The sequence below is a fragment of the Micromonospora sp. NPDC047527 genome (assembly GCF_040643015.1).
GTDB lineage: Bacteria > Actinomycetota > Actinomycetes > Mycobacteriales > Micromonosporaceae > Micromonospora.
Map to the genome: position 1 here is coordinate 789,419 of NZ_JBEYTK010000002.1, position 115,343 is coordinate 904,761.

At 71.4% G+C, this 115,343-nt stretch carries 91 protein-coding genes (2 of these 91 running past the window's edge); 47 read left to right on the forward strand and 44 right to left on the reverse strand.

The annotated features are described in order from the left end of the window. On the forward strand, positions 1-1,730 hold the 3' portion of the coding sequence (locus ABZ808_RS12555; RefSeq protein WP_357004458.1) for a glycoside hydrolase family 27 protein. The gene continues 493 nt to the left of window position 1, outside the view; only the last 1,730 of its 2,223 coding nucleotides appear in the window; the start codon falls outside the window, past its left edge; the stop codon is at positions 1,728-1,730. Between the two features lie 79 nt (positions 1,731-1,809). Here the strand turns inward: ABZ808_RS12555 and ABZ808_RS12560 are convergent, their stop codons facing one another. The 4 genes from ABZ808_RS12560 to ABZ808_RS12575 form a co-directional block, all read right to left on the reverse strand. Then, a complete protein-coding gene (locus ABZ808_RS12560) occupies positions 1,810-4,278 on the reverse strand; it encodes an AAA family ATPase (RefSeq protein ID WP_357004461.1) in 2,469 nt (822 codons plus the stop codon). A gap of 55 nt (positions 4,279-4,333) precedes the next feature. Next, the gene (locus ABZ808_RS12565; protein ID WP_357004464.1) at positions 4,334-7,348 is read right to left on the reverse strand and encodes a S8 family serine peptidase; all 3,015 of its coding nucleotides are present in this window, start codon (positions 7,346-7,348) and stop codon (positions 4,334-4,336) included. 330 nt (positions 7,349-7,678) lie between these two features. Further along, a complete protein-coding gene (locus ABZ808_RS12570; protein ID WP_357004467.1) occupies positions 7,679-8,929 on the reverse strand; it encodes a DUF222 domain-containing protein in 1,251 nt (416 codons plus the stop codon). A gap of 337 nt (positions 8,930-9,266) precedes the next feature. Continuing rightward, a complete protein-coding gene (locus ABZ808_RS12575) occupies positions 9,267-9,746 on the reverse strand; it encodes a helix-turn-helix domain-containing protein (protein WP_357004470.1) in 480 nt (159 codons plus the stop codon). A 105-nt stretch (positions 9,747-9,851) separates the two neighbouring features. Here ABZ808_RS12575 and ABZ808_RS12580 point away from each other — a divergent pair, with 105 nt between their 5' ends. The 6 genes from ABZ808_RS12580 to ABZ808_RS12605 all read left to right on the forward strand — a co-directional run bounded on the left by ABZ808_RS12580 (position 9,852) and on the right by ABZ808_RS12605 (position 16,566). Then, positions 9,852-11,399 (forward strand): MFS transporter, encoded by a 1,548-nt coding sequence (locus tag ABZ808_RS12580; RefSeq protein WP_357004473.1) that lies wholly within the window; start codon positions 9,852-9,854, stop codon positions 11,397-11,399. Positions 11,400-11,625: 226 nt separating this feature from the next. Next, complete coding sequence (locus ABZ808_RS12585) at positions 11,626-11,799, forward strand: hypothetical protein (RefSeq protein ID WP_357004476.1); 174 nt, start codon at positions 11,626-11,628, stop codon at positions 11,797-11,799. Then, positions 11,796-12,803 (forward strand): glycosyltransferase family 4 protein, encoded by a 1,008-nt coding sequence (locus ABZ808_RS12590; RefSeq protein ID WP_357004478.1) that lies wholly within the window; start codon positions 11,796-11,798, stop codon positions 12,801-12,803. Before ABZ808_RS12585 ends, ABZ808_RS12590 begins: the two co-directional genes overlap by 4 nt. 117 nt (positions 12,804-12,920) lie before the next feature. Then, positions 12,921-14,057, forward strand: a complete 1,137-nt coding sequence (locus ABZ808_RS12595; protein ID WP_357004480.1) for a glycosyltransferase — start codon at positions 12,921-12,923, stop codon at positions 14,055-14,057. Beyond that, complete coding sequence (locus tag ABZ808_RS12600; protein WP_357004483.1) at positions 14,054-15,106, forward strand: glycosyltransferase; 1,053 nt, start codon at positions 14,054-14,056, stop codon at positions 15,104-15,106. Before ABZ808_RS12595 ends, ABZ808_RS12600 begins: the two co-directional genes overlap by 4 nt. Further along, the gene (locus tag ABZ808_RS12605) at positions 15,103-16,566 is read left to right on the forward strand and encodes a glycosylase (RefSeq protein ID WP_357004486.1); all 1,464 of its coding nucleotides are present in this window, start codon (positions 15,103-15,105) and stop codon (positions 16,564-16,566) included. The genes ABZ808_RS12600 and ABZ808_RS12605 overlap by 4 nt, the downstream gene beginning before the upstream one ends. A gap of 36 nt (positions 16,567-16,602) precedes the next feature. Here ABZ808_RS12605 and ABZ808_RS12610 read toward each other — a convergent pair whose 3' ends face one another. Continuing rightward, a complete protein-coding gene (locus ABZ808_RS12610) occupies positions 16,603-17,334 on the reverse strand; it encodes a SigB/SigF/SigG family RNA polymerase sigma factor (RefSeq protein WP_357004871.1) in 732 nt (243 codons plus the stop codon). A gap of 355 nt (positions 17,335-17,689) precedes the next feature. Between ABZ808_RS12610 and ABZ808_RS12615 the strand changes: the two genes are divergently transcribed. After that, complete coding sequence (locus tag ABZ808_RS12615; protein ID WP_357004489.1) at positions 17,690-18,757, forward strand: DUF2855 family protein; 1,068 nt, start codon at positions 17,690-17,692, stop codon at positions 18,755-18,757. A gap of 7 nt (positions 18,758-18,764) precedes the next feature. Here the strand turns inward: ABZ808_RS12615 and ABZ808_RS12620 are convergent, their stop codons facing one another. Continuing rightward, on the reverse strand, positions 18,765-19,565 hold the full coding sequence (locus ABZ808_RS12620; RefSeq protein ID WP_357004491.1) for an SDR family oxidoreductase: 801 nt from the start codon (positions 19,563-19,565) through the stop codon (positions 18,765-18,767). 241 nt (positions 19,566-19,806) lie between these two features. Between ABZ808_RS12620 and ABZ808_RS12625 the strand changes: the two genes are divergently transcribed. Both ABZ808_RS12625 and ABZ808_RS12630 read left to right on the forward strand, forming a co-directional pair. Then, positions 19,807-20,025 carry a hypothetical protein gene (locus tag ABZ808_RS12625; protein WP_357004494.1) on the forward strand — a complete coding sequence of 73 codons (219 nt, stop codon included), beginning with the start codon at positions 19,807-19,809 and terminating at the stop codon, positions 20,023-20,025. A 150-nt stretch (positions 20,026-20,175) separates the two neighbouring features. Then, positions 20,176-23,028, forward strand: coding sequence for a hypothetical protein (locus tag ABZ808_RS12630; RefSeq protein ID WP_357004497.1), 2,853 nt, complete (start codon positions 20,176-20,178; stop codon positions 23,026-23,028). Here ABZ808_RS12630 and ABZ808_RS12635 read toward each other — a convergent pair whose 3' ends face one another. Beyond that, entirely contained in the window at positions 23,029-23,508 is a 480-nt protein-coding gene (locus ABZ808_RS12635) for an ATP-binding protein (RefSeq protein WP_357004500.1), read from the reverse strand. 198 nt (positions 23,509-23,706) lie between these two features. Between ABZ808_RS12635 and ABZ808_RS12640 the strand changes: the two genes are divergently transcribed. After that, complete coding sequence (locus ABZ808_RS12640) at positions 23,707-24,069, forward strand: STAS domain-containing protein (RefSeq protein ID WP_357004504.1); 363 nt, start codon at positions 23,707-23,709, stop codon at positions 24,067-24,069. On the opposite strand, the gene ABZ808_RS12645 is transcribed toward ABZ808_RS12640, so the two are convergent. The 8 genes from ABZ808_RS12645 to ABZ808_RS12680 form a co-directional block, all read right to left on the reverse strand. Then, positions 24,070-25,326: a PP2C family protein-serine/threonine phosphatase gene (locus tag ABZ808_RS12645; protein ID WP_357004507.1), complete on the reverse strand. Its 1,257-nt coding sequence runs from the start codon at positions 25,324-25,326 to the stop codon at positions 24,070-24,072. A gap of 161 nt (positions 25,327-25,487) precedes the next feature. Beyond that, positions 25,488-26,387, reverse strand: coding sequence for an ROK family protein (locus ABZ808_RS12650; protein WP_357004510.1), 900 nt, complete (start codon positions 26,385-26,387; stop codon positions 25,488-25,490). 98 nt (positions 26,388-26,485) lie between these two features. Then, a complete protein-coding gene (locus ABZ808_RS12655) occupies positions 26,486-27,943 on the reverse strand; it encodes a lyase family protein (RefSeq protein WP_357004513.1) in 1,458 nt (485 codons plus the stop codon). A 46-nt stretch (positions 27,944-27,989) separates the two neighbouring features. Then, the gene (locus tag ABZ808_RS12660) at positions 27,990-28,865 is read right to left on the reverse strand and encodes a creatininase family protein (protein WP_357004518.1); all 876 of its coding nucleotides are present in this window, start codon (positions 28,863-28,865) and stop codon (positions 27,990-27,992) included. Next, positions 28,853-30,601, reverse strand: coding sequence for an iron ABC transporter permease (locus tag ABZ808_RS12665; RefSeq protein ID WP_357004521.1), 1,749 nt, complete (start codon positions 30,599-30,601; stop codon positions 28,853-28,855). The genes ABZ808_RS12660 and ABZ808_RS12665 overlap by 13 nt, the downstream gene beginning before the upstream one ends. After that, positions 30,598-31,671, reverse strand: coding sequence for an ABC transporter ATP-binding protein (locus ABZ808_RS12670; protein WP_357004525.1), 1,074 nt, complete (start codon positions 31,669-31,671; stop codon positions 30,598-30,600). The genes ABZ808_RS12665 and ABZ808_RS12670 overlap by 4 nt, the downstream gene beginning before the upstream one ends. Before the next feature lie 62 nt (positions 31,672-31,733). Then, positions 31,734-32,792 (reverse strand): extracellular solute-binding protein, encoded by a 1,059-nt coding sequence (locus tag ABZ808_RS12675; protein ID WP_357004529.1) that lies wholly within the window; start codon positions 32,790-32,792, stop codon positions 31,734-31,736. Between the two features lie 253 nt (positions 32,793-33,045). Then, the gene (locus ABZ808_RS12680; RefSeq protein WP_357004532.1) at positions 33,046-34,197 is read right to left on the reverse strand and encodes an ROK family protein; all 1,152 of its coding nucleotides are present in this window, start codon (positions 34,195-34,197) and stop codon (positions 33,046-33,048) included. Between the two features lie 523 nt (positions 34,198-34,720). On the opposite strand from ABZ808_RS12680, the gene ABZ808_RS12685 reads away from it, so the two are divergent. Next, on the forward strand, positions 34,721-37,459 hold the full coding sequence (locus ABZ808_RS12685; RefSeq protein ID WP_357004535.1) for a sugar-binding protein: 2,739 nt from the start codon (positions 34,721-34,723) through the stop codon (positions 37,457-37,459). Positions 37,460-37,528: 69 nt separating this feature from the next. On the opposite strand, the gene ABZ808_RS12690 is transcribed toward ABZ808_RS12685, so the two are convergent. Then, positions 37,529-38,323, reverse strand: a complete 795-nt coding sequence (locus tag ABZ808_RS12690; protein WP_357004538.1) for a DUF427 domain-containing protein — start codon at positions 38,321-38,323, stop codon at positions 37,529-37,531. Positions 38,324-38,456: 133 nt separating this feature from the next. Between ABZ808_RS12690 and ABZ808_RS12695 the strand changes: the two genes are divergently transcribed. After that, on the forward strand, positions 38,457-39,020 hold the full coding sequence (locus ABZ808_RS12695) for a DUF4188 domain-containing protein (protein WP_357004541.1): 564 nt from the start codon (positions 38,457-38,459) through the stop codon (positions 39,018-39,020). A gap of 155 nt (positions 39,021-39,175) precedes the next feature. Here the strand turns inward: ABZ808_RS12695 and ABZ808_RS12700 are convergent, their stop codons facing one another. Beyond that, positions 39,176-40,864 carry an MFS transporter gene (locus ABZ808_RS12700; protein ID WP_357004544.1) on the reverse strand — a complete coding sequence of 563 codons (1,689 nt, stop codon included), beginning with the start codon at positions 40,862-40,864 and terminating at the stop codon, positions 39,176-39,178. 220 nt (positions 40,865-41,084) lie between these two features. Here ABZ808_RS12700 and ABZ808_RS12705 point away from each other — a divergent pair, with 220 nt between their 5' ends. Both ABZ808_RS12705 and ABZ808_RS12710 read left to right on the forward strand, forming a co-directional pair. After that, the gene (locus ABZ808_RS12705) at positions 41,085-42,542 is read left to right on the forward strand and encodes an aldehyde dehydrogenase family protein (RefSeq protein WP_357004546.1); all 1,458 of its coding nucleotides are present in this window, start codon (positions 41,085-41,087) and stop codon (positions 42,540-42,542) included. Positions 42,543-42,837: 295 nt separating this feature from the next. Then, a complete protein-coding gene (locus ABZ808_RS12710; RefSeq protein WP_357004548.1) occupies positions 42,838-43,278 on the forward strand; it encodes a hypothetical protein in 441 nt (146 codons plus the stop codon). Between the two features lie 17 nt (positions 43,279-43,295). On the opposite strand, the gene ABZ808_RS12715 is transcribed toward ABZ808_RS12710, so the two are convergent. Then, positions 43,296-44,432, reverse strand: coding sequence for an acyl-CoA dehydrogenase family protein (locus tag ABZ808_RS12715; RefSeq protein ID WP_357004550.1), 1,137 nt, complete (start codon positions 44,430-44,432; stop codon positions 43,296-43,298). 185 nt (positions 44,433-44,617) lie between these two features. Here ABZ808_RS12715 and ABZ808_RS12720 point away from each other — a divergent pair, with 185 nt between their 5' ends. Beyond that, positions 44,618-45,706: a methyltransferase domain-containing protein gene (locus ABZ808_RS12720; protein ID WP_357004553.1), complete on the forward strand. Its 1,089-nt coding sequence runs from the start codon at positions 44,618-44,620 to the stop codon at positions 45,704-45,706. A gap of 56 nt (positions 45,707-45,762) precedes the next feature. Here the strand turns inward: ABZ808_RS12720 and ABZ808_RS12725 are convergent, their stop codons facing one another. The 4 genes from ABZ808_RS12725 to ABZ808_RS12740 form a co-directional block, all read right to left on the reverse strand. Further along, on the reverse strand, positions 45,763-46,050 hold the full coding sequence (locus ABZ808_RS12725; protein ID WP_357004556.1) for a phosphopantetheine-binding protein: 288 nt from the start codon (positions 46,048-46,050) through the stop codon (positions 45,763-45,765). Between the two features lie 45 nt (positions 46,051-46,095). Further along, positions 46,096-46,710 carry an NAD(P)H-dependent oxidoreductase gene (locus ABZ808_RS12730; RefSeq protein ID WP_357004559.1) on the reverse strand — a complete coding sequence of 205 codons (615 nt, stop codon included), beginning with the start codon at positions 46,708-46,710 and terminating at the stop codon, positions 46,096-46,098. Next, positions 46,707-47,807 carry an LLM class flavin-dependent oxidoreductase gene (locus tag ABZ808_RS12735; protein ID WP_357004562.1) on the reverse strand — a complete coding sequence of 367 codons (1,101 nt, stop codon included), beginning with the start codon at positions 47,805-47,807 and terminating at the stop codon, positions 46,707-46,709. Before ABZ808_RS12735 ends, ABZ808_RS12730 begins: the two co-directional genes overlap by 4 nt. A gap of 158 nt (positions 47,808-47,965) precedes the next feature. Continuing rightward, positions 47,966-49,264, reverse strand: a complete 1,299-nt coding sequence (locus ABZ808_RS12740) for a condensation domain-containing protein (protein ID WP_357004565.1) — start codon at positions 49,262-49,264, stop codon at positions 47,966-47,968. A 60-nt stretch (positions 49,265-49,324) separates the two neighbouring features. On the opposite strand from ABZ808_RS12740, the gene ABZ808_RS12745 reads away from it, so the two are divergent. Together ABZ808_RS12745 and ABZ808_RS12750 are read left to right on the forward strand one after the other, a co-directional pair. After that, the gene (locus ABZ808_RS12745) at positions 49,325-50,281 is read left to right on the forward strand and encodes a ferritin-like domain-containing protein (protein WP_357004567.1); all 957 of its coding nucleotides are present in this window, start codon (positions 49,325-49,327) and stop codon (positions 50,279-50,281) included. After that, complete coding sequence (locus tag ABZ808_RS12750; RefSeq protein ID WP_357004570.1) at positions 50,274-51,305, forward strand: methyltransferase; 1,032 nt, start codon at positions 50,274-50,276, stop codon at positions 51,303-51,305. The genes ABZ808_RS12745 and ABZ808_RS12750 overlap by 8 nt, the downstream gene beginning before the upstream one ends. A gap of 33 nt (positions 51,306-51,338) precedes the next feature. Here ABZ808_RS12750 and ABZ808_RS12755 read toward each other — a convergent pair whose 3' ends face one another. From ABZ808_RS12755 to ABZ808_RS12765, 3 genes are all read right to left on the reverse strand, one after another. Then, entirely contained in the window at positions 51,339-52,544 is a 1,206-nt protein-coding gene (locus ABZ808_RS12755; protein ID WP_357004573.1) for a cytochrome P450, read from the reverse strand. A gap of 63 nt (positions 52,545-52,607) precedes the next feature. After that, positions 52,608-53,033: a VOC family protein gene (locus tag ABZ808_RS12760; RefSeq protein ID WP_357004576.1), complete on the reverse strand. Its 426-nt coding sequence runs from the start codon at positions 53,031-53,033 to the stop codon at positions 52,608-52,610. A gap of 44 nt (positions 53,034-53,077) precedes the next feature. Then, positions 53,078-53,806 carry a 4'-phosphopantetheinyl transferase superfamily protein gene (locus ABZ808_RS12765; protein WP_357004579.1) on the reverse strand — a complete coding sequence of 243 codons (729 nt, stop codon included), beginning with the start codon at positions 53,804-53,806 and terminating at the stop codon, positions 53,078-53,080. 153 nt (positions 53,807-53,959) lie between these two features. Here ABZ808_RS12765 and ABZ808_RS12770 point away from each other — a divergent pair, with 153 nt between their 5' ends. Genes ABZ808_RS12770 through ABZ808_RS12790 form a run of 5 tightly spaced genes read left to right on the forward strand, consistent with a single transcriptional unit; the run spans position 53,960 to position 68,660 of the window. Continuing rightward, positions 53,960-60,496 (forward strand): amino acid adenylation domain-containing protein, encoded by a 6,537-nt coding sequence (locus ABZ808_RS12770; RefSeq protein WP_357004582.1) that lies wholly within the window; start codon positions 53,960-53,962, stop codon positions 60,494-60,496. Next, positions 60,493-65,613: an amino acid adenylation domain-containing protein gene (locus tag ABZ808_RS12775; RefSeq protein ID WP_357004585.1), complete on the forward strand. Its 5,121-nt coding sequence runs from the start codon at positions 60,493-60,495 to the stop codon at positions 65,611-65,613. Before ABZ808_RS12770 ends, ABZ808_RS12775 begins: the two co-directional genes overlap by 4 nt. A 46-nt stretch (positions 65,614-65,659) precedes the next feature. After that, a complete protein-coding gene (locus ABZ808_RS12780; RefSeq protein ID WP_357004588.1) occupies positions 65,660-66,766 on the forward strand; it encodes a saccharopine dehydrogenase NADP-binding domain-containing protein in 1,107 nt (368 codons plus the stop codon). After that, positions 66,763-67,896 carry a Gfo/Idh/MocA family oxidoreductase gene (locus ABZ808_RS12785; RefSeq protein WP_357004591.1) on the forward strand — a complete coding sequence of 378 codons (1,134 nt, stop codon included), beginning with the start codon at positions 66,763-66,765 and terminating at the stop codon, positions 67,894-67,896. Before ABZ808_RS12780 ends, ABZ808_RS12785 begins: the two co-directional genes overlap by 4 nt. After that, positions 67,893-68,660 carry an alpha/beta fold hydrolase gene (locus ABZ808_RS12790; RefSeq protein ID WP_357004594.1) on the forward strand — a complete coding sequence of 256 codons (768 nt, stop codon included), beginning with the start codon at positions 67,893-67,895 and terminating at the stop codon, positions 68,658-68,660. Before ABZ808_RS12785 ends, ABZ808_RS12790 begins: the two co-directional genes overlap by 4 nt. Before the next feature lie 4 nt (positions 68,661-68,664). On the opposite strand, the gene ABZ808_RS12795 is transcribed toward ABZ808_RS12790, so the two are convergent. The 6 genes from ABZ808_RS12795 to ABZ808_RS12820 form a co-directional block, all read right to left on the reverse strand. Beyond that, complete coding sequence (locus tag ABZ808_RS12795; RefSeq protein ID WP_357004597.1) at positions 68,665-70,290, reverse strand: AMP-binding protein; 1,626 nt, start codon at positions 70,288-70,290, stop codon at positions 68,665-68,667. Next, positions 70,287-71,303, reverse strand: coding sequence for a methyltransferase (locus ABZ808_RS12800; RefSeq protein WP_357004600.1), 1,017 nt, complete (start codon positions 71,301-71,303; stop codon positions 70,287-70,289). Before ABZ808_RS12800 ends, ABZ808_RS12795 begins: the two co-directional genes overlap by 4 nt. 66 nt (positions 71,304-71,369) lie before the next feature. After that, complete coding sequence (locus ABZ808_RS12805; RefSeq protein ID WP_357004603.1) at positions 71,370-71,714, reverse strand: MmcQ/YjbR family DNA-binding protein; 345 nt, start codon at positions 71,712-71,714, stop codon at positions 71,370-71,372. A 35-nt stretch (positions 71,715-71,749) separates the two neighbouring features. Next, on the reverse strand, positions 71,750-72,841 hold the full coding sequence (locus ABZ808_RS12810) for an acyl-CoA dehydrogenase family protein (protein WP_357004606.1): 1,092 nt from the start codon (positions 72,839-72,841) through the stop codon (positions 71,750-71,752). 30 nt (positions 72,842-72,871) lie between these two features. Continuing rightward, entirely contained in the window at positions 72,872-74,029 is a 1,158-nt protein-coding gene (locus ABZ808_RS12815; RefSeq protein WP_357004609.1) for an acyl-CoA dehydrogenase family protein, read from the reverse strand. Positions 74,030-74,081: 52 nt separating this feature from the next. After that, complete coding sequence (locus ABZ808_RS12820) at positions 74,082-75,281, reverse strand: cytochrome P450 (RefSeq protein WP_357004612.1); 1,200 nt, start codon at positions 75,279-75,281, stop codon at positions 74,082-74,084. Positions 75,282-75,437: 156 nt separating this feature from the next. Here ABZ808_RS12820 and ABZ808_RS12825 point away from each other — a divergent pair, with 156 nt between their 5' ends. After that, positions 75,438-76,712: a condensation domain-containing protein gene (locus ABZ808_RS12825; protein ID WP_357004615.1), complete on the forward strand. Its 1,275-nt coding sequence runs from the start codon at positions 75,438-75,440 to the stop codon at positions 76,710-76,712. Positions 76,713-76,819: 107 nt separating this feature from the next. Here ABZ808_RS12825 and ABZ808_RS12830 read toward each other — a convergent pair whose 3' ends face one another. Continuing rightward, positions 76,820-77,173 carry a VOC family protein gene (locus tag ABZ808_RS12830; protein WP_357004618.1) on the reverse strand — a complete coding sequence of 118 codons (354 nt, stop codon included), beginning with the start codon at positions 77,171-77,173 and terminating at the stop codon, positions 76,820-76,822. Between the two features lie 202 nt (positions 77,174-77,375). Here ABZ808_RS12830 and ABZ808_RS12835 point away from each other — a divergent pair, with 202 nt between their 5' ends. Continuing rightward, complete coding sequence (locus ABZ808_RS12835; RefSeq protein WP_357004621.1) at positions 77,376-78,401, forward strand: acyl-CoA dehydrogenase family protein; 1,026 nt, start codon at positions 77,376-77,378, stop codon at positions 78,399-78,401. 80 nt (positions 78,402-78,481) lie between these two features. On the opposite strand, the gene ABZ808_RS12840 is transcribed toward ABZ808_RS12835, so the two are convergent. The 3 genes from ABZ808_RS12840 to ABZ808_RS12850 all read right to left on the reverse strand — a co-directional run bounded on the left by ABZ808_RS12840 (position 78,482) and on the right by ABZ808_RS12850 (position 84,447). Next, positions 78,482-82,399 (reverse strand): amino acid adenylation domain-containing protein, encoded by a 3,918-nt coding sequence (locus tag ABZ808_RS12840; RefSeq protein WP_357004625.1) that lies wholly within the window; start codon positions 82,397-82,399, stop codon positions 78,482-78,484. A gap of 243 nt (positions 82,400-82,642) precedes the next feature. After that, complete coding sequence (locus ABZ808_RS12845; RefSeq protein WP_357004628.1) at positions 82,643-82,876, reverse strand: acyl carrier protein; 234 nt, start codon at positions 82,874-82,876, stop codon at positions 82,643-82,645. 44 nt (positions 82,877-82,920) lie between these two features. Next, positions 82,921-84,447: an aldehyde dehydrogenase family protein gene (locus tag ABZ808_RS12850; protein ID WP_357004631.1), complete on the reverse strand. Its 1,527-nt coding sequence runs from the start codon at positions 84,445-84,447 to the stop codon at positions 82,921-82,923. A 151-nt stretch (positions 84,448-84,598) separates the two neighbouring features. Between ABZ808_RS12850 and ABZ808_RS12855 the strand changes: the two genes are divergently transcribed. Beyond that, a complete protein-coding gene (locus tag ABZ808_RS12855; protein ID WP_357004634.1) occupies positions 84,599-85,600 on the forward strand; it encodes an MBL fold metallo-hydrolase in 1,002 nt (333 codons plus the stop codon). Between the two features lie 65 nt (positions 85,601-85,665). On the opposite strand, the gene ABZ808_RS12860 is transcribed toward ABZ808_RS12855, so the two are convergent. Genes ABZ808_RS12860 through ABZ808_RS12880 form a run of 5 tightly spaced genes read right to left on the reverse strand, consistent with a single transcriptional unit; the run spans position 85,666 to position 91,878 of the window. Beyond that, positions 85,666-87,075 (reverse strand): FAD-dependent oxidoreductase, encoded by a 1,410-nt coding sequence (locus ABZ808_RS12860; RefSeq protein ID WP_357004636.1) that lies wholly within the window; start codon positions 87,073-87,075, stop codon positions 85,666-85,668. A gap of 47 nt (positions 87,076-87,122) precedes the next feature. After that, positions 87,123-88,331, reverse strand: a complete 1,209-nt coding sequence (locus tag ABZ808_RS12865) for a cytochrome P450 (RefSeq protein WP_357004638.1) — start codon at positions 88,329-88,331, stop codon at positions 87,123-87,125. Beyond that, positions 88,328-88,819 (reverse strand): VOC family protein, encoded by a 492-nt coding sequence (locus ABZ808_RS12870; RefSeq protein ID WP_357004641.1) that lies wholly within the window; start codon positions 88,817-88,819, stop codon positions 88,328-88,330. The genes ABZ808_RS12865 and ABZ808_RS12870 overlap by 4 nt, the downstream gene beginning before the upstream one ends. Before the next feature lie 23 nt (positions 88,820-88,842). Beyond that, complete coding sequence (locus tag ABZ808_RS12875) at positions 88,843-90,228, reverse strand: FAD-dependent oxidoreductase (RefSeq protein WP_357004643.1); 1,386 nt, start codon at positions 90,226-90,228, stop codon at positions 88,843-88,845. A gap of 12 nt (positions 90,229-90,240) precedes the next feature. Beyond that, positions 90,241-91,878: an AMP-binding protein gene (locus ABZ808_RS12880; protein WP_357004646.1), complete on the reverse strand. Its 1,638-nt coding sequence runs from the start codon at positions 91,876-91,878 to the stop codon at positions 90,241-90,243. Positions 91,879-92,054: 176 nt separating this feature from the next. On the opposite strand from ABZ808_RS12880, the gene ABZ808_RS12885 reads away from it, so the two are divergent. The 19 genes from ABZ808_RS12885 to ABZ808_RS12975 all read left to right on the forward strand — a co-directional run bounded on the left by ABZ808_RS12885 (position 92,055) and on the right by ABZ808_RS12975 (position 109,204). Next, positions 92,055-92,249 carry a ferredoxin gene (locus ABZ808_RS12885; RefSeq protein WP_357004648.1) on the forward strand — a complete coding sequence of 65 codons (195 nt, stop codon included), beginning with the start codon at positions 92,055-92,057 and terminating at the stop codon, positions 92,247-92,249. Further along, a complete protein-coding gene (locus tag ABZ808_RS12890; protein ID WP_357004651.1) occupies positions 92,246-93,415 on the forward strand; it encodes a steroid 3-ketoacyl-CoA thiolase in 1,170 nt (389 codons plus the stop codon). The genes ABZ808_RS12885 and ABZ808_RS12890 overlap by 4 nt, the downstream gene beginning before the upstream one ends. Position 93,416: 1 nt before the next feature. Then, positions 93,417-94,610 (forward strand): CoA transferase, encoded by a 1,194-nt coding sequence (locus tag ABZ808_RS12895; RefSeq protein WP_357004654.1) that lies wholly within the window; start codon positions 93,417-93,419, stop codon positions 94,608-94,610. 162 nt (positions 94,611-94,772) lie between these two features. Beyond that, complete coding sequence (fabG, locus tag ABZ808_RS12900; RefSeq protein ID WP_357004656.1) at positions 94,773-95,513, forward strand: 3-oxoacyl-ACP reductase FabG; 741 nt, start codon at positions 94,773-94,775, stop codon at positions 95,511-95,513. Next, positions 95,510-95,959 carry a hypothetical protein gene (locus tag ABZ808_RS12905; protein WP_357004659.1) on the forward strand — a complete coding sequence of 150 codons (450 nt, stop codon included), beginning with the start codon at positions 95,510-95,512 and terminating at the stop codon, positions 95,957-95,959. Before fabG ends, ABZ808_RS12905 begins: the two co-directional genes overlap by 4 nt. Continuing rightward, the gene (locus ABZ808_RS12910; RefSeq protein ID WP_357004662.1) at positions 95,956-96,501 is read left to right on the forward strand and encodes a beta-hydroxyacyl-ACP dehydratase; all 546 of its coding nucleotides are present in this window, start codon (positions 95,956-95,958) and stop codon (positions 96,499-96,501) included. Before ABZ808_RS12905 ends, ABZ808_RS12910 begins: the two co-directional genes overlap by 4 nt. Next, positions 96,491-96,745, forward strand: a complete 255-nt coding sequence (locus ABZ808_RS12915; protein ID WP_357004665.1) for an acyl carrier protein — start codon at positions 96,491-96,493, stop codon at positions 96,743-96,745. The genes ABZ808_RS12910 and ABZ808_RS12915 overlap by 11 nt, the downstream gene beginning before the upstream one ends. 4 nt (positions 96,746-96,749) lie before the next feature. Further along, positions 96,750-97,955 (forward strand): beta-ketoacyl-[acyl-carrier-protein] synthase family protein, encoded by a 1,206-nt coding sequence (locus tag ABZ808_RS12920; protein WP_357004668.1) that lies wholly within the window; start codon positions 96,750-96,752, stop codon positions 97,953-97,955. Beyond that, the gene (locus ABZ808_RS12925; RefSeq protein ID WP_357004671.1) at positions 97,952-99,025 is read left to right on the forward strand and encodes a beta-ketoacyl synthase N-terminal-like domain-containing protein; all 1,074 of its coding nucleotides are present in this window, start codon (positions 97,952-97,954) and stop codon (positions 99,023-99,025) included. Before ABZ808_RS12920 ends, ABZ808_RS12925 begins: the two co-directional genes overlap by 4 nt. A gap of 3 nt (positions 99,026-99,028) precedes the next feature. Then, positions 99,029-100,147 (forward strand): beta-ketoacyl synthase N-terminal-like domain-containing protein, encoded by a 1,119-nt coding sequence (locus ABZ808_RS12930; protein ID WP_357004673.1) that lies wholly within the window; start codon positions 99,029-99,031, stop codon positions 100,145-100,147. Further along, positions 100,144-101,070, forward strand: coding sequence for a beta-ketoacyl synthase N-terminal-like domain-containing protein (locus tag ABZ808_RS12935; RefSeq protein WP_357004675.1), 927 nt, complete (start codon positions 100,144-100,146; stop codon positions 101,068-101,070). The genes ABZ808_RS12930 and ABZ808_RS12935 overlap by 4 nt, the downstream gene beginning before the upstream one ends. Then, complete coding sequence (locus ABZ808_RS12940) at positions 101,067-101,864, forward strand: alpha/beta hydrolase (RefSeq protein WP_357004677.1); 798 nt, start codon at positions 101,067-101,069, stop codon at positions 101,862-101,864. The genes ABZ808_RS12935 and ABZ808_RS12940 overlap by 4 nt, the downstream gene beginning before the upstream one ends. Beyond that, positions 101,861-102,799: a thioesterase gene (locus tag ABZ808_RS12945; RefSeq protein WP_357004679.1), complete on the forward strand. Its 939-nt coding sequence runs from the start codon at positions 101,861-101,863 to the stop codon at positions 102,797-102,799. Before ABZ808_RS12940 ends, ABZ808_RS12945 begins: the two co-directional genes overlap by 4 nt. Further along, on the forward strand, positions 102,796-103,536 hold the full coding sequence (locus tag ABZ808_RS12950) for a DsbA family protein (protein WP_357004681.1): 741 nt from the start codon (positions 102,796-102,798) through the stop codon (positions 103,534-103,536). Before ABZ808_RS12945 ends, ABZ808_RS12950 begins: the two co-directional genes overlap by 4 nt. After that, positions 103,536-104,270: a class II aldolase/adducin family protein gene (locus ABZ808_RS12955; RefSeq protein ID WP_357004874.1), complete on the forward strand. Its 735-nt coding sequence runs from the start codon at positions 103,536-103,538 to the stop codon at positions 104,268-104,270. The genes ABZ808_RS12950 and ABZ808_RS12955 overlap by 1 nt, the downstream gene beginning before the upstream one ends. A gap of 2 nt (positions 104,271-104,272) precedes the next feature. After that, positions 104,273-105,835 (forward strand): AMP-binding protein, encoded by a 1,563-nt coding sequence (locus tag ABZ808_RS12960; protein WP_357004684.1) that lies wholly within the window; start codon positions 104,273-104,275, stop codon positions 105,833-105,835. Positions 105,836-105,840: 5 nt separating this feature from the next. Further along, complete coding sequence (locus tag ABZ808_RS12965) at positions 105,841-107,097, forward strand: cytochrome P450 (protein WP_357004686.1); 1,257 nt, start codon at positions 105,841-105,843, stop codon at positions 107,095-107,097. A gap of 31 nt (positions 107,098-107,128) precedes the next feature. Next, positions 107,129-107,809, forward strand: coding sequence for a peroxiredoxin-like family protein (locus ABZ808_RS12970; RefSeq protein WP_357004688.1), 681 nt, complete (start codon positions 107,129-107,131; stop codon positions 107,807-107,809). Between the two features lie 66 nt (positions 107,810-107,875). Next, complete coding sequence (locus tag ABZ808_RS12975; RefSeq protein ID WP_357004690.1) at positions 107,876-109,204, forward strand: LLM class flavin-dependent oxidoreductase; 1,329 nt, start codon at positions 107,876-107,878, stop codon at positions 109,202-109,204. Positions 109,205-109,256: 52 nt separating this feature from the next. On the opposite strand, the gene ABZ808_RS12980 is transcribed toward ABZ808_RS12975, so the two are convergent. Further along, positions 109,257-110,303 (reverse strand): LLM class F420-dependent oxidoreductase, encoded by a 1,047-nt coding sequence (locus ABZ808_RS12980; protein WP_357004693.1) that lies wholly within the window; start codon positions 110,301-110,303, stop codon positions 109,257-109,259. Between the two features lie 248 nt (positions 110,304-110,551). Here ABZ808_RS12980 and ABZ808_RS12985 point away from each other — a divergent pair, with 248 nt between their 5' ends. Together ABZ808_RS12985 and ABZ808_RS12990 are read left to right on the forward strand one after the other, a co-directional pair. Then, a complete protein-coding gene (locus ABZ808_RS12985; RefSeq protein ID WP_357004695.1) occupies positions 110,552-111,229 on the forward strand; it encodes a Crp/Fnr family transcriptional regulator in 678 nt (225 codons plus the stop codon). A 248-nt stretch (positions 111,230-111,477) separates the two neighbouring features. Then, positions 111,478-112,761, forward strand: coding sequence for a hypothetical protein (locus ABZ808_RS12990; protein WP_357004698.1), 1,284 nt, complete (start codon positions 111,478-111,480; stop codon positions 112,759-112,761). 88 nt (positions 112,762-112,849) lie between these two features. On the opposite strand, the gene ABZ808_RS12995 is transcribed toward ABZ808_RS12990, so the two are convergent. From ABZ808_RS12995 to ABZ808_RS13005, 3 genes are all read right to left on the reverse strand, one after another. After that, the gene (locus ABZ808_RS12995; protein ID WP_357004700.1) at positions 112,850-113,461 is read right to left on the reverse strand and encodes a hypothetical protein; all 612 of its coding nucleotides are present in this window, start codon (positions 113,459-113,461) and stop codon (positions 112,850-112,852) included. A gap of 145 nt (positions 113,462-113,606) precedes the next feature. Then, complete coding sequence (locus ABZ808_RS13000) at positions 113,607-114,983, reverse strand: hypothetical protein (RefSeq protein ID WP_357004703.1); 1,377 nt, start codon at positions 114,981-114,983, stop codon at positions 113,607-113,609. Positions 114,984-114,992: 9 nt separating this feature from the next. Next, a protein-coding gene (locus ABZ808_RS13005; protein ID WP_357004705.1) for a hypothetical protein crosses the window boundary here: on the reverse strand, positions 114,993-115,343 show its 3' portion. Its footprint extends 27 nt past the window's final position; 351 of the gene's 378 nt are visible here — the last part of the coding sequence; its start codon lies beyond the right edge, outside the window; it ends in the stop codon at positions 114,993-114,995.

Below are 115,343 nucleotides of genomic sequence, written 5' to 3' on the forward strand. Positions count from 1 at the left end.
CGGGGCAGTGCGGGCTCGGCAGCAACGGCCACTACGCCGCCGACGTCGCCCAGTTCGCCGGCTGGGGATTCGACGCCCTCAAGGCCGACTGGCTCTGCGGCCGGGCCGCCGGCCTGGACCCGGAGGCCACCTTCCGTGAACTGGCCGAGGCGGTACGCCAGTCGCCCCGGCCGATGCTGCTCAACATCTGCAACCCGGTCAGCTCCGACTGGGGTGGCGGGCCGTACACCCCGGAGCAGCTCTCCACCTGGAGCTACACGTACGCGCCGACGGTCGCCGACTCGTGGCGGACGTACACCGACGTGGGTCTGACCGACCCGACACCGCAGTGGGCGTTCCCATGGGTCCTGCGCAACATGGACGTCAACGCGTACCACCCGGCGGCCACCGGGCCGGGGCACTACAACGACCCGGACTACCTGCTGCCGATGCGTCCGCTGCCCGACGGCGGGTACGAGCTGAGCCTGGAGGAATCCAAGACGCAGCTCGGCATGTGGGCCATCATGGCCGCGCCGCTGGTGATCGGCTCCGACCCGCGTGGCCTGCCGAACGAGATGATCTCGGCGCTTACCAACCCGGAGATCATCGCGGTGGACCAGGACCCGCTGGTCCGCCAGGGGATCAAGGTCGCCGACACCGGCACCGACGCGCAGGTCTGGAGCAAGGTGCTCACGGGCGCCGGCCGGCGGGCGGTCGCGCTGCTCAACCGGCACGACACCGCGCAGCAGATCACGGTGACCTTCGCCGACGTTGCGCTCGGCGGCTCGGTCCGCGTTCGTGACCTGTGGACGCGTGCCAACGTCGACGCCGTACCCGGCACCGCCGGTGTCCAGCCGTTCACCGGCTCGTACACCGTCGAGGTCCCGGCGCACGGCGTGGCCATGCTGGGTCTGACCGGCACTGACCAGGTCGCCGGCGCCAGCCTCGGCGGCACCGCCAGCGCCAGCCCCGCGCTGGTCCGGGTGGACGACACGCACGCCACCGCCTTCGTCCGCGACGCGCGCGGCGCGTTGGCGATGAACACCCGCTCCGGTACGACGTGGGGGACCGGTTGGACCTCGCTCGGCGGCCCGGTCGGCGGCCGGATCCTCGGCCAGCCGGCGGCGTACGGCTCGGCGGACGGCCGGATCGACGTCTTCGTGCGGGGCACCGACAACGCGGCCTGGCAGCGCAGTTACGTCGCCGGGAAGTGGGGGCCGTGGCGGAGCCTCGGTGGCACGCTGACCGACGGGCCTACCGTGGCGTGGACCAGCCCGACGCAGTGGACGCTTGTCGTCCGTGGCGCCGACGGCAAGCTCTGGTCGCGGACCCCGAGCACCGGCTGGACCGGCATCGGCGCTCCCGACGACCGGCCCATCTACGGCCGGCCGAGTGCGGTCGTCGACGACGCGGGTGTGCTGCACGTGGCCGTTCGCAGCCGGACCGACGAGGTGTGGTGGCGCAGCCGCACCGGCACCACCTGGTCGGCCTGGACCAACCTGGGCGGCACCACCAGCGGCAGCCCGACCCTGCTCGCCACGTCCGGCCGGGTCTACCTGTTCGCGTTGGCCGCCGACAACCGGCTCTGGCAGCGCAACCTGGCCGATGGCGCCTGGGGCGGCTGGTTCCGCCGTGGTGAGTTCGCCACCGACGCCTTCCGGGGCGCCCCGGGGGCGGCGGCCGGCGCCAACGGCAGCGCCTGGCTGGCGGTGCGCGGCGTGGACGACCGGGTGCACCAGATCGTCCTCTGATCCAGAGGGTGGCGGGCCGTCGTCCGGCGGCCCGCCACCGCACCGTCCAGGGTGGCGCTGGCTTCGCGCGTGGGTCGGCTCAGGCGGGGACGAGTTCCCGGCATCGGTGCAGTGCGGCCAGGGCGAGCGGCGCGTCGCGGCCCGCGATGCCGGCTTCCAGTTCGGCCACCGCTTCCGCGGCCCGCGCCGGCTCACCCGCCGCGTCGGCGGCTTCGGCCAGCACCAGCACCGCGTCGGCGGCCCACGCCAGGATGCCCTTGCCGCGCACCAGTGACAGCGCCTCCGTAGCATGCCGCACCGCCTCGTCCGGTCGCTCGGCGAGGGTCAGCCGGGCCAGCGCCGAGAGCGCCTGCACCAGCGGCCAGATCGCGCCGACCCGCCGGGCGTCGGCCACCACCTCCCGCAGCGCCCGTTCGGCCGTCTCCACCTCGTCGGCGTCGACGGCGGTACGGGCGCGCACCGTCGCCAGTTCGACCCGCGCGTCGAGCAGGGTGACCGGCATCCGTTCCGAGGTGGCGACCAGCCGGGTGAGCCGCTCGGCGAGCCCGTCGAGTCGTCCGGCAGCGCGGTCCATCGACAACTCGGTGACCTCCACCAGGGTAGTCAGCCGCTCGTACCCGGTCTCGTCGACCAACCCCCGGCCCGCCGCCAGAAGCGCCTCGGCCTGCTCCGGGTGCCCGGCGTGCAACGCGCCCTGCGCCCAGTTCAGGCAGGCCCGAGCATGCTCTCGGGGCCGGTCGGCCAACTCGGCGGAGGCGCGCAACTCCGTGATGATCGTCCAGGCTGCCGGGTCACCCAGCTCCAGCAGCAGTGAGGCGCGGGCGATGCGGACCGCGAGGTGCGCCGCCGGGTCCCCGCTGGCCGTCGCGGCGCTCTCCGCCTCCGCGCAGCGGGCCAGGTGGTCGTCGACGTGCCGGCCGACTACGGTGTCCGGGGCCGCCAGCACCGCCAGGGCCGGGGCCTTGCGGCGTGGGGCGCGCAGGTACGGCACGGCACGCTCGATTTCGGCGTACCCGCGCAGTGCCTCGCCCTGCTGACGCAGCATCCGCCCGAGCACGAGTCCCAGCTCGCCCCGGGCGCCGGGTGGCAGCCGCCGGTCGGCGAGCAGTCGTTCCAGCACGGGGATCGCCTCCGCCTGGCTGAGCCCGTCGATGGCCGACCGGCCCAACTTGGCGGCGAGCCGGACGCGTACCGGTCGGGGAAGCTCGGCGACGTCCATCGTCTGGAGCAGGAAGCTGGCGGCGGTCGCGTCGTCGCCTCGCTCGGTGGCCAGGTCGGCGGCGGCCTCGGCGTTGCGGACGAAGTCGGCTCCGCTGCCGGCCCGGCGATAGTGGTGCGCGAGTTGCGCGACAGGCTTCGGCAGCTCCTGCTCCAGCACCCGCGCGACACGCAGGTGCAGCCACTCGCGGCTCTCCCGGGGCACCAGGTCGTACACCACCTGCCGGGCCAGGTCGTGGCGGAACCGCAGGCCGTCCCCGGCGTCGTGCAACAGGCCCGCCCGGTGGGCCGCGCCCAACGCCGCGCCGACCGCCACTCTGTCCAGGTTGAGCACCGAGGAGAGGATCCGCTGGTCCGGTGCCAACCCCAACACGGCGGCGGCACCGAGCACCTCTCGGGTGGCCTCGTCGAGCGGACGCAGCCGCCAGAGCAGCACGTCCCGCAGGACGAACGGGACGCTGTCGTCCGCCAACGGGTCGCCGCCCCGCTCGGCGAGCGTACGCAGCACCTCCTCGACCACGAACGGGATGCCGGCGGTGCGATCGAGCAGGGTGGCGGTCAGTTGCTGCGGCGGATCGTCGAGCCGCAGGGTCCGGGCGGCCAGCCGGCGTACGTCGTCGGCGTCCAGCGGGCTGAGCGTGACACGGGTGACGGTCCATGGTGGAGTTCGCGCCAGCGCGTCGTGGATCGGCGTACTGCCTCCCGGTGCCGGCGTGCGGGCGGTGAGCACCACCGCCAGCCCGTCCACCGGGTGGGTGCTGAGGTAGCCGAGGAACTCGCAGGTCGCCGGGTCGGCCCAGTGCAGGTCCTCAAGGAGCAGCGTCGCGGGGGCCAACGCGGCCAGCACTGCGGCTACGGCCCGGAGCAGGCGGTGCCGCTCGGCCGCCGGGTCGGTCAACGGGGGTGGCGCGTCGGGCAGCGCGTCGGCCAGTTCGGGCAGCAGCGGCGCGAGGGCGCCAGCCACCGGGCTGAGCGCGCCGAGTCGGTCGGCGCTGCCCCGGATCGCGTCCAGCAGCACGCCGAGCGGGAAGGGCTCCGGCACGTCGTCGCACTCGCCGACCAGGTGGCGCCCGGGGAGGTCGGCGAGCAACTCGGAGACGAGTCGGCTCTTACCGATCCCGGGCTCGCCCTCCAGCAGGATCAGGCATGGCGGGGCTTCGACGAGCCGGCGAAGCTGGGCCAGCTCTGCCGCTCGTCCGACGAACTCGACCGGTCCGCGCAGACGTTCGGGGCGGACGGGAGATGGGCCCCCGCCGCCCCGCGTCTTGTCCTCGCCGCCGTCGATCACCGTGGGGCCGAGCAGATCACCCCCGCGGTTCCCGCCGGCCATCTGGCGGACCGGTGGTGACCTGGGTCACACGCCGGTCCGCCGGGTGGGGGAGCGGTCAGGACTGGATGGTGACCGGCACGGTCTTCAGCGAGCCGTCACCGTTGCGGAACTCCACGAGCCCGATGTAGCGCAGCCCCGGGGCGAGGCCGGACCAGCGCAGGGTCAGGTTCGCCGTAGCGCCCGGCTGCACGCTGCGCTGCTTCGGGTCGATGGTGAACCGGCCGGTGGAGGTGCCCGCCGCGCCCGGCAGGTAACTGGTGATGGTGTACGCGTTGGCGCCCGTCGGCATGTTCTCGGTGAACTCCTGCTCGACGACCACGATGTAGTCCCCGGCACCGTCCGGCAGCGACACCTTGGCGCCGTCCCGGCCGCTGGCGGTGGCCGTGACGAACTTGCCGGCCTTGTCGTAGACGTTGAGGCTGAACTCCGTGCACTCCATCACCCCCTCCTCGTCATCCCAGTCGATGTGCGAGCAGGTGGGCCGCTCCGAGGTCACCTGGATGAGCGGGCTGCGGGTGCCGGCCGGTACGTGCAGCGTGGTCCGGCTGATCGACGCGGGCAGCGGCACCGGCAGGTTGTTCGACGAACTCCAGTCCCAGCTCGGCCCGTCACCGTGCAGGGTGACAACGGTGCGGGTGCCCGAGGTCAGGCCGGAGAGTTGGGAGATCAGCTTGCCCTTGTAGCCGGCCTCGGCGGCGATCCGGACGCTGCCGGAGGTGCCCGCGCCGGTGATGGCGTCGGGGGCGACCAGCCCGGAGTTGTGCACGACCACGGGGCTGCGCACCTCGTGCTTGAACTGGTCGCGCCAGGTCAGCGAACCGTCGGCCCAGGCGTCGAACGGGGCGTCGGTGTTGGTGACCTCCACGGTGAAGCTGGCGGTCCGGCCGGGCTTGATCTGCATCTTGGCCGGGGTGACCTTGACCTTGTAGCCCGGCGGGGCCTGCACCGACGACGTGTAGGTGCTGGTCTTGTCGCTGACGTTGGTGACGGTACGGGTGACCTTCTGCTTGCCCACCATCCGACCCAGCGCGATCGACGGGTAGTTGAGCTGGGCCGTGTCGATCGCGCCGATCGTGTCGCAGCCGGGCAGGTCGGCGAGCCCGTAGTCGCCGCCACGGTCGGCGGACACCCCGCACAGGTACTGGATCCAGTCCTCCTGGTTGGAGTCGTAGACCAGGCCCGGGTCGAAGGCGCTGCCGGGCTCGACCTGGCCGGCGCCGTAGTTGAGCGGGGTGGCGTCGTACGTGCCGATCTTGATTGGGTTGCCCTTGTCGGTCCGGTCCACCGCGCTGGTCATCAGCGCCGAGCGGACCGCCGACGGCGACCAATTGGGGTGCTTGGCCAGCAGCAGGGCGGCGATACCGGCGATGTGCGGCGCCGCCATCGAGGTGCCCGACTCCAGGGCGAACTTGTTCCCGCCGATGGACGGGGAGAACGCCGCAACGATGTCCTGACCGGGCGCGCTGATGTCCGGCTTGAGCAGCTCACCGGCGTTCAGGTTCGACGGGCCCGCCGAGGAGAACGCGGCGACCGAGGGCGCCTCGACAATCTCCAGCTTGCTCGGCGAGATGGTGGCCTTGGCGTTGCCCTTCGCGACGTACGCGGTGACGGTGGCGAGGTCGACCTCGTTGATGTGCACGGTCGGCACCGTCTGCACGTCGGCGTTGAGGGAGTTCAGCTCGTCGTTGTACAGCACCATGCCGACGCCGCCGGCCCGTGCCACCTCGATGCTCTTGTCGGTACGCGGGACCTCGCCGCGCAGGCAGAGCACGATCGCGCCCTTGACCTTGGCCGGGTCCAACGTGTCGTCGGCGCAGAAGCTGGCACCGTAGGCACCGTCCGGGTCGAGCGGGCTGTCCTTGGCGAAGACGAGTCGGGCCGGCCCGACACCTGTCGCGCCCATCCCCACACCGGCGATGGTGGTGCCGTTGCCGAGGGTGAGCTTCCGGGTGTTCTGCCGGTCGGTGGTGCTCGCGGCCACGGTGGTCAGCCACGGCGTCGAGTTGTCGACCGTGTTGGCGAACGGCCCCGAGTTACCGGCGGCGGCAGCGACGAAGACCCCGGCGGCGGCGGCGTTGAAGAACGTCGCGTCGATCGCCCCGAACCGCTCGGTGTCGTCACCGATCGAATAGTTGATCACGTCGACGCCGTCGGCGACCGCGTCGTCGATGGCGTGCACGATGTCGACGTCGGTACCCGTCGCCCCGCCCGCGCCGTTGTCGTACAACGCCTTGTAGATCGCCAGCCGCGCGGCCGGCGCCATGCCGGAGATCATGCCCAGGTCCTGAGTGCCCGACGTCGCCCGTACGCCGTGGTTGCCCGCCGCGGTGCTGGCCGTGTGGGTGCCGTGGCCGTTGCGGTCGCGGGGCGAGGAGTAGTCGTCCGGGAACGCGTCGGCGATCCCGCTGTCGTTGTACCAGCGGGCTCCGATCACTTTGTTGTTGCAGGTGACCGGCGCCTCGATGCCGACGTCGCAGGTGCCCTTCCACTTGGCGTCGATGACCGCCTGGTCGGGGCGGGGGCTGGGCAGCGGTGCGAAGCTCGCGCTCTCCGGCCAGTAGCCACTGTCGATGATCCCGACGATGACGCCCTCGCCCGCGCGGGAGTCACCTCCGAACTCGTTCTTCCACACCCCGCCCTTGCCGGTCAGGCCCAGGTAGTCGGGGGTGTGCGAGGTGGTCGCGTGCACCTTCTGGCTCTCGTACACCGCCCGCACGCCACGGGTGGCGCGGAGCCGGGCGGCCTGCGGCCCGGTCAGGTCGGCGGCGAAGCCGTTGAACGCGGTCTCCATGGTGACGCGGGTGCGATCGGCCGGAACGCCGACGCGGTCCAGCACCGACCTGCGCTGCTGGCGCAGGTGATCCCGGTACGCGTTGGCGTTGCCCGACGTGCGGTTCAGCTTGGCGCCGCCGCTCGGCTTGGTCGCCGCGATCCCGGGAACACCGCCGGTGTAGGTGGCCAGCGGCTCCTCATCAAGCTGGACGAGGTAGCGGGCGGTCGGTCCGCTGCTGGCCGGCGCGGCGGTGGCGCTGGCTGGCAGGCTGGTCAGGCCGGCCGCGGTCAGCGCCACGGCGGCCAGCATGCTGGCCCCGCGCCTGGCCCGTCCGGTCCGATGTGCGTTCGGTTGTGGCACGTCGTTGCCTCCACGTTCGGTGCCGGCCGCCACGACTGATGACGGTGGCCGAAACCTAGGAGCGGTACCGATCAACGAGAAGCACTCGTAACCTGGCTGTCATCTCGGAAACAAGCTCGTAACACAACGGGCACTTTGCGCGTCATTTAGCCCCGCAGTTCCGGGTACCCCGCACACTCGCGGCCGTGCACGTGCCGTGCCGTCGAGCGCGTCGTACGGGCGATCACTGTGGAGGAAGCCGACGGGCCGTTGAGGCGTGCTGGCTGCTCATGTTCGTCGGTGGTACTGGTTGCGGCGAGGGAGTTGGTCGGGGTCGAGCCATGCGGGTGGGATGAACTCCGGGTGCCCGTCGCCGCCCAGCCGCACCGCCCAGTCGCTGTGGTGGATGTGGCGGTGGTGGTGGGCGCAGAGCAGCACGGCGTTCGCGAGGCTGGTGGGGCCGTCGTCGGCCCAGTGTCGGATGTGGTGGGCATCGCACCAGCGGGGTGGCCGGTCGCAGCCGGGGAAAGCGCATCCGCGGTCACGGAGGACCAGGGCGCGTCGTAGTGGCCCGGTGATGAGCCGCCGTTGCCGCCCCACGTCGAGTGGTTGGGAGGCCGCACCGAGCACGGCGGGCAGGATGGCGGCATCGCAGGCGAGCCGGCGGACCGTCTCCGGGGTGAGTCGGAAGCCGGCGTCGAGGGTGCCCGCGCCGAGTTGTCCGACGAGCCCGTTGTAGGTGGTGGTGACGACGATCTGGGCCGAGTCACCGCCGTGCTCTGGTAGGTCGCCGGTGCGCAGGCTGAGTCGGCAGACGTCGGCGAGGGCGTCATGGCGTCGTTGCCCGGGGGACCGTCGGTCGTCCGGGCCGGACAGGGCGGTCAGCGGGTCGATGGCGGCGCGGAACAGGTCGGCCGTTTCGGCGTCGAGGGTGCCGGTCAGTCGGAGTCGGCCGTCGGACAGCGCGGAGAGGGTCACGTGGCGATCGCGGGCCGCCCGGCGTGCTTCGGCTTCCAGCGCGGTCTTTGCGGCGGCGTCGGCGATGTCGGGGGCGACGTGGTCGAGGATGCGGGTGCCGAGTTTGCGCAGCAGGGTGGGGTCGAACTGCCTGGCCCATTCGGTGAGCACACCCACGGCTTTGTCGGCGGCCTCCGTGCCCGCCGTGGCCTGCACGGTGTCGACGCTGTCGGCGATGACCCGCGCCTGGTCAAGGGTGATCTCTCCGTCGGCAAGTGCCTGTCTGATCCCGGGGTTGCCGCTGTCCAGGGCGGTGGCGAGGTCCACGAGTCGGCGGGCGGCGGGGATGGTGAGGTGGAGTCGTTCGCGCAGCCAGACCGTGGTGCCGGAGGCACCCTGTGTCACGGGGGTGCCGCGCCCGTCCAGCTCGCGGACCAGGGCCAGGGTGACGGCGGAGAGGCGTTGTTGGAGACGGTGCGCGGCGTCGAGCGCGGCGATCAGCTCGTGGTCCGTGAGGGGCCAGACGGTGGCATCGACGCAGGCAGCGACCGCGTCGTCCGCCTGCGCCAACTCCTCGACCATGCCCTGAGATTAGGACAGGCGTACGACAATTTATCGCCCATGATCGATTAGCTGGTGGCGGTCGTTGGCTGGTTGCGGGGACGCGGGGCCAGCTGCGCCGGGGCGGCGAGGGTGAGCCGCGTCGGATCGTGCCGGGCGGCCGGGCGGCCGGGCGACCGGGCACAGCCTGGATGGTGCCGGGGCGGCCGGGCCCAGCCGTGTGGATCGCGCCTGGGCGGCGCGGGGCGTCAGTTGCGGCGGATGACGCCTGGGCGGCGTGGGTTGTCGGCCGCGTTGGATCGCCGCCCGGGTGGCGAGGGCCTAGCCGCGTCGGATCGCGCCCCGGCGGCGTGGGTCGTCAATCGCGTCGGATCGCGCCTGGCCCGGCGGTGATGTCGATGTCGCCGCTGTCGACGTCGTGACCACCCGCGCAGCGGAGTACCGCCCGCACGGGTTGGCCGCAGTCGTGGTGGGTCGCGACGATGGGCGGGCCGGCCTCGTCGGCGGCCCAGGTGTCGCCCCAGTTGCGGAGCGCGGTGATGACGGGCAGCAGTTCGCGGCCCTTGGGGGTGAGTTGGTATTCGTGGCGGGTGCGCTGGCCTGGCTCCCGGTAGGGGATCCGTTCGAGCAGGCCGGCGGCGACCATTTCCTTGAGTCGGGCGGCGATGGCGGGCTCGCCGATCCCGACGCGGCGGACGAAGTCGTCGAATCGGCGCGTGCCGAGCAGCGCGTCGCGCATGATCAGGACCGTCGACCTGGCGCCCACGATGTCTATCGCCCGGGCCACCGAGCAGTTCGCGTTCGACCAGGAGTCGCGGTCATCCCGTAGGTCCCCCATGTGTTCCAGCTTACCTGACTTGCAGCGGGGCAAGTCAGGTGCTTCACTCGGTGATTGCTGACTTCAGCAAACGCAAGTCAGTCCGACTCGTCCCGAGGGATGCCCATGACGACCAGCGCTACCGCGCCGCCCGCACCCGGATCGGCAACCACCGCCCGTTCAGCGCTCCGCGGTTCCCCCGCGGTCACGCTGATCGCCATGTGCCTGGGCGCGATGATCACGTTCCTCCAGATCACCGCGACCGTCTCTGCCCTGACCACCATCCAGCGCGACCTCCGGGTCGACGCCACCACCCTGATCTGGATTCCCAGCGCGTACACCCTGGTCGTGGCGAGCGTGGTGCTGTCCGCCGCCACCCTGGGCAACCGGTACGGGCGTCGGCGCATCTTCAGCGCGGGCATCCTCGCCATGATCGCCGGCAGTGCCGTGGTGGCGGCTTCCCCCACCGTGACCTGGGTGATCATCGGTCAGTTGGTCGCGGGGCTCGGCGGTGCGCTGATCCTCCCGAACAGCCTGGCGATCCTCGGCGCGGCCTTCACCGACCCGCACCGCCGCACCGAGGTCATCACCGCCTGGTCGGCGGCCTCCGGCGTCGGTCTCGCGGTCGGCCCGCTGATCGCCGGGGCGCTGCTGCGGCACCACTCGTGGCACAGCGTCTACATCTCCGCGATCGTGCTGGGCGTGGTCACCCTGGTCGTCGCCGCGATCGGAGTGGTCGAGTCCCGGCCGAGCGCGGCCCGCATCGACGTACCCGGCCTGCTGCTCGGCACCGTCGCCATCGCCGCCGCCGTCTACGCCATGATCCGGGGTGGCCGGGACGGTTACACCAGCCCAGTGGTGGCGTCGGCCTGGGTCGCCTCGGCAGCCGCGCTTGTCGCGTTCGTGCTTGTCGAACTGCGCGCCAGCGCGCCGATGCTCGACGTACGCCTGTTCCGGTCCGCATCGTTCAGCGCGGTCATGGTCGTCGCCGCGGTGTCGCTGTTCGGCTTCACCGGCGTGGCGATCCTGCTCGTCCTGTTCCACGAACGCGCCCAGGCGCTCAGCCCGTTGGACACCGGCTGGCGGATGCTCGTCCTCTTCGGCGTGTACGCGGTCACGGCCTTCGGCGCGGGGCGACTGATTCGGCGTACCGGGTTCAAGGCGCCCCTCACCGCCGGTCTGGTCCTCGGCGCCCTGGCCAGCTTCGGGCTGGCCGCCCAGGGCCCGACCACCCCGTTCGCCCACCGTTGGCCGCTGCTCGCCCTGTTCGGCGCGGCCAGCGCCCTGGTAGTCGCCCCGGCGGCCGCGGCGGCGTTGGCGAGCGTCGCACCCGCCCAGGCGGGCATGGCCTCCGGCGCGGTCAACGCCGCCCGTCAGGTCGGCTCGGTGCTCGGCTCGTCCCTGCTGGGCACGCTCCTCACCACCACGATGCTGGCCGACCTGCCCGACCGGCTCGCCGCCCACCAGGTCGACGCGCCCACCCGGGCCGCCGTACAGGCGGCGGCGGCCACCGGCGCCACCGGCGACCAACCGCTGCCTGATCCGGTACGGGCGGCGCTCGCCGAGGCCCTGACCTCCGGAGTTCAGGCCGGGTTGTGGGTCACCGGCATCGTCTTCCTCGCTACCGCCGTTCTCGCGCTCACCCTGATCCGCAACCGACCGCACCAGCCTTGACGGTGGCGGCAGTCGGGTTGGGGTGAACAACCCGGCTGCGCAGAAGGCTTGCGACGAGCCGCGCCGTCGGTGCGCAAGCAGCCGTACAGGTTGGGGGCGTACGGTAGGTATGTCGCCCGACCACGGCCCAATCGGGCTTGCGGTGATGACACGGCATCCCACCCGCGCTTTCGCACCGCCGTCCACGCGCAGGAATATTCCGGACGGCTCAACCAGGGAGCACCAGATGAGGATCGCCAAGCACAGGATCGTCAACGCACTTCGTGACCGCGGCCAGCAGGCCAGGGCCGACTGGGTCGAGCGCGAGCTGCCCGAGCGGGTGGACCCGGCCAAGCACTCCGGCCTGCTCGCCACCCTGCATCTCGACCCGGCTGACCTCGCCGACGCTCCATCCCCGTGAGGGTTGCGCTGCTCGGACCGGTCGCCTGGCGTACGCCCCCGCACCACTACGGCCCCTGGGAACAGGTGACCGGCCTGCTCGCCGAAGGGCTGGTCGCCCGTGGCGTGGACGTGACCCTCTTCGCGACGCTGGACTCGGTCACCTCCGCCCGACTCGACGGTGTGTGTTCCCGGGGGTACGCCGACGACCCGGACATGGACGGCCGGGTATGGGAGGCGATGCACGTCTCCCACGCGTTTGCCCGCTCTGCAGAGTTCGACCTGGTGCACAGCCACCTCGACTGGCTGCCGCTGGCCTTCGCGGAGCACTGCCGAGCACCACTGCTCACGACCGTGCACGGATTCTCGGGAGCGGGGATCCTGCCGGCCTACGCCCGAGCCCGATCGTCGTATGTGTCGATCTCCGACGCCGACCGGTCGCCGGAACTCGACTACGTCGCCACGGTGCAGCACGGCGTCGACCTCACCGGTCTGCCGTTCACCCGTGATGCCGGCCCTGGGCTGGCCGCGTTCGGCCGGATCCACCCCGACAAGGGCACCCACACCGCGATCGAGATCGCCCGCCTCGCCGGTCGACCCCTGACCATCTGCGGCATCGTGCAGGACGAACGGTACTTCGCCGAGCAGGTGGCCCCGCACATCGACGGCGACCAGGTCGTCTACCTCGGATCGGTCGGTCCCCGACGACGCGCCGAGGTGCTGGGCGCCAGCGCTGCCCTGCTGCATCCGATCGCCTTCGACGAACCGTTCGGCCTGTCGGTGGTGGAGTCGATGGTCTGCGGCACACCGGTCGTCGCGTACGCGCGAGGGTCCATGCCGGAGGTCGTCGACGAAGGCGTGACGGGGTGCCTCGTCCACACCGTCGAGCAGGCCGTCGACGCGGTGACCCGGGTCGTCGGCCTTGACCGGGTCGCCTGCCGGGCGCGGGCTCGACAGCGCTTCAGCGCGGAGCGGATGGTCACCGACTACCTCGCCGTCTACGACCGTGTCAGATCCCAGCCGTAGCTGACCGTCCCCGAACACGTTCCGCCGGTCACACACGCTGACCGGCGTGCGCCGTCACCGCGTGAGGTGCGCCCCCGTACGGAGGTGGCCGCCGACAACCCGGAAGGCCAGACGTTCATGCCCAGCTACGGATTCCTCAGCACCCACCCGCCAACCCGGTGTGGACTGGCCACTTTCAACTCCGCCCTCGCCGCGCAGCTCACCGCTGACGGCACGCGCGGTGGCATCGTGCGGGTCACCGACCACGGCGACGACCAGCGGCCCGGACCGGGGGTGGTGCACACCTGGTCGGCGCGGACGCCGGCCGGTTTGCGCGACGCCGCCGCCGCCCTGAACTCCTTCGACGTGGCCATCGTCCAACACGAGTACGGCATCTACCCCGGCACCGACGGCGAGGACGTCCTGCCGTTGCTGCGCCGGCTCACCGTGCCGAGCATCGTGGTCCTGCACACCGTGCTGCGCCAGCCCTCCGCCCGGCAGAAGTCCCTGCTGGAGCGGATCGTCGCCACGGCCGGTGCGGTCGTCACGATGACCGACACCGCCCGCGACCGCCTGCTCGTCGGCTACGCCGTGACGGCGAGCAAGGTGACGGTCATCCCGCACGGCGCCGCGGAACTCGCCGGCGTGCCCGTCGAACGGCGTACCCGACCGCACCTGCTGACCTGGGGGCTGATCGGCCCCGGCAAGGGGATCGAGTGGTCGCTGCGTGCCCTCGCCCGGTTGCAGGACCTGGAACCGACGCCCACCTACACCGTCGCGGGTCGGACCCACCCGAAGGTGATCGAGCACCACGGCGAGACGTACCGGGCGGGGTTGCACCAGCTCGGCGCCCAACTCGGCATCGCGCACGGCGTGGATTACCAGGACATCTATCACGACCAGGAGACCCTTGGCCGCCTGATCCGCTCCGCCGACGTGGTCGTGCTGCCGTACGACTCCCGCGAACAGGTCACCTCCGGCGTGCTCATCGAGGCGGTGGCCGCCGGGGTGCCTGTCGTGGCAACGGCGTTCCCGCACGCCGTCGAGCTGCTCACCGGCGGACCCGGTCTGGTCGTACCCCACCAGAATCCGGCGGCGCTGGCCGTGGCGATCCGGCGGATCCTGACCGAGCCGGGCCTCGCCGCCCGGCTGGCCGGCCGGGTCCGGCCGTTGGCCGCGGATCTGCGCTGGCCCGCGGTGGCGGCCCGCTACGGCGCCCTCGCCGAGCGACTCACCGAGGTCCGCAGGCCCGCCGTCAGCGGGGCGTCGGCGTGACCGCGACCACCGGCCGCCCCCGGACAGCGACCAGTCGGCGGTGGGCGACCGCGCCCGCGCCGAGCTTCGCGCACCTGACCCGGCTGAGCGACGACACCGGTCTGTTCGAGCACGCGCGGCACGCCATCGTCCGCCGGGAGCACGGCTACTGCACCGACGACGTGGCCCGTGGCCTGATCGTTGTCTGCCGTGAGCCAGAGCCGACCGAGGAGCTGCTACGGCTCGCGGAGCGCTACCTCGCCTTCCTGACCCACGCGCAGGACGCCAGCGGCGCCTTCCACAACCGGCTCGGGTACGACCGGCGCTGGACCGACGAGCCCGGGCTCGGCGACTGGTGGGGCCGGGCGCTGTGGGGGTTGGGCACGGCCGTTGCCCGCAGTCCCGCCGCCTGGATACGGGAGGAGGCGCTGGTCGCCTTCAGCCGGGGTGCGACCCGCCGTGCCGCTGCCCCGCACGCGATGGCCTTCGCCGGGCTCGGAGCGGCCGAGGTGCTGCGTCGCCATCCGGGCCACGTCGCCGCGGCCGCATTGTTGACCGAGGCCGCAGCCACCGTCGGCGCACCGGATTCCGATGCGCGGTGGCCCTGGCCGCAGCAGCGGTTGACCTATGCCAACGCGGCCCTCGCCGAGGTGGTCATCGTCGCCAGCCAGTTGCGCCACGGTGGCCCGCCCCTCGACGAGGGCCTGCGGATGCTGACCTGGCTGCGAGACGTCCAACTCCGCGACGGACGGCTGTCCGTCGTGCCCGCCGCAGGGTGGCAGCGCGGAATCGTACGGCTCCACCATGACCAGCAGCCGATCGAGGTCGCCGCCTTCGCCGACGCCTGTGCCACGGCCGCCATGGTCACCGGCGATCCGGTCTGGGACGACGGTGTACGGCAGGCGATCGGGTGGTTCCTCGGTGACAACGACATCGGCACGCCGATGTGGGATCCGGAAACCGGCGGCGGCTACGACGGACTGACCGCGCACGGACCCAACCTCAACCAGGGCGCCGAATCCACCCTCGCGCTCATCTCCACCCTGCAGCACGCCCGGCGATGGTCGTGACCGGAATACTGGCCGTTCGGCAGGACGTCACCCTCACCCCTGATCCACGCCGGGTCATCGTCAAGCTCTTCGTCCCGGGCGAGGACGCCGCAGTGGTGCGTACCCGCGCGAGGGCTCTCATCGACCGTGTCGCGCACCTCGACGACGACGAGATCGACCGGCTGCTGCGGGACACCTTCGACCGCTTCGGTGCCCGGCACCGCGACCTGGCCGGAACATTCCAGCATCACTACGACCTCGTGCGGCACCGCGCCGCCCGGGCCGAGGATCTCTCTCCCGCCAGCCGGCTCCTCGTCGGCGCCTACTTCAGCCACGAGTACGCGGTCGAGGCCGCCGCCCTGTGCAACCCGTCCATGGTGGCCCACCCCGACCAGACCCAGCTGGGCGTCGGGCAGTTGCGTGTCGCGGTCAGCCTGCGCCAGATCGGTGAGGGTCACCTGTCGTCGATCGGGTTCGCCACCGCCGTCCTCGGACCCGGGCGCGGGCTCACCGTCACCGACCGGTCCGGCCTTCTGGCGGTCGGACAGCGGACGGGCGTACGGCACCGGCGGGATCTACTGGTGGCCGGCCTGGCCGAGGAGGACTGCGACAACGAGGTCACCGCCACGGTGTTGGACGCACTGCCCGACCGGTACGACGAGGCGACCTTCGAGCGAGTGCTCGGCGATCTGCCGCCGGATCTGCTCTCCCGCAGCACCGGGTTGAGCACCCTGGAACACCTGCGGCGTACCAACGCGGGCAGCTACGCCACGGCCTTCTCCGCCGAGACGGCTCTGCACGAACGCGTGCTCTGGCCGGCCACTCCGGCGGAGAGCAACGGCATGGAGGACGCTCGGTTCGTCAGGTTCACCGACGAGTCAGGATCGGTGTATCGGGCCACCTACACCGCCTACGACGGCCGGAACGTCGGCACCCGTGCACTGGTCAGCCCCGACCTACGTCGTTTCGAGATGACCCCGATGCGTGGGCCGGGGGCTCGTAACAAGGGGATCGCGCTGTTTCCCCGTACCGTCGGCGGCCGACACCTGGCTCTCTGCCGCGCCGACGGCGAGACCATCGGCCTGACCGTTCTGGACGCCGAGAGCCGCTGGCAGCGCCCGGTCCCGCTGCACGCCCCCCGGGACAGCTGGGAGTTGATTCAGGTCGGCAACTGCGGGTCTCCCATCGAAACCGAGGCGGGCTGGCTCGTGCTCACCCACGGTGTCGGCCCGATGCGTCGGTACGCGATCGGCGCGCTTCTGCTCGACCTGCACCGACCGGAGCAGGTGGTCGCGCACCTTCCCGGCGTGCTCCTGTCACCCGAACAGTCCGACCGGGACGGCTACGTGCCGAACGTCGTCTACTCCTGTGGCGGGCTCGTCCATGACGGCGAGCTGTGGCTGCCGTACGGGGCCAGCGACGCCCGGGTCGGCTTCGCGACCGTGCCGGTGGCGGCTCTGCTCGCCGCGATGGTGGCCTGACCCGCCCACGCGCGGCCGGAAGGACGGTGCCGTGGATCAGGTGAGGTCGCCTTCGCCGAGTTGGTGGCGCAGCTTGCCCAGCGCTCGGGTGATGAGCCGTGAGACGTGCATCTGGGAGACACCGATCTGCTCGGCGATCTGGACCTGGGTCAGGTTGCCGTGGAAGCGCAGGCTCAGGATTCTGCGTTCGCGTTCCGGCAGCGTGGCGAGGGCCGGGCCGAGGGCGACGCGGAGTTCGACGAGGTCGAACTCGTGGTCGGTCGTACCGAGGGTGTCGCTGAGTTCCATCGTGCCGTCGGCGCCGATGGGTGTCGACAGCGAGGTGGTCCGGTACGCTCGCGCACCCTCCAGCCCTTCCAGAACTGTCTCCTCCGAGACGTCGAGGTAGGACGCGACGTCGGCGACCGTCGGTGAGCGACCCAGGGTGTGCGTCAGAGCGCTGTTCGCGGCGCTGATCGAGAGCCGGAGCTCCTGGAGGCGGCGGGGCACCCGCACCGCCCAGGTGCGGTCCCGGAAGTATCGCTTGATCTCGCCGACGATGGTCGGGATGGCGTACCCGCTGAAGTCGATGCCCCGGGTGGCGTCGAAGTGGTCGACAGCCTTGATGAGGCCGACCACGGCGGTCTGGGTCAGATCCTCTTCCGGAGCGCCGCGTCCCACGTAGCGGCGTGCCAGATGGCGGGTGAGCGGCAACCAGGCCTCGATGGTGCGGTCCCGCAGCGCCGGCCGGCGGGGATCGTCCGCCAGCGTCGCGGCCAACTCGGCCATCAGCTCGTCCGCCCGGGCGGTGCTCCGCCGGCCGATGCTGGTGCTGGTCGTGGGCTCGAAGGTAGTGACCACGAGTGGGTCCTTCCCGTGCGTGCCCGTCGATCAGGTCGACCGGAGGATCTCCGAGCCGGCTAATGCCGGAGCGCACGTGCGGGCGGGGCGCGCTGTCGCATGGGCCACAACCACGGGCCTCTCCGCCGCCGTCATGTCGTTCAGGTGATGGCGGGAACGCTACCCGAAAGTCGGAGCAATTACTAGCCGAAAGTATGAGGTGGGGTGGTGGTGGGTGAGACGAGTGGGATTTTGCACTCCCAGTGCACTTGTCTCCGATTCCGGGGCTGTCTAGCGTCACACCATGGCTGATTCGTGGACATTCGCCGTGGCCCGTGACGACCTTGGCCGGACCACGCTCGTCGACAGCGCGGCACCCGCACTCGCCGACGGTGAGGCGCTGCTGCGCGTGGACCGCGTCGGCCTCACCGCCAACAACGTCACCTACGCGGTGCTCGGCGACGCGATGCGCTACTGGCAGTTCTTTCCGCCCGAACCCCGAGGGCTCGACCGCCAGTGGGGGCTGCCGCCGCTGTGGGGCTTCGCGGATGTCGTCGCGTCCACCGTGGATGGTGTCGAGGCCGGTCAGCGCGTCTACGGCTACCTGCCTCCGGCGGGTCACCTGGTGGTGCGCCCGGACCGGGTGGACGCGGCCGGGTTCCGCGACACGAGCGCGCACCGGGCCGGGCTGCCCTCGCCGTACAACGCGTACCGGTCGACCACCGGTGACCCCGCGTACCGGCCCGAGCAGGAGGACCTGCTGATCCTGTTCCGGCCGCTGTTCTTCACCTCCTTCATGCTGGCCGACCAGGTCGTCGACAACGACTTCTACGGCGCGCGGTCGCTCGTGCTGTCGTCGGCGTCGAGCAAGACGGCGTACGCCGCCGCCTTCGAACTGCACGGCCGGGGCCCACGCCTGGTCGGGCTCACCTCACCCGGCAACCTCGCGTTCACGCGGTCGCTCGGCTGCTATGACGAGGTCGTCTCCTACGACGACATCGCCACCCTCGACACCGTCGAGACCGCCTACCTCGACCTGTCCGGCGCGCCGGCCACCCGGGCCGCCCTACGCGGCCACCTCGGCGACCGGCTCGTGCGGGACATCGCGGTCGGGCTCACCAACCAGACGCCCAACGCCGACGCCGCCGAGGAGGTCTTCTTCGCGCCGGTGCAGATGCGCAAACGCAGCCAGGACTTGGGTCGGGACGGGCTCGACGAACGGTTCGCCGTCGCCTGGCAGCGCTTCGCCCCGGTGGTGCGCGGGTGGCTCGACGTGCGGGTCGGCGACGGCCCCGAGGCGTTGCGGCACGCGTGGCTCGACGTCCTCGCGGGTCGTACGCCGCCACGGACGGGCCACGTCATCCAGCTCTGAGCCCGAGTCACGGGAGGATCGCGTCGACGTACCCGCCGTCGACCCGGACCGCCGCGCCGGTCGTCGCGGAGGCGAGCGGGGACGCGAGGTAGGTGACCATGTTGGCGATCTCCTCGGGTTCGATGAGTCGCTGAAGGAGCGACTGCGGCCGGTGCAGGCGCATGAACTCCCGCTGCGCCTGCTCCCAGGGCAGGCTGTCGCCCATCAGATCGGCGACGAAATCCTCGACACCCCCGGTGTGGGTCGGGCCGGCGAGCACCGAGTTGACCGTCACACCGGTGCCGGCGGCAGCTTTCGCGAACCCGCGCGAGACGCCGAGCAGCGCCGTCTTGGAGACGCCGTAGTGGATCATTTCGGCGGGGATGGCGACCGCCGAGTCGCTGGCGACATACTGCACCCGGCCCCAGCCGCGGTCCATCATTCCGGGCAGGTAGGAGCGGGTCAGCCGGACGCCGGCCAGGACGTTCACCTCGAAGTAGCGACGCCACTCGTCGTCCGGGATCTCCAACGCCGGGCTGGGGCCGAAGATGCCGAGACTGTTGACCAGGATGTCGACGCTGGGCAGAAGGTCGAGCGTGCGGGCCGCGCCCTCGTCGGTCGACACGTCGGCATCGACCTCGACAACGTCGGCACCGGGGACCGCGCTGCGCAACGCCGCCGCCGCGCGCTCGACCCCGGCGGCGCTACGGCCGTTCACGGCCACCCGGGCGCCGGCGCGGGCCAGCCCGACGGTGATGGCGGCGCCGATCCCCTGGGTCGAGCCGGTCACCAGCGCGGTCCTGCCAGAAAGATCGATCTGCACCGTCATCGTTACCCCGTTCGTCCGTGTCACAGGGGCCCTCCCGGTTCGGAGGGCCGTTCTCGACCGTAGCGGTGCTGGTCGTACCCGGCAGCCTGAGCCGCGCAAACTCCGGCGCCGCCCCGGTCGCCCGCCCAGCGACCGCTCGAATGGGTTCGGGCGGCGGGAGACCGGTAGGCTGTGGGGGCGGGATATCGATGGCCCATCGCCGGCCCCGCCCCGCTGTCTCCCCACGGTTCCCCAGCTGCCGATGACTGAGTCGAGCGCTGCCGTGCACATTCCCTTGGAGCACCTCGTGTCCGATATGACGTCCGCCCTGAATCCCTTCAGCGTCGAGGGGGACGGGGTCACCAACGACGAGCACAGTCCGGCCGCCGACGTCAGCGCCGACTCGATGACCCGTTTGCGGACCCCGTTCGCGGCGGAAACCCCAGACCGCGAGCCGGCCGACGAGCCAGCCCACCGCTAGACCGCCAGTCGGCACGGCCAAGCCCGGATGGGCCTGGTGGTGCGGGGATGATCCGTACGGATTCAGGGGCCAAAAACTTGTGGCGCCCGTCGATACGATGACGCCGCCGGCGTCGATCGATGCGCCGTCAAGTGGAGGTACAAGTCCAATATGAAGCGCATCGGATCAGCGATTCTGGCAACCGCTGTCGGCGTTGCCACAGTCGTCCTGGCCACCGGCCAGCCGGCCCTCGCCGCCGACTCGGTCAATCTTCCTCTGTCGAGCTGGGCCTACCTCGACTCGCAGAGCCCCAGGACCAAGTTCGTCAACCCGGCGGTCGCGCCGCCCGTCGGCACACTGGTCGACGACGCGGGCAGGGCGCACACCTACCGCTCCTACTTCACCTACGACCTGACCCAACTCAAGGGCGCGGTCGTGCACAACTCATACCTGTACACGTACGAGGACACGGTCACCGACTGCTCCACGGCAGCGACGATCGAGGTGTGGCGGACGGCCCCGGTCAAGAGCGGGACGACCTGGAACAACCCGCCCGCCGAGTTGGAGAAGCTGATCTCCGTCAACCGGGGGCAGGGCTCCTTCTACTGCCCCGGCTACCTGGGCTTCGACATGGTGCAGACGCTCAATGCCGCGCTCGGCCGGCACGAGAAGTCGATCACGGTCGAATATCGGATCACCGCCTCCCAGGAGACGGACCCGCGCGCCGGCCGCACGTTTCAGCAGCCGACGCTGAGCTCCACCTCGAACCATCCGCCGACCGTGTCCGACCCGCGGCTTGAGGGGCCAAACCGGCCGTGTGGCACGGTCACCAGACCGTCGCCGGCCGCGGCGACGACCTACTTCAAGGCCACCGCCAACGATCCGGACGAGGGCGACTACGCGACGATCCTGTACGCGATCTGGCCGGTGGAGCACCCGGACCAGCGCCGCGAGTTCAACAGCTACAACCTCGGCACCGACCTGAGCCAGTACGCCGACGGTCAGCTGCTCGCCTGGCAGGCCCGCGCCAGTGACTACTACGACGCGGGTCCGTGGAGCAAGGTCTGCTACGTGATCATGGACAAGACGGCACCGGCGAACCCGCCGGCCGTCACGTCGAAGCTCTACCCGGAGGGCGACACCCCGGGCGGTGGCTCCGGCCTGACCGGGAAGTTCCGGATCGACGCAGGTGGTGACCAGGACGTGGTCGCCTTCGCGTGGCGTGACTCGACCGGTTACTCCGGCAGCGTGAAGGCCCGCAAGCCGGGCCGTACGGCGGTTCTCGAATACACCCCGAAGCGGGACTGGATCGAAACCCTCTACGTCAATTCGATCGACGCGGCCGGCAACCGGGGGCCGGAGAGGGAGTACCGGTTCCGGATCGCCGACACCGCGCCGAGCGCGCAGATCGAGCTGGGCGGGGTCGGGCTGCCGAGCACGATCAGCCTGACCGCGCGCAAGCCCGAGACGACAGCCTTCGGCTACCAGCTCAAGGGCGGCCCGCAGACCCGGGTGCCGGCCGTCGACGGCAAAGCCACCGGTCAGCTCACCTTCGCCGAGGTCGGCGAGGTCGAGGTCGTCGTCAGCAGCTACGCGAAGAACAAGCTGATCGGGCAGGACACCCTGCGGATCTATGTCACCGACGCCCCCGGAGTCGAGTCGGCCGAGTTCAACTTCGACAGCGAGCCGATCGCCGGCAAGACCGGCTCGTTCACGTTCACGCCGCGCAACGCCGACGTCGTCTCGTACGAGTACGTCCTGGACGACACCACGCAGACCGTCCCGGCGGCAGCGGACGACACCGCCGTGGTTCCGTGGACGGCGACCGCGGGGTGGCACTTCATGGCCGTGCGGTCGGTGAAGGCGGACGGGTCGAAGTCGATGGAGGCCTACCACCAGTTCAACGTCCTCGATCCGGTGCCGTCCGCGTACGCGCCGACGCTGGAATACCTGACGCGGATCGACGGCGTCGGCCTGCCGGTCGAGTTCTATCTGTTCAGCCAGCTGCCGAACGTGACAGGCTTCGCCTATCGGTTCGACGGCGGCCCGGAAACCGTCGTGCCCTCCGACGGCGGCAGCGTGTCGATCAGTGTCACGCCGGTGCACACCGGTGACAACACGCTGATCGTCGAGGCGCTGCTGGCCGATGGCACCCGGTCGCCCGAGAAGAGTTTCACCTGGCAGCCGTTCGAGGCGCCGGTCGTCACCACCGACCCGCCGAACGGCGGTGCGGCCGCCCAGCCGATGACACTGACGTTCCGCTCGGTGCTGCCCGACACCAGGGAGTTCCGCTACTCCCTGGACTTCGGCGAATACCAGACCATCGCGGCGGGGCCGGACGGCACGGCGACCGTGTCGTTCACACCCCAGTGGGACGGCTGGTTCTCGGCCCGCGTCACCGGCGTCGCCCAGGACGGGACGACGTCGCCAGAGCGTGAGATGACCGTCCCGGTCCGCGACACCCGGGTCTCGGTGTGGAGCCAGTACAGCGAGTGGAGCCCGAGGGGTGGCATCGGCGTGCCCGGTGACTTCGCCTTCAGCACGTCGTGGACGCCCGAGGTGGTGGAGTACCGCTACCGCCTCAACGACGGCCCCGAGCTGACCGCACCCATCGGGGACAGCTGGAACACCCTGGTCACGGTCGTTCCCGACCGCAACGGGCCCAACACGCTCACCGTGCGGGGCCGCACCGCGGACGGCCGGTTCTCGCCGGTCACCGAGTACCCGTTCCAGGTCGGCACCGCGCCGCACGTCTTCTCCGAGGCGTACCCGCGGGACACTCCAGGCGGCGGTGTCGGCGTCGAGGGCCGCTTCGAGTTCAGCGGGGGCACGCCCGGCATCACGTCGTTCGAGTACACGATCGGTGGCACCGCCGGCACAGTGGACGCCGACGCGCAGGGTCGCGCGTCGATCACGTGGACGCCGACCGAGGCGACCGGCCTTTACCTGGTCGTCAAGGGGCACAAGGCCGACGGCAGCACGACGGACGAGGTCTGGTATTTCATCCTGGTGACGTCGAGCTGATCAGTCCTCGGGCCACGACTGGTGCAGTGACGCCCCGCGGGCCGGTGACGGCCTGCGGGGCGTCGCCTTCTCCGCGGGTACGCCGCCGAGGTGTTTGGTGATGCGGAGCAGCACGTGGTCCGGTGGCCCGGCGACGAAGGCAGCCGAGTCGGCGAGTGCCGCGATCAGGGGCAGCCCACGGCCGCCGACGGTGAGCGGGGCGGGAAGTTCGGCGTCGAGCCCGGCTCCGCCGGGGGTGCTGCCTCGGTTGCCGACCTCGAGCAGGCACACGTCGTCGTCGATGACGATGGTGATGTCGACCGCGCTGTCGGGATCGGCGTGCATCACCGCGTTGGCGCAGGCCTCGCTGATCAGCACGGCGAGCTGACCACGGGAGTCCTCGGCGGCGTCGGTGAGGCCCAGCAGGGTGTTGAGCACATGGCGGGCGCGGGTCACCGAGGACGGCTGGCGCGGTAGCGACAGGGTCATGCTCACCCGCATCGCGCAGCTCCTCCCCGGCCCCGACGTCGGCGGCCGGACTACTGTTTCATACCCGAGTCGGGCGCTGTGGTCGTGATCAGCACTACCCGCAGCGGCTGAGGTGAAACGACCCCGTGCCGGCTCGACGTGCGTCGGCCGAGGGTGGTTCGCCGTTCGGCCGAATAGGGTAAACGGCATCACCGGCGTGGGGAGGTCGTTGTGGATCTGCTGTTGTCGGCCCGACCGGGCCGGGGTTGCACGGTGCTCGAAGTGCACGGCGAACTGGACATGGCGACGTCCCCCCAGTTGAGCGACGGTCTGCAACAGTTGATCGACGCCGGTGATCGCCGGGTGGTGGTGGATCTGGCCGGCGTGGGATTCATGGACTCCAGCGCGTTGGGCGCGCTGGTGGTGATGTTCAAGGCGTTGCGGGACATCGGCGGTCAGTTGTCCCTTGCCTCGGTGCAGCCCGCCGTGCACAGCGTCCTGACGGTCACGTCCTTGGACCAGGCCATCGATGTCTATGACAGTGTGCAGGCTGCCGAAGCCGAGGTGGCACCCACCGACGCGACAGGCCGGTAGTCATTCGGGCAGCGCGGTGCTGGCGCGCTCCTGGTCGGCGCCGGCGCTGGTCCGCCGTTGCTCGCTGTGCCCTCCGTGCCAGTCGAGGATGAGCAGGGTGGCGTCATCGGCCAGGGTCGGCCCGCTGACCTCAAGTACGGCGTCGGCCAAGGCGCGGGCAGCCTCGCGTGGGTGCAGACCGACGATCGACCGCAGGATGGCCGGTAGGTCCAGGCTGGCGGCGTTGCGCTCCCGCACGCCATCGGTGATCACCACCAGACGGTCCCCGGGCCGCAGCGCGACCTCGCCCGCGTGGTAGTCGGACGCCGCGAACATTCCCAGCGGGAAGTTGCCCGGTAGCGAAATTGTCTGCGTGTCTCCGTCGCGGACCAGCATCGGCGGCACGTGCCCGGCGTTGAGCAGCGCGCACACCCCGGTGCGCAGGTCGAGACGGCCGAGCAACGCGGTGACGAAACTGCCCGGGACCGGCGGGTTTTCGGCCACGGCGGCATTGGCGGCCTGGGCCTGCTCCACCAGCCCGACCGCGCGGCGGCGCGTGTTGCGCAGGCTACCCACACCGAGGGTCGCGGTCAGGGCGCTGGCCACCCCGTGGCCCATCGCGTCGGTGACGCTGAAATGCAGCACGTCACGGGCGAGGCTGTAGTCGAAGGTGTCGCCGCCGATGCTGGCGGCGGGTTCGAGCCAGCCGGACAGGGTGAACGCGCTGCCTTCACACGTGAACGCGGCGGGCAGCAGGCGACGCTGAATCTCCGCGGACAGGGTGAACGGGGTCGTGCGTTGGCCCCACTCGAACAGGTCGGTGTGCCGGCGGTTGGCGATCACCACGAACGCCAACAGGTGCGCCGTGCGGCTGATCTCCTTCAGGTCCCGTGGACCCGGCTCGTTCGGCAGGATCATTTCGAGCAGCCCGATCGCCTCACCGCGGTCGGTCACCGGCGCCAACACCATCCACCCGTCGGCCTGCGTGACAACCTGCACCGTCTGGGTGCGCAACGCCCGCTCGGCGGGGCCGCCGTCGAACGGCATCACGGTGGCGACCTCGGAGCCGTCCCGGCGCCCCGCACCGGAGCCTTCGAGCGGCGAGTGGGCCAACCGGACCAGTGCCCGGCCGCTGAGATCCGCGATCAGGAACGCGACGCTGCGTGCCCCCAGCCCCGTACCGATCTCCCGGGTGACGGCCTCGACCGCGTCGACCGGCGAGGCGTTCTCCGCCGCCTGCAACACGTGGCTCATGATCTGCCCCTCGGTGCGTTCCACCCTCGGAGCCTACGAGACGCGACCACCGTGACGGCCGGTCGGTCGAGGGCGGGTGTCCGACGATCGACGGACACCGCCCTCGCCATCGACCGGAGCTTCGACGCTGAAACGCGGTCACCTACCGGACCGGCCACGGGGAGATCCGGGACGGTCGGCGTCGCTCAGACCGGTGCGGGCAGGACCGACATGGCCATCGCGAGCGCACCGAGCAGCGCGGCGTCCTGCGCGAAGGCCGACAGGACGATGTCCGGCCGGTACGGCAGCGCGTGGGCGAGCCGCTCGATGAGCAACTGCCGCACCACTTCGTTGCCCGCGACGCTGCCGACCAGCACGATCCGCTGCGGGTCGAGCAGGAGACAGCAGGTGACGAGCTGGCGGGCCAACTCGTCGACGCGCTGCCGCAACTCCTCACGGGCCAGGCCGGGCTGCGCCGCGGCGGCGCAGAGCGCGGCGGCCTGGCCGGTCAGCCCCAGCCGCCGCGCCAGCTCGTCCAGGGCTCGACCGGAGAAGGTCGCCTCCAGCATCGGCTCCAGGCCCGACGGCCAGCTGTGGTCGGTCAGACCGTAGGCGATCTCGCCGGCCGCGCCGTGGTAACCGGGCATCACCTCGCCGCCGACCGTCACCGCCGCGGCCACCCCGGTCCCGAGCCCGAGCACCAGGCCCGGATCGACGCCGCGCAGCGCCCCGAAGCGCAGTTCGGCGTACGCGGCCGCGTTGAGGTCGTTCGACACCCGTACGGAGGTCAACCCGAGGTGGGCGCGGACGGCGTCGGCCAACCGCAACTGCTCCCAGCCGGGCACGTTCGGCGCCAGTTCGATGTTGTCGTCGTGGACGACGCCGGGTGAGGCGATGCCGGCCGCCACGAGCGTGCCGCCGGTCCGGTCCGCGAGCTCCCGCGCCCGGTCGAGAGCCCGGACGAGGGCCTGCTGCGCACCCTGCTCGGCGTTGGTGGGCAGTCGCTCGGAGACGAGCAGCCGACCGTCGACGTCACCCACACCGATGGCCATCTTCGTGCCGCCGAAATCGATGCCGAGCAGCCGCGGGTTTGCCGATTGTTCCATGGTGATGTCAGATCGCCCTTCGGGCCGTCGGTCCACGTCGTGCCGCGATCGCGGCGACACAACATCATCGTTCACGCGGTGCCGTGTCTGTTGTCCCGTCACCGGCCCACCCTCGCCGCGACCGCCTCGGAGAGCGCCTCGTCGGCACGGACCAACCGGTCCCGGAACGCATCGACCCGCGTCGCCACCTCGGCCATGACGGTCCGCAACTGCGCGACCTGATCCCGTACGGCTGCCTCTCCCGGGCCGTCGGCCTGGGCCCGGCGGAGCACGAGTTCCGGGCGGACCGCGGCGGCCAGCAGGTCCCGGATCGCGGCCTCGTCGAGCTCGGCCAGACCGAGGTCAGCGGCGGTCGACCGGACGTCCTGTTCGGTCCAGGTGGCGGGCGGGCCGGTCCGCACCAGGCGGCCGAGCAGCGAGTGGGCACCGCGGAACGGCACGCCGTGCCGGGCCAGCGCGTCGGCGGCGGCCGTCGTGGTGGCACCCGAGGCGACGATCTCCTCACCGGCCGGCGGACGCAGCGGGTCCAGCTCCGCGATCAGCCCGCCGAGCAGGGAGAAGAACCGGTACGCCCGGTCGTCGCCGTCCCAGAGCCGGGCCTGCACGTCGGTGGTGGCGTTGTTGGAGTCTTCCCACCAGGCGGCGCCGACGTTGTTGAGCACGCTGACGGCGTCGGCCGCTGCGGCGCCGGCCATCGAGACGAGGTGTTCCAGCACGACCGGATTGCGCTTCTGCGGCATGATGCTGCTGCCCTGGGTGAACTCGGGGGGCGTGACGACCCAGCCCCAGCTCAGCCAGTCCATCAGGGTGCGGGCCAGCCGGGCGCCCGTGGCGAGCGTCTGCGCGTTGAGGGTGGCGACCCGGACGAGGTGGTCGGCACCGGCCACCGCCTCGTACGAGTTGACGATGAGCCGCTCGAAGCCGAGCAGGTCAGCCAGGCGGCGGGGCGAGATGTCCAGGTCGGTGCCGGCGAAGGCGCAGGAGCCCAGGGGCGAGCGGTTCATCTCGTCCAGCAGGTCGGCGTAGGCGGCACCTTCGCCGGCCAGCGCCTCGGCGTAGCCGGCGTAGACATGCCCGATGGTCGTCGGCTGGGCCGGGCGCCGGTGGGTGTAACCGGTGATCACCACGTCGGCGTGCCGGTCGGCGCGGTCCAGGATGATCCGGCCGGCGGCCAGCACCGCGTCGAGCACCTGAAGGAGCTGGTCGCGCAGCACCATCCGGAAGACCCCGGCGTCGAGGTCGTTACGGCTGCGGGCGAGCTGCACGCTGAGCTGGGACACGTCGACCCCGCAGGCGGCGGCGAGGCGCTTCTCCAGTGTGTAGTAGACGTCCTCGACGCTGCCGTCGTAGTCGAACTCCTCGGGCCGGTCCTCGGTGAGCACGAGCAGCCCGCGCAGCATCATCGCGGCGGAGTCGTCGGGGATCAGCCGCTGCTCGGCGAGCATGACCACGTGGGCCTGGCTCGCCTTGACCATCGCGGGGTACAGGTGGGCGGCGTGGTGCTCGAACACGACGCGGAGGTGATGCTGCTGGTAGATGGTCAGTGAGGGGGTCATCGTGGTCTCCCAATGCGGTGCGTTGTCGTTCGGGTGGCGAGCGGGGTCATCCGATGGCCTGGTCCGACCGACCGGTCCCGCCAGGCCGGTCGGACCAGGCGGTCCTATCGGACGAGGCGGGCCGGTCCGCCCCGGGTGGGCCGGGTAGCGGCGCGGCCAGCCACGCCTCGATCACCTCGCGGAGCCGCGCGCCGGCCAACTGGCGGATCTGTTGCCCGGCCGCCTCGTTGGCCAGCGAGACGTGACCCGACCAGCCCTGCCACGGATCGGGCCGCGACTCCACCAGCACGTACGGGTACGGGGTGGGCAGCTTCGGCTTCGGCGGCAGGTCCGGCGTGGCGGCCAGGTGCACCGTCGCGGGGTCGAAGCCGAGCACGGCGGAGGTCTCGTACGCTCCGCCGTGCCCCCGGGCCGGCAGGGCGCCGAAGATCTCGCCCGTCTCGTCCGGGCTGACCAGCTGGAACCAGTTGGCGAGCAGCAGGCTCGCCAGGTGCCGGCCGGAGACCCACTCCATCGCGGCACGAACCGTGGAGAGGTTGGCGTCGTGACCGTTGACCACGAGGAGCCGGGGGAAACCCGCCTCGACGATGCCGGCGATCACGTCGCTGAGGTACCCGACGGCGATCTCGGGCCGCAGCGCCACCGTGCCCGGCCAGGGTCGCGTCTGGCCGGGGCAGGCGGCGTACGGCGCGGCCGGGAAGAGCACGGCTCGGGCGGAACCGGCCGCCAGTTCCCCGGCGAACCCCTCGGCCAGGAGCAGGTCGGTGCCGAGCGGCAGGTGCGGGCCGTGCCACTCGACGGCGCCGACCGGCAGCACCGCGAGGTCCGCCGCCTCGGCCACGGCGGCGAACGCGTGGCCGGGGACCCGAGTGACCGGGAGCAGCCCGCCCTCGCGGCGCCACCGTTCGATCAGTTCGTCCACTGGACGGCCTTCCTGCTCGCGGTGCGGCTGCTGTCCAGCCGGCCGGAGAACCACATCACCACGAAGATGAGCAGCACCTGGAGCATTCCGTACGCCGCCGCGGTGCCGAGTTCGAACGAGTACATCCGGTTGTTGATCGCCACCGAGATCGGCACCGTCGACGAGGTGTAGATCAGCACCGAGGCGACGAACTCGCCGACACCGTTCACGAACGCCAGCAGTGCGCCGGCGAGCACGCCGGGCAGCATCAGCCGTACCGTGATCGTGTAGAAGGCCCGCAGCCAGGAGGCGCCGAGGTTGCGGGCGGCCTCCTCCAACGACGGGTCGATCAGCGCGAGCGCCGCCGAGCTGGACCGGAACACGATCGGCAGGAATCGCACGAAGTAGGCCAGCGGCAGGATCCAGAAGCTTCCGACCAGGACCTGCCCGAGGCTGAACGCGTTGCCGGTGCTGAACGCCGAGATCAGGTTGATCGCGACGACCGTTCCGGGCAGCGCCCACGCGATCATCACCGCCACGTCGAGCAGACCCCGCCCGACGAAGCGCAGCCGTCGCACCGCGTACGCGATCAGCACGCCGATCACCACGCAGCCGACGACCGCGATCAGGCTCATCTGCACCGAGTTGAGGATCGGCTGGAACGCCTTGGGGTCGGAGAAGATCGTGACGAAGTTGTCGAGCGTGTACGTCGTCGGTAGCACCGAGGTGGTCCACGTGCGGTTCTCGGAGAAGGCCACCAGCGCGATCGTGGCGACCGGTGCGAGCAGGATCATCGTGGCCAGCACCGAGGCGATCGGCGCCAACCAGCGACCGATCGGATTGTTGATCTCCCGCCGGTTGGCCGAGATCCCCTTCGACTGCGACTGGTAGCTGCGCCGGCCCTCGTACCACCGCATCGACAGCAGGAAGATGATGGAGACGATGCCCAGCACGGAGGCGTACGCCGAGGCCATCGGCAGGTCGCCGTTGGTCCGGTTGATGTAGATCTGCATCGTCATGGTCTGGCTGACGTTGAACAGCAGTGGCGCGGTGTACGACGCCAGCGAGGTCATGAAGACCAGCAGCGACGCCGAGACCAGCGCCGGGGTGAGCATCGGCAGCATGACGGTCCGCCAGACCCGCACCCGGCTGGCGCCGAGGTTGTACGCCGCCTCCTCGACCGAGGGGTCCATTCCGGCCAGCGCCGCGGCGGCGGCCAGGTAGAAGAACGGGTACATGGTGAACGTGTGCACCACGAGCACGCCGGCGATGCCGTCGAAGGCGAGGACCGGCTGCTCGGTGCCGAAGAGCGACTGCAGCCCACGCGGCAGGATGCCGATGTTGCTGTAGAGCAGTTGGAACGACACGGCGCCGATCAGTGGCGGCAGCGCCGCCGGCACCAGGATGAACGCCTCGAGGAGCCGACGGCCACGGAAGGTGAACCGCTTGAGCAGGAAGGCCATCGAGACGCCGACGATGCCGCAGAGCAGCACGCTCGCCGCCGAGATGAACAGCGAGGTGAGCAGCGACTCCCGTGCCACCCCGGAGGAGGTGAAGAACTGGAGGTAGTTCGTCGTACCGTCGGCGCTGACACTCTCGGCGAAGGTGGCGAACATCGGTTGTACGACGTAGCCCCAGAGCACCAGGACGAGGGGAAACACGAGCAGGTAGGGGAACCACCGTGAATTGGTGCCGCCGGACAGGCGCTTGCTGAGCCCCGCCCGCCAGCCGGCTGTGGGTTGGGAACGAACGGTCACGGCTGGACCACCCAGAGCCGTTCGGGTACGAGATACAGGCTCACGACGTCGTCGATCTTGATGCCGGTCGGTGGGTCGATCACTGCCGCCATCACCTCGGTGCCGTCGACGTCGACACTGATGTGAGTGGCCATACCGGTGAACTCGATGTGGCTGATCCGGCCGCGCAGCGCCGACTCCTCGTCCGGGCCGGCGAGCGTGATGTGCTCCGGCCGGGCCGACACCAGCGCGGTGTCCCCCTCGGTGAGGCCGTGCCCCGCGGTGGCACCGACGTCGAGCGTCGCGCCGCCGGGAAGGCGTACGGTCACCTGGGTCTCTCCCGCGCCGACCACGGGCAGGCGCAGGACGTTGCTGCGTCCGATGAAGCGGGCCACGAACGCGTTCGTGGGCCGGTAGTAGATCTCGTGCGGAGCGCCGACCTGCTGGACCCGGCCGGACTGCATGACGGCGATCCGGTCCGACATCGACATCGCCTCGGCCTGGTCGTGCGTCACGTAGAGGCTGGTGAGGCCGCTGTCGCGCTGGATCCGCCGAATCTCGGTGCGCGTCTCCTCGCGGAGCTTGGCGTCGAGATTGGACAGTGGCTCGTCGAGCAGCAGGGTGCGCGGCCGGATGACCAGTGCCCGGGCCAACGCGACCCGCTGCTGCTGACCACCGGAGAGCGCGTCGATGCGCCGGTCGCCGTACCCGTCGAGGTGCACCTGGGCGAGTGCCTCCTCGACCCGGCGGGCCCGCTCCGCGCGGGAGACCCGACGGACCTTCAGCCCGTACGCGACGTTCTGCGCCACCGACATGTGCGGGAAGAGCGCGTAGTTCTGGAACACCATGCCGGTGTCGCGCTTGTTCGGCGACCAGCGGGTCACGTCGTCGTCGCCGAAGTGGATGTTCCCCGAGGTCGGAAAATAGAACCCCGCCACCATCCGCAGGGTCGTGGTCTTGCCGCAGCCGCTCGGTCCGAGGAGGGTGAAGAACTCACCGGCTCCGATGGTGATGCTGACGTTGTCGACCGCCGCTGAGTCGCTTGACTTGTCGAAACGCTTGCTGACGGTCGTCAGCCGGACATCGATCATTGTTCTGGGTCCTTCCAGGACGGGACCGGGTCGTGCCGTGGCACGACCCGGTCCCTGTCAACTCAGCCCTTGTCCTTGATCTCCGCGTTCCAGTGGGTGATCCAGGCCGTCTCGTTCTTGCCGATGACGTCCCAGTCGACCTCCATCGGCTTGAGGTTGAGCTGGCTCAGCCACTCCGGCTTCTCCGAGATCTCCACGGCGGGGATCTGGAAGTAGTCCTTCGCGAGGGTGGCCCGCAGCGAGTCGTCGAAGATGAACTCGAGGAACTTCTTGGCGGCGGCGTCGTTGCCACCCTTGACCGCGGCAACACCGTCGACGAGCACCGGGGCGCCCGAGGTCGGCATGACGTAGCCGAACGGCATCTTCTTGTCGGCCTGCAGCAGGACGTCCTGCAGGTTCCAGGCGCTGACCACGCCCTGCTCACGCGACATCTTCAGGTACAGGTCGGCGGGGTTGGCGGCGTACTCGACGGTGTTGGCGTCGAGCTTGCGCAGCCAGTCGTAGCCGGGCTGCGGGTTGGACCCGTCGGGCGTGAGGCGCTGGATCATCGAGGAGTAGATCGAGCGCATGGTGCCGGAGGCAGCCACGTCCCGGATGATGATCTTGTCTTTCCACTTCGGGTCGAGCAGGTCGTCCCAGTCCTTCGGAGCCTGCTCCGGGGTCAGCGCCTTGTTGTTGTACATGATGACCTCGGGCAGCAGGATCTCGCCGAACCAGCGGCCCTGCGCGTCCTTGTACCGCGCGTCCATCTTCGTGGCGAACGAGGGCTGCCAGGAGGTCAGCAGGTCCTCTGCGGCGCCGGAGGCGAGACCCTGCTGGGTGCCGCCCCACCACACCGAGGCCTGCGGGTTGGCCTTCTCGGCACGGACCCGCTCCAGCACCTCCTGGGCGCCCATGTTGAGCACCTCGACCTTGCCCTTGTACTCAGGGTTCTTCGCGGTGAACTGCTCGACGACGAAGTCGGTGACCGCCTTGTCGCGGGCGCTGTAGATGACGAACTTCTCGGCCGCCGCGGCCGGGGACGCGCCGTCGGCGGCGTCGTTGTCGTCGCTGCTGCCGCAGGCTGCGGTGGTTGCCAGCATCGCGCCGAGCGCGATCGCCATGACCCAGGGACGTCTCATTGTTGCCTCCACTCAGGGGGGATCTACGGGAGTTCTGATCGAGAGTCGTAAATCGAATTGGTTCTGCCGAAATACGATGGTTCGCCGGCCCGGGACACGACGTTGAAGATCGCGTCGTGCCCGGAGCGGGGTTCGGGGGTTCCGCCGGAGCGGGACGTGGCGCGCAGCGTCCGGTTGTTCGGGGTACGGACGAGGGCGCCGTGGCAGGTGGCGGAGGTGGTGGGGGGTCGGGGTCGGGGGTCGGTGGTGGTGGTCAGGGCAGGGAGGGCAGTGGAACCGCGGCCGACAGCGCGTAGCTGATCGCTCCGTGCAGCACGGCCTGGTCGCCGAGGGTGGCCCGGCGTACCTCAGTGGGGGCCGGGGTCTTGGCCGAGAGCAGTCCCTGGAGTTGTTCGAGCGCGGCGTCGTCGAGCTCCGCGGCGGCACCGCTGAGCAGCACCATCCCCGGGTCGATCACGCAGACGCAGGAGAGGATGAGCCGGGCCCAGGCGTCGAGGACCTCGTCGAGGTAGTCGCGGGCCGGACGCGACGTTGCGGCGAGCTCGATCAGCTCCCGGACCGGAGACTCGGGTCGCCGCCCCGGGCGCAGGGCGACCACCCGCTCGGCGATGGCGTTCACCGACCAGCGGGCCTCGAACTCACCCACGCCGCTGTAGCTGCTGCGTCTGGGGGCGCCGTCCAGAGGCAGGAAACCCACCTCGCCGGCCGCGCCGCTGGCGCCCCGGCGGACCTTGCCGTCGAGGACGAGCCCGGCGCCGATGCCGTCCGCGACGTGGATCAGCAACAGGTTGGCGACGTCCGCCCCGGCGCCGGCGACGCACTCGCCGGCGGCCATCAGATTGACGTCGTTGTCGACGACGACGGGCACGCCGAGCCGCCGCTGAACCGACTCGCCGATCGGCCACGCCTCGACCAGCCCCACCGATGGCGCGAGGCGTACCGCGCCGTTGGTGGAGACACCCGGCACCGCGATGGCGACGCCGCGCAGCGACGGCAGGTTGTCGCCGACCAGGTCCAGGACGAACGCGCAGACGGTCTCGACCACGTCGCCACCGAACCGCGCGGTGCGGTGCGCGATGAGCGCACCCTCGCTGTCGGCGATCTCGCAACTGATCCGGGATGGTTCGAGCGAAACCGCGGCGACGAGCTCGGCGCGCGGATTGAACTCGAGCATCTCCCGAGGGCGGCCGGTGGTGGGGGCACCCGGCCCCCGCTCGATGAGGTAACCCTCGGCGATGAGCTCCCGCACGAGCACGGTCACCGTGGCCGCCGGCAGACCCGTCATCTCGGCCAGATCCACTCGGGACAGCATTCGCGCCTGCCGGGCAGCCAGGATCACCGAGAGACGCTTGATCTCTCGGGACCGCTCACGGCTGACCGGGCTGGTCGTTGCTTTGTCGGACACAGTTATTTCCTACTGAGAAAAAACTATGGCGTCAAGTAACGAGATCATCTCGGCCGCTGGCTAGGGAAAACATAGATCCACGAGGGCCCGTGGTCAGGCGATCTGCCCCCGGCGGGACGAAAGCGGCCTCAGTGTAGAAGTCGAGCGCCCTAAAACCGGGCAAAGGGCTCCTATCGCCAAAGTGGACCGACGCCCCATGGCCCGTGAACAGGCACATCGTTTCTTCAAAGAAAAAATAAAGTCGTCCAGGACTATTGACTGGCTCGCCGCAAGATCCCTAGCGTTACCGGCCGAAGGCCTTCTGGTGAATCCATCCCTACCACTGTGCGAACCGCTCGCTAGCGGGCGGTGGGCCGGCACCACCCCCACTGTCGAGCTACCCGCACGCGTGGAGGCCGTTCCACGGCCTCCAGTGGACAGCTGTTCACGATCGGGCCCGGTAGGAGCCAACTGCCGGTTGCGCTCTGCCGGGCCCGAGACCGTCCCCCACGCAGCACTCGCCCCCACACGAAGAGGTATGCCAATGAGATGGCGCACCACGGCGACTATCGCCATGTGCGGTCTGCTGTCGCTCGGCCTGGCCAGTCCGGTCCAGGCCGGCTCCAAGCACTCATCCCCCAAGCACTCGTCTCCCAAGCCCCCGCCGCCGGCAAAGCCGGGTAAGGCGGTCGACCTGGACGTCATGTTCATCGGCGCGCACCCGGACGACGAGGCCGGCCAGCTCGCGATGCTGGGATACTGGAACGAGTATCACGGCATGAAGGCCGGCGTCATCACCACCACCCGCGGCGAGGGCGGCGGCAACGCCACCGGCCTCGAAGAGGGCCCCGAGCTCGGCCTCCTCCGGGAGGATGAGGAGCGCAAGGCGGTGGGCTGGGCCGGCATCGAGAACATCTACAACCTGGACGCTCTCGACTTCTGGTACACCGCCAGCGCTCCGCTGACGGAAGAGGTCTGGGGATACCAGGAAACCCTCTCCCGGATCGTGCGGGTGCTGCGGACCACCAAGCCCGAGGTCATCCTCACGATGAACCCCTCGGCCACCCAGGGCAACCACGGCAACCACCAGAAGGCGGCCATGCTGGCCGTTGAGGCCTTCTACGCCGCGGCCGACCCGAAGGCGTTCCCGGAGCAGATCAAGAAGGAAGGGCTCGAGCCCTGGCGGGTCTCCCGCATCTTCCAGACCGGTGGCAGTGGCACGACCGGCACCAACGGCCCCGCCTGCGAGACCACGTTCACGCCGGCTGAGGCCAGCAACGTCATCTTCGGCACCTGGCAGGGCTACGAGTCGGCGCGTCACGACGGCAACCGGTGGAACACGGTCCAGACCTGGGCCCGCCGCGAGTACGTGACTCAGGGCTGGGGCAACAGCGCCTTCCCGACCACCAACCCGGCCAACATCGGCTGCAACCGGCTGACGCTGATCGACACCCGCACCCCGTACCCGGCCCCGAACGTCGGTGCCGGCACCGGTGCGCTCCAGGGCGCCAACCTCCGCGCTCCCGGCGGCCTGCCGCTCGGCACCGAGGTCCACGTGCGTCCGCAGAACTGGGAGGCCCTCGCCGGGCAGCCCCTGCGCGTCGACACGGTTCTCTACGCCAAGAAGGCCATCACCGGCGCCAAGGTCACCCTGGACGTTCCGGCCGGCTGGAAGGTCACCGGCAACGGCAACGTCGGCACGCTGACCCCGGGCAAGGAGGTCGTGAAGAGCTTCACGGTCACCCCGCCGGCACAGGTCACGGTGGGCGAGCGGTTCCTGATCAACGCCACGCTGACCAGCAAGAAGGACGGCAGCGGCACCAGCAGCGCCCGCGTGCAGGGCACTGCTCCGGTGCGCGGCACCCTGGAGCCGCTGGAGGAGATCGCCGACTTCCGCGAGTGGTCCGTCCGCAACAAGACCCAGCAGCTCGACGCGCTCATCGAGTCCCTGCTGAACATCCCCAGTGGTGGCACCCGTAGCGTCAAGGTCAACCTGACCAACCACGGCACCCGGGTCCAGTCCGGAACGGTCAAGCTGAACGTCCCGGCCGGCTTCACTGTGGCGCAGCAGCAGTTGGCGTACAGCGGGCTGCAGCCCGGTGCCCGCACCTCGGTGACCTTCACGGTCACCAACTCCGACACGTCGCTGCCGACCGCCAACCGGGCGCCGGACAACGGCGCGTACCGGGTGGGGATCGAGACCAGCTTCAGCGGTGGCAGCGCCATCGAGCCGGGCGCGTTCAACCTGGTGCCGACCACCACCATCCCGCGGGCCGCCACTGCGCCTGTCGTCGACGGCCACGGCCACGACCACGAGTACACCGGCGAGGTCATCGACATCTCGACGCGCTGGGAGGGCACCGCCGCTCCGGCGTCGGACATCTCCGGCACGGCCCAGTTCACCTACACCGACGACGCCCTGTACGGCGTCTTCAACATCACCGACGATGTGCTCGGTACCGTGCTGCCGGCCGTGGACTGCAAGCGTCCGCGCCGTAACGACAACATCGAGCTCGGCATCGACCCGCGGGGCAACTCGGCGAACACCTCCACGGTGTTCAACGCGGCGCTCTTCCCGACCACCATCGACCCGGCCAACGGCAACCCGCCGTGCTTCGCCCGGGAGCGGGACAACTACCAGGGTGGCCCCGAGACCGCACCTGGTCTCGAGATCGCCTCGGTCGTCACCAGCAACCCGTACACGGGTTACCGGATCGAGGTCAAGATCCCGTTCAGCGTGCTGCCGGACGCCATCGACCCGGCCCGGATGGGTCTGAACATCCTGGTCAACGACTCGGACACGCAGGACCTGAGCTCGCAGACCCGGGTCGGTTGGTCGACCTGGAGCGGCGTTCGGGCCGACCCGTGGCGCTGGGGCAACGCGGTCCTGCCGGGTCTGACGGCGCGGCCGTCGGCGCCCAAGGCTCCGATCATGCCCGACACCGCGGTGCAGAGCGTCGACTCGCCGCAGACCATCCTCCAGTCCTCCTGGGACGGGGTGGCACCGGGTGGTTACGCCAAGTTGGCGGACAACACCGTGAAGATCAAGAAGGTCACCAAGACCAACTCGAAGGTCTCGGTGGAGCTCAAGGTGAAGCAGTCGGGCACCGCCCGGGTCTTCATCTGGGACGGCGAGCGGGTCGTGGCGCAGACCACGGCCAACCTGAGCAAGGACCGCACCCTGGTCCTGCCGCTCAGCGGTGCTCTTCCGGCCGGCTCGTCGGTGCTCGTCTCGTACGAGCGGGGCGGCGCCACCACCGGTCTCGCCCAGCAGCTGCGCTGATCGAACGGTAACCGCGTCGACCTGACGCACTGATGGGCCGGGCCGCGAGGCCCGGCCCATCAGCCGTATCTACGTACCGGCAGCCGAACCGCTTGGCGTCGGACTCACCGACTCGCCGTCCACCGTGATCGTTACCCGGTCCGGGTAGAACGCGGTCATCCCGGCGATGTTGGCCACGCCGGGCAGGGGGTCGGGGTAGAACCACGCGATGTCGCTCCCGTCGCTGCCGGGTGCGTCGCCCAGCGACCAGTACGAAGCGACTCCCTTGTACGGGCAGCGGGTGTGGTGGTCGGAGGGCAGCAACAGATCCCGGACCAGGTCGTCGGCGGGGATGTAGTAGCGGGTGGGCAGACCGGTCTCGAAGAGCAGCACCGGGCGGTGGGTGTCGGCGAGAACGACTCCCTCGTGTGTGACGACCACATGCCTTGAGCTCGGCAGTGCGTCAACGCGAGAGAACGGATCGACGGGATGCACGAAAAACCGTGCGTCTTCCTCGTACCACCGCTCGATTCCCTGGCCGAACCACTCCCGCCAGGCGAGGCACACGGTCTCGGCGAAGATGTCTCCCGGGTAGGTCCACGCGGCGTTGTGGAAGGTCTGCCCGCTGACGGTCAGGTCGTGGAAACTGCTGCCGGCCCGGCTACCGGGCGCGGGTGGCCGCGCGGCGGGCCGCAGCGTCCCGCCGGTCACGTCGGACAGCGCGAAGGCGTAGAACGGCACGGGGAACCCGGGTTCCCAGACCAGCAGTGGTCTCCGGCTGTCCACGACGACGACCTCGCCGATGCTGCCGCGGATCCACCGCTCGCTGTGGTGGTAGGTGAGCCGGTCCTCCGGCGGGGCGAAGCGCGGTGCGGGCGCAAGCATGGCAACCCCCTCGACAACACGTGTATGTTCACGTGTTTGACAGTCAAAGCTTGTATTTTCGAGTCTCTACTGCTCTGCTGAAATCCTACATACGAGTGCCGTGTGCAGGCACCGAACGAGGGAGGCGATCGGCATGGGCGAGGAGCCGAAGCAGCGACCGCGGATGACCGCGGAGGTCGAAGGTGACTTCGCCGTCTTCATCACCGGCATGCGGATCAACCGTTACTGGAAGATCCACCAGTGGTATCCGAACTTCCGCGACATGCGCAAGATCTTGATGGCGCTGTTCAGCGATCCGGAGAACGGCGCGATGTCCGCCCACCACGCCTGGACTCGGCGGGGGCCGATCCTGATCGGCTACTTCCGTAGCGTCGAGCAGTTGGAGCGGTTCGCCAACGACCCGCAGCAGCCGCACGCCGAGGTCTGGGCACGCTACTTCAAGCGGATGAAGAAGAACGGCGACGTCGGGGTGTGGCACGAGACGTTCGTCGTCCGGTCCGGCGAGTACGAGGCCGTCTACGACTACATGCCGTCGCCCACCGGCCTGGCGATGGGTACGTCGCACGTGCCGGTCGAACGCCGCGGCGACCTCGCCGTGCACCGTCGCGCCACAGGTGCCCGGCTGGCGAGGGAGCGGACGGCCGCGCAGGAATCCGGGGAAGAGAAAGCGGCAGCTGGCCGGGTCGCCTCCGAGTGAGGCCGCGCGGCCGGCGGTGGCGTTCCGGGTCGACCCGATGCGCCCCGACCTCGCGCCGCTGACTGTCCCGACTGGAACACGATACGCCGGTGCCCGGGTCGGGTCCGCAGCCAGAGCTGACGGCGGACCCGACCCGGGCACCGGCGTATCGTGGCTCAGCCCTTGTGCTCGACGCGGCGGGGCAGCAGGAAGCTGGCGGCGATGGCCAGCGCGAACACGACGATCTGGTAGACCAGCGCCCGTTCGGTGGTCTGCTGGTAGGCGGTGCGGTTCGCGGTGAACTGCAACTCGTCATGCCGGTCTGCGACGTCCGCGCCGGCCCCGGACTGGGACGACACGGCGCGGCACGGCTCCAGGTCGGCGACCGGGTTGGCGGCCTCGATCCGCTCCTTGAAACAGGCCCGGGCGTTGTCGGCGGCGGCGTCGACGGTCGCCACCGGCAGGCCCCGGGCCGTCAGCTCGTCCTTGACAGTGCTCCGGAGGTCGTCGCCGACGGCGGGGGACTGGACAGCCAGGGCGATGAAGAAGACCATGCTGCTCAGGGCGATGCCGATGGCGGCGCCCATCTGCTGCACGGTGTTGAACACCCCGGAGGCAGCGCCCGCGCTGTCCAGCGGCACGTCGTTGAGCGTGTAGGTGAGCAGTGGTGCGAAGGTCATGCCCATGCCCGCGCCGCCGAGGATGAGCCCGGGGGCGAGCGCCCAGGGGGTGACGGTGTCGAACTGGTGGATCACGGTGATCAGGATGACCATCGCCGCGATCAGCATGACCAGCCCGAGTTGCAGGCCGAGCCGGCCGAGCTTCGGGGTGATGCGGCGGGCGGAGATGGCGGTGAACAGGGGGACGGCGAAGCCCCACAGCACGCCGATCAGGCCGGCCTTGATCACCGAGAACCCCTGCCCGAACTGTAGGTAGAGGGTGTTGACGAGGAAGAACGGCATGACGCCGCTCATGAACAACAGGGAGACGGCGAGGCCGCCGCGGAAGGAGCGGTGGGAGAACAGCGACACCGGGATGAGCGGCGATTCCGTTCGCCGGCGCTGCACCGCCACCAGCGCGGCGAAGGCCAGCATCGAGGCGGCCAGGCTGACGAGGGTCCATGCCGGCCAGCCCTGCTGCGGACCCTGGATGAGGGGGAACACCAGCAGCAGCATGCCGAGACCCACCAGGATGGCGCCCTTCACGTCCAGCCGCTGGGCCGACGCACCCTTGGACTCGGGAACCAGCTTCGCGGTGACCAGGAGACATACCGCGGCGATGGGGAGGTTCACCAGGAAGATCGTGCGCCAGGTGAGGCCACCGACGTTGACGGCGGTGAGCAGGGCGCCCACGATGGGGCCGGCGACCGTGCCGACGGCGAAGACGACGCTCAGGGCGGAGAAGGCGCGTGCCCGCTCGTTGGGCGGGTACATGACCTGGAGGATCGACAGCACCTGCGGGACCATGAGCGCACCCATGCCGCCCTGGATGAAGCGGGCCACGATCAGCTGTTCCGGGTTTGCCGCGAGCCCCGCGACGAGCGAGGCGGCGGCGAACCCGACCATGCCGATGATGAAGACGCGCTTGCGGCCGTAGATGTCGCCGAGCCGGCCACCGGTCACCAGCATGGTGGCGAAGGCGAGGGTGTACCCGCCCACCATCCACTGCATGTTCGAGCTGGTGGCGCCGATGTCCTCCTGAATGGTCGGCAGGGCGACGTTGACGATCACGATGTCGAGCAGGTCGAGCAGCAGGCCGACCAGAACGGCGAAGAGCGCGATGGACCGCGCCCGACCGGCGATCGGAGCCGGCTTCGGAGGGGTCTCCGCAGGACTGGGGGACGGTCGCGTCCTCGATGGTGTCATTCGCGTACCTTCCATGATCGTTTTTACGCGTCTTTGCCGGCTGGGAAGGCGGTGCGACCAGCACGGACACTGCTGCCGGTTCGGTTGCTGGAGACAGGCTATCTACGGTGTGTGAGAGTGTCTATCAAAGATGCCTCTGGTTTCTTACGAGGCTTTGATGGGATTCTGAAAGCACCGTACGACCGGTAACCCGCCTCGACGTGAGGAGCGCGCGATGGGAATGAGCGAACCACCCACGCACCTGTTGCCCGAGCCGGCGCTGTGGATCGGCGAGGAGCGGGTGGTGGAGTCCTCCGGCGGGCGGGCGGAACACGTCTACGCCGCGACCGGGAAGCCGACGACCGAGGTCGTCCTCGCCGGACCGGCCGAGATCGACCAGGCCGTGGCGTTGGCGAGGGCGAGTCTGCCCCTGTGGAGGGACAGCTCGGCAGCGGTCCGACGCGACACGTTGCTGAGGCTGGCTGACCTGCTGCTCGTCCACGCCGATTCCCTCGCCGCGGTGCAGAGCCTGGAGATCGGCCTGCCGACGCAACTCGCGCGGCGGCTGCCGGCGCTGGCGGCCGACCACCTGCGGTACTACGCCGGGTGGTGCGACAAGATCGGCGGCGAGGTGGTGCCCACCTGGCCCGGGCGCAGCCTGGACTACACCCTCGACGAGCCGTACGGCGTGGTGGCCGGCATCATCCCGTGGAACGGCTCGCTGATGTCGATGGCGCAACTGCTCGGTCCGGCGCTCGCTGCCGGCAACGCCGTCGTGGTCAAGCCGTCGGAGCTGGCGCCCTTCGTCGGCCAGCGGTTCGCCGAGCTGGCGGTGGAGGCGGGGGTGCCGCGGGGTGTGGTGGTGGTCGTGCCCGGCGGGCCGCCGGCCGGGGCGGCCCTGGCGGGGCACCCCGGCGTCGACAAGGTGCACTTCACCGGCAGCGCGGCGACCGGCCGGCAGGTGCTCGCCGAGGCGGCCCGGAACCTGACGCCGGTGGCGTTGGAGTTGGGCGGCAAGTCCCCGCACGTCATCTTCGACGACGCCGACCTACGGTCGGCGGCGCGGTACGCGATGAGCGGCGTGGTGGCCCTGTCGGGGCAGGGGTGTGCGAACGGCACCCGGTTGCTGGTGCACTCGGCCGTCCGCGAGCAGGTGCTGCAGACGCTGACCTCGCGGCTGCGTCGCGTCCGGGTGGGCGACCCGGCCGACGAGGCCACCGTGATGGGTCCTGTGGTCTCCGGGCAGGCGTGCGACCGGATCCTCGGTGTGGTCGACCGGGCCCGTGCGTCGGGCGCGCGGTTGCTGGCGGGTGGCGGGCGCTGCGGCGGGGAACTCGCCGACGGTTTCTTCGTGGAACCGACGGTCTTCGTCGACGCCGACCACGACACCGAACTCGTTCAGGAGGAGGTGTTCGGGCCGGTGCTGGCGGTGTCGAGCTTCGACACCGAGGAGGAGGCGGTGGGGTTGGCCAACGCCACCCGATACGGCCTGGGGGCGTACCTGCACACGAACGACCTGCGCCGCGCCCACCGGGTCAGCCGAGCCGTCGCGGCCGGCAGCGTATGGGTGAACGGCGCGCCGGGCCTGATGCCGTCGGCGCCGTTCGGCGGGGTGAAACAGAGTGGTTCCGCGCGTATCGGCGGCCTCGCCGGCCTGCGCGAGTTTCTCCGGCCGAAGAACGTGTGGATGCCAGTCTGAACGCGCGTAACGACCGAGTAATCTTGGTGACACGAGGAAGCTTCGGAACGTGCTTTTCGCGCTGTTCACACGTGAAGTGATCCTTCGACAACCACCGGTGTCGATGGTGGGTCTGAGAGTCGCTTTCCGTTATGCTGGAGTGACTTTGGGTGCGGAGGGTTTGCCGTGTACGTCCGGAGGGGCCAACTAAATCTACGCAACGTATGAGACTGTGGCCTAGCGTCTCGCGGGCACCGGATGTTGGTAGGGAAGAAGGGCAGAGGCAATGGCTCAGTACATCGTCACGATCACTCCGGTGCTTGGTGCGAAAGACGCGGGAGAGGAGTCCTCCCGCACCACGATGCGCGTGTTCGCCGAGGACGGCCAGGTCTACATCAAAGAGTTGACCGTCCGCGTCGCGGATGACGTCAAGCTCGGCGCTGCCGACCTGCTCCAGGTCGACCTGGACCTGTTGATGCAGGCGTTCGCCGCGAAGCGTCCCGCAGCAGCGGCAACCGCCGCCGTGTCGGCCGAGAGTTCGGAGGCCACCAGGCCCTACCGCGTCTCCACGCCGAGCCGGACGGCGAAGTCGGACCGCGCCTACCGTCGCATGCCGGACCCGAGCGAGCTCAAGAACATCTATCTGAAGAACCGCACCGTCACCGGTGTCGCCAAACACTACGGCGTGCCCACCCACACCGCCCAGGGGTGGATCACCCGGCTGCGCCGCAAGGGTGTCATCCCCAGCGTGAAGTGAACCCCGAGGCCCGCCGGTCACAGCGGGCCGCCGTCACCGCCCTCACCGACCAGGTGTGCACCGAGGGCCGCGTAAGAGTTGCGGCTGGCCACGAAGTGCTGCCGAGCGGTGTTGACGTCCCGCAGCCTCCGGGACAGGGGCGACGAGTCGTACACCGCTGTCCCGCCGGCCAGCTCGAAGGCCGCGTCGGTCGCCCGGACCGCCAGAGCGGTCGCTTGCGCGGCCGCAGCCCGTACCTGCGCCCGCCGCAGCGCCGCATCCAAGCCCGCGAACCCGCCCCACTCGTCACCGGCCTGGTCGTAGAGCAGCGCCCGACCCGCCTGCACCACCATCCGAGCCTCGCCCAGCCGCTCCTGGAAGGCGGCCGAGGACGCCAGCCGCGTCGCGCTCAGCGCCGGCCGCTTGCCGCCCGCCGCCAGCTCGACGACGTTCCGCAGGGCCGCCTCGGCGATGCCCAGCGCCGCCGCCGCGATGATGAGGCTGGACTGCGCGATGCTCATCGACGCCCGCGCCGCGCTCGCCGAACCGGGCACCAACTCCACGGCTCGCTCCGCGGGGCAGTAGCCGCCGGAGACGGCGAGGTCGTGGCTACCTGTGCCGCGTAGGCCCAGGGTGTGCCAGGTGTCGACCACTGTGACGTCGGCGGCGGGCAGCAGCATGATCCGGGTGGCGGGCCGGCCGTCGTTCAGCGCCACCGCGCGCCCCCGTACCAGGACACAGTTGAGGTAGACCCAGGCGGCGCGTTCGCAGCCGGTGACGAACGGCCACTGGCCGGAGATCCGCCACCCTCCGTCGACCTCGGTGGCCCGGCCCTTGGGCGCCACCGCGCCGGCGGCGTAGACGTCCGGGCCGTCGGCGAAGATAGCCGCGACGGTCGCCGCCGGCGCACAGCCGATGATGAGCTGGGACAGGGCGACCTGGCCGACCAGCCAGGCCACCGACGCGTCCGCCGTGCCCAACGTCTCGACGACCCGCAGCGTGTCCGGCACGCTCAGGCCGGCGCCACCGTGCTCCACGGGCGCGAGCATGCGCAGGCAGCCCGCCGCGCGCAGCCCGTCGAGCAGATGGTCCGGGAGACCCCGGCCCCGCTCGACCTCGTCGGCGTGTTTGGCGATCTCCGGAAGGAGATCACGGACCAGTTGCAGAGTCGTCATGCCGAGCCTCGCCCTCCGGTCTGACGTGCCGGTCCGAGTGCCGGGCCGCGCCTGCTCCGGCCACCGCGGGCGGCTCGGAACGACCGATGACCATCCTACTGTCTGCATGTATCGTGCAACAGACATAGGAGTGTTGTGTATAGACACTCCACAAGCGCAGCTGTGCTGCCCCGGGGAGGTGTCTCATGACGGCGTCTGACGCGCAGACACACGTGTTCGCGATGAGAATGTGGAAGTCTCTTCTCGCCACGCAGGAGCTGCTGTCGACGTACCTGGGGGTCAAGCTCGGGTTGTACGAGGCGCTGGCCGCCGCGCCGGGGCCGTTGCGCCCGGACGAGCTGGCCCGTGCCGCCGACATCGCCCCCCGGTACGCCCGGGAGTGGCTGGAGCAGCAGGCCGTCTGCGGCATCGTCGAGACCGACGATGTACGGCTACCGGCCGAACGCCGCGCGTACCGGCTCCCCGCCGGGCACGCCGCCGTCCTGACGGTCTCGGACGACCCGATGTCCCTGGCTTCCCTCGCCGTGCTGCCGCTCGGCGGCATCGCCGCCGCCCTGCCGGACCTCGTGGCGGCCTACCGCAGCGGTGCGGGTGTGCCCGACGACGTGTTCGGTGTGGACTGGCGCGACGGCCACTCCGGCGCGAACCGGGCCCTGTTCGCCCACCAGCTCGCCGGCTGGATCGTCGAGCAGATGCCCGACGTGCACGCCCGCCTCGACGCGCCCGGGAAACGCATCGCCGACGTCGCCTGCGGGACCGGCTGGTCGAGCATCGCGCTGGCCCGCGCGTACCCGCGTGCCGAGGTGACCGGCCTGGACCTGGACGGAGCCGCCCTGCGGCAGGCCGAGCGGAACGCCGCCGAGGCGGGTGTCGCCGACCGGGTCCGCTTCGCCTGTCGCGACGCCGCCGACCCGCAGTTGGCGGGCGAGTACGACCTGGTGTGCCTCTTCGACGCGCTGCACGAGGTGTCCCAGCCGGTCGCCGTGCTTCAGGCGTGCCGGCAGTTGCGTGCCGTCGACGGCGCCGTGCTCGTGATGGATGCCAAGGTCGCGCCGGCCTTCACCGCCCCCGGCGACGACGTGGAGCGGTTCCAGTACGGCACGAGCGTGCTGCACTGCCTGCCGGCGAGCCGCACCGGGGAGGACTCGACGGGCACCGGCACGGTGTTGCGCCCCGGGATGGTGCGCGAGATGGCGTTGCGGGCCGGCTTCTCGGGGATGACGATCCTGGCGGTCAACGACCGCTTCCACCGGCTCTACCGACTGAAGGGCTGACCAGCGCCCGTGGTTCGGGAGGGGTCCGGGCGGCCCGGACCCTACCCGACCCGTGCTCAGGCCCCGTCGCGCTCCTCGAGCCGCTGGACCACCAGATCCTGCACTGCCCCGACAGTGGTGATCTTGCGCGCGGTGTCCTCGTCGATCGGATCGAGGTCGAACTCGTCCTCGATGGCGAACGCCACCTCCATCAGGGCCAGGGAGTGGTAGCCCAGGTCCTTGATGAGGTGGGATTCCGTCGTCACCTCCACGCCGTCCTTCGGCGCCATGTCGGAGATGACCGCCGCCACGGCAGCGCGGATCTCCTCCTCGGTACGGCGGGCGGGAGCGGTCTGCTCGGTCATGGTCGATCTCCTCTGTGCTGCTGGCATGACGGTTGAATGGGTCGCTCAGGAGGCCCGAGCGCCCGTCAGCGGGTGGACACGAGGGGCGGAGAAGCTGTGGCGCTGGTGGCGCACCACCGCCCCGAGCGCGGGGGCCCAACGGCGCGACCACGCCGCGACGACCTCTGGCACGTCCTCGAACTCGTCTTCGAGGACCGACAGGCAGGGCACCGGCGCGGTCGCGCCGAGTTCCGTCAGCAGCGGACGCAGGTACTGGTCCCCCGCGCCGCGGTGCTTGGCCCAGCCCGCGGTCATCGCGCCGACGGTGACGCAGTCGGTCAGCCCGTCCATCGGAAGCATGTCCAGGAACAGCTTCAGCAGGCCGGTGTAGGTGCCCTTGAACGTCGGGCTGACCACCACCAGCAGGCCGGCGCGGCGGACCAGGCCCAGGGCCTGCTCTATCTCCGGCCCCAGTGGCACGCTGCGGCTGGCGCGCAGCGGCAGCGCGGCACCGATGTCGGCGAGGTCGACGATGTCCGGCCCGGCGAGTTCGACGCCCTCCGCGGCGAGGGCGAGTGACAGCTCCTCCACCAGCCGGATGGCGATGCCGCTGGTACGGGAACCCGCACGGGGGCTGCCCAGCAGCAGCGTCGTCTCCACCAGCGCGCTCCGGTCCGTCACGAGGCCTCCCGCCCGAGCAACCCCTGGCGCCGCAGCAGCGGCAGCACGCCCTCGGCGAAGTTGTACGCCTCCTCGAGGTGGGGCTGCCCGGAGAGGATGAGATGGGTCATGCCCAGCGCGTGGTACTCCGCTATCCGCTCGGCCACCTGCTCGTGGCTGCCGACGAGTGCGGCACCGGCGCCAGGGCGGACCAGGCCGTAACCGGCCCACACGTTCGGGTACACCTCCAGGTCGTCGACCTGGCCGCCGTGCAGGGCGGCCATCCGGCGCTGCCCCTCCGAGTCGGTGCGGCGGAACCGCCGCTGTGCGTCGGCGATCCGGCTGGCGTCCATGCCGTCGAGCAGCCGACGGGTCACCGCCCACGCCTCCTGCGCGGTGTCCCGGCTGATGACGTGGAACCGGGTGCCGAACTCGACAGTGCGGCCCTGGGCGGCGGCCAGTTCGGCGACGCGGCTGGTGAGGGTGGCCAGCCCGTCCGGGCGCTCGCCCCAGGCCAGGTAGACGTCGGCGTGCGCGGCGGCGACCCGCTGCGCCTCAGCGGACGAGCCACCCAGCAGGATCGTCGGTCGCGTGTGGTGGGGACGGCTCAGCATCCCGGCCTTGACCTGGTAGTGCTTGCCGTGGAAGTCGAACGGCTCACCGCGCCAGGCGCGGTGGAAGACGTCGAGGAACTCCTCGGTGCGGGCGTAGCGCTCGTCGTGGTCGAGCCAGTCGCCGTAGCGTCGCTGCTCGTCGGCGTCCCCGCCGGTGACGATGTTGAGCATCAGCCGGCTGCCGGAGAGCCGCTGGAACGTCGCGGCCGACTGGGCGCACACCATCGGCGGCTGCGCGTTGGGTCGGCAGGCGATCATGAAGTGCATGGTGTGGGTCTGCTGCGACAGCGCCGCCGACACCAGCCAGGGATCCTCACAGAACAGGCCGGTCGGCACCAACGCGCCGGCGAAGCCGAGCCCGTCGACGGCCTGGGCGACCTGGCTGAGGTAGTTCAGCCCCGGCTCCCGGCGGATGTTCCTGGTCCCGTCCGCACCGTCCGCGCTCTTGGAGACCTCCCGGCCGTCGCCGTGCAATGGCAGGAACCAGTGCAGTCGCAGTGTCATCAACGGTCCCTTCCGCCTCGGGCCGGCCGACCGGCCCCGGATTGACCTGCCATCCCCGTGCGCACTTGTCTTTCCTGCTATCCACGTGCATTTACGAGTATGTGCTGGAAGGTTCTCAGGATGCCCGCAACGCTGTCAATACCCGTGGCCGTGACCCGTCACCGCCCGGGCGACGGCAGCGCGACGTCCGGACGCCGCGCCGCCGCTGCCGCCACGTCCAGGTAGCCGGCCAGGAAGTCCTGCCCGAGCGCCGGGTCAACCCAACCTCCGGCGCGGAACAGCACGGCCTGCACCCGGTGCTCGCCCACCGGAGCCAGGGCCAGCTCGAACGGGAAGCGGCTGCCGATCTCCGTGGGAACCACCAGCTCGAAGCGCGCCCCGCCGCCGGTCAGGTCATGTCGCAGCGGTGACATCACGTTGAACATCACGTCGTCGGCCCGCCCGCCGCCGGTGTCGACGATGCCGGTCGGCAGCAGGTGAAAGGGCAGATCCTGGTACGCGAACGCGCTGATCACCGCGCCGTGCACGTGGCGTACCAGGTCGGTGAAGCGGTGTTGACGGGCGACCTGGGCGCGCAGCAGCACCATGCCGGCGAGCAGGCCGACGGTGTCGCGTACCTCGGGCCGGGACCGGTTGGCGAACATCGACGCGACCGCCAGGTCGGGCTGACCGGTCAGGCGGTGCAGTTGGGCGTGGAAGGCCGCCAGCAGCACCGTGAACATGGTCGTCTTCTCCCGCCTGGCCAGCTCGCGCAGCCCGGCCACCGTCGCGGCCGGAAGCTCCGCCGCGACGGATCGGGTCGCCCCGGCGGCCGCGTCGGTGGCGTCCGGGGCCGGATAGAGCGCGTCGAGCCGGGGGATCTGGCTGCCCTCCAGCTGGTGTCGCCAGTACCGCTGGTACCGGGCGAGCCGGTCCGAGGCCAGCAGCTCCTGCTGCGCCTGCGCGAAGCGGGACATCTGCCAACCCGCGGGTGTGCCGACGGTGGCCCCGCCGCAGGCGGCGTCGTAGCAGGCGACCAGGTCGCGCAGCAGAATGCCGGTGGACCACGCGTCGGTGACGAGGTGGTGCAGGTTGAGGCAGAACAGATGCTCCCGTGGGCCGACCCGCCACACGCTGGCCCGCACCGGCCACTCCCCGGCGTCGATCGGCGTCTGGAGCTCCCGGGCCAGCGCCGCGTCCAGCGCCTCGCCTGCCACCGCATCGGCCCAGGCCAGCGGCTGCGGGCGCGGGGCGTGCACGCGCTGCACGAGACGCGCGCCGCGGCCGTGGAAGGTCGTCCGCAGCGCCTCGTGTCGGACCACGAGCTGGTCGACAGCCGCCTGCAACGCCCGCTCGTCCAGGTCTCCCACGATGCGGCAGACGACCGGGCAGTTCAGCGCGCCGAAGTCCGCGCGGTAGTGCTTGATCATCCACAACAGTCGCTGGGAGACCGAGGCTGGTGTGTCGCGTGCTTCCACAAACAGCAGGATAGCTTTTGTCGTTGGCTTTGCGTGCCTCGCAAACTAGTCTTTGCTGCTATGAGTGAGTTGGTAGTGCGTTCCACCCAGGACGCCCGGCTCAACTGGAACTACGAGTCCTCCGACACCCGCACCGGCTCGCTCTACCAGCGTGCCAAACAGGCGCAGTGGAGCGTCGACGAGATCGAGTGGCACCTCGACGTACCCTTCGGGGCGCCACTGCCCGACGACTCCGCCTTCGCCATGGCCGGGTTCGCCGCCTCCCCGCTTGCCGCGCGGGGCCGGCCCGCCTGGGACGAGTTCCGCTGGGAACTCCAGGCGTGGATGGTCAGCCAGTTCCTGCACGGTGAGCAGGCGGCCATGGTGGTCGCCGCCCGGCTGGTGGAGATCGTCTCAGGACTGGACAGCAAGCTGTACGCCGCGACCCAGGCGGTGGACGAGGCGCGTCACGTCGAGGTCTTCTCCCGCTACCTGGGGGAGAAGATCCAGCGGCCGTACCCGATCTCCGAGCCGCTGGAGCTGCTGCTGACCGACATCCTCGAAGACAACCGCTGGGACGTCATCTCGCTGGGCATGCAGATCATGGTCGAGGCGCTGGCGATGGCCGCGTTCCGGCTGGCCCACAGCACCTTCCACGACCCGCTGATCAAGCAGATCACCGGCCTCGTGGCGCGGGACGAAGCCCGGCACGTGTCGTTCGGCGTGCTGTCGCTGCGCGGCCTGTACGACGAGATGACCACTCGCGAGCGGACCGAGCGGGAGGAACTGGTGCTGGAGTCCGCGGCCCTGATCCGCCGCCGGTTCCTGCTCAGCGACATCTGGGAACGCATGGAGGTCCCGATGACCGAGGGACTCGACTTCGCCGCCCGCAACGAGCTGATGGTCGCCTACCGGCAGGCCATCTTCTCCCGGGTGGGCCGGGCACTTGACCAGATCGGACTGATGACCCCTCGCGTGCGGGACGGGCTCGTCCGGCTGGATCTGATCCAATTCGTGGAGGGCAGGCGCGGTGGTTGAGCGAGCGGGCGTCCGGCAACGGCCGCCGATGGACCTGGCGTCGCTGATGCGGCTGGCGGAGCTGACCGATGTCATCGTGCCGATGACGGTGCGGGCGGTCAGTGACCTGGGCATCGCCGACCTGCTCATCGACGGGCCCCGGCCCGTCGATGAGCTAGCCGCCGAGGTCGGTGTGCACGGGCGGTCGCTGTGCCGGGCGCTGCGGGCGCTGGCGGCCAAGGGCATCTTCACCGAACCGGAGCCGGAGGTCTTCGCCCTGACCCCGCTGGCCCAGCCGCTGCGCAGCGACCACCCGATGTCGATGCGCGCCGTCTACACGCTGCTCGCCTCCGACGTGCAGGCGTGGGCGATGCTGCCGCACAGCCTGCGCACCGGCGAGGCCGCCTTCGACCGGGCGCACGGCACGGACTACTGGAGCCACCTGGCCGAGAACCCGGACGAGAGCCGGCGGGTGGACCGCTGGATGCACGCGATCACCCGGCTGCACCTGCGTACCGTGCTGCCCTGCCACCCGTGGGGAGAGCTGTCCCACGTGGTCGACGTCGGCGGAGGTGACGGCGGGTTCCTCGGTGGCCTGCTCGCGCGGTACCCCGCGATGCGCGGCACGCTGGTGGACCTGCCGCACGTCGTCGCGGCGGCGGAGCGGGTCCTGACCGAGGCCGGGGTACGCGACCGGTGCGAGATCGTCCCCGGCAGCTTCTTCGACGCGCTGCCCGCCGGCGCGGACGCGTACCTGCTCAAGACGGTGCTGCCCGGGTTCGGCGACGACCAGGTGGTGGCGGTGCTCCGCCGGGTCCGGGAGGCGATGCGACAGGACAGCCGCCTGCTGCTGCTGGAGGCCGTCCTGCCGTCCGGGGACACCTTCGACGTGGCGAAGCTGTACGACGTGCACACGCTGGTGCTCACCGGCGGCACCCACCGCACGGCCGAGGAGACCGGGACCCTGCTCGACCGTGCCGGGCTGCGACTGGACACCGTCCGGCCGACGGCCACACTGACCATCCTGGCCGCCACGCCGGCCTGATCCGGCCCCGCCGGGCGGGGGATGCCGGCAGCGTCAGACGGGCCGGACGGCCAGCGGCACGTGGGCGAAGGCGCGGAACGGCGTGTCGGCCTCCCGGACCAGCTCGCCGGCCTGCTCCACCGAGCGGGTGCGCCGCAGCACCCAGTCGAAGACGACCTGCGCCTCCGTGCGGGCCAGGAACGCGCCCAGGCACAGGTGTCCGCCGCCGCCGAAGGTGACGTGCGGGTTCGGGTTTCGGGTGACGTCCAGCGTGCCGGGGGACCGGAAGACCGCCTCGTCGTGGTTCGCCGAGCCGAGCATCAGCACCAGCACCCGCCCGGCCCGTACGGTGCGCTCCCCGATCCGCACCGGCTCCCGCACCAGCCGGGCGGTGCCCTGGATGGGCGCCTCGAAGCGGAGGAACTCCTCCACCGCGCCGGGCACCAGGCCGGGGTCGGCGCGCAGGAGGGCGAACTGGTCCGGCGCCCGCAGCAGCGCGGCGAACCCGTTGGTGATGAGGTGGACGGTGGTTTCGAAACCGGCGAAGAACGAGAAGACGGTGTTGTCCACGATCTCGTCGTGGCTCAGCCGGTCGCCGTCGTCCTCGGCCTGCAACAGCGCCGACAGCAGGTCGTCCCCGGGCGCCGCGCGGCGCTCGTCGAGCAGGCCACCGATGTACTTGCGCAGCCACTGGACGGACTCGTGTGCCGCACCCCGGGAGTCCTCGGGAACGATGGCGCTGAACGCCCGCCCGAGACTCATGGCGTGCTGCCGGACGTCGTCGTGGGCCTCGGGCGGGATGCCCATCAACGTGGACACCACCAGCACCGGCAGCGGGTACGCCAGGTCGCGCACCACGTCGCAGGTGCCGGTCTCCAGCGCCGGGGTCAGGAGCTGGTCCACGGTCTGCTCGATGTAGCCGCGCATCCGCCGCACCACCGCCGGAGTGAAGGCGCCGCTCATCAGCCGCCGGAGCCGGACGTGGTCCGGCGGGTCGCGGTAGAGCATGATGCGCTGGAAGAAATGGCTGGCCGGCCCCTCGCCCACCGACAGGTGGTGGTACGGCTCGGGGAACTCGCTGCCGAGGCGGGGGTCACGCTGCAACGCCACGACGTCGGCGTGCCGGGTGACGCCCCAACTGCCGGGGCCGATCCGGCACAGCGGCCCGGCCTCGCGCAGCTGGGCGTAGGTCGGATAGGGGTCTTCCCGGACGGCGGGGTCGAGCGCGTCGAACCTGGGCGGCAGACCAGAGGCAACCATGCCTGCCAGTCTTGGCCCGAACCCACCACCCGGGCAAGTGTTTACGCGTGTTTGTCGAGAACCCTACGCCGACGCTTCACGAGGCAGGTAGCTGCCGAAGCTCCAGACGTGCCCCTCCAGGTCGTAGACCCCGTAGTCGCGAGAGCCGTACGAGGTGTCGTGCAGCTCGTAGACCAGCTTGGCGCCGGCCTGCACCGACCGCTCGTGGTGCTTGTCGACGTCCGCCGCGTCGCCGACGCAGATGTAGATCCCCCCGCTGGTGGCGGGCAGTTCGCGCGGGCTGACCATGCCCAGCGTGTCGTGCGGGCCGCCGCCGCCGAGCTGAATGGTGGCGTTGCCCCAGCTCAACTCGGCGTGCACCACCTTGCCGTCCACCTCGGTGACGTCGAAGCGCTCCAGGCCGAACGCGTTGACGAGCCAGTCGACGGCAGCCGTCGGGTCCTGGTAGCGGAGGAAGGGGACGACCGGAGAGAACGAACGTTCCGACATGAAGCCTCTTCTCGCGTATTGATCGATCTGTGCGGTGCGGTTCATCATAGGTGACTCGCCTCTGTACGAGGGTCAACATCACGCTCGACAATCGACAGTGGCCGGCCGAGAGTGGCCAGCGCGCCCCGGTAGTCGTCGCCGACGGCCAGGTCGAGCAGGTGCACGCTGACCTGCGGCGGCGGCCGGTTCGCCCAGCTCAGAAGCTGGGCGGGGGCATCCGGGGCGCTGACGGTGAGGTCGGCCGGCGACGGCACGAGGCCGTCCCCGGTCGCCTTGAGGATGGCCTCCTTGCGGGTCCAGTACCGGATGAACGCGGCGAGTCGCCGTGGCTGTGGCAGGTCGGCCAGCACCCGACGCTCGACAGGGGAGAGTGCCGAGACGGGAATCCGGCGACCACGTAGCGCCACCCGCTCGATGTCCACGCCGCAGACCGTGTCGCGGGCGATCGCCACCAGGATCCGTTCTGCCGAGTGCGACACCGACACGTGCAGCACACCCGCGTCGGTCCGCACCTCCAGCCGGCCGTGCGGGCCGGCGCAGTGTCGGCACGTCGAGGAGAAGACGACCTCGCGCGGCGTGGTGTTGGCGTACCGGGCGACCAGTAGCCGCGCCGCGACACGGCCCGTCACGAAGCGGGTGTGGGCGGCGTCGTGGCGCAACCGCCGCGCCCGCGCCTGCTCGGCGTCGTCGAGCAGGGCGTGCAGCCGCTCGGGGACCGGCCCGGCGCGGCACCGCCAGACCAGGCACTCGCCGCTGCCGAGCCCCTCGCCCACGCCGTTCCCCCGTCCGCCGGCGTCTTTACCCTCGCCTTCGTGGCGAGCCTTTACGAGCGTTACCGACTATCTCTAGACCCGAGTCACGATCCGCTGATAGCTTAGCGCCAGCCGAGCGGAGACGTGGTAGAGGCTTACTGAGGAGACGCGACATTGGACGTTGCCGTCGACACCGATCCGACCCTGACCCTCGACCGGATTCGGGAGGACGTCGCGGAGGCCCTCGGCTGCCCGCCGTCACTGGTGGGGGACGACGACGATCTGCTGATGCTCGGCCTCGACTCGATCGCGCTCATGCGGCTGGCCAGCCGCTGGCACAGTCAGGGCGTCCCGGTCACCTTCAGTGAGCTCATCGAGTGGCGCACCCTCGCACAGTGGTGGCGCCTGGTCGAGGAGCGCGACGCCGAGGCCCGCCCGGCCCAGCTGCCGCCGGTGGTCGTAGATGAGTCCGCGCCGTTCGGCCTGGCCACGATGCAGCACGCGTACTGGGTCGGCCGGGCGGACGGGCAGCCCCTCGGTGGCGTGGGCGCCCACTTCTACAACGAGTTCGACGGTGCCGGTGTCGACCCGGACCGGCTCGACGCCGCCGTCCGCACGGTGCTGCGTCGGCACGGCATGCTGCGGGCCGAGTTCCACACCGACGGCACCCAGCGGATCCGGCCGGAGAGCCCGTGGCCGGGCCTGACCGTGCACGACCTGCGTGAGCTGCCGCCGCACCGGTGCGAGGAGGAGTTGGCGCGGCTGCGCCACCGGTTGTCCCACCGGCGGCTGCGGGTGGAGGAGTCGGAGACCTTCGACATCCAACTGTCCCTGCTGCCCGGCGGCGCCACGCGGGTGCACGTACACGTCGAGATGCTTGTCGCCGACGCCCACAGCTTCCGGCTCATCCTGTCGGACCTGGCGGCCTTCTACCGGGACCCGGACCGGCAGGTGGCTCCCGTGAGCCTCAGTTATCCCGCCTACCTCGCCACCGTCGCCGCCCGTCCCGACGAGGCCCGGGACAGGGCCCGCGAGTACTGGCGCGAGCGGCTGGACACCCTGCCCGGCCCGCCCCAGCTGCCGACCGCCGTGGACCCGGCCACCGTGGAGGGCCACCGGGTGGTCCGCCGCTACCACTGGCTGACCCCGCAGCAGCAGGCGGAACTGGAACGGCGCGCGGCGGCGGCGGGAGTCACCCTGTCGATGGTGTTCCTCGCGGCCTTCGCCGAGGTGCTGGCCGCGTGGAGCAGCAGCGGCCGATTCGTGCTGAACCTGCCGATGTACGACCGACGCCCCGTCCACCCCGACGTCGGCGCGGTCGTCGGTGACTTCACCAACCTGGTTCTGCTGGAGATCGACACGACCGGACCGGCCGGCTTCGTCGACCTCGTCCGTCGGCATCAGGACCGGCTGCGCAGCGACGCCGCCCACTCGACGTACAGCGGGATCGACGTACTGCGCGACCTGTCCCGCGCCCGGACCGGCCAACCCGTCGGTGCGCCAGTCGTCTTCACCAGCGCGTTGAGCCTCGGCGAGCTGTTCGACGCCGAGGTGCGGGACTGCTTCGGCCTGCCCGGCTGGACCATGTCCCAGACCCCGCAGGTCTGGCTCGACTACCAGATCACCGAGCGCGAGGACGGCCTCTACCTCAACTGGGACGTCGTGGACGAACTGTTCCCCGAGGGGTTCGTCGACGACATGTTCGCCGCTTACCTGGGGATCGTCGACTGGCTGCTCGACCCGGCCACGGACTGGTCCGGGCGCGCCCCGATCGCGCTGCCCGCTCACACGCTCGCCGCTCGGGCGTCGGCCAACGACACCGCCGGCCCTATTGCCGACGGGCCGCTGCACCGCGACGTGTTCGCCTGGGCGGCCCGTGAGCCCGACCGGCCGGCGGTGCTGGCCGGGCCGGGCCGGGCGGGCGTGCTCACGTACGGCGAGCTGGCGGGCCGGGCGCAGGCGCTGGCCGACGAGCTGACCGCCCGTGGCCTGGCCCCCGGTGACGCCGTCGCCGTCACACTGCCGAAGGGCCCCGACCAGATCGTGGCGGTGCTCGGCGTGCTGCGGGCCGGCGGCGTGTACGTGCCGATCGGCGTCGACCAGCCCAATGCCCGGCGCGAGCTGATCCGGGCCACCGCGGCGGCCCGGTTCACCGTCACCACCGCCGGGGCCGCGGACGGGTCGCCCGTCGACTCCTCGACCACACTGACCGTCCCCACCGTCGGCGTGCCGTTGCGCGACGACGCGCCGCCTGTCGACCCCGAGCAGGACGCCTACCTGCTGTTCACCTCCGGCTCCACCGGAGCGCCGAAGGGGGTCCGGGTGCCCCACCGGGCGGCCCGCAACACCCTCGACGACCTTGTCCGGCGGTTCGCGATCGGCCCGGACGACCGCGTCCTCGCGGTCTCGGCCCTCGACTTCGACCTGTCCGTGTTCGACATGTTCGCCCTGCTCGGCGTGGGTGGCGCCGTCGTCACCGTCACCGAGGACACCCGCCGTGACCCGGCGGCTTGGCTGCGCCTGGTCCACGAGCACCGGGTGACGGTCTGGCAGTCCGTCCCGGCCCTGCTCGACCTGCTGCTGACCCAGGCCGAGACCGGGGCGGCGGAAGACGCCGGGCCGTTGCCGCTGCGGCTCGCCGTGCTCGGCGGCGACCGGGTCGGCCTCGACCTGGCCGGTCGGCTGGCCGAGGTGGCCCCGGGCAGCCGGCTGTACGGCCTGGGCGGCACCACCGAGACGGCGATCCACTCCACTGTGCAGTCCGCCCCGGTCGACCCGCCGCCGCACTGGCGGTCGGTGCCCTACGGCGTGCCGTTGCGTAACCAGCTCATGCGGGTCGTCGACGAGCACGGCCGGGACCGGCCGGACTGGGTGCCCGGCGAGCTGTGGATCGGCGGCCGGTCGGTAGCGGCCGGCTACGCGGGCGACCCGCGACGGACCGCCGACCGGTTCGTCGAACATGCCGGGCAGCGCTGGTACCGCACCGGCGACCTGGCCCGGTACTGGCCCGACGGCACGGTGGACTTCCTCGGGCGTACCGACTTCCAGGTCAAGATCCGGGGCCACCGGATCGAGCTGGGCGAGATCGAGGCCGCGCTGGAGCGCGACCCGGACGTCTCCCGCGCATTGGCCCAGGTTGTCGAGGGGGCCACCCTCGCCGTCGCCGTCACCGTCACCCGGGCTGACGCCGACCCCCAGGTGATCCGGCAGCGCGCCGCCGAACAGCTGCCGCCGTACATGGTGCCGGCCGTCGTGGTGGTCCTCGACGCGTTCCCGCTGTCGGCCAACGGCAAGATCGACCGCGCCCGGCTGCCCGAGCTGGTCGCCGCCCGACCGGCGGTCGCGGGCACCGCGCCCCGGGGCGCGGTCGAGACGGCCGTGGCCGCCCTCTGGTCGGAGCTGCTCGACGTGCCCGAGGTGCACCGGGAGGACAACTTCTTCGCCCTCGGCGGCGACAGCCTGGTCGCCACCCGGCTGCTGGCCCGGCTGCGCGAGACCGGCATCGCCGGCGCCGAACTGCACCACCTGTTCCACGCCCGCGATCTGGCCGGCTTCGCGGTGCGGTTGCGCACCACGGGTACGGCTGGCGCACCCGCCGAGCGGCGTGCGCTGACCGCCGACCCGGCGCACCGGCACGACCCGTTCCCGCCCACGGACGTGCAGCGCGCCTACTGGATGGGGCGCACCGCCGACTTCGCGCTCGGCGGGGTCGGCTCCCACTGGTACTGGGAGTTCGACGGCGGGGACGTCGACCTCGACCGGCTGCGCCGGGCGGTCGACACGCTCATCGCCCGGCACGAGATGCTCCGCGCGGTCTTCGACGACAACGGCGACCAGCGGATCCTGCCCGAGGTGCCGCCGTTCACCATTACCGTGCACGAGGGGCAGGAACGCCTGGCGACGCTGCGCGAGCAGCTGTCCCACCGTGTCCCGGACCCGTCCCGGTGGCCGCTGATCGACATCCAGGCCGTGCGTCACCCCGGCGGCACCCGCGTCGCGTTCAGCTTCGACTACATCGTGCTCGACGCGTTGAGCATCGTCGTCTTCTTCTCCGAGTTGTCCACCCTCTACCGCGACCCCGACGCCGAGCTGCGCCCGCTGGGGGTGTCGTTCCGCGACTACGTGCTCGGCGCGGCGGCGCCGCCGGAGGCGGTTGAGCGGGCGGGGGCATACTGGCGCGGGCGTCTGGACGACATCGCCCCGGCCCCCGCGCTGCCGCTGGCCGTCGACCCCGAAACCCTTGTCGCCCCGCGGTTCGTCCGTCGCGAGCGCAGCCTCACCCCGCAGCAGTGGGCGGCGATCAACCGGCGTGCCCGGGACCACCGACTCACCCCGGCCGCGGTCCTCGCCACCGCGTACGCCGAGGTGCTCAGCGCGTACAGCGGGCAGGACGAGCTGACGCTCAACCTGACCATGTTCCAGCGCCACGACGTGCACCCCGACATCGGCGCGATCCTCGGCGACTTCACCTCGCTGATCCTGGTCGGCTACCGAGGGGCAGCGGGGCAGCCGTGGCGGGAGACCACCCACCGGTTCCAGCAGGACCTGTGGGCCGGGCTGGAGCACAACGACGTCTCCGCCCTGTGGGTGCTGCGGGAGCTGGCGCGACGGCGCAACAGCGGCACGGTCAGCATGCCGATCGTGTTCACCAGCGCGCTCGGTGTGGCCGCGGACCTGGTAAACATGCGGTTCCCCTTCGGCGAGCTGACCTGGGGCATCTCGCAGACCCCGCAGGTGTGGCTGGACAACCAGGTCATGGAACGCGACGGCGGGCTGACCTTCAACTGGGACAGCGTCGACGAGCTGTTCCCCGACGGGCTGCTCGACGCCATGTTCGACGCCTACCACCGGCTGCTGTGCTGGCTCGCCGACGGCGACTGGGACCGGCCGCTGCCGGACATGCTGCCGCCGGGGCAGCGCGCGGTCCGGGCCGCCGTCAACGCCACCGACGCCCCGGCGCCCGGGCACACCCTGCACGGGCCGTTCTTCTCCCACGCGGCCCGCGACCCCGACCGGCTCGCGGTCGCGTACGGCGAGACGTCGATCAGCTATGGCGAGCTGGCCACCCGCGCGCTGCGGATCGCCGGGGCGCTGCTGCGCGCCGGGGTGGAACCGGGCGACGCGGTCGCCGTAACCGTGCCTCGCGGGCCGGAGCAGGTCGCCGCCGTTCTCGGCGTGCTGGCCGCCGGCGCGTCGTACGTGCCCGTCAGCGTCGACCAGCCCGCCGCCCGCCGCGATCGGATCCACGCCAAGGCGCAGGTGACCGCCGTGGTGGGCCGTCACGACGGGCATCATCTGCCCACCGTGGCCGCCGACGTGGACGGGCCGCCGCTGCGCGGGCCGGTGACGGTCGACGCGGACGCGTTGGCGTACACGATCTTCACCTCCGGCTCCACCGGGGAGCCCAAGGGGGTGGAGATCACCCACCGGGCCGCCGTCAACACGGTGACCGACATCAACTCCCGGTACGGCGTCGGACCCCAGGACCGGGTGCTGGCGGTCTCCGCGCTGGATTTCGACCTGTCCGTCTACGACGTGTTCGGGCTCTTGGCAGCCGGCGGCGCGCTGGTCGTGCTGGCCGACGAGGACCGCCGGGAGGCGCGCCGCTGGGCCTGGCTGGCCCACCGGTGGGGTGTGACCGTCTGGAACTCGGTGCCCGCGCTGCTGGACATGCTGCTCGTGGCGGCTGGCGACCACCCGCCGTCCGGCCTGCGGCTGGCCCTGGTCTCCGGTGACTGGATCGGCCTGGACCTGCCGGACCGGCTGGCGCGGGTCGCCCCGCACGCCCGGTTCGTTGCCCTCGGCGGTGCCACCGAGGCGGCGATCTGGTCCAACGCCTGCGAGGTCGCGGTGGTGCCGGAGCACTGGCGCTCCATCCCGTACGGCCGCCCGCTGCGCAACCAGCGCTACCGGGTGACCGACTCGCGTGACCGGGACTGCCCGGACTGGGTGCCCGGGGAACTGCGCATCGGCGGCACCGGGGTGGCGCTGGGCTACCGCAACGCCCCCGAGTTGACCGCCCGGCAGTTCGGCGTCGACGACGAGGGCCGCCGCTGGTACCGCACCGGCGACCTCGGCCGGTACTGGCCGGACGGGACGCTGGAGTTCCTCGGCCGGGTCGACTTCCAGGTCAAGGTGCGCGGGCACCGCATCGAGCTGGGCGAGATCGAGGCCGCCGCCGAGGCCCACCCGCTCGTCGGGCGGGCGGTGGCGATGGTCGTCGGCCAGGCGCCGACGCAGCACATCGGCCTCGCGGTCGTACCCGCCACCGGGGGTACGGAGCCGGACCTGGCCGGCTGGCTGGCCGAGCGGCTGCCCGCGTACATGGTGCCCGAGTACGTCGTGACGGTGGAGCAGCTGCCGCTGACCGCCAACGGCAAGGTCGACCGCCAGCGGCTCGGGACGCTACTGCGCGCCGACCCGCTCGACGACACGGCCGAGCCGCCCAAGGGGCCCACCGAGGAACTTCTCGCCGCGCTCTGGTCGCAGCTGCTCGACCAGCCGGTCGTCGACCGCCGGCACAGCTTCTTCGCCCTGGGCGGGGACAGCATGCTTGCCACCCGCCTGCTGGAGGCGCTGCGCCAGCGGCTCGGCGTGGACATGACATTGCGACAACTGTTCGCCGTACCCGTGCTCGCCCAGCTCGCGGCCGCTGTCGACGAGCAGCTCCGTGCGTCGGCTCACGACGACGTCGAGGAAGGTGTCATATGAGCAACGACCCCCGCATCCCCGTCGAGCGGCTGGTCACCGACCTCGAACGGGCCGGACTGCGGCTGTGGGCCGAGGACGGCGCGCTGAAGTTCCGCGCGCCCGCCGGCTTCATGACCGACGAGCGGCGCACGCTGCTGCGGGCCCGCCGCGACGAGATCCTCGCCCACCTGGCCAACGGCCGGATGCCGCGAGTGGTGCCGGACACGGAGCACCGCCACGACCCGTTCCCGGTCACCGAGGTGCAGTCGGCGTACCTGCTGGGCCGCGGCTCGACCTTCGCCTACGGCGGTGTCGCCTGCCACGGCTACGGCGAGCTGCACTACCCGGATCTGGACCCGGAGCGGATGACCCGCGCCTGGCGGACGCTCATCGCCCGGCACGACATGCTCCGAGCGGTGATCGACATCGACGGTTCGCAGCGGGTTCTGCCGCAGGTCGACGACTACCACGTCGCCGTACGCGACCTGCGCGGGCGCGACCGCGACGAGTTCGACGGCGGGGTGGCCGAGGTGCGGTCCGAGATGGACCATCGGGTGTTCCGGCCCGACGTCTGGCCCCTGTTCGAGGCGCGCGTGACCCGTGGTGACGACGAGGCGGTGCTGCACGTCTCGGTGGACTTCCTCATCGCCGACTTCGTCAGCATCCAGATCATCCTCGACGAGCTGCACCGCCTCTACCACGACGCCGGGCCGCTGCCCGAGTTGGAGATCGGCTTCCGGGACTACCTGCTGGCCGAGCGGAACTGGACGGCGAGCCACCGGGAGGCCGACCGCGACTACTGGCTGCGCCGCGTGGACGACCTGCCGCCCGGCCCCGAGCTGCCGCTGACCGGCCGTGCCCGGCAGAGCGACGGCCGGTTCCGCCGGCTGGCCGCCAGCCTGGAACCCGAGCTGTGGGAGGGGCTGCGCAAGCACGCGGGCCAGCACGACGTGAGCCCGTCCTGCGCGGTGCTCGCCGCGTACGCGCACGTCATCGCCGCGTGGAGCCGCCGTCCCACGTTCACCCTGAACGTCACGCTGCTCAACCGCCTGCCGCTGCATCCACAGGTGCCCGCCGTCGTCGGCGACTTCACCGGCGTGGAGTTGCTCGCGGTCGACCAGAACGAGGCGGACACCTTCGACCGCTGGGCTCGGGCCGTGCAGGCCCAGCTCTGGCAGGACATGGACCACCGGGCGTTCTCCGGCATCGAGGTGATGCGGGAGATCACCCGCCGACGCGGCGCCGACGCGGCGTTGTTCCCCGTCGTCTTCACCAGCGCGATCGGCCTGGGCGAGGCCGGGGCCACGGCATCGGTGTCGCACGGACAGATGGGGTACGGGATCAGCCAGACCCCGCAGGTCGTCATCGACTGCCAGAACTCCGAGCGGGATGGCGGGCTGTCGACCAACTGGGACGTACGCGAGGGTGTGTTGCCCGATGGCGTCGTCGACGACATGTTCGCCGCCTTCGAGCAGCTGCTGCGTCAGCTCGCCACCGACGACCAGGCGTGGCAGCGGGTCCCGTCGAGCCTGCTGCCGCAACGGCAGCGACGCCGCCGCGAGGAGATCAACGCCACCGCCGCCCCGCTGACCCGTGCCCGTCTGCACGACGCGGTTCTTGCCCAGGCCCGTCGTACCCCGGACGCCCCGGCGGTCATCCACGGTACGACCACGCTCAGCTACGCCGACCTGGCCGCCCACGCCACCGGCGTCGCCGCCCGGCTCGTCGAGTCGGGCTGCGTACCCGGCGACCTCGTCGGGGTGACCCTGGAACGCGGCCCGGGGCAGGTCGTGGCCGTCCTCGGCGCGCTGCTCGCCGGCGCGGTGTACGTGCCGGTGGACACCGCGCAGCCCGTGGCCCGGCGCGACACGATCCTCACCGGTGCGGGCGTACGGCACGTGCTGACCTCCCGCGACCTGGCCGCCGGCTCCTGGCCGTCCGGGGTCGTCGTCGTGGCGCTGGACGAGGTGCCGCCGGCCGACCCGCCCAGCGAGCCGGGTGGGTCGCGGCCCGACGACCTGGCGTACGTCATCCACACCTCGGGCTCGACCGGGACGCCGAAGGGGGTCATGATCACCCACGAGGCGGCGCTGAACACCGTCCTCGACATCAACGCCCGGTTCGGCGTCGGCGAGCGGGACCGTGTGCTCGCCCTGTCCCAGCTCGGCTTCGATCTGTCGGTCTACGACATCTTCGGCCCGCTCTCCGTCGGCGGGGCGCTGGTCGTCCCCGACGCCGAGCGGCGCGCGGACCCGTCGCACTGGGCCGACCTGGTGGCCGCCCACGGGGTGACGGTGTGGAACTCCGTTCCCGCCCAGCTCCAGATGCTCTCCGGATACCTCGGGGTGGCCGGCACCGCGCTGCCCACCCTGCGGCTGGCGATGCTCTCCGGCGACTGGATCCCGGTGGCCCTGCCCGACCAGATCCGCGCCCAGGTGCCCGGCCTCGACGTGGTGAGCCTCGGTGGGGCGACCGAGGCGTCCATCTGGTCGATCCACTACCCCGTCGGCGTGGTCGGCGAGGACTGGGCCAGCATCCCGTACGGCCGGCCGCTGGCCAACCAGACCTTCCACGTCCTCGACCCGCTGCTGCGGCCCTGCCCCGACTGGGTGACCGGAGAGCTGTTCATCGGCGGCGTCGGCCTCGCGCTCGGCTACCTGCACGACCCCGAGCGCACGGCGGAACGGTTCATCGTGCACCCCGTCACGGGCGAGCGCCTGTACCGAACGGGCGACCTGGGCCGGTACCTACCCGACGGCGACATCGAGTTCCTCGGCCGGGAGGACCACCAGGTCAAGATCCGTGGCCACCGGATCGAGCTGGCCGAGATCGAGACGGCCCTGCAGAGCCACCCCGACGTCGCCGGGGCGGCGGTGCTGGTCACGGGCGACCAGCCGCTGGAGCGTACCCTCGTCGCCTTCGCGCAGCCCGCCGCCGCGACGCCGCCGGCCGAGGACGTGGCCGACCTGGACGCGGTCGCGGCGCGGGCCGGTGACGCCGCGCTCGACGGCGTCGACCCGGACCGCTACCTGGAGTACGCACACCGGCTCGACCAGGTGGCCCTGCCCGCCATGCTGGACACCTTCCGCCGCGCGGGAATGTTCGCCACGCCCGACGACCGCCACACCGCCGCCGAGATCGTGGCCGCCACCGACGCCGCGCCCCGACACCACCGGTTGCTGCGCCGCTGGCTCGCCGCCCTGGTCACCGAGGGCCTGCTGGCCGTCGACGGCGACCACTACCGGCTGGCCGGCGTTGTCGCATCCGACGCGCTCGACGTCGCGTGGGCGGCGGTCGACGCGGCGGCGCTGCCGGGCGAGGAGCGCCTGCTCGACTACTTCCGGGCCAGCATCCGCCACCTGCCAGCCCTGCTCCGTGGCGACGAGGACCCGCTTCGGCTGCTCTTCCCCGAGGGCAAGCTCGACGTCTCCCAGCAGCTCTACGAGGAGGCGGTGTTCAACCGTTGGGCCAACCGGGCCGCCGGTGCCGTCGTGGCGGAGTTGGGCAGTCACCGGCGGCACACCGGGCCGCTGCGCGTGCTGGAGGTCGGCGCGGGTGGCGGCGGCACCACCGCCGCGGTGCTCGACGCGCTCGCCGGGCACGACATCGACTACCTGTGCACCGACCTGTCGCCCTACTTCGCGGGGCAGTCGCAGGCCCGCTTCGGGGAGGTGCCCGGCGTCCGGTTCGGCCTGTACGACCTGGACGCCGACCCCACCGAGCAGGGCCTCGCGCCCAACTCCTTCGACCTCGTCGTCGCCGGCGACGTGCTGCACGCCACCGCCGACGTCGACCGGGTCCTGGACCGGCTGCGCGGGCTGCTCGCCCCCGGCGGATGGCTGGTGGCCCTGGAGATGACCCGGGACCACTACCAGATCATGACGTCGCTGGAGCTGCTGGTCCGGCTCGACGACGCCACCGGCGACTTCACCGACGACCGCGCCGGGACCGGGACGGTCTTCCTCGCCCGCGACCGGTGGCGGGACATCCTCGGCCGGGCGGGCGCCGACACCAGCGTCTGCCTGCCGGCGGAGGACACCTTCGTCGGACGGATGGGCATGTGCGTGCTCGCCGCCCGGTTCAAGGCCGACCGCGCACCCGTGCACCCACGGGCGCTCACCGACCACCTGCGTGCCCGGCTGCCCGAGTACATGGTGCCGGGCACCGTGGAGATCCTCGACGAGCTGCCGGTCACCGACAACGGCAAGATCGACCGCCGGTCCCTCGCGGGGCGGCTGGGTCGCCGGCACGGCGGGGCGCGGGCCGGACTGGCCGGCGCGGCACCCGAGACCGAGCTGGAACGGGACCTGGTCGCGATGTGGAGCGAGGCCCTCGGTACGCCGGTCGGGCGCGACGGCAACCTGTTCGAGCTCGGCGGGGACTCGCTGGTCGCCGCCCAACTGGCCGGGCGCATCATCGAGGAACTGCCGCCGGCCCGCGCGCTGTTCTTCGACGAGGTGCTGCGCAACCTGCTCGAACTGGCCACCGTCGCTCGGCTCGCGCAGTGGCTGACCACCGCCGCCGAGGCCGGGGAGCAGCCGCAGGAGGCCGGCCAGCAACGGTCGACGGAACTGCTCGTCGCCGTGCACGCCGAGGGCACCGGCGTACCCCGGATCTTCCTGCCCGACGAGGCGGGATCGGCCGACGGGGTCGGGCCGCTCGCCGCGGCGCTGCTCCCCGCTGCCCCCGCCTGGGTGTTCACCGGCGCGGGGCTGGAGCTGCTGCCGTCGGTGGACAATGCCGCCGCCGCGTACGCCCAGGCGGTCGTTGACGCCGACCTGCCCCAGGTGGAGTTGCTCGCCCACGGACCGATGGCGGTCCTCGCCGTCGAGGTGGCCCGCAACCTGACCGAACGCGGTGTGCTCGTCGAAGGGCTGCGCCTGTTCGCCGGCCACCGACCCGGCCCGGGCAGCGCGGACGACCCCGCCGCCGGAGTGCGCGACGCCCTCGCGCGCCACGAGCCATCCATCTACGCCGGGGACATCACCCTGGTGCAGCCGGCGCGGGACGCCGAGATCGAGTTCTGGGAGGACCTCTGCCTCGGCAACCTCGACGTGGTCGACACGGCTCTGCCGGCGGAGCAACTGCGCTGGTCCGCGGAGCCCGCCGCGCTGGCCGCCGCGCTCGGACCGGCGTGATGAACCGACCCTCGTCCGACGGCGGGCACGGCCGGGGAGGTCCCCGGTGACCGTGGTGGGTGTTGTCGGCGCGGCCGGTGCCGTAGGTGCCGCCGCCGTGGCGGAGCTGCACCGCCGGGGCCGGCACGTGCTGCGCCTCGCCGGCCGCCGCCGCGCCCCCCTCGACGCGCTGTGCCACGGGCTCGCCGCCACCGGCGGTTCCCCGCCCACCGTCGAGGTCCTCGACATCAGCGACACCGACGCGCTGCGCCGCTACTGCGCCGGCTGCGACGTCGTGCTCAACTGCGCCGGCCCGGCCTACCTCGTCGAGGACCGGGTGGCGCGGGCGGCGCTCGCCAGCGGCGCTGACTACGTCGACGCCGCTGGCGACGACGTCCTGGGGGAGCAGGTGGGAGCCCTTTTGGCGCGGGCGCCGGGGCGGACCGCCGTGATCTCCGCCGGCATGATGCCGGGCCTGAGCGCACTGCTGCCCCGCTATCTCGCCGCCACCCTGCCGGACCGGCCGCGCGGGCTGCTCGGCTACCTCGGCGGTCGTGACCGGTTCACCGCCACCGCCGCAGCCGACTACCTCCGTGTGGGAGAGGGATTCGGTCAGGCCGGGGCGGCGTTGACCGGGGGCGTACGAGCGCGGCAGCCGCTGCCCACCCGCACCGACGCCGAGTTGCCGTTCTTCCCGGAGCCGGCCACGACCGTGCCGTACCTGAGCACCGAACTGGAACGGGTGGCCCGGTCCCTGGGGGTCACCGACGCCACCTGGCACTCCGTCTTCGCCGGCCCGCACGTCGCGCAGGTGCTGCGGCAGCCGCCGGCCGGCGCGGACGCCCCCGAGGCGCTGCGCCGCGCCGCCGAACTGGACGCCTTCGGGCACGCGACCTACCAGCTGATCATCGTCGAGCTGACCACCGTCGCCGGTGACGCCCAGACCCTCGTGCTGCGCGGCGACAACGCCAGCTCGCTCACCGGCGCGTTCGCGGGCGTCGCCGTTGCGGCGCTCACCGAGGGGACCCTGGCCGCCGGTCTGCACCACGCGGGGGAGGCGCTCGACCCGCGGGTCGCGGTGGACCTGCTCGCCGGCTCGGCCGCGGTGAGCGACCTGACGGTGTTCGACGGTGAAGCCGCCCACGTCGGCGGCCACGTGGAGGAGGCACTGTGACGCAACGTCCCCGGGTCGTCGTCTGTGGCGCCCGATTCGGTCAGGTCTACCTGGAGGCGTTCCGCAACCCGGATCTGCCCTTCGAGTTGGCCGGTGTGCTGGCCGCCGGCAGCGAACGCTCCCGCGCCTGCGCCCGCCGCTACGACGCGCCGCTGTACACGGACCCGGAGCAGCTGCCCGACGACATCGACATGGCGTGCGTGGTGATCCGCGGCGGTCTGCTGGGCGGCCGGGGCTCGGAGCTGGCCCGCGCGCTCATGGCCCGTGGCATCCACGTGCTCCAGGAGCATCCCCTGCACCACGACGAGCTGGCGGAGAACCTGCGCGCCGCCCGCCGGCACGGCGTCGTCTACCACCTGAACCCGTTCTACACCCACGTCGCCCCGGTACGCCGGTTCGTCGCGGCGGCGCAGGAGTTGACGCGGCGGCAGCGCCCGCTCTACATCGACGCGGCGGCCGGGTTCCAGCTCGCCTACTCCCTGCTGGACATCCTCGGGCAGGCTCTCGGCGGGGTACGCCCGTTCGCCTTCGGCGACCTGCCCGAGCAGGCCCCACCGGTGCGTGCCGCGACCACCCTGGACATCCCGTTCAGCAGCCTCGACGGGGTGCTGGCCGGGGTGCCCGCCACCCTGCGCGTGCAGAACCAGATGGACCCCGCCGACCCGGACAACTACGCCCACCTGATGCACCGCATCAGCATCGGCACGGAGGCCGGGAACCTCACCCTGGTCAACACCCACGGGCCGGTCGTCTGGTCCGCCCGCCCCGACTTCCCCCGCGAGGTCGCCGACCCGAACGCCGACCCCCACTACGCCACCATGCCGGACGACGCGCAGGCGCCCAGCGCCGTCGTGCTCGGACCGGGCACCGTGCCGTCGTACCGGCACATCTTTCGCAGCCTGTGGCCGGCCGGCATCGCGCACGCCCTCACCGAGCTGCACCAGGCGGCCCAGGAGGGTCAGGATCCGCTGCGTCGCGGCCAGTACCACCTGTCGCTGTGCAAGCTGTGGCAGGACCTGACACTGCGGCTCGGGCCGCCGGAGCTGCTGTCCTCCACCCCGCCCCAGCCACTGACCGACGACGACCTCAAGGCCATCGCCGCCGCCGGTGACGAGGCGGCGCGGCCGTGAGGGCGACCGTGGAGGCCGCGTCCTGGCTGCGCCTCTACCGGCCGCGTCCGGCCGCGACCCTGCGCCTGGTCTGCTTCCCGTACGCCAGCGGCAACGCGACCTTCTACCGACAGTGGGCCGTACGGCTGCCCGCCGAGGTCGAGGTCGTGGCGGTGCAGTATCCCGGCCGGCTGGACCGGATCCACGAGCCGTGCGTACGGGACATGGCCACGATGGTCGACGGGATCGTCGCCGCGCTGCAACCGCTGCTGCACACCGACTTCGCCCTGTTCGGCCACAGCATGGGCGCCTCCGTCGCGTACGAGGTGGCGCATCGGCTCCAGCACGGCCTCGGTGTCACGCCGCGCCGGCTGGTCGTCTCCGGCCGCCCGGCCCCGCAGCACCAGCGGCCGGGTGTCAAGCACCTCGGCAGCGACGACGAGTTGTGGGACGAGGTGCGTCGCCTCGGCGGCACCACCGACGAGGCGCTGGTGCACCCGGAGTTGCGGGCCGCGCTGCTGCCCACGCTGCGGGCCGACTACCGCCTCGTCGAGACGTACCGGCCCACCTTCGGTGCGCCACTGTCGATGCCGGTCACCGCGATCACCGGCGACGACGACCCGGAGGCGCACGTGCCCGAGGTCGCCGACTGGCGGCGTTGCACCACCGGGGACTTCCAGCTCCGGGTGCTCCCCGGGCACCACTTCTACCTGATCGACAAGCAGGCGGAGGTGCTCGATCACCTCCGCGAGGCGCTCGGGCTGCCCGCCGACCAGCCCCGCTGACCGGTCAACTCGCCGCGAGCACCCCCGCCGGTCCGTCCGGTGCCGGCTCGGTGAGGCCGAGCCGGCCGGCGAGGTAGTCCTGCCACATGAGCCGGCGGCGGGGCTTGCCGCTGCTGGTACGCGCCACCGCGCCCACCGGCACGACCACCGCCTCCACCGGCACCCCCTCCGCCGCGACCTCGGCCGCGGCGCACGCCGCCGGCAGCCAGCCCGACTCGGGCCGGGCCAGCAGCAGCACCACCCGGGGTTCGTCGCCGACCTGCCCGAGCAGGGCGGTGATCCGTCCGACCGGTGCACCGCAGGCCGACACGGCCGCCGCCTCGACGTCCTCGGCGAGCAGCATTCGGCCGCGTACCTTGACCCCGTCGCCGAGGCGGCCCAGCACGAACAGTTCCCCGTCGGCGACGAAGCCCGCGTCGCCGGTGTGCACCTCACCGTCGACCAGCCGGGTGCCGCTGGCGGTGTCGTCCCCCGCCGCCGGCAGGTAATCCGCAGCCACGGACGGGCCGCGCACCACGATCTCGCCGACCATCCCGTCGGGAACGGCCCGGCCGTCGTCGTCCACCACCGTCACCCGTGCACCGGCGAGCGGCCGTCCGCAGCCCACCACCTCGCCCTGCTCGACGGTGGCGGTGCGCCAGCCGGTGTCCAGCGGCACGCCGGTCACCGACAGGGTCGCCTCGGCCAGCCCGTACGCGGGCAGCAGCGCCTCGCGGCGTAACCCGTGCGGTGCGGCGAAGCGGGCGAACTCCGCCAGCAGCGCCGGTCGGATCCGCTCCGCGCCGACGATCACCGCCCGCCACGCCGAGAAGTCCATCCCGACCAGCGCCTCGGGGGGCACCCGCCGGACGATGTGGTCCAGCCCGAAGGCCGGCATCGCGGTCAGCCGGGCGCCCCGCCGGCCGAAGCACTCCAGGTAGCGCAGCGGCCGACGGACGAAGTCGCCCGGCGACATCAGCCACAGGTCCGACCCGGTGGCGACCGGTGCCAGCAGGCAGCCCACCAGGCCCATGTCGTGGTGCACGGGCAGCCAGGAGGCGGTCGGGTCGTCGGGCGTCATCCGCAGCCACCGCTGGATGCCGGCGACGGTGGCCGCCAGCGCGGCGTGGGGCACGCGCACCCCGCGCACCCGGCCGCTGCTGCCCGAGGTGAACTGCACAAGCGCCAGTCCGTCCGGCCCGGGCGTCGACGCCCGGCGGCCGTCGGCCGCGTCGGCGAGCAACCTCACACTGTCGTACGCCGGTACGCCCGCCCCGGCGCACACCTCGGCTACCAGGGCCAACGCGGGATCGTGCACGACCAGCCGCGGCGCGCTGGCCCGCAGCACTCCGCGCAGGTGCTCGGCCCAGCGCGCCCGGTCCCCGAAGGGCGGCGGTGGCGCCACCGGCGAGGCGGCGGCGCCGGCCAGCATGGTGCCGAACAGCAGCCCCACGAACCGTGGGCCGGTGGTCTCCACGATCGACACCACATCGCCCGCGCCCACCCCGGCACCGCGCAGTGCCCCCGCGTACCGGCGCACCAGGTCCGCCAACTCGGCGTACGACCACAGCCGCCACGACCCGTCGGGCTCGGCGAACCGGATGCCGCGCCGCTCGTCGGGGCGGTCCAGCCAACCGAGCGGGCCGGTCACGCGGGCGCTGCCTCGATGATCGGGAACATGGGGGTGGAGACGCTGCGGACCAGCCGTAGCCCGGCCCGGTCCAGCAGTTCGCCCTGCTGTTCGAGGGTCCGCGCGCCGCCGGCGGTGAGGGTGTGCATGAGCAGGTCCATGCGCCGCGCCAGGGCCGGCACCTCGGCCTCCTGCCGCCCGGCCTCCATGATGAACAGCCGGCTGTGCGGCTTCATGGCGGCGCGGACGCGGCCGAGAATGCCCACCACCTCGTCGTCGCTCCAGCTGTAGAGGATGCGCTTGAGCACGTACGCGTCGCCGCCGGGCGGGATCGGCCCCTCCAGGAAGCTGCCGGGCACCACCTCCACCCGGTCGGCGACCCCCGCGGCGGCCAGGACCTCGGGGGCGTTGGCCACGACGCCCGGCAGGTCGAACAGCACCCCCTGGACACCCCGGAGCCGGCGCAGCAGGCTGGCCAGGAAGCCGCCGTTGCCGCCGCCGACGTCCACGATGCTGGCGAAGCGCCGCCAGTCGCAGGCCCGAAGCACCGCCAGCAGCTCCATCCCGGTGACCCCGCTCATCACCCTGTCAAACGCCTCCCCGTCCTCGGGCTGGGCGCTCAGGTGCTCCCACATGGACCGGCCGTGCACCACGTCGAACGCAGGTCCGCCGGTACGGATCGATTCGGCGAGCCCCTCCATCGCCCGGGTGCACGCCACCGGGGAGAGGAAGATGTCGCGCGCCGAGTACGGATGCCCCTCGCGAAGCAGGTCCGACAGCGGGGTCAGCGCCACGCTGTCCGGCTCCACCAGCTCGAACACGTCCCGGGTCGCCAGGTACTCCAGCGTCTTGCGGAGCGTGGGCTCGTGGGTCCCGGTCACCCGGGCCAGCCGGGACATCGCCACCGGCCCGTCCACCAGGTGGTCGGCCACGCCGAGCAGACAGGCTGCCCGGATGGTGTACGGCAGGAGGTAGTCGCCGAGTTCAAGGAGCTTGAAGATCGAATCGGCGTCGATGGTGCGCCTGGTGCCCACGGGTGTCTCCGTCCCTTCGCGTGAGGCTCCGGCGGCCCTTGGCCACCGGAGTCGCGTGGCGGGGTGTCAGGAACCGGCCTCGTCCAACTCGGCCTGCAATTTCCTGGACGCGAGCCGGCGCCACGCATCGGTGATCAGCTCTCGCAGCTGCGTCGGGTCGACCGTCGCCAGTTCGACGAACGTCCACCCGCTCTGCCCGTACTTGTTGTTCGGCGCCGAGAAGGTCGCCGGGTCCTCGCTGATGAGCGCCGCCTGCTCGGCGACGTCGATCCGCATCCCCATCACACCGGGCCTGGGAAGGGTGCAGAAGATCTTGTTGCCGACCCGGAAGTCGGTGACGTCGAAGTGCGCCGACTGGCGCGCTCCGGGAAGTGCCAGGGCGATGCTGCTGACGGTTTCGGGGCTGACCACTGCGGCCTCCTCGGTTGTCGACGGATCGCGTCACGCTAACGCCCGTCGGGCGTGCTCGGATTGATCCCGCCCGTGTCACCCGGCCGCAGCAACTGCTCGGCCACCCGACCGTGCGGGTCGTCGCCGAACCCCGGGAAGGCCTCCAGCCAGAGCGCCCGGCGCAGCCACCGGTGCAGCGGGTACTCCCACGTCACAGCCATGCCACCCGTGATCTGGATCGCGGTCTCGCAGGTCCGCACCGCCGCGCCGCGCGCCACCAGCACCGCCTCGTCCACCGCCTGCGCGCACGCCGGTGACCCCTCGGGATCGTTCTGCACCAGCCACGCGGCCCGGTACGCCAGCGACCGGGCCAGCTCGGTGTCGACGTACGCCTCGGTCAGCTGGTGCGCCACGGCCTGGAAGCTGCCGATCGGCCGCCCGAACTGCTCCCGCTGGCGGGCGTAGGCGACGGCCATGTCCAGCGCGCCCGCCGCGGCCCCGACCGCCTCGGCTGCCAACAGCACGCCGCCGCGCAGCTGGGCCCGCCGCACGGCCCCCGGCGTGCGGGCCGGCTCGACGAGCAGCCGCGCCGGCGTGCCGTCCCACCGGACCCGGGCCATCCGGCGCAGCGTGTCCAGTGTCGACAGCTCCTCCACGACCAGCCCGGGGGACCCGGTGTCGCAGGCGAACACGGCCGGGCCCTCCTCGGTGTGGGCGCGTACCACGACGCAGCGCACCGCGCCCGCCTGCGGCACTGCCGGCACCTGCCCGGTGAGGGTCCAGCCCTGCGGCGAGCGGGTGGCCCGCACCGTCCCGGCGCCGGGGGACGCGGCGCCGTCGGCGAGTGTCGCCGGCACGGTCAGGGGCTCGCCGGCGGCCGACGCGTACGGTGCGGCCAGGGCGACAGTCGTCCACCACGGCGTCGGGTGCAGGCACCGCCCGCTCTCCTCGGCCAACAGCGTCAGCTCGACCATGCCGAGGTCATCGTCCAGCCAGCCCTGCCGGATCAGCTCGGGCCAGGCGCCCGCCTCGCTCCCGCCGGGGCCCTCCGCCAGGGCGCACACCCGCGTCGCCGGATAGTGCCGCTCCAGGTGGTCACGGGCAGCCCGGCGGATCTCCCGCTGCTCATCGGTGAGGGCAAAGTCCATGGTCTTCTCCGTGTCGTCGCGGGCCGGTGGTCACTGGCGGGATCTGGGCAGGCCCAGCACGCGCTCGGCGACGATCCCGCGAAGGATCTCGGAGGTGCCGCCCTCGATCGTGTTCGCCCGGCTGCGCAGCAGTTGCCGCTGCCAGTACCCCTGCCAGGTGGCGTCGCCGCCGTCGAGCAGCGCCGTCGGGCCCTGCACGCGCAGCGCGAGCGCGCAGACCCGCTGGTGCAGCAGCGACCATTCGAGCTTGAGGATGGACGCCTCCGCGCCGGGTTCGCCGGAGCGGCGCAGCGCGGCCAGCGACCGGTAGCCCGTGTACCGCAGCCCCTGCAACCGTGCGTGCAACACGGCCAGCTCGCGACGGACGGTCGGGTCGCCCTCGGCGCCGACCTCGCGTACCAGCCGCAGCAGCCGGTCGAACTGGGCGACCAACCGGGCGGTGAGGGTGATCCCGAACGTTCCCCGCTCGTGGGCCAGCGTGGACAGCGCCACCGACCAGCCCTTGCCGACCTCGCCCACGACGTCCGCGTCGCCGACCGGCGCCTCGGTAAGGATGATCTGGTTGAAGTCGGTGTCGCCGTTGAGCTGCCGCAGGGGCGACACCTTCACCCCGGGCGCCCGCATGTCCAGCAGGAAGCAGGTCAGCCCCTGGTGCTTCGGCTCGCTGGGGCCGGTGCGGGCCAGCAGCAGGCAGTGGTCGGCCAGGTGGGCGTAGGAGGACCAGACCTTCTCGCCGTCCAGCAGGTAGCCGTCCGGCTCCGCCCGTCGGGCCGAGGTGCGTACCGCCGCCAGGTCCGAGCCGGCCTCCGGCTCCGAGAACCCCTGGCAGAACAGGGTACGACCGGACAGGATGCCGGGCAGGTAGCGCGCCTTCTGCTCGTCCGTGCCGCGTGCGATGAGCGTCGGGCCCACCATGTTCATTCCGATGATGTTGATGTGGTCCGGTGCCCCGGCGCGGGCGGTCTCCTCGACGAAGATCGCATGGTAGGCGGCGGTCAGCCCGCGACCGCCGTACTCCGTCGGCCAGGTGATGCCGGCGTAGCCGGCCTCGGACAGGTCGCGGCTCCACTCGCGCAACTGCGTGGTGCTCCACGTACGGGACGGGTCGTCGTCCGGCAGGCGGGCCCGGAGCCACTCGCGCAGCCCGGCGCGGAACGCGGCCTCGGCCGGGTCGTCGTGCAGGTTCAACGCCGTCCTCGCTTCCTGGCGGCCGGGTCCGGGCGCCTCGTGCTGGTCACCGTCACGCCGGACGCACCGCGAGCGGCACCTGGTCGTACGTGCGGAAGTTGAAGCGCGGCCGGCGTACCGGCTCGCCGTCGAACTCGATGGCGCTGGTACGCCGCAGCAGCCGGTCGAACACGGCGACCCCTTCGGCGCGGGCCAGGGCGGCGCCCAGGCAGTGGTACACGCCGGCCCCGAAGCTGAGGTGCGGGTTGGGCCGGCGGCCGACGTCGAAGCGGTCCGGCTCGTCGAACTGCTCCGGGTCCCGGTTGGCCGACCCGACCAGCAGGTAGAGGACGCGACCAGGGCGGATGACCCGGCCGGCGACCTCCACCGGCTCCAGCGGGCTGCGCATGGTCACCTGGATCGGCGCCTCGTAGCGCAGCATCTCCTCGACGGCGGTGGCGGTGTCGGCCGTGCCCGCCCGGAGCCGGGCAAGCTGGTCGCGGTGCTTCAGCAGCTCGACCATGCCGTTGGAGATCATGCCCATCGACGTCTCGAAGCCGGCGTAGAAGACCGTGATGGCGTTGTCGACGATCTCTTCGCGGCGAAGCCGCTGCCCGTCCGACTCGGTGGTGGCCATCCGGGTCAGCAGGTTGTCGCCGCCGGGGCCGTCCATGACGAGATCGCCGAGGTACGCGCGCAGCCAGCGCAGCGAGCGGACCGCCTCGCCGATGTCGCGGTCGTCGTGGAAGGCCACGTCGCTGAAGGCCCTGACCAACTGTGCCGCGTGCGGCCACAGCAGGGACCGGTCGGCGGCCGGCACCCCGAGCAGGTCGCAGATGACCATCAGGGGGAAGGGCAGCGCGAGGTCGGCGACCAGGTCCATCCGGCCGGTCGCCAGAACGGGTTCGAGCAGGTCGTCCACGAGGGAGGTCATGCGTTCGTCGAGCCGCCGGACCAGGCCGGGGCTGAACGAGCTGACCAGGACCCGGCTGGCGAGCCGGTTGCGCTGGCCGAGGTTCTGCCCGGACAGGAAGCCGCTCAGCTCCGGGTCCCCGACGGTGAAGCGGTAGTACTGCTCCGGCAGGGTCTTGGTCAGCCGCTGGTCCTTGAGCAGGGCGGCGACCTCGCGGTAGCCGGGGACCACCCACTGCCCCGGCCCGTTGCTCAGCACGGCGCCGGTACGGCGCAGTCGCTCGTACGTGGGAAAGGGGTCGGCCAGCAGTTGCGGGTCCGAGACGTCGAAGGTGACCCGTGGCGCGCGAACGGCTGTCATAGGGGCCTCCCGACGGACCGGTACGGCGTGCACGCCCCGCGTCCGCCGCCGATTATTCGGGCTCTCCGAAACTCGTGTCAAGGAGTGTCTGCGGAGACTGTCGAAGTATCTTCAGGACACTCGTAACCACGCGCTTGCTGCGGTAGCGTCGCCGGCATGCGAGAGGAACCGGCATCGGTGGGTCAACGGCTCCTGTGGCTGATGGACCACTATCGAGGGCAGCAGCACTCACTCAACGAGCAGGTGGTGTGGCACCTGCGCGGGGACTGCGACGTCGCCGCCCTGCGCCGTGCCGTGGACCTGTTGCACGAGCGGCACGAGTCGCTGCGGACGACGTTCGTCACCCGGCGGCGTCAGCTCGTTCAGGTGATCAATCCGCCGCGCCCGGTCGAACTGCTTCGCGTGGACGTGTCCGGGCACGCCGATCCCCGACGGGCCGCCCGTGAACACGTCGCAACCGAGCTGACCACCGCCGTGGACTTCGGCGTGTGCTCCACCCGGCCCACGCTGATCACCGTTGGCCCCGAGCACCACGTCTTCGTGCTGACCATGCACCACTACGTCAGCGACGACTGGTCCAACGCGCTGCTGTCACGAGACATCCGCGCGCTCTACCAGGGTGAGGAACTGCCGGAGATCGGATGGCAGTACGCCACCTGGGCGGCATGGCAGCGGGAGCGGATCTCCGGGCCGGATTCGGGTGTGCTGGCCGACCACTGGCGCCGGCAGCTCGACGGGGCGCGGCTGGTGCGCCTGCCCGAGCGCGCCGAGGTCCCCCGGGGCCCCGACGAGCAGGCCTGGGTGTCGGTGGAGCTGACCATCGACCCGCACGTCGCGCATGGGCTGCACCAGCTCGCCCGCCGGCAACGCACCACCCTCTTCCCGGTGATGCTCTCGCTGTTCTACCTGGTGCTGCACCGGGCCACCGGCCAGTCGGACCTGACGGTGGCGTCGCTGTTCGCCAACCGCAGCCGGCCGGAGGTCCGCGACACGGTGGGCTTCTTCGTGTCCATGGTGTTGCTGCGGGGCCGGGTGGTCGCCGCCGAACCGTTCACCGACCTGCTGCGGCAGGTGCGCAACCAGGTGATGGAGGGCCTGCGCCACCAGGAGCTACCGGCGCAGCTGCTGCCGCCCGGGTCGGTCACGGGGGAGGGCCGCACCGACGACGTGATGTTCCAGCTGCTCGGGTCGTTCGTGCCGAGGGCCGACATGAGCGGCGACGAGCTCGACGACCTTGAGGCGCAGTTGGAGCGCAGTCGGTTCGCGCTGGAGTTCGTCGTCGTACCGCAGGGCGACGCGCTCACCGCCGTCCTCATGTGTGACCGTGACCGGTTCACCCCGGACTGGGCGCGGCAGTTCGTCAAGGACTACGTGGCGTTGGCCGCGGCGGTGGTGACCGACCCGCAGCGGCTGCCGGGCACGCCATCCTGAGACGCGCGTCGGCGGTGCCACGTGTCCGTACGGCCCGCGCCGCGCGCGAAAACGACAGGCGGCCGGCGGGGAGCCGCCGACCGCCACCGTCGTGTCCGGACGGTCGGTCACCCGGCCTTGGGCAGCTCCCGCAGGCCGAAGGCCACACCCTGGCTGTCGCGGCACTCCGCGAACGCGCCGTACTGCGGGCTCGGCGGCCGCAACGGGCCCACCTCGCCGCCGAGCTCCTTCACCCGCTCGACGGCCGCGGCCAGGTCGTCCACCGCGAAGTAGACGATGATGTGCGGAGGGTCGGTGTCCGGGTGGGAGCCGGCCTCCAGGCCCGGGGCCGCGCCCGGCATCTCGATGTACGACCCGTGGGTGAGCATCGTGAACTTCCAGCCGAACAGCGCCTCGTAGAAGTCCCGGGTGCGTTCGGGAACCGGAACTGCAAACTCGATGAACGAAGGTTCTCCTGCCACGGCGCCCTCCGGTGCGTGATCTGTCAGGGGAGATGTCCTAGCATCATAACGGGCATTGTCTCGTCTTCCGCAGACACGCAAGGATGCTAGTAAAGACGAGTTCCGGTGGTTGGCGGGCCAGCCACCGTGGCAGCCGACGCGGCCACCAGGCCATGGCCCGCACCACCGGCCCCCCGGGGCCCCGCGAACGGAGGGCACTGCTGTGACTGTCTCCATCGACGAGTCCACGAGCCTGCGGCAGGCGCGCGAGATCGCCGACGAGGTGTTCTTCCCCGCCGCGCTGGCGGTCGACGGCGCCGACCGCGTCCCCATCTCCCACCTGGACCTGCTCGCCGAGCAGGGCTTCTACGGACTGGCCGCGCCCCCGGAGTTCAACAGCCTCGACCTGCCGAGCTTCCCCGCGGTGTGCCGGGTCATCGAGACCCTCGCCAGCGGCTGCCTGACCACCACGTTCCTCTGGGCCCAGCACCACAACGCGGTGATGGCGGCGGCCAACACCAGTAACACCGAGCTACGGGCGGCCTGGCTGGAGCCGCTGGCCACGGGGCAGCGTCGGGCGGGGCTGGCGATCGGCGCGGCGGTGCGGCCCGGTCCGGCGGCGCTGTCGGCGACGCCGGCCGACGGCGGGTTCCGGTTCTCCGGCGCCGCGCCGTGGGTCAGCGGCTGGGGCCTGGTCGACACGATCTACGTTGCCGCCCGGTTGCCCGACGACACGCTGGTCTTCGCCCTGGTCGACGCCGCGACGAGTGGCACGCTGACCGTCGAGCCCCTGCGGATGTCGGCGGTCAACGCCAGCAGCACGGTGACTGTCACCTTCGACAACCACTTCGTGTCTGCCGACCGGGTCGCCAACCAGATGCCGCTGCAGGCGTGGCGGCAGCGGGACCCGGCGACGCTGCGCTTCAACGGCTCCCTCGCGCTCGGGGTGGCCGACCGGGCGATCGAGCTGGCTGACGAGCCGCGGCTGCGCCCGCAGCTCGACGCCGTCCGTGACCGCCTCGACACCGCCGACCCGGAGGTCATGCCCGCCGCCCGCGCCGCCGCCTCGGAGCTGGCGCTGCGGGCCAGCGCGAACCTCGCCGTGGCCTCCGGCAGCCGCGCGGTCCTGCTCGACCAGCACGCCCAGCGCCTGGTGCGGGAGGCGACGTTCCTGCTGGTCTTCGGCTCCCGCCCGGGCATCCGCGACGCCCTGCACACCGCGTTCACCACCACCACCGACGTCGCCTGACGCCCCGGCGGTGCCACCGGGCACCGCACCGGCAGGGGCCCCGCGACGCGTAGGACCGGCGTCGCGGGGCCCCTGCCGGTCTACCGCATCCCGTCGATCAGCCGAGCCACGGCCTGCGCCTGTGCGTGGTCGACCACGGTGAAGTGGTCGCCCTCCAGCATGTGGAAGCGGGCCTGTAGCACGTCCGCGGCGTGCCGCAGCGGCGACAGGTAGCCCGCCGCCGGGCCGACCAACCCTCGTGACGCCTCCACCACGTCCACCTCCAGGCCCTGTTCGGCGACGAACGAGTACCGCAGCAGCGCCCGGGTGTTGGCCTCGAAGACCCCGTACATTTCCTGCAACTCGGCGTACGTCACCGACTTCAGGTCCTTGAGCTGCGGGGGCGGCGCCGCCCACGTGCGGCGCAGCGTCTCGTGGGCGGCGTTCGGGGTGCACGGGTCGCTCGACACCTCCACCGGAGCGCCCGCGAGGTTGTGCAGGAACGCCTTGACGAGGGAGGCGTCGTCGACCGTCGGGTTGCTGCCGCAGCCGATCCACGGGTCGATGAGCAGCACCGCGCACTCCCGGCCCTGCCGCCGCAGTTGCCGGGCCATCTCGTACGCCACCACGCCGCCCAGCGACCAGCCGGCCAGCCGGACCACCCGGTCCGGCGGCTCATTCGTCAGGATCGGCGCGAGTTCCGCCAGGTAGCGGGCGGCCAGATCCTCGATGGACACGACTGACCGGGCCGGGGACGGCGCAGCGAAGCCGAGCACCCGGTGCCGCTCGCCCAACTCCGCCACCAGCGGGCGGTAACAGAGCAGGTCGCCGCCGACCGGGTGCACCAGGACCAGCGGGCGGTGCCCGTTGTCGGACAGCGCGACCAGGCTGCGCGCCGGTTCGGTGCCGCCGGCGGTGTCGAGCATGGCGGCGATCGCCGCGACGGTGCCCGAGGTGTAGAGCGTGGCCAGCGGCAGCCGCCGTCCGAACTGTTGCTCGATGCGGTTCATCAGGCGCGCCGCCAAGAGCGAACTGCCACCGTAGGCGAAGAAGTCGACGGAGCGGCCGACCTCCGGCACCTCCAACAGTTCCTGCCACAGCGTGGCCAGGTCCCGTTCGGTGCCGGGTCGGGGCGCGTCGTCGCCGACATGCCGGGCGGCCCGCACGCCGGCCGCCCGCTCGGCCAGTTGCCGCCGGTCGACCTTGCCGTTGGCGGTCAGCGGCAGCCGCTGCCGTACGTCGATGCTGCGCGGCACCATGTACTCCGGCAACCGGGCCGCGAGGTGGTCCTTCAACTGCGTGGCCAACTGCTCGGCCGGGGTCTGCGAGGCCACGAAGGCGACAAGCGACACGGCCCTTCCGTCGGTGCGGGTGACGACGGCGGCGTCGGTGACCTCCGGGTGGGCCAGCAGCGCTGCCTCGATCTCGCCGAGTTCCACCCGAAAGCCGTTGACCTTGACCTGTGGGTCCTCCCGGCCGAGGAACTCCAGCGTCCCGTCGGGCCAGTATCGGGCCCAGTCGCCCGTGCGGTAGATCCGTTCCTGCCGCTGCGGATGCACGAGGAACGACGCGGCGGTCAGCTCCCTGTCGCCCAGGTAGCCCAGGGCGAGGCCGCGTCCGCCGATGAACAACTCGCCCGGCACCCAGTCGGGGCGGTCCATCAAACGGGCGTCGAGGACCTGGAAGCGCTGGTTGCGGAGCGGGTGACCGTACGGGATCGAGATCCATTGTGCGGGCACCCGCGCCGGCACCGGGTGGTAGTTGGACCAGATGGACGCCTCCGTCGCGCCCCCGAGGCTCACGCATGCGGCGTGCGGCGCGATCTCCGCCAGCTCCGCGCCGAGGTTGATCGGCACCCAGTCGCCGCTGACCATGGCCAGCCGCAGCTCGGTGAGCGGGTGCCGGCCGCTCGTACGCACGAACTCCACGAACATCGCCAGGTAGGCCGGGACGCTGTTCCACACCGTGACCCCGGTGGCCTGGCACAGCTCGTAGAGGTGGGTGACCTCCCGCTCCTGCCCGGCGGTCGGCACGACCACCGCCCCGCCGGAGGCGAGCATCCCGAACACGTCCCACACCGACAGGTCGAACGTGTAGTCGGAGACGGCGAGGACCCGGTCGCGAGGGCTCAGGCCGAACCGCTCGTTGATGTCGACAAGCGTGTTGACGACGCTGCTGTGCGAGATCATCACCCCCTTCGGCGTGCCGGAGGTGCCGGAGGTGAAGATGACGTACGCCAGCGACTCCGGGCTGACGTCCACCGCCGGCCCCGCCGCGCCGTCCTGCCGGGCGATGGCGGTGGCGATGTCGATGGTCCGCGCATCCGCGTACGGCTCCTCGCCCTGGATGCTGCGGTCGGCCAGCAGCACCCGCAGTCGACAGATCTCGGCCACCTGCTCGCGCCGGCGGCGCGGCCACTGCGGCGAGACCGGCACGTACGCGGCCCCGGCCATCAGCACCCCGAGCAACGCGATGATCTGGTGCGCCCCGCGCAGCGCCTGCACGCCGACCACCTCGCCCGGCCGTACCCCGGCCGCGACGAGATCCGCCGCGAGCGCGTTGGCCTGGTCGCGCAGCTGGGCGTAGGTGAGCTCCCGGCCGTCGGCGATCACCGCGAGCCGGTCCGGCTGCCGCGCGGCCTGCTCCTCGAAGAGGTGGTGCATGGTGGCCACCCGGGCCGGTGCGGCGGTGTCGTTGACCTGCTCGCGGACCTTGAGCTGGGCCGCCGGGGTGAGGTCGAACGATTCCATCCCCCACGCCTCGTCCCCGGTGGCCAGCCGGATCAGCAGCGACCGGTAGGCGGCGAACATGTCGTCGATCATGCCCGCCGGGTAGAGGTCGTCCGCGCTGTCCCAGGTGGTGACCAGGGCGTTGCCGGCCACGAACGCCTGGTGGTCCAACGCGACCTGCGGCGTACGGACCTTGCCCTCCAGCCGCTGCCAGCCGAGGTGCTCCAGGAAGACACCGGAGTCCGGCTCCCCGACGCCGAGCATGCTGGTGAACACCACCGGCATCAGCGCGTTACGGGCGTTGCCCGTCCGTTGGTTGAGCTGCCGGATGACGGAGACTCCGCCGAACGAGCTGTGTTCCATGTCCTGAAGCAGTTGCCGGCGCCAGGCGCGGGCCCGGTCGAGGAAGGTGTCGCCCGGGCCACCCTGGCGGCACTCCATGAGCAGGGTGCTGCTGAAGTTGCCGATGATCTTGTCGGCCTCCGGGTGGAACGGCATCCGGTCGCCGTACATGATGTTGATGGTGAAGTCGGCGTTCTTCGACCAGTGCCGCAACACCTCGCAGAACGCCGCGCCGAGCACCATCGTGCCGGTGAGCCGACTCTTCCTGATGCGCGCCGCCAGGCTGGTCCACTGCTCGGGGGTGAGCTTGAAGACCCGGCGCACGAGGCGGGGGCTGGGATCGCCGCTCATCCGGCGGCGGGGCAGCTCCGGCGCCGCGGGCAGGCTGTCCAGCCGGTTGAGCCAGTAGCGGCGGGCCCGCTCGTGCTCGTCGCTGTCCTTGCGTCGCTCGAACTCGTTGCGGTACTCCCGGAAGGTGTACCGCAGCGGGGGCAGCGACTCACCGTTCAGCAGGGCCCGCAGCTCCTGGGCGAAGATCTCACCCGAGAACCCGTCGATGGCCAGCAGCCGCGCGCACACCTGCACCACGATGTGGGTGTCCAGGGCGAACACGAAGACCTCGAACGGAGCGTGCCCGTCGCGCGATGGCCCCTCGTCGTAACATCGCTCCCGATTGCGGGTGAGAAGCCGCCGGCAGGTATGTTCCGGCTGGCCGCGAAGCGACCGGTAGGTCAACGGCACGGGCAGCTCGTCCTGGACGTGCAGCAGGCCCGTCTCGTCGAACGACGCCCGGAGCATCTCGTGCCGGGACATGAGCTGGTGCAGGGCCGCGCTGAACGCACGGACGTCCAGCTCCTGGCAGGCGTACTCCTCGAAGAAGAGGGCCGGACCGCCCAGCTGGAAGTCGCCCAGCTCGCCGAGCAGGTATGCGTACTGCAGGTCGCTCAACGGCGCCGAGTGGGCACCCGAGGCGTCCGCTCGGCACGGTGCCGGCGGCGGGGCCTGGGGGGCGTTGGCTGACGATGAGTGGTGCTCCGATCTCACTATGTCCATGACGTTCCCTCGGGATGGCGGGTGGTGAACAAAGTGGTACGAATACCCTGCCGGAGGTGCGCTCCGGACGGTCTCTCGAGATGCGATCGACGAGTGCTTTCTGGCGATCGGGCCGAGAGTGCTGGGGCCGTACGGCCTCTACCGTGCGGCGGCCCGCAGTTCGTTCACCGCCCCGGTCAGTTCTGCCGGGGTGGGCCGGTCGAAGACCTCGATCATCGGCAGGTGCACGCCGAAGACGATGTTCACCCAGTGCACGATGGCCGCTGCCGCCATCGAGTCACCCTCGAGGTCGTCGAAGAAGTCGGTGTCCGGCTCCACCTGGCGACCGAATATGTTCTTCCAGATGTCGAGCATCTGCTGTTCGCTTGTCACGATGCCTCCCCACGACGTGCCCGTCGCTGAACGCGGGCCGGTGCTCACCTCGAAGCAGGTACCGACCCCCACGGGCGGATGCCCAGGTCATTGACCAGTGTTTTGGTCTCGAGAAAGGCGTCGACGCCCGCCCTGCCCATCTCCCGTCCCCAACCGGAGCTCCGCATTCCGCCGAAGGGCAGCGCCGGATCGAGCACGTGCCAACTGTTGACCCACACGGTGCCGGCGCGCAGCCGGCGGCCAACCTGCTGCGCCAGGCCCAGGTCACGGGTGAAGACGCCGGCGGCGAGCCCGTACGGGCTGTCGTTGGCCAGTGCCACCGCCTCCTCCGCCGTGTCGAAGGGCTGCGCCACCAGCACCGGGCCGAAGACCTCCTCGCGGACCACCGGAGCCTGCGGGTCGGCCCCGGTCACCACGGCCGGAGTGCAGAAGAAGCCCGGCGAGTCCGATGCGTGACCGCCGGTGACCCGTGCGCCGCCGTCCCGGGCCGAGTGCAGGTAGGACAACACCCGCTCCCGATGCTCCGCGGAGATCAGCGGCCCCATGTCCGTGTCCCGGTCCAGACCGTCGCCGAGCCTGATCGCCGCGGCACGCTCCCGGATCCCCGCGACGACCTCGTCGAAGACCTGTCGCTGCACGTACAGACGGGATCCGGCCACGCAGGTCTCGCCCTGGTTGTAGAAGATCGCGTGGGCCGCGCCGTCCATCGCCTGCGGCAGGTCGGCGTCGCTGAAGACGATGCTCGGTGACTTGCCGCCCAGCTCCAGGGTCACCCGGCGGAAGTCGACGGCCGCGGCCCGGACGATGCTGCGCCCGACCTCCGTCGACCCGGTGAAGGTGACCTTGTCGACGCCCGGTTGCGCGGCGAGCGCCGCACCGGTGGCGGCGTCGCCGGTGACGACGTTCAGCACGCCCGCCGGCAGGCCGGCCTCCTGCACCAGCTGTGCGAGCAGCAGCGCGGACAGCGGTGTCTGCTCGGCGGGCTTCAGCACCACGGTGCAGCCCGCCGCCAGTGCGGGCGCCACCTTCGCCGCGGCCATGTAGAGCGGGAAGTTCCACGGGATGATGGCCGCCACCACGCCCACCGGCTCGGGCACGGTCATGGCGATGTGCCGCTCCGGGTTGCCGGTGAAGATCGAGACGTTCTCGCCGTTCAGCCGGCCAGGCCAACCCGCCATGTAGTGGAAGACCGCCGCGGCGGCCGGAACGTCACCCGCCCGGGCCACCCGCAGCGGCTTGCCGTTGTCGAGGCAGTCGAGCAGAGCCAGCCGGTCGGCATGCGCGAGGATCAGGTCGCCGACCCGGTGCAACAGTCGGGACCGGGTGGCCGGAGACATCCGGTGCCATCGGGATCCGGGTCGGCCGGCGGCGCTCGCCGCGGCGACAGCCCTGGCGACATCGGTGGCGTCGGCGTGGGCCACAGTCGCAAGTGTCTCCCCCGTGGACGGACGCAGAGACGCCAATTCCCGGCGGTCGTTCGCGGGCGACCACTTGCCTCCGATGAACAGCTCTCGAGGCAAATCGTCCAGACAGGACAAACATAGCCTGTCGGTGTGTGTGGTCGCCGACATGCACGAGACGCTAGCGCAAATACCAGGCTCGGCATACCCTCGATCGGGCCTAGCTAGCGGCGCAAAGAGGCAGCCAGAGTCGGGCTTTCCGGCGAGAGTATCGGGGTACGGGATGAGATATCCGCGGAGTGTTTATCGCGTCTTTGACAGGATGCTTTCCAAAAAGCGTGGTGGGCGCAGTTGGCCTACCAGCTTTGCCGACCGGCTGACCCATCCGGTCCCCGGCTCCCGGGCGGTCCGCAAGCTGATCACCGAGGGTGGCATGCGGCCCGACCTCAGCCGGGTCGACCAGATTCCCGTCCACCCTGCCGCCGACCCACTGCCGCCCGCCGGCGTGGGCGAGGTGGTGGCGACCTGGGTCGGTCACGCCTCGTTCGTGCTCCAGATCGGCGGGCTCGTGGTGCTCACCGACCCGGTGTGGTCACGGCGCATCCCCGGGGTGCGACCCCGCTTCACCCCGCCCGGTCTGCGCTGGGAGGCCCTGCCCCCGGTGGACGCCGTGGTCATCAGCCACAACCACTTCGACCACCTCGACGCGCCCACCATCCGCCGGCTGCCGCGGCACGTCCTGATGCTCGTGCCGGGCGGGCTGGGCTGGTGGTTCCGCCGGCTGGGGTTCACGGCCGTCACGGAGTTGGACTGGTGGGAGAGCGCCCGCCTCGGCGCGGTGGAGTTCACGTTCGTGCCGGTGCACCACTGGAGCCGCCGGACCCTCTTCGACGGCTGTCAGAGCCTGTGGGGCGGGTGGATGCTGGAGGCCGACGCCGACCCCGCCGTCGACGCCCCGCCGCAACGGGTCTTCTTCGCCGGCGACTCCGCCTACGGGTCGTACTTCGCCGAGATCGGGAACCGCTGCGGCCCGGTGGACCTCGCCCTGATGCCGGTCGGCGCCTACCTGCCCCGCTGGTTCATGAAGCCGCTGCACATGAACCCGTCCGAGGCCGTACGCGCCTGCGGCGACCTGGGTGCCCAGCGGATGGCCACCATGCACTGGGGTGCCTTCGCGCTCTCCGCCGAGGCGCCGCTGGAGCCGCTGGAGCAGGCCCGCAAGGCGTGGCAGGTAAGCGGGCGAGCCACCGAGGACCTGTGGGACCTGGCGGTGGGGGAGAGCCGTGTGCTGCGTCGGGCGGTGACCGCGCCGGCCGCCGACTGACCGGTGCCGACGGACCAGCCGCGCCCGGCGTTGCCGTCGGGCGCGGCTGGCGGCGTGTTAGCGGATCAGTCGCTGCCGCGGCCCGGGGTGGCCTGGCCGGGAGACGCCGTACGGCGCGCGAAGAACCGCTTCGGTGCCAGCGCCGCCCGGTACGGCAGCAGCAGCGGCAGTTGGTCGCCCACCCGCTGCCGCCAGATGAAGAACTCGCCGCCCTTGTCGCCGAACGGGGCGGGCAGGAACTTGGGCTGGTTGACCGTCACGAACGCCAGCTCGGTGAACTCCGTCTTGCGACGCAGCACGAGGTCGCGCAGGATCTTCCCGCCGGTGTGGCTCGCCGCGATCCCGCTGCCGGTGTACCCGTGGCCGTAGACCATGCCCGAGTCGGTCCGGCCGAACTGCGGGATGAAGCTGTGGCTCCAACTGATGAGCCCGCCGTTGCCGTGGCTGAACCGCACGTCCCGCCACTGCGGGAAGAACTCGCGGAACGACTCGCCCAGCTTGTCGAACGCCTCGTCGTTGCGGCGGTGGCGGGGATCGGTGTCCCGGTTGCCGAACATGTACCACAGGCCGCCCGCCCAGAGCACCCGGTTGTCGGCCGTCAGCCGGGCCGCGGTGGAGAACGACAGCGAGTTCGCCACGCCTTCCCGCCCCGGCCAGGTGACCCGGCCCAACTGCTCATCCGTCAGCGGCTCGGTGACCAGCAGGTAGTTCCACACCGGCATCTGGCGCGGCTGGAGTTCGGGGAACGCGCCCTGCATGGCCTCGGTCGCCACGATCACCTGGTCGGCGGTGATCGTGCCGTGTGGGGTGGTGATCCGCCACTTCCCGTCGACCTTCTCGACCGTCTGCGCTGGGGTCTGCTCGTGCAGCACCACGCCCTGCTCCTGCACCACCCGAGCCAGCCCGCGCACCAGCCGGTACGGGTTGAGCAGCGCGCCACTGACCTTCAGCGCCCCGAGGACGGTCGGCGAACCGATCCGTTCCTGCGCCTGCTCCCGGTCGAGCAGGCGGAACCCCGTCACACCGGCCCGCTGGGCACGCTTGATCTGCAACTCCAGCCGCGCGAGCTGCTTGGTGTCGGTAGCCACCTGGAGGATGCCGGTGTTCTCGTACTGGGCGTCGATGCCGTTCTGCCGGCAGAACCGACCGATCTCCAGGATCGACCGGGCGACCGCGCGGTACACCCCGCCCGCCTTCTCCGCCCCGTAGTACCAGAGCATCCGGCGTAGCACCTTGCCGGCGGTCATCTGCACGAACCCGGCGTTCATTCCGGACGCGCCGTCGCCGGCGAACTTCGCCTCCACCACCCGTACCGACATGCCCGGTTCGGCCTGCTTGAGGAAGTGCGCCGCCCACAGCCCGGTGTAGCCCGCGCCGATGACGCACACGTCGCAGGAGGCGTCGCCGTCCAGCGGCGGGCCGATGTCGGTCGGTTCTGTGGAGTGCCAGTACATCTCTGTGGACAACTGCGCCATGCGGGTCTCTCCTTAACGGGCTGTCGCGGGGGTGGCAGGTGTCGGCATCACGCGGGGCGGACGGCCAGCGGGAGGCGCTCGAAGGAGCGCAGGCTCCCGTGGTGGCGGCGCAGAGCGTCACCGTCGGCCGCGAGGTCACGGAACCCGCTGGCGAGCGCGGTGAACGTCAGTTCGCCCATCAGCCGGGCCAGCGCGGTGCCCAGGCAGTGGTGCAGGCCGCCGCCGAAGCCCAGATGCGGGTTCGGGGTACGGGACAGGTCCAGCTCCGCCGGCCGGTCGAAGACCGACGGGTCGCGGTTGGCCGCGCCGAGCAGCAGCATCACCGACCGGCCTGTCCTGATCTTGTGACCGCCGATCTCGACCGGCTCCCGTGCCACCCGGATCGCGTTCTGGATCGGCGAGTCGAATCGGAGGAACTCGTCGACCGCCGACCGGACCAGGGCCGGGTCCCGACGTAGCCGGTCCAGCTGGTCAGGGTGCTTCAGCAGCGCCATGCAACCGTTGGAGACAAGCCCCATGGTCGTCTCGAACCCGGCGTGGAACAGGAACAGCAGGTTGTCGACGATCGTGGCGATGTCGCCACGGTCCTCGGGCGGGGCCGCCGCGAACATGCCGGCCAGGGTCGAGTCGCCGGCGGGCGCGTCCCGCAGCAGGGCGGTGACGTACTCGCGTAGCCAGGCGACGGCGGCGTCCACGCCGTCCCGCTCGTCGGGCTGGAGGTTCGCCGCGTCGAAGACCTGGGCCAGCTCGATCACCCGGGGCAGCACCGTCTCCCGGTCGGCGTCGGGAATGCCGATCAGCCGGCAGATCACCGTGACCGGCAGCGGCACTGCCAGCTCCGCGACGAGATCGAGGCGGCCGGTGTCGCGGGCCGGGGCGAGTAGTTCCTCGACCAGCGCGGCCACCGCCGGGGTCATCGCCCGGACCCGGGGCGTGCCGAACGCCTGCCCGAGGAACCGGCGGGCGTGGGTGTGCACCGGCGGGTCCTGGGTGAGCACGATGCGGGAGGGGAACTCGGCGGCGGGTCCGTCGCCCAGGGTCAGCCGGATGAACTCCCGGGGGAAGTGGCTGGCCAGCCGGCCGTCGCGGAGCAGAGCGTTGGCCGTGGCGTGGTCGACCACCAGCCACTGCCCGAACTCGCCCCGCACGACCGGGCCCTGCGCGCGCAGCCGCTCGTACTCCGGGTAGGGGTCGTCGGAGCAGGCCAGGTCGACCGCGGCGATCCGAGGCCGCGCGACGGCGTCGGGAAGCGTCACCGCTGCCCGCCGACGCGCTCGGCCCGTCGCGCCCGGTGGTGCTCCCGCATCCGCCGCATGAAGTAGTCGGCGTTGAGCCAGTACAGCTCCAGCCAGATGTTGTCCGGATCGCGCAGCCACACGCCGTGCCCGGCCTCCAGGAACAACTCCTGCACCCCGCCGTGGTCGACGCCCACCGAGTCCAGGTGGGCCACCCAGGTGTGCAGGTCCTCCCGCTCGGGGACGTGGAACGCCAGATGGTGCAGCCCCACCCGGTGCTCGTCGAACGGCTCCTCGACCGGCTGGTCGGCCTGTCCGAGGACGATGGAGGTCAGGGCTCGGGAGTGCAGCAGCGTCCGGAAGGTGAACCCCGACTCGGCCGGCCGGGCGTCGCGGACGACGGTGAAGCCCAGCGCGCGGCAGTACCACTCGGTGCTGCGGTCGAGGTCCCGGACCGTCAGGTTGATGTGGGTGCCGCCGTTGAGCGGGGGTGCGGAGTCGTTGGCCACGGAGTTCCTCTCGCAGAAGACGATCACAGAACGGTGCGCATGACGGCTCCCGCCAGGGGCGCCGTACGCCGGAGCCGGTCCTCGTAGCGGTCCGCGGCGGTGGCCAGCGCGCTGACCGTGCGGACACCGATGGTCCGCAACGGCTCCGGCTCCCAGCGGCGAGACCGGTGCCCGGTCCAGAACAGCCGGGTCTCGGGCCTCTTCACCCCGGCCACCAGCGCGGCCAGCGTGCGGCCGGCGAGGTTGCTCAACGCGATGCCCTCGCCGCCGTAGCCGCCGGCGTGACCGAGACCGCTGTCGCGGTCGTACACCACGGCCGGCTCGCCGTCACGGTGCATCCCGTACGCCCCGCTCCAGCGGTGGCTCACGGGCGTGTCGGCCAGGGCGGGGAAGCTCTCGGCCAGGGACGCCCGCAGCCGGGCGAAGACCCGGTCGCCGGAGCGAGCGGCCGGGTCCGGCCGGGAACCGGCGTGGTAGCCGGCCCCCCGACCGCCCACCAGCAGTCGGTCGTCGGCGGTGCGCTGGAAGTAGGCGAACTGGTAGCGGGAGTCGGCGACGGTGATCCGGTCCCGCCAGCCGGCCTCGCGCCAGCGCCGCTCCGACAGCGGCTCGGTGGCCAGCACCCGGGAGATCACCGGCAGCACCCGGCGGGCGTGCCCGGAAAGACCCGCCGTGTACGCCTCCGTGGTGCACAGCACGCTGCGGGCACGGATCGTGCCCCGGTCGGTGACGACGACGCCGGGCCGCAGCCCGACCACGCGGGTGCCCTCGACGACTGTCACTCCGCGCCGCTCCACGGCCTGCGCCAGCCCGGCGGCGATGACCGCGGGCTGCACCGCCGCGCACTGTGGCGTGAAGCCGCTCAGCAGCGCCCCTTCGATGCCGACCCGCTCGGTGGTTTCGGTGGCCGACAGCAGCGTCATGTCGGTGATGCCGAGCTTGAGGCGCATGTCCTGCCAGGCGTGCAGCCGCGCGACCTGCGGCGGGGTACGGGCGACATAGAGCGAGCCGTCGCGCCGCCACCCGCAGTCGATGTCCTCGGCGGCGAGGACCCGCTCGATCTCGTCGAGAGTGCGTTGGCCCGCCCGGTAGAAGCGCATGGCGTCCATCGGGCCGTAGCGCTGCACGAGGTTGGCCAGCAGAGCGGGCATCTCGGTGGTGCACCAGCCGCCGTTGCGTCCGCTGGCCCCGTACGCCACGTGCTCCGCCTCGACCACCAGCACGGAGGTCTGCGGTGCCAACTCCGTCAGGTAGTAGGCGGTCCACAGGCCGCTGAATCCGGCGCCGATCACCACCACGTCGGTCTGCACGTCGCCGGACAGGGCCGGGCGCCGAGCCCGCAGGGACGCGGGCAGCGTGTCCAGCCACAGGCTCGCCGGTCGCCGGGGCCGGTCGGGGGAGGCCGTCATGCCGCGCTGCCGCTACCGGCTGACGGTGGCGGTCAGGTCGCCGAGGACCGCCGCGGCCAGGGTCCGCTTGTCGACCTTGCCGACGTTGGTCAACGGCAGCGCCTCGACGACCTCGAGCCGGTCCGGCAGCTTGTAGTCGGCCAGGCCCCGGTCCCGCAGCAGCTTGCGCAGCTCCACCAGGCTGGGCGCCGGGCCGTCGGCGACGACGACCGCGCACGTCTTCTCGCCGAGCCGCCGATCGGGGAACGGGACCACCGCCGCCGCCCGGACCCGCTCGTGGGTCAGCAGGTGCCCCTCGACCTCGTCGGCCATCACCTTCTCCCCACCCCGGTTGATCACGTCCTTGATCCGCCCGGAGATGACCAGGCGGCCCTCGGGGTCGAACCGGGCCAGGTCGCCGGTACGCAGGAAGCCGTCGGGGGTGAAGACGGTCCGGTTGTGCTCGGGTACGGCGTAGTAGCCGCGCAGCACGCACGGCCCGCGCGCCAGCAGCTCACCGACCTCGCCGGGCGCGACGGGCTCGCCCGCCTCGTCGACGATGAGCAGCTCGTCGTCGGCGCACATCGGGGTGCCCTGGGTGGTCGCCGCGGCCTCGTCCCCGTCACCGGGGCGGGTGAAGCAGAGCACGCCCTCGGCCATGCCGAACCAGTGGGTGAGCGTGGCGCCCAGGGCCGGGCGGACCGCGCGGGCGAGGTCGGGATGCAGCACGGCCCCGCCGACCTCGATGACCAGCTCGGACAGGTCCACGTCGAACATGGCGGAGGTCTCCGCCCACAGCGACAGCACCGCCGGCATGACGGTGGTGAGGGTGACCCGCTCCTGGACCATCAGCGGGAACACCTCGTCCGGGCTGGGGCTGGACGACAGCACCGCCCGGCCGCCGACCCGCAGCGCCCCGAGCACACCGGGGCAACCGAGGGCGGCGTTGTGCGCGACCGGCACCGCGGCGAGGTAGGCGTGCCGGTGGTCGAACGACATCGCCTCGGCGGTGGCGCGCAGTTGGAAGGCGTAGTCGTCGTGGGTGCGGGGGATCAGCTTCGGCAGCCCGGTCGTTCCGCCGGAGAGCAGGAAGAACGCCACGTCCTGCGGGTCGGGTCGGGCCAACTCCCGGGCCGGGGCGCGCACGTCCGACCAGGCCAGGAACGGCCCAGGGTCACCGACCACCAGGACGTGCCGCAGCGTGGGGCAGGCGTCGCGTACCTCCTGCGCCACCGCGCGGTTGTCCACTCCGGGCGCCCGGTCGCTGGTCACCAGGGCGACGGCCCTGACGTACTGGGTCAGGTAGGTCAGCTCGGCCCGCCGGTGGGCCGGCAGGGCCAGCACCGGCAACGCGCCCACGCGGAACAGCGCCACGCAGGTGACCAGGAACTCGACGGTGTTGGGCAGTTGGACGACCACGCCGTCGCCGGGGCGTACGCCCAGCTCGACCAGGCCCGCGGCCAGCTCGTCGGCGCGTGCGTCGAGCTCGCCGTACGTGTGCCGGCCGTGCCGGGTGACGACGGCGGTGCGCCCGGGGTCGCGGGCCTCGGCGTCCCAGTCGGCCCAGGGGCGGAGCAGGTCGCCGAGCACCTCGCCGCGCCAGTAACCGGACTCGCGGTATCGGGCGGCGAGCTCCGCCGGCCAGGGGGTGAAGCCTTCACGAACAGCCACGGGGCCTCCCGTACGCCGATCACCGGCTGGAGCCGGCCATGGGATATCCGTACGCACGGTATCGACGGCTCAGAAGACACACAAGGGTCTGTGCAAAGACGATGCTTGTATTTCCCAGATACGAGTACTCCACTACCGTGGAACACGAGTGCCGGGACCGAGAGAGGACGGCCGCGATGCGGGTACGCGTGGACTTTGACAGGTGCGACAGCAACGGCCTCTGTGCGCTCGCCGCGCCGGCGGTCTTCGAGGTGCGGGACGACGACTACCTCTACGTGCTTCAGGAGAACCCACCGCAGGAGTTGTGGCCCGAGACGACACAGGCCGCCAACGCCTGTCCGAAGCTCGCCATCACGCTGGAGGACCAGTGACGGCGGACGACCGCGAGCCGGTCGTCGTCGCGGCGGTCCGCACCCCCATCGGCAAGCGGGGCGGTGCGCTGGCCGGCCTGAAGGGTGTCGAGTTGCTTCGGCACGTGCTGGGTGCGGTCGTCGACGCCGCGGGCGTCCGGCCCGATGCCGTGGAGCAGGTGGTGGGCGGGTGCGTCACCCAGGCGGGCGAGCAGAGTCTGAATGTCACCCGCAACGCGTGGCTCAGCACCGGATGGGACCCCGCGGTCGGCTGCACGACGGTGGACGCCTCGTGCGGCTCCGCCCAGCAGGCCAACCACCTCGTCGCCGCGCTGATCGGCAGCGGCGCGATCAGCGTGGGCATCGCCTGCGGGGTGGAGTCCATGAGCCGGGTCCCGATCGGTGTCAATCTCTACAACGGGCCGGGTCACTACAAGACCGCGGACTACCCGTGGGACGACCCGCCGCGGGCGCAGTTCGGCGGGGCCGAGCGGGTCGCCGCCAGACAGGGCCACACTCGCGCCGACGTCGACGCGTACGGGGTGCTGTCCCAGGAGCGCGCTGCGGCGGCCTGGGCGGCCGGGCACTTCGACCGTGAGGTGGTCGGCCTCGACGTGCCGGGCGACGACGACCACGCCGGGCGTCGCCGGATCGACCGGGACGAGGGGCTGCGCGAGACCACACTGGAGGGTCTGGCCAAGCTCACGCCGAACGTGCCCGACGGGGTGCACACCGCCGGCACCACCTCGCAGGTCTCCGACGGCGCGTCGGCGATTCTGTGGATGTCCCGCGGCCGGGCCCGGGCGCTGGGGCTGCGGCCCCGGGCGAGGATGGTCGCCCAGGTGGTCACCGGAGCGGATCCGTACTACCTGCTGGACGGGCCGGTGGCGGCGACCGGCCGGGCGCTGGAGCGCGCCGGTATGACGCTTGCCGACCTCGACCTGGTCGAGGTCAACGAGGCGTTCGCGGGCGTGGTGCTCAACTGGGCGCAGCAGCACGACACCGACCTGGAGCGGGTCAACGTCAACGGCGGGGCGATCGCGTTGGGTCACCCCCTCGGCTCCAGCGGCACCCGGCTGCTCGTCACCGCGCTGCACGAGTTGGAGCGCCGGGACGCGCAGACGGCGCTTGTCACGATGTGCTGCGGGGGATCACTGGGCACCGCGACGATCCTGGCGCGGGTGTGACGTGCGGCGCGAGGAGTTCTATCGGGAGGCCCGCGACGACCGGGACGGCCCCCTGCACGGCCTGTCCGTCCTGGACGTGACCAAGGTGTGGTCCGGCCCGCTGACCACGAGCCTGCTCGGCGACATGGGCGCGGACGTGGTCCGGGTCGAGCTGCCGTACGGCCGCGACGGCGAGGTGCCGCCGGAGATCCCCGGCACGGGCCTGTCGTGGTTCCGCGAGACGGTGAACCGGAACAAGCGCAGCGTGGGGCTGGACCTGCGGCAGCCCGCCGGTCGGGAGGCGTTCCTGGGGCTGGTGCGCGAGGCGGATCTCGTGGTGGAGAACTACAAGCCCGGCACGCTGGACGGCTGGGGTGTCGGTTACGCCGACTGCCGCCGTGTCCGGCCGGACATCGTGTTCGTGTCCATCACCGGCTGGGGGCAGTACGGCCCGGACATCGACCGGCCGGCGTACGACCCGGTGGTGCAGGCCGCGAGCGGTTGGATGTCGCTCAACGGAGACCCGGCGGGCCGCCCGGTGCGGGCGCCGACGTTCCTCGCCGACGAACTGGCCGGCCTGCACGCGGCCGTCGGCGCGCTGGCCGCCCTGGCGCACCGCGACCGCACCGGCGAGGGTCAGCACGTCGACGTGGCGATGCTCGACAGCCTGCTCGCCAGCAGTTGTGGCCTGTTGACGCTTGCCGCGACCGGCGCGCCGCCGGAGCGGTGGGGCAACCAGACCGACTTCGCGGTCCCGTCGAACGTCTACCCCTGCCTGGACGGCGAGGTCTACCTGTCCGTCGCCCTGGACAAGCACTGGCGGGCGCTGGCTGAGACGATCGGCCGCCCGGATCTGGCCCGCGCGCCAGGCTACGGGCGGGGCGCGCAGCGCCGGCAGAACCGTGTCGCGGTCGACGGCCTGGTGACCGACTGGTGCCGGACCCGCACGGTCGGCGAGGTCATGGCGGCGTTCCGCGCCGCGCGCCTGGTGGCCGAGCGGGTACGCACGCTGACCGAGGTCGCGGCCGACCCACAGGTGTCGGAGCGGGACATGCTTCAGCCGACGGTGCTGCACAACGGTTCCACCGCGCCACTCACCGGTCCGGCGGTGAAGTTCTCCCGCACACCGACGCGGATCCGCCGGGGCGCGTCGGCCGCCGGCGCGGACAACTCTGACGTGCTGGGGGACGCCGCCCCGCGCCCCGACGAGCCGTAGGGTCCGGCCAGCGTCTGCATAGTATCTGCGTGCGCTTTACGTGTGTCCTGCTGCTTCTATTGATGTCAGGCCGAAGATGCTTCAACATAGGAGTGCAAGATACGAGTTCCGGTCGCCGATCGGGGGCACCCGGTGTGGGTGCGACGGGCTAAGGAGGCGTCTGTGACCGAGCGACCGCTGGCACTGGTGACCGGCGCCTCACGGGGCATCGGCCGTGCGGTGGCCGTCCGGCTCGCCGAGGAGGGGTACGGGCTCGCCTGCTGCTACAGCAAGCCGAGTGAGGCCGCCGAGAAGACCGAGGCGCAGGTCGCCGCGGCCGGGGTGCCGAGCTACTTCGCCCCCTGCGACGTCGCCGACGACGCGGCGGTGGACGCGTTCATCGCCGAAGCCGAGCGTCGGCTGGGTCCGATCGGCCAGCTGGTCAACAACGCCGGCATCACCCGGGACAGCCCGCTGGTGCTGGCCCGCCGCCCCGACTGGGAGGCGGTCCTCGACGTCAACCTCGGCGGCACCTGGAACTTCTGCCGAGCCATGGCCTTCCGATTCATGAAGCGCCGCGCCGGGGCCATCGTCAACCTCTCCTCGATCGCCGGCATCCACGGCAACGTGGGCCAGACCGCGTACGCGGCAAGTAAGGCGGGCATCATCGGGCTGAGCCGTTCGCTGGCCAAGGAACTCGCCCCCTACGGCGTACGGGTCAACGTGGTCGCGCCCGGGTTCATCGAGACCGACATGACCGACGCGCTGGACGCGAAGGCCCGGGACCGGGCACTGGGCATGATCGGCCTACGCCGGTTCGGCCGCCCCGAGGACGTCGCGGCGATGGTGGACTTCCTCCTCTCCGACCAGGCCGCCTACGTCACCGGCCAGGTGTTCCAGGTGGACGGAGGGATGACCCTGTGACCGCGGCGACGGTCGCGCCCGACTGGCGACCCGCGGTCCCCGTCTCCTACGCCGCCCCGCTGCCGGCGGTCGACCGACTCCGGGTGGCCCCCCGCGACGGCGGCTGGACGATCACCGCCCGGGTCGCGGTCGATCCCGGATCCCCGAACCTCGCCGGCCATTTCCCCGGCCAGCCGATCTACCCGGGTGTGTTCGTGGTCGAGACCCTGTGCCAGGCGATGGCCCAGGCCGTGCCCGGTGCCCCCCGGCTGCGCGCCGTCACCTCGATCCGGTTCCTCGCGGCGCTGCTCGGCGGCGACGAGATGGAACTCACCCTCGATGTGGATCCGGCGGACCCCGGTGCCCCGGCACCGTCCGGTTGGGCGGTCCGCGGCACCGGCCGGCGCAATGACGGCACGGTCACCGCGCGACTGCGCGCCGTCTTCGACACTGGGGCCGGCGCGTGAACGCCGCCGAGATTCGCGCCGTTCTGCCGCAGCGCTACCCGCTGCTGCTGGTCGACCGCGTGACAAGCCTGGAACCCGGTGCGGTCATCGAGACGGTCAAGGCGATCACCGCCACCGAGCCGTGCTACGCCCACCTCGGCGACGACGCCACCGCCGAGGACTACGCCTACCCGGCATCGCTGCTCATCGAGTCGTTCGGCCAGAGCGCCGCGCTGCTGTGGCTGGCCGGCTCCGCACCGTCGCACCGGCTCACCGACGACGCCCTGCTGCTCTTCGTGGGCGCACGGGAGTACACCGTCGAGGGCCGGGCCTACCCGGGCGACGTCGTCCGGCACGTCGTACGCCTGGAACGCGTCGTCGCCGACACCGCGTTCGCCACCGGCGAGAGCTGGGTCGGTGAGCGGTGCATCGCCACCGTCGGCTCGCTCATGGCCGCCCGCCGCCCCCGCGCCGCAGTCGCCGAACCCGCGGCCGGCCCGACCGGCGTCGACCGCACCATCCCCGCTAACACCAGTGCCCAAGGAGGCCAACATGTCCGGTGAAAACGAGCGGTACGAGCAGCTCCGGGAGATCATCGCCGAGGTGTTGGAGATCGAGACCGACGAGCTGACCGACACCGGGGACTTCGCCGAGGAATACCAGGCGGATTCACTGCGCGCCATCGAGATCCTGGCCCGCATCGACAAGGCGTTCAAGGTGGAGATCCCGCAGTCGGAGCTGCCCGAGCTGCGCAACCTCAAGGCCACCTACGAGGCCGTCACCCGGCACGCCGGCTGGCAGGACTGACACCGTGCGGCGTGTGGTCGTGACCGGCCTCGGCCCGGTGTCGAGCATCGGAACGGGGGTGACGGCGTTCGGTGCGGCCCTGCGGGCGGGCCGCTCCGGCATCTCCCAGATCACCAGCTTCGACCCGTCCGGGTTCCCGTACCGCAACGGCGGTGAGGTCCGCGACTTCGACCCCGCCGCCTGGCTGCGCCGGCTACCGCCGGAACGGTGGGGCCGGTCCAGCCAGTTCGCGGCCGCCGCCGCACGGCTCGCGGCGGACGACGCCAAACTGGACCTCGACACGGTGGACCGTTCGCGGGCGCATGCCGTGATCGGCACGACCAGCGGCGAGTCCGTCGTCCTGGAGGCGCTCACGGCGCATCTGGTCGAAGCGGGCTTCGACGCGGTGCCGCCGCGCCTGATCGAGCAACTGCCCGCGGGGCGGCTGGCGCACGCGGTAAGCGAGGAGCTGGGCCTGCGCGGCGAATCGCTGACCCTCGCCACCGCGTGCTCGGCCAGCAACTACGCCATCGGGTACGCCTACGACCTGCTCGTCACCGGCGAATCAGACGTGGTGTTCGCCGGCGGCGCCGACTCGGTCTGCCGCTGGGCGCACGCGGGGTTCTACCGGCTGGGCGCCCTCACCGAGACCGCCTGCACGCCGTTCGACCGGGACCGCTCCGGCATCCTCACCGGGGAGGGCGGCGCGGTGCTGGCGTTGGAGACCCGGGAGCACGCCGAGGCGCGCGGCGCGTACATCTACGCGGAGGTGCTCGGCTACGGCCTCAACTGCGACGCCAACCATCCGGTGGCCCCGGACCGGGACAGCATCGCCGAGTGCATCCGCATCGCCCACCGCAACGCTGGCGTCACACCGGACCAGGTCGACTACATCTGCGCCCACGGCACCGGCACCCCGGCCAACGACCTGGTCGAGGCGCAGGCCGTGCTGGAGGTGTTCGGGCCGGAACCGCCGCCCATCAGCTCGATCAAGTCGATGATCGGGCACACCATGGGCGCCGCCAGCGGGTTCGGCGCGATCGCCTCCACCCTGGCGATCGAACAGGGCTTCCTGCCACCCACCGTCAACTGGTCGCACCCGGACCCGCAGCTGGCCGCCATCGATCCCGTGCCGAACGAGGCCAGGTCGGCAACCGTCCGGCTCGTGCAGAACAACGGGTTCGCCTTCGGCGGAAACAACGCGATCGTCCTGCTCGGAGCCGCCCAATGACGCCACTGACCATCAACGGCTTCGCGGCGCTGAGCGCCGCCGGTGACCGGCCGGAGGCGCTCGCCCGACGGGTCGCCGCCCTCGCCGGGGAGTGTCATCCAGGCGCACCCGTCGGTGGCCTCGTCACCGAGCCGCTGCCGCGCGCCGAGGGTCACACCGTCAGAGACTTCGACGTGCGCGCCCGGCTCGGGCGGCGCGGCACGAGCTTCTACGACCGGGCCACCGCCCTGGCCGTGGTGGCCTGCGGCGAGGCCCTCAGCGACAGCGGACTGACAGTGGACGACACCAACCGGGCCCGGATCGGCATGGTGTTGGGCACCACCGTCGGCAGCCTGAAGTCCACAAGCGACTACAGCCGCGAGACGCTCGTCCAGGAGAAGCCGTACCTGGTCAACCCGATGCTGTTTCCCAACACCGTGATGAACTGCGCCGCCGGCCAGGCGGCCATCCGGCACGGGCTCAAGGGAATCAACGCCACGGTCACCGGTGGACCCCTGGCCTTCTTCCACGCGCTGCGGTACGCCAGCAACGCCATCCGCCGCGGCTACGTCGACACCATGCTCGTCGGCGCGGTCGAGGAGTTCTCGGCGCACCGGGCCTGGGCATCCGCGCTGGGTCCGGCAGGCGGCGAGGTTCTCCCGGGCGAGGGTGCCGCGGTGTTCGTGATCGGTGGCCACACCGACCCCGCCGGGCGCGCCGCGGTCTGTGCCGTGACCACCGGGTACGGCCCCGACGGCACGGCGGAGCAGGCTCTCACCGACTGCGTCGCCCGGGCCCTGCACGTCGCCGGAGTCGCCCCGACCGACGTCACGCTCCTGGCCACCAGCGAAACCATCACCTCCGGCCGCCGCCCGCAGCGCGCCGCCGCCCTGCGGGCGCTTCGCGGACACCGACCGGCCGAACTCGTCGTCAGCCGGGCGGCCGGGGACTGTGGGGCTGCCACCCCCGCCCTCGCCCTGGTAGCCGCGCTGGGCCTGCCCGATGACGGCGACCGGCCTCCGTCCGGCCTGACCCTGCTCACGGCCCACGGCACCGACGGCGGCGTCGGCGCCGCCCTGGTCCGGCGGTAGCCCATGGCGACGCTGATCGCGGCGAGCAGCCTGCGCACGTGTTTCGGCGACGGCGCGGACACCTTCGCCGCGCTGCTGGAGGGACGTACCGGGGTGCGCGAGCTGCGACACCCGCTGACCGGCCGGCTCAACGTGACGGCCGGCTACCAGATCGACGAGCCGGCCCCGGGGGTCGCCCTGCGGGCCGGCACCTGGCTGCGGGAGTGCGTCGCCGAGGCGCTGGTGCGGGCCGCCATCGACCCCCTGCGGAGCCGGGTCGTGGTGCTCGTCGGCACCGGTCTGCGGGAACTCGCGGCGGTCGAGGACCTGGCGCTCACCGGCACCACCACCACCCCGTCCCGCCTGCACTTCGGGCCCGCCGTCCGGGACGCCGTGCCCGGCCTGGCCGAGGTGGTGACCATCGCCAACGCGTGCAGCGCGGGCGGGCACGCCCTCGCGCTCGCCCAGGACCTGATCGACACCGGCGAGGCCGACGCGGTGGTCGTCGGCGCCGCCGACACGATGACCGCTTCCATGCTCGCGATGATCGGCAAGGTCGCACCGGAGCCCACCGACCAGATCCGCCCGTTCGACCGTGACCGCACCGGAGTGCTGCTCGGCGAGGGCGCCGCCGCGCTCGTCGTGGTCGGCGAGGACTGGACCGGGCCGGCCGTCGGCCGGCTGCTCGCCACCGGGCTGTCCTGCGATGCCGTGCACGAGACCGCCCCCGATGTGGACGGCATCTGCCGGGCGATGCGCGACGCCTGGACGCGGGCCGGCCGGAGCCCGGAAGAGGTGGACCTGGTGGTGGCCCACGGCACCGGCACGGCCCTGAACGACTCCACGGAGTGCGCCGCGTTGCTGCGGTGCCTGCCGCGGCCCGGAGCGCCCCTGATCACCGCCGTCAAGGGCGCTGTCGGCCACCTGTCGGGCGCCGCCGCCCTGGCCAACCTCGACGTGGCGCTGCGGTGCCTGGCGAGCGGCACGGTGCCGCCGGTCGTCGGGCTGGTGAACCCCCTGCCGGAGGGCGAGGGCCTCACCTTCGTCCGGGACGTCCACGCCCGCCGGGACGTCGCCCTGGCGCAGGTCAACGCCTTCGGCTTCGGCGGCGTGAACGCGGTGACCCTGGTGGAGTCGCTGTGACCGGCACACCGGGGTCCACCCCGGCCACCGCCGTCGCAGTCACCTCCTACAGCGTCCACCTGCCCGCGGACGACCGCTTCGGCACGACCGTCGCCGGCCTGCCGACGGTCGACCCCGGCTGCCCTTCCGACCGCGCCAACACGCTGCTCGGCCGCAAGGGACTGCTGTACAAGGAACCAGCCACCCGGCTCGCGCTGTGCGCCGTGCACCGCGCCCTGGGCCTGTCCGACGGCGTCCGCCCCGATGCCACCCTCGATCCCGGTACCGCGGTCGTGGCCGCCAGCAACCTCGGCAACGTCGCCACGGTCGTCGACGTGACCCGCACCGTCGCCCGCGAGGGCAGCCGGGGGGTCAGCCCGATGGCGGCGCCGAACGCGTCAAGCAACGTCATCGCCAGCAGCATCGCGTTGTGGTTCCGGTTCGGCGGCCCGAACCTGATGGTCTGCTCCGGCGAGACCGCCGGCCTGGACGCGCTCGCTCTGGGCGTCCTGCTGCTGCGCGCCCACCGGGCCGACCGGGTGCTGGTCGTCGGCGCGGAAGCCGACGACGAGACCGCGGTCGCCGTGCGCCGTGGCCCCGCCGCCGACGCCGTGGCCCCGCCCCTGCGCGCCGGGGCCGCCTGCGTGGTCCTGGAACCCGTCACCCGGGCCGCCGCCCCGCTGGCCACCCTGACGGTCGGGCCGACCGTGCGCCGACGCGAGGACGTACCCCCGTGGCCGGCCCGGATCGTGGTCGGCCCCGGCCACCTCGACCCCGCGTCGGCCTGGGGCGACTGCTACGGCGCCCAGGGGGTGCTCCAGACGGCGCTGGCGGCGCGGCTCGTCGCCGAGGGCGCGGACGGCGTCGCGGTGCTCTGCGGCGGCGACGACGACGGCTGGCGTACCGCCCTGCTCACCCCCGCCACCAGCGGGAGGCAGCCGTGACGGCGCCGACCGTACGGGAGTTGCGCCCGCCCACGCCGGGCGGACCGCTCGCGGTCTTCGTCCACGGGCTGGAGGACTCCTGGGAGAGTTGGCTGCCGTTGGGCAACGTGCTGCCGCCCGGGTGGTCCCCGGTCGCTCTCGACCTGCCATGGCGGCCCGGCAACGACTACCAGTGGCGTCGCCGCCCCTCACCGCGGTGGCTGGCCGACGGCCTCGACCGGTTGGGCCGGCGCCCCGACCTCCTCGTGGCCCACTCCTTCGGCGGCAACGCCCTGCTCGAACTGCTCTGCGCCCGCGACCAGCGGGTGCCGGACACCGTCATGCTGATCTGCCCGCTGTACCGGCCGCCGGACGTCGCCGTGACCTGGCGGGTGTTCGAACGCGCGCGGCGCTCCTTCGAACAGCACATCCACGACTCGCTGCGCAGCCGGCTCGGCGGGCGGTTGCGGGCCATGGACGCGGACGTGGTGGAGCGGATGATCGCCAAGGCGGTCGACCGGGTCGGCCCCTCCGGATTCCTGACCGTGTTCGACCAGTTCTGCGCCAGCGCGTCACTGCGGCTGGACCAGGTGACCGCCCGGGTGCTGGTGCTCGCCGGAGGGTCCGATCCGACCCTGTCCCCGGAGGCCGCACGAACCCTCGCCGACGGCATGCCGCACGCGGTGCTGTCGGTCGGCGACAGCTACGACCACTTCTGCTACGCCCGCCAGCCGGAGGATGTCGCGGCCCGCCTGCGGGCCTTCGTCGACGTGGCTCCCATCGTCACCGGTCATCCCGAAGGAGTAGCCACGTGACCACCCTCGCCCCCCACGCTCCGACCCCGAGCGTCCTGGCCAGCCGGCCGCGCTACGAAGGCGCCAACATCCGTACCTGGATCGGGTTCAAGCACTTCATGTACCTGGTGGAGGAGGCGGTCCTCCAGTGGTTGCGCGACCAGGGCCACGGTGCCCGCGAGCTCTTCCACGAGTACGGCCTCGGCACCGAGATCATCGACTGCTCGGTGCAGTTGCCGGCCGTGCTGGAGGTGGACGACGAGGTCCGCGCGGAGGTCGTTGCCGGCACCGGCAAGCGGCTGCGGGTGCAGTTGTCGGTCAACCGTGGCGGCCAGGACGTCGTGGTGTTGCGGGGACACGTCACGGTCGCCCTGGTGCCCGAGACCGACGCGCCGGTGCACCGGCCTGCGCCGGCCGCTCTCTCGACCTGGGAGACACCCGGGCTCGACGCGGCGACCGGCCTGCGCGGGGAGCTTGCGCTGCCGGCCGGCGCCGACCCCGCCTCCGTGTTGACGCCACCCGGCTCGGCGGCCTACCTGTGGTCCTGGCGGGCGCCGTACTTCTACTGCCACTACTCCGACCGGGTGCAGCACTCCGGCTTCGTGCGCGCCCTGGAGGAGGTCGTCGACCGGTTCCTCGACGACCGGGGCATCTCCGTGGGACGCATGCTGGCCGAACGCGCGTGGATCCCGGTGGTCTCCCGGGCCCGGGTACGCCTCGCCGAGCCGGCCCACATGGAGGAGACGGTGCACACCGTCTTCCACGTCGACGACGTGCTGCGGGACGTGATGTTCAGCGGCCGGATGGACTGCTGGGTCAACCGGGGCGACCGGCTGACGCTGGTCGCCACGGCGACCATCCTGCACGGGTACGCGATCAGCCGGGGACCGGACGCCGGTCAGCTCGCCCGGCTCGATCCCGAGGTGTGCGCGATCCTCACCGGGAGTCGGCAGTGACCCGCGCGCCCGCCCGCCCCCGGCTGTTCTTCTCCTTCCGCAGCCCGTACAGCTGGCTGACGATCCGGCGGCTGCGCGCCGCGGTGCCGACGGCGTTCGCGGAGCTGGACTGGTTCCCCTACTGGGATCCGGACGCGCAGACCTCCGAGGCGCTCGCCGCCCGCGGCGCGGAGTTCCACTACGTGCAGATGAGCAGGGCCAAGCACCTCTACCTGCTGATGGACACCAAACGACTGGTGCAGCGCGAAGGCGTGCCGATGGCGTGGCCGATCGACGTCGACCCGCACTGGGAGGTGCCGCACCTGGGCTGGCTGGCCGCCCGCCGCGCCGGCCGTGCGGAGCCGTTCTACGACGAGGTGGTCGCCGCCCGCTGGGAACGGGGGGAGAACATCTGCGACCCCGAGGTGGTGGCCGGCTGCGCTGAGCGGGCCGGCCTGGATCCGGCTCTGGTCACCGGCGCGGTCGACGACCCGCAGCTGCGGGCGGAGGGGGCGGACTGCCTCGAACGCGCCTACCTCGACGACATCTTCGGGATCCCGTACCTCAAGTGGGGGCGGCACCGGTTCTGGGGGCTGGACCGGCTCGACGGCTTTCTCAGCCTGTGGCGGCCGGACGCGGCTGGCGTCACAGTCCCCGTCATGGCTGCCGCCCCGGCCACGGTGCGGCTCCCCGACCGGGCGGAGGCAATCGTGGCCTCCGGTGGTTACGACACCGACACGACGGGTGGATGCGGATGATGTTCTCTCCTGACACACCGGCGCTCCGGCAGCGGCGCATGCAGCGACTGGCCGCCACGCTGCGGTTGTTCGCGGAACTCGGCTACGACGAGGGCGCGGGCGGGCACATCACCGTCCGTGACCCCGAGCGGCCCGACTGCTTCTGGATCAACCCGTTCGGCATGTACTTCGGCCAGGTCAGGGTCAGCGACCTGCTGCTGGTCGGCGCCGACGGGAAGGTGCTGGGCGGCAAGGGCCGGATCAACCCCGCCGGCTTCGTCATCCACTCGGCGGTGCACGCCGCCCGACCCGATGTCATCTGCGCCGTGCACACCCACTCCCTGTACGGGCGGGCGTTCTCCACACTGGGCCGGCTCCTCGACCCGATCACGCAGGACGCCTGCGCGTTCTACGGCGACCACGCCGTCTTCGACGACTACACCGGCGTGGTGCTCGACGATGACGAGGGCAAGCGGATCGCCTCCGCGCTGGGCTCCGGCAAGGCCGCCATCCTCCGCAACCACGGCCTGTTGACCGTCGGCGGGTCGGTGGAGGAGGCGGCCTGGTGGTTCGTCGCCATGGAGCGGTCCTGCCAGGTGCAGCTCACCGCCGAGGCGGCCGGCAAGCCGGTGCTCATCGACCACGAGGACGCCGAACGGACCCGCGACGTGATCGGCTCGCCCGGCATCGGCCGGTTCAACTTCAAGCCGCTCTACGAGGGTGTCCTGCGCCGCCACCCGGACCTGCTGGACTGATGATGCCCCGTCCTCAGGACCCGCCCGTTCTGCTCGCCGCCCAGCTCACCGCGACCCCCGACGCGCCGGCGCTCGCCGACGAGGGCGGTGTCCTCACCTGGGCGCAACTGGGGGAGCGGGTGCACCGGTGGCGGGGGCTGCTCGCCGACGTCGGCGTCACCTCCGGCGACGCGGTGGCGCTGATGCTCGGCAACCGCAGGGAGGCGCTGGAAGCGTTGCTGGCCTGCCTGCACGCCGGCGTCACCGCGGTGCCGGTGAACTGGCACCTCACCGCGCCGGAGGTCGCCTACCTGCTGGCCGACGCCGACGTCCGGCTGCTCGTCGTCGATCCACCGCGTGCGCTGGTGGGCGCCAAGGCGGCGGCCGAGGCGGGCACGGTCCGGGCGATGGTCACCGGCGACCGTGCCGTACACGCCCTCCCGCCGGCGGAGCCGCTGCTCGCCGCGACCGACCCGCACACCTCCCCCTCCGACCAGGAGTGCGGGCAGTTGATGATCTACACCTCGGGCACGACGGGGCGGCCCAAGGGCGTGCTCAACGGCCTGTTCGTCACCGGAGCGCCGTTCTCCCGGGCCACCCGGCTGCTCGAGTACGCCAGCGGGACGCTCGGCGTGCCCGCCGACGGGCGGGTGCTGCTGGTCGGGCCGTGGTACCACTCCGCTCAACTGTTCTTCGCGCTTCTGCCCCTGCTCAACGGCGCGACACTGGTTGTCCGGGAGCGGTTCGACCCCGCCGACACGCTGGCGGCCATCGACGCGGAGCGGATCACCGAGTGCCACCTCGTGCCGACCCAGTTCGTCCGCCTGCTGCGCCTCGACCCGGCAGTCCGAGCCGCGTTCTCGGGAACCAGCCTGCGCCGGATCTGGCACGGCGGCGGCGCCTGCCCGCCGGACGTCAAGCACCGCATGATCGAGTGGTGGGGCCCGGTGCTGGTCGAGTACTACGCGGCCACGGAGGGGGGAGTGGTCACCCTCATCGACTCGCCGGACTGGCTCGCCCACCCCGGCAGCGTGGGGCGGGCCGTACCGCCCAACCAGATCCTCGTCGTCGACGACGACGGCCGTGAGCTCGACCCCCACCAGCAGGGCCGGATCTACATCCGTCGGCCCGGCCGCGGCTTCCGCTACCACAACGCCGCGGAGAAGACCCGCGCCGCGCACCTCGCGCCCGGCGTCTTCACGTACGGCGAGGTGGGCCACCTCGACGACGACGGCTACCTGTACCTCACCGGCCGCGCCCAGAACATGATCGTTTCCGGGGGCGTGAACGTCTACCCCGCCGAGATCGAGCAGGTGCTGCTGCGCCACCCGGACGTGCGCGACGCCGTCGCGCTCGGCGTCCCTGACGACGAGTACGGCGAGCGGGTGGCCGCTGTCGTCGAGTGGGAGCCCGGCGTCGGACAGCGGTCCTGGTCGGCGCTCGACGCCCACTGCCGGCACCATCTCGCCGGATTCAAGGTGCCTCGCCGCTGGCGATCGGTCGACGTCGTCCCCCGCGAGCCGACCGGCAAGGTCCGCCTCGACCAGTTGCGCACGCTCTGCGGAGACGACCGATGGGAACGATGAGCGGGATGCCAGCGACGCGATCGACGTCCCACGTGGACATCGCCCACCCGGCGACCTACGCCCGCGGCGTGCCGCACGCCGAGTTCGACAGGCGTCGCCGCGAGGAGCCGGTCGGGTGGGTGCCGGAGCCGGCGCTGTGGCGGCACAGCTCGGCCGGCCGGATGCAGCAGCAGGGCTCCGGGTTCTGGGCGGCGACGACCCACGAGGCGGTCGTGGAGGCGTCCCGGCAGCCGGAGGTGTTCTCCTCCGCGCTGCGCGGGGCGTTCCTGCACGACCCGCGTACCCCGGCGGACCTGGACTTCATGCGGCAGTTGCTGGTGAACATGGACGCACCGCAGCACGTGCGGATCCGCCGCATCGTCAGCTCGGTGTTCACCCCCCGCGCCGTGCGCTCGCTCGGCGACACCGTCACCCGGCACGCCCAGGAACTCGTCGAGGCGGTGCGTCAGCGGGACACGTTCGACGCGGTCACCGACCTGGCGGCGGAGCTGCCCCTGCTGGTGCTCGCCGACCTGCTGGGCCTGCCCCGCGGCGACCGGCACCTGCTGTACCGCTGGAGCAACAACCTGGTCGGCTTCGACGACCCGGAGTACGGCGGCGGTGACGTCGAGGTCTACCGGCAGACGTTCGCGGAGGCGTTCCAGTACGCGCTGGCCGTGGCCGTACGGCGGCGGGCCGCGCCCCGCGACGACCTGATCAGCCTGCTCGCCACCGCGGAGGTCGACGGGCGGCGGATGACCGACCGGGAGTTCTGCCAGTTCTGGCTGCTGCTGGTGGTCGCCGGAAACGAGACGACCCGTCACCTGATCTCCGGCGCCCTGCACCTGCTGCTGCACGACGAAGCGCTACGTCGGCGCTGGCTCGGCACGCCGTTGCCCATCGCCACCGCCGTCGACGAGTTCCTCCGGGTGGTCACCCCGATCATGCAGTTCCGCCGGACCGCCACCCAGGACACGACCCTGGCCGGTACGAGGATCGCCGAGGGCGACAAGGTCGTCATGTTCTACGTCTCCGCCAACCGGGACGCCGCGGTCTTCGCTGACCCCCATCGGGTGGACCTGGAGCGGGCGCCCAACCCGCACCTCAGCTTCGGCGTGGGCCCGCACTTCTGCCTGGGCGCCCACCTGGCGCGGATGGAGATGGCCGCGTTGCTCGACGCCGTCGCCCCGCACCTTCCCCGACTTGCCACCACGGGCCCGGTCGTCCGACTGGAGTCCAACTTCGTCAACGGCATCAAGTCGATGCCTGTGGGCTGGACCTGAGACCGGGGCCAGGCCGCTGGAAAGGAGATCGATGTCCCTCAACGAACGGCTGCGGGAGTACAAGGTCCGTCAGGAGTCGGGCGAGGTGCCACCGATCACGCCGGCCCACCTTGAGGTGATCTACCGGGAGGCGCACGCCCTGGCCGCCTCGGGCGCCGAGGACCGGGTGCTGAAAGCGGGAGCGCCGTTCCCGTCCTTCGAGATGCCCGATGAGAACGGCGACGTCGTCTCCTCCGCCGACCTGCTGTCCCGGGGGCCGCTCGCGGTCGTCTTCTACCGCGGCGCCTGGTGTGACTACTGCAACTTCGAGCTGGAGGCGCTGGAGGAGGTCTACCCACGGATCAGGGAACTCGGAGCCGACCTGGTGGCCGTGTCGCCCGTGACCATGCCCAACCTGCGGGCGGCCATCCGCCGCAACAAACTCTCGTACCGGATCCTCAGCGACCGGGGCAACGCCTACGCCGCGCGGTTCAACCTGACCTACACGATGAACCAGGACCTGCTCGACGTGTGGGGCAGCTTCGGCATGAACTTCTCGCAGATCAACGGTGACGACAGCAACCGCATGACGATGCCCGGGGTGTTCCTCGCCGACACCGATGGCGTCCTCCGCTTCGCCTCGGCGTACGCGCGCCACTGGGAGCGAACCGAGCCGGCCGACCTGCTCGCCGCCATCGAACGCCTGGGCCCGGATCGCTCGGCCCGGTCCTGACCAGCGTCACCGGTCGCGTCGCCACCCAGAGCCGGGTGGCGGCGCGACCCTCGGGAAGGGGGAAAGATGCACCTGAACGTGTTCACCGAATGCTCGCCGTCGCCCCAGTTCGTCGGAATGTGGCGGGCGCCCGGCGACGCCACCGGCACCGGCTACCGGTCGTTGGACTACTGGGCCGCGGTCGCCCGGCGGCTGGAGGCGGCCTGCGTCGACGCGCTGTTCTTCGCCGACATCCACGGGACCTACGACGTCTACCAGGGGTCGTGGGCGAGCGCGGTCCGGCACGCCGTGCAGATTCCCTCGATCGACCCGGTGCCGGTCGTCGCCGCGGCGGCGATGGCGACCACCGACCTCGGCTTCGCGGTCACCTACTCCACCACCTACCACCAGCCGTACGAGTGCGCCCGACTGTTCTCCACGCTCGACCACCTCACCCGGGGCCGGATCGGCTGGAACATCGTCACCTCGTACCTGCGCTCGGCCACCGACAACGGGCTCGGCGACTATCTGGACCACGACCTGCGCTACGACCGGGCTGACGAATACCTCGAGGTGACCCGCGCGCTCTGGGAGCGCAGCTGGGACGACGGCGCGGTGGTCCGCGACACCGACGCCGACGTCTTCACCGACCCGTCCCGGGTGCACGCGATCGACCACCGGGGCCGCTGGTTCACCGTGCGCGGCCCGCACCAGTGCGAACCGTCGCCGCAGCGCACACCGGTGCTGTACCAGGCGGGCGCGTCCGGCCGCGGCATGGCGTTCGCCGCCCGGCACGCGGAGGTGATCTTCCTGACCATGGCCGACCCGTCGAGCGGGGCCGAGACGGTCCGGCGGCTGCGCCAGCGGGTGGCCGAGGCCGGACGCGACCCACGGGGCGTACGCGCCCTTCAGGGCACCATGGTGATGGTCGGCGCCGACCGCGCCGACGCGAAGCGCAAGGCCGCCCAGTACCACGAGCTGTGGAGCCCGGAGGGGCAGCTGGCGAAGTGGTGTGGCTGGATGGACATCGATCTGGCCGCGTACCCGGACGAGACGCCGGTCGACGAGGTGAAGAACCAGGGCAGCCAGTCCTTCCTGGGCTTCCTGCGCGGGCTGAGCCCGGAGCGGTCGTGGACCATCGGCGACGTGCGGTACCTGGTCTCCCGCCCCCGGCGGGCCCGCCGGGACGCGCCGATGACCCTGTTCGGCACGGCCGAGGAGATCGCCGACCGCATGGAGCAGTGGTTGGAGGTCGCCGACGTCGACGGTTTCAACCTGATCCCGTGCAGCCCTTCGGACGGTCTCGGCGACATCTGCGACCTGCTCATCCCGGAGTTGCAACGACGCGGCATGTTCCGCACCGCCTACCGCAAGGGCGAGACGCTGCGGCAGCGCTACTTCGGACCGGACGCCTGACGTCCGGCAGCGGACGGCGGGCGGCCACTCGCGGCGCCCGGCCGGCGGGGGACTACGGCGCGGCGAGCAGGTCGCGCAGCCGCTCGATCAGGCGCACCCGGTCGCGATGTGTGCGGGCCAGCGGGGTCACGTTGAGGGTGGTCGCCCCCGCCTCCCGGTACGCGACCAGCCGCTCGGCCACCCAGGAGGCGGGACCGATCAGGCAGGTGCCCTCCACCAGTTCCTCCGGCACCGCCGCGGCCGCAGCGTCCCGTCGCCCGGCCAGGTACAACTCCTGCACCGTGCGGGCCGCCTCGCCGAACCCGTACCGCTCGGCGAGGGTGTTGTAGAAGTTCGCGCCCACCGCGCCCATGCCACCGAGGTAGAGCGCCAGCTCCTGCCGGGCGAGCCGGCGCAGGTGGGTGACGTCGTCACCGATCGCCAGCAGGGCGTTGACGCTCACGTCGAGCGGCCCGAGTGAGGCGTCCCGCCGCTGGGCGCCACGGGCCAGGCTCTCGCCCCACACCGAGGCGGACCGCTCGGGGTAGAAGAAGGCCGGTTGCCAGCCCTCCGCCAACTCCGCGGCCAGTTCGACGTTGCGCGGCCCGATGGCGGCGAGCGTGATCGGGATGCGTTCCCGGACCAGTTTGTTGATCAGCTTGAGCGGCCGGCCCAGACCGGTGCCCTGCTCGGCGGGGAGCGGGATGCGGTAGTGGGTGCCCTGGTGGACCAGCTTCTCCCGGCGCCAGACCCGCCGGCAGACGTCGATCACCTCCCGCGTACGGGCGACGGGCGCGTCGAACGGCACGCCGTGGAACCCCTCGATGACCTGCGGGCCGGACGTGCCCAGGCCGAGGGTGAAGCGACCCGATGAGACGTGGTCGAGTCCGGCGGCCGTGGTGGCGATCAGAGTCGGGGTACGCGTGTACAGCTGCATCACCCCGGAGGCGATCCCCAGCCGCCGGGTTCGCCCGGCGATGAATCCCAGCTGGCTGACGGCGTCGAACGTGTACAGCTCGGCCACCAGGACCAGGTCCAGGCCTGCCTGCTCGAAGTCGACAAGCTCGTCGGTGACGTCGGTGATGCCGGCGCGGTAGTTCAGAGGCATGCCCAGCCGCATCGGCGACACTCCCGAGGTCGTATGTGTTCGTATGTGCAAGTCTTCTTACGTCATCTCGAAGGTTCTCCACAAGGTGGGGATCGTCCAGCCCACAGGAGGTTTCCGACCTGTTACGGGTGCTGGGACGCGTCCACGAGGTCAGGAGGGCTCATGCTCGTCTTTACGACTATGCATGGGTCTTGTCTAGTGTCTGCGGCGAGGATGTGGTTTCCTCTATGTGTGCTGTGCCGGGCGGAAGGTGGGCCGACGTGACACAAGCCAAGTCCCTGCCGAGGCTCGACATCTCGGATTTCCGGGCGCTGGCGCGGCGAGTCTCCGGGACCTCGCTGATCGAAATTTCCCGCAACAACCACGTCTACCGCAGCGGAATACGCGACGACCACGTCTACGTCGTGGAGCGTGGCCAGGTAAAGACACAGATGGTGGCCGCGAGCGGCAAACGCTGCCTACTTTCGGTGTACGTCGTGGGTGACCTGTTCGGCGAGAGCACCCTGCTTGGTCTGGAGCGGCTGGAGACCGCTATCGCGTTGACCCGGACCGTCCTGCTGCGTGTCCCGGCAGCGCGGGCCGCCGCCGTGCTGGCCGCCGAAGGCTCCGGTGACGTGCTCGCGCGTCACCTCAGCATCCGCCTGCGCCACCAGCAGCAGGTGGTGGCGGACATGGTGACGTTGCCCAGCGAACTGCGCCTCGCGGTGCGCCTGCTCGATCTGGCCGAGCGCTTCGGCCGGCGCGGCCCGGGTGGCACCCGGGTCGACATCGCCTTCACCCAGGAGGATCTGTCCGAGATGGTCGGCACCACGCGGACCCGCATCGGCCAGTTCCTCAAGCGATTCCGTGAACTGGAAATAGTCAATTTCACGCCTCGGTCGCATCTGACCGTGCACGAGGAGCGGCTTTCCTCGTGGATTTCCACCGCAACGCAATGACTGCTCATTAGTGAGCAGACCACCGGGCGGTCAGCGGTAGAAGATGCTTCCCAAGTACCCACTCCCAAGGAGGTCACATGAAGAAGCTTGTCGTTCGCAAGCTCGAGCCGATCAAGACCAGCGCCAACGCGGACTGCGTGCCTGCGGCACTGTGACAAAGGGTTCATGATCGGCGGGGACCGGCGTGAGTGATCGCTCCGGTTCCCGCCGAGCGCCGTCTGTACTGCGGAAGTGGAAGGAATCGCCCCATGGCCGTCAACACGGCTGAGTCCGTCGTCACCGTCCGTCCCTTCGTCTCGACCACTGACGGCGCGGACGTCATCATCGGCGACACCGACCGCAAGGTCTATCTCGCCATTCCGGCCGAGGGGCTGGACATTCTGCAGGCGCTCGCCGAGGGCCGCACCATCGCCGAAACCGCCCGGATCTACGAGCGCAAGCACGGCGAGAGCGTGGACGTCGAGGATTTCGTCGCCGTGCTGGCCGACGAGGGCTTCGTCACCCGCGGCGGCGAGTCCAGCGCAGCCACCGAACCGGCCCCCGAACACGCGCATCGGACGATCAAGCGCTGGAGCTTCGACTGGATCTCCCCGGCCACCGCGCGCCGACTCACCGGTGCTGCCGTGATCGTTCCGGGCCTCGCGGTCATCCTCGCCGGCGTGGCGATGGCGATCAGCGATCCGGGCCTGGTGCCCGGCCCTCGGGCGCTGCTGTTCGAGGGCGGGAACTTCGCCATCCTCACCATCATCAGCGTCACACTGGCGATGCTCGGGCTGTCGCTGCACGAACTCGCGCACGCCCTGGCGGCTCGCTCGGTGGGTGTGTCGGCGACGCTCGGCATCAGCAACCTCATGTACATCCTGGTCGCCCAGACGGACATCAGCGGCATCTGGATGGCCTCCAAGCGTGCGCGGTTCAAGGCATTCCTCGCCGGATTCTTCGTCGACGCGTTCGCCGCCTCCCTGCTGGTCGCGTTCCTGTTCGCCATCCGGCGCAACGTCTTCGACGTGCCCAACTGGATGTCCCTGCTGGCCAGCGCGGCCCTGCTCACCTTCCTGGTTCGCATCGGATTCCAGTTCTTCTTCTACCTGCGGACCGACGTCTACTACGTGATCGCGACCGCCCTGAACTGCCGCAACCTGATGTCGGACACCGAGCGGTTCCTGTCCAACGGAATCAAGCGGCTGACCTTCCGCCGGGACAAGGTGGTCTCGCAGGCGGGCATCCCGCGTGGCGAAATGCGCAAGGTGCGGGTGTACGCGGCGGCGTGGGTATTCGGCCGCATCTTCTCGCTGTTCGCCCTGGTGTTCACGATCCTGCCGGTGCTGTGGGTCTACGTGGAGCAGTTCGTGCTGCTGGCGGTGGGCGAGCCGACGCGATTCTCGTCGGCCGACTTCGCCACGGTCGCGGTGCTGGCCGCGTTGCTCAACGGCGGAGGTCTGGCGATGTGGGGCCGCAACCTGTGGCGCGGCTGGCGCCGCCGGCAGGCGGAGGACGCCCGCACGCTCGCCCGGCAGGCCGCAACCAGCTGATCGCCCCGACGGACGCCAGGCCCCGCGCGGGGCCTGGCGTCCCGGCGTTGGTGCCGAGCCGCACGATCCAGGCCGGGCCGGCCGTGGTCTACAGGCTGACAGCCTTTGCCGTGCCGAGTAGGTGCACCGCTGACTCGACACAGAGCCCACGGATACATACTTCCAACGGGTTGGAGTCAGGGAATAGCAGTTGGCCGTCTCGTTGCCGCCAAGCCTTCAGTAGATCCGAGGATCTGACCCATTCAAGCTGGGAGTAACTGTGAGTTCGCCCCGGCAGCGCGTCCATGCCAGAGTCGCAAATCGCGAGAATTGTCAGCATGAGAGTATCTTCGATTTCGCCGTCGGCCCCTGACGGATCATCGACCTGACCGCGCATAGCAAGCCGGAAGGCGCATCGTCCACTGACGGCGCCTTTGTCGAGCAGTGTGCCGTCGACAAGTTTCTTCGCGAGGAGGGCTTCGAGCGCGTAGCCGACCTCCATGGACGAGGAGCCCGGCCGACCGAAGGTCCCCGTACTCGCTGCCAGAGGCCGCGACTCACCATTTCTGACAACTCCTGTCTGCTGAGTTGCCCAGTCGAGCGGTACGCGCATGGTGGGCACACTGACCACCCCCGGATGGCGAGTGTTGCCCTCGGTGCTCCTGACGCCGACCAGAACCATCTCCAGGTCGGTGGCGGGGACCATGACGAGCCCAATCACTGCGTGGAGTTTACTATCGGGCGTTCGACGCCGAATCGTGGAAACTCTATCTCGAAGCCTCATAGGTCCCTCGTTCGATGGTTGAGAAGCTCTGGTACCGCAATTGCCGGACTAGAGCCAAGCCGTCCGGCTGTTCGCACGTGCCTCAATCTCCGCTTGACAAAGGCCGCACTAGTATAGTAGTACGGAACCATTCCTCGCGCTGCGTCAACAGTCGGTTCAGTCGATCGTGGTACGCCTCGGTGTATAAATCGGACTGGCTGACGACCAGCAGATTGTCTCGATCCCAGTCCTCCGCCGCGACCAGTTCATCGAACGGATCGTGGCGGTTAAGCACCAGCTCGAAGACGGCGAAGCCCAACTGGGAGCCGTCGACCCCCGTGGAAATGGTCTGGTATCCGCGAAAATGGAAGCGGTCCTCGGATACGTCCAGGCCACAGCAGATGAAAATTTCCCTCTGAGCTGCTCGCAAGAATGCCTTTATGGGAACCCCGAGCGGGCCGTCGGTCCTCGCGGCCTGCCACATCGCGTCGGTCGCCGCGTCCACGTGCCGGTCAGCAAAGACAGGAACGCCCAACCCTGTCGCCAGGTCTTCCTCGAGGAGTCGGCTCGTGATGAGCGAGTACTTGCCAAAAGAGTCGGTATCCGAGAACTCGTTACGCTGCCGGAGCATGATGACGGGGCCCCGATTGGTGTTCGCGCGGATTACCACGGCAGCCACGGGCATGCAGGCTGGCCGGTGTTGTGATCCTGTGCCGTACGGTTCAAGCCCGTTCACGACCAGGTAGGGGGCTCTCTCGAGACCTCCTGCTCCGGGCAGTTTCACGTCGCTGGCAGCACCTGGCGCGATCAGGTCGCAGCGCACCTGCCGAATCGCAAGCTCTTCACGACCTTCGGTCAAACTCTGGTGCATGCTGTTCAGGATGGAGTAGTTGTCGTCCGTCTCCTCGACCACAAGGAGAGGCAGGTCGTTACTTTGGTGGCTTGCGCCAACCGTCATCCAAAATTCTTTACGCCCCGTGCTGCGGACGGTGACATGCATCAGCATTTCGAGGAAATAATGATGCATGCCTGAGAGTTGCAGGGTTCGGTCAACCGCCGGGGACGAGTCGGGAAATGTCCTTGCGTGTTGGCGAGCGCAGTTCCGAATCGCGTCGACGGCTGACTGCCAATCCCGAACAATCGGTCCGAGCCCTGTTCGACTTCGGCCGGCCAGGATCATGGAAGGCATCGGGGTCACGTAGTCCAAGGTGTCCCAGGGAAAATCCTTCTCGCTCTTCCGCACCTCTGCGGCGACGGTTGACATCGCGAGGACGACGCTGCGGCTTGCGATTCCGCAAATCGATATCCTCTGGGCCTCGCGCAGCGTCCTCTCTAGCTCCGACCGGCGATTCGCCTCCGGCGGTCCCACCAAATATTGACTGCGCCGCGCGACGTTAGACGGCTTGGCCGCGGCGGCCTTGCCCAGCAACTGCTCGGTCAGCCGAAAATCTTCATTGCCCCTGCCGCCCATTTCGGCCATGTCACTTCCTCAGAGGTGAGAACGATACACGCGGGAGACCTCTTGAATCATAAATGTCCATTGGCGAAGAACTTCGTCCTCATCGACATCCGATCGCGCGACCGCGTTGGCCAGGCTGAGACAAGCTTCCCGTGCCGATCGGTCCTTCAGCCTTGCTGCGGAGAGCACCAGTCGACGACGCACTGCCGATTCGGGCTCGGTCAATGCACGAGATACGTTGACATCCACGAACAATCCGAGTATCTCATCGCACCTGGCGCGCTGGTCCTCTCTACGTCGTCTTCGAGATTCTCCAGATCCAGTAATCATCGGTGCGAGAAGACCCGCGATCAGCCCTACTAGCGCCATGACTGCTGGAAT

Coding starts and splice junctions, on each gene's coding strand:
- ABZ808_RS12560 (WP_357004461.1), bottom strand. CDS start 4,278: ATGGCCGGCGGGAACCGCGGGGGTGATCTGCTCGGCCCCACGGTGATC.
- ABZ808_RS12570 (WP_357004467.1), bottom strand. CDS start 8,929: ATGGTCGAGGAGTTGGCGCAGGCGGACGACGCGGTCGCTGCCTGCGTC.
- ABZ808_RS12575 (WP_357004470.1), bottom strand. CDS start 9,746: ATGGGGGACCTACGGGATGACCGCGACTCCTGGTCGAACGCGAACTGC.
- ABZ808_RS12580 (WP_357004473.1), top strand. CDS start 9,852: ATGACGACCAGCGCTACCGCGCCGCCCGCACCCGGATCGGCAACCACC.
- ABZ808_RS12585 (WP_357004476.1), top strand. CDS start 11,626: ATGAGGATCGCCAAGCACAGGATCGTCAACGCACTTCGTGACCGCGGC.
- ABZ808_RS12595 (WP_357004480.1), top strand. CDS start 12,921: ATGCCCAGCTACGGATTCCTCAGCACCCACCCGCCAACCCGGTGTGGA.
- ABZ808_RS12610 (WP_357004871.1), bottom strand. CDS start 17,334: ATGGCCGAGTTGGCCGCGACGCTGGCGGACGATCCCCGCCGGCCGGCG.
- ABZ808_RS12615 (WP_357004489.1), top strand. CDS start 17,690: ATGGCTGATTCGTGGACATTCGCCGTGGCCCGTGACGACCTTGGCCGG.
- ABZ808_RS12620 (WP_357004491.1), bottom strand. CDS start 19,565: ATGACGGTGCAGATCGATCTTTCTGGCAGGACCGCGCTGGTGACCGGC.
- ABZ808_RS12625 (WP_357004494.1), top strand. CDS start 19,807: ATGACTGAGTCGAGCGCTGCCGTGCACATTCCCTTGGAGCACCTCGTG.
- ABZ808_RS12630 (WP_357004497.1), top strand. CDS start 20,176: ATGAAGCGCATCGGATCAGCGATTCTGGCAACCGCTGTCGGCGTTGCC.
- ABZ808_RS12635 (WP_357004500.1), bottom strand. CDS start 23,508: ATGCGGGTGAGCATGACCCTGTCGCTACCGCGCCAGCCGTCCTCGGTG.
- ABZ808_RS12650 (WP_357004510.1), bottom strand. CDS start 26,387: ATGGAACAATCGGCAAACCCGCGGCTGCTCGGCATCGATTTCGGCGGC.
- ABZ808_RS12655 (WP_357004513.1), bottom strand. CDS start 27,943: ATGACCCCCTCACTGACCATCTACCAGCAGCATCACCTCCGCGTCGTG.
- ABZ808_RS12670 (WP_357004525.1), bottom strand. CDS start 31,671: ATGATCGATGTCCGGCTGACGACCGTCAGCAAGCGTTTCGACAAGTCA.
- ABZ808_RS12675 (WP_357004529.1), bottom strand. CDS start 32,792: ATGAGACGTCCCTGGGTCATGGCGATCGCGCTCGGCGCGATGCTGGCA.
- ABZ808_RS12685 (WP_357004535.1), top strand. CDS start 34,721: ATGAGATGGCGCACCACGGCGACTATCGCCATGTGCGGTCTGCTGTCG.
- ABZ808_RS12690 (WP_357004538.1), bottom strand. CDS start 38,323: ATGCTTGCGCCCGCACCGCGCTTCGCCCCGCCGGAGGACCGGCTCACC.
- ABZ808_RS12695 (WP_357004541.1), top strand. CDS start 38,457: ATGGGCGAGGAGCCGAAGCAGCGACCGCGGATGACCGCGGAGGTCGAA.
- ABZ808_RS12700 (WP_357004544.1), bottom strand. CDS start 40,864: ATGACACCATCGAGGACGCGACCGTCCCCCAGTCCTGCGGAGACCCCT.
- ABZ808_RS12705 (WP_357004546.1), top strand. CDS start 41,085: ATGAGCGAACCACCCACGCACCTGTTGCCCGAGCCGGCGCTGTGGATC.
- ABZ808_RS12715 (WP_357004550.1), bottom strand. CDS start 44,432: ATGACGACTCTGCAACTGGTCCGTGATCTCCTTCCGGAGATCGCCAAA.
- ABZ808_RS12720 (WP_357004553.1), top strand. CDS start 44,618: ATGACGGCGTCTGACGCGCAGACACACGTGTTCGCGATGAGAATGTGG.
- ABZ808_RS12725 (WP_357004556.1), bottom strand. CDS start 46,050: ATGACCGAGCAGACCGCTCCCGCCCGCCGTACCGAGGAGGAGATCCGC.
- ABZ808_RS12735 (WP_357004562.1), bottom strand. CDS start 47,807: ATGACACTGCGACTGCACTGGTTCCTGCCATTGCACGGCGACGGCCGG.
- ABZ808_RS12745 (WP_357004567.1), top strand. CDS start 49,325: ATGAGTGAGTTGGTAGTGCGTTCCACCCAGGACGCCCGGCTCAACTGG.
- ABZ808_RS12755 (WP_357004573.1), bottom strand. CDS start 52,544: ATGGTTGCCTCTGGTCTGCCGCCCAGGTTCGACGCGCTCGACCCCGCC.
- ABZ808_RS12760 (WP_357004576.1), bottom strand. CDS start 53,033: ATGTCGGAACGTTCGTTCTCTCCGGTCGTCCCCTTCCTCCGCTACCAG.
- ABZ808_RS12775 (WP_357004585.1), top strand. CDS start 60,493: ATGAGCAACGACCCCCGCATCCCCGTCGAGCGGCTGGTCACCGACCTC.
- ABZ808_RS12810 (WP_357004606.1), bottom strand. CDS start 72,841: ATGGACTTTGCCCTCACCGATGAGCAGCGGGAGATCCGCCGGGCTGCC.
- ABZ808_RS12820 (WP_357004612.1), bottom strand. CDS start 75,281: ATGACAGCCGTTCGCGCGCCACGGGTCACCTTCGACGTCTCGGACCCG.
- ABZ808_RS12825 (WP_357004615.1), top strand. CDS start 75,438: ATGCGAGAGGAACCGGCATCGGTGGGTCAACGGCTCCTGTGGCTGATG.
- ABZ808_RS12850 (WP_357004631.1), bottom strand. CDS start 84,447: ATGTCGGCGACCACACACACCGACAGGCTATGTTTGTCCTGTCTGGAC.
- ABZ808_RS12855 (WP_357004634.1), top strand. CDS start 84,599: ATGCTTTCCAAAAAGCGTGGTGGGCGCAGTTGGCCTACCAGCTTTGCC.
- ABZ808_RS12860 (WP_357004636.1), bottom strand. CDS start 87,075: ATGGCGCAGTTGTCCACAGAGATGTACTGGCACTCCACAGAACCGACC.
- ABZ808_RS12875 (WP_357004643.1), bottom strand. CDS start 90,228: ATGACGGCCTCCCCCGACCGGCCCCGGCGACCGGCGAGCCTGTGGCTG.
- ABZ808_RS12885 (WP_357004648.1), top strand. CDS start 92,055: ATGCGGGTACGCGTGGACTTTGACAGGTGCGACAGCAACGGCCTCTGT.
- ABZ808_RS12915 (WP_357004665.1), top strand. CDS start 96,491: ATGTCCGGTGAAAACGAGCGGTACGAGCAGCTCCGGGAGATCATCGCC.
- ABZ808_RS12925 (WP_357004671.1), top strand. CDS start 97,952: ATGACGCCACTGACCATCAACGGCTTCGCGGCGCTGAGCGCCGCCGGT.
- ABZ808_RS12930 (WP_357004673.1), top strand. CDS start 99,029: ATGGCGACGCTGATCGCGGCGAGCAGCCTGCGCACGTGTTTCGGCGAC.
- ABZ808_RS12955 (WP_357004874.1), top strand. CDS start 103,536: ATGTTCTCTCCTGACACACCGGCGCTCCGGCAGCGGCGCATGCAGCGA.
- ABZ808_RS12960 (WP_357004684.1), top strand. CDS start 104,273: ATGCCCCGTCCTCAGGACCCGCCCGTTCTGCTCGCCGCCCAGCTCACC.
- ABZ808_RS12965 (WP_357004686.1), top strand. CDS start 105,841: ATGCCAGCGACGCGATCGACGTCCCACGTGGACATCGCCCACCCGGCG.
- ABZ808_RS12970 (WP_357004688.1), top strand. CDS start 107,129: ATGTCCCTCAACGAACGGCTGCGGGAGTACAAGGTCCGTCAGGAGTCG.
- ABZ808_RS12975 (WP_357004690.1), top strand. CDS start 107,876: ATGCACCTGAACGTGTTCACCGAATGCTCGCCGTCGCCCCAGTTCGTC.
- ABZ808_RS12980 (WP_357004693.1), bottom strand. CDS start 110,303: ATGCGGCTGGGCATGCCTCTGAACTACCGCGCCGGCATCACCGACGTC.
- ABZ808_RS12990 (WP_357004698.1), top strand. CDS start 111,478: ATGGCCGTCAACACGGCTGAGTCCGTCGTCACCGTCCGTCCCTTCGTC.
- ABZ808_RS13000 (WP_357004703.1), bottom strand. CDS start 114,983: ATGGCCGAAATGGGCGGCAGGGGCAATGAAGATTTTCGGCTGACCGAG.